92 protein-coding genes (2 of these 92 running past the window's edge) are annotated in these 115,343 nt (G+C 71.7%); 48 read left to right on the top strand and 44 right to left on the bottom strand.

Features of this window, described 5'->3' with window-relative positions:
• On the top strand, positions 1-343 hold the final stretch of the coding sequence (locus tag KIK09_RS15675) for an MFS transporter (RefSeq protein ID WP_250573197.1). It extends 1,031 nt beyond the left edge of the window; only the last 343 of its 1,374 coding nucleotides appear in the window; its start codon lies off the left edge, out of view; its stop codon occupies positions 341-343.
• Positions 344-354: 11 nt separating this feature from the next.
• On the top strand, positions 355-1,359 hold the full coding sequence (locus tag KIK09_RS15670; RefSeq protein ID WP_214319936.1) for an enolase C-terminal domain-like protein: 1,005 nt from the start codon (positions 355-357) through the stop codon (positions 1,357-1,359).
• Between the two features lie 78 nt (positions 1,360-1,437).
• On the opposite strand, the gene KIK09_RS15665 is transcribed toward KIK09_RS15670, so the two are convergent.
• Positions 1,438-2,574 carry an alginate lyase family protein gene (locus KIK09_RS15665; RefSeq protein ID WP_214319935.1) on the bottom strand — a complete coding sequence of 379 codons (1,137 nt, stop codon included), beginning with the start codon at positions 2,572-2,574 and terminating at the stop codon, positions 1,438-1,440.
• Between the two features lie 59 nt (positions 2,575-2,633).
• Positions 2,634-3,233: a nitroreductase family protein gene (locus KIK09_RS15660; RefSeq protein ID WP_214319934.1), complete on the bottom strand. Its 600-nt coding sequence runs from the start codon at positions 3,231-3,233 to the stop codon at positions 2,634-2,636.
• Positions 3,234-3,341: 108 nt separating this feature from the next.
• Between KIK09_RS15660 and KIK09_RS15655 the strand changes: the two genes are divergently transcribed.
• Positions 3,342-3,830: a hypothetical protein gene (locus KIK09_RS15655; RefSeq protein WP_214319933.1), complete on the top strand. Its 489-nt coding sequence runs from the start codon at positions 3,342-3,344 to the stop codon at positions 3,828-3,830.
• Here KIK09_RS15655 and KIK09_RS15650 read toward each other — a convergent pair.
• Positions 3,823-5,205, bottom strand: coding sequence for an LCP family protein (locus KIK09_RS15650; protein WP_214319932.1), 1,383 nt, complete (start codon positions 5,203-5,205; stop codon positions 3,823-3,825). The genes KIK09_RS15655 and KIK09_RS15650 overlap by 8 nt on opposite strands.
• A gap of 141 nt (positions 5,206-5,346) precedes the next feature.
• Here KIK09_RS15650 and KIK09_RS15645 point away from each other — a divergent pair, with 141 nt between their 5' ends.
• Positions 5,347-6,207 (top strand): enoyl-CoA hydratase-related protein, encoded by an 861-nt coding sequence (locus KIK09_RS15645; RefSeq protein WP_214319931.1) that lies wholly within the window; start codon positions 5,347-5,349, stop codon positions 6,205-6,207.
• Positions 6,200-7,132 carry an alpha/beta hydrolase gene (locus KIK09_RS15640; protein WP_250573196.1) on the top strand — a complete coding sequence of 311 codons (933 nt, stop codon included), beginning with the start codon at positions 6,200-6,202 and terminating at the stop codon, positions 7,130-7,132. Before KIK09_RS15645 ends, KIK09_RS15640 begins: the two co-directional genes overlap by 8 nt.
• Here the strand turns inward: KIK09_RS15640 and KIK09_RS15635 are convergent.
• Positions 7,105-8,598 (bottom strand): alpha/beta hydrolase family protein, encoded by a 1,494-nt coding sequence (locus KIK09_RS15635; protein WP_214319929.1) that lies wholly within the window; start codon positions 8,596-8,598, stop codon positions 7,105-7,107. The two genes, KIK09_RS15640 and KIK09_RS15635, sit on opposite strands and share 28 nt — an antisense overlap.
• Before the next feature lie 106 nt (positions 8,599-8,704).
• On the opposite strand from KIK09_RS15635, the gene KIK09_RS57700 reads away from it, so the two are divergent.
• Genes KIK09_RS57700 through KIK09_RS15620 form a run of 3 tightly spaced genes read left to right on the top strand, consistent with a single transcriptional unit; the run spans position 8,705 to position 15,363 of the window.
• Positions 8,705-10,006, top strand: coding sequence for an exonuclease SbcCD subunit D (locus KIK09_RS57700; RefSeq protein WP_250573195.1), 1,302 nt, complete (start codon positions 8,705-8,707; stop codon positions 10,004-10,006).
• Positions 10,007-14,074 (top strand): AAA family ATPase, encoded by a 4,068-nt coding sequence (locus KIK09_RS15625; RefSeq protein ID WP_214319928.1) that lies wholly within the window; start codon positions 10,007-10,009, stop codon positions 14,072-14,074.
• Positions 14,071-15,363 (top strand): MFS transporter, encoded by a 1,293-nt coding sequence (locus KIK09_RS15620; RefSeq protein ID WP_214319927.1) that lies wholly within the window; start codon positions 14,071-14,073, stop codon positions 15,361-15,363. The genes KIK09_RS15625 and KIK09_RS15620 overlap by 4 nt, the downstream gene beginning before the upstream one ends.
• Here the strand turns inward: KIK09_RS15620 and KIK09_RS15615 are convergent.
• Positions 15,332-16,654: an MFS transporter gene (locus tag KIK09_RS15615; RefSeq protein WP_214319926.1), complete on the bottom strand. Its 1,323-nt coding sequence runs from the start codon at positions 16,652-16,654 to the stop codon at positions 15,332-15,334. The genes KIK09_RS15620 and KIK09_RS15615 overlap by 32 nt on opposite strands.
• Positions 16,655-16,813: 159 nt before the next feature.
• Here KIK09_RS15615 and KIK09_RS15610 point away from each other — a divergent pair, with 159 nt between their 5' ends.
• Both KIK09_RS15610 and KIK09_RS15605 read left to right on the top strand, forming a co-directional pair.
• A complete protein-coding gene (locus KIK09_RS15610) occupies positions 16,814-17,362 on the top strand; it encodes a TetR/AcrR family transcriptional regulator (protein ID WP_214319925.1) in 549 nt (182 codons plus the stop codon).
• Positions 17,363-17,427: 65 nt separating this feature from the next.
• Positions 17,428-18,747: an NAD(P)/FAD-dependent oxidoreductase gene (locus KIK09_RS15605; protein ID WP_214319924.1), complete on the top strand. Its 1,320-nt coding sequence runs from the start codon at positions 17,428-17,430 to the stop codon at positions 18,745-18,747.
• A 471-nt stretch (positions 18,748-19,218) separates the two neighbouring features.
• Here KIK09_RS15605 and KIK09_RS15600 read toward each other — a convergent pair whose 3' ends face one another.
• Entirely contained in the window at positions 19,219-20,436 is a 1,218-nt protein-coding gene (locus KIK09_RS15600) for a LeuA family protein (RefSeq protein ID WP_214319923.1), read from the bottom strand.
• Positions 20,437-20,503: 67 nt separating this feature from the next.
• Between KIK09_RS15600 and KIK09_RS15595 the strand changes: the two genes are divergently transcribed.
• Positions 20,504-21,679, top strand: coding sequence for a citrate synthase (locus KIK09_RS15595; protein WP_214319922.1), 1,176 nt, complete (start codon positions 20,504-20,506; stop codon positions 21,677-21,679).
• A 10-nt stretch (positions 21,680-21,689) separates the two neighbouring features.
• Here the strand turns inward: KIK09_RS15595 and KIK09_RS15590 are convergent, their stop codons facing one another.
• The 4 genes from KIK09_RS15590 to KIK09_RS15570 all read right to left on the bottom strand — a co-directional run bounded on the left by KIK09_RS15590 (position 21,690) and on the right by KIK09_RS15570 (position 30,537).
• Positions 21,690-22,985, bottom strand: a complete 1,296-nt coding sequence (locus tag KIK09_RS15590; protein ID WP_214319921.1) for a threonine/serine exporter family protein — start codon at positions 22,983-22,985, stop codon at positions 21,690-21,692.
• 44 nt (positions 22,986-23,029) lie between these two features.
• Complete coding sequence (locus KIK09_RS15585; RefSeq protein ID WP_308164115.1) at positions 23,030-26,107, bottom strand: chromosome partitioning protein ParA; 3,078 nt, start codon at positions 26,105-26,107, stop codon at positions 23,030-23,032.
• A gap of 739 nt (positions 26,108-26,846) precedes the next feature.
• On the bottom strand, positions 26,847-28,901 hold the full coding sequence (locus KIK09_RS57695; RefSeq protein ID WP_250573193.1) for a hypothetical protein: 2,055 nt from the start codon (positions 28,899-28,901) through the stop codon (positions 26,847-26,849).
• Positions 28,902-29,337: 436 nt separating this feature from the next.
• A complete protein-coding gene (locus tag KIK09_RS15570; RefSeq protein WP_214319919.1) occupies positions 29,338-30,537 on the bottom strand; it encodes a hypothetical protein in 1,200 nt (399 codons plus the stop codon).
• Positions 30,538-30,657: 120 nt separating this feature from the next.
• Between KIK09_RS15570 and KIK09_RS15565 the strand changes: the two genes are divergently transcribed.
• The 7 genes from KIK09_RS15565 (at position 30,658) to KIK09_RS15535 (ending at position 40,173) form a co-directional block, all read left to right on the top strand.
• On the top strand, positions 30,658-31,167 hold the full coding sequence (locus KIK09_RS15565; RefSeq protein WP_214319918.1) for a SigE family RNA polymerase sigma factor: 510 nt from the start codon (positions 30,658-30,660) through the stop codon (positions 31,165-31,167).
• On the top strand, positions 31,164-32,396 hold the full coding sequence (locus tag KIK09_RS15560; RefSeq protein WP_214319917.1) for a hypothetical protein: 1,233 nt from the start codon (positions 31,164-31,166) through the stop codon (positions 32,394-32,396). Before KIK09_RS15565 ends, KIK09_RS15560 begins: the two co-directional genes overlap by 4 nt.
• A 110-nt stretch (positions 32,397-32,506) precedes the next feature.
• Entirely contained in the window at positions 32,507-34,669 is a 2,163-nt protein-coding gene (locus KIK09_RS15555; RefSeq protein WP_214319916.1) for a fibronectin type III domain-containing protein, read from the top strand.
• Positions 34,670-34,682: 13 nt separating this feature from the next.
• Positions 34,683-35,663, top strand: coding sequence for an AAA family ATPase (locus tag KIK09_RS15550; protein ID WP_250573192.1), 981 nt, complete (start codon positions 34,683-34,685; stop codon positions 35,661-35,663).
• Positions 35,664-36,923, top strand: coding sequence for a DUF58 domain-containing protein (locus KIK09_RS15545; protein ID WP_214319914.1), 1,260 nt, complete (start codon positions 35,664-35,666; stop codon positions 36,921-36,923).
• Entirely contained in the window at positions 36,920-39,229 is a 2,310-nt protein-coding gene (locus KIK09_RS15540) for a transglutaminase TgpA family protein (protein WP_214319913.1), read from the top strand. Before KIK09_RS15545 ends, KIK09_RS15540 begins: the two co-directional genes overlap by 4 nt.
• A 5-nt stretch (positions 39,230-39,234) precedes the next feature.
• A complete protein-coding gene (locus tag KIK09_RS15535) occupies positions 39,235-40,173 on the top strand; it encodes a winged helix DNA-binding domain-containing protein (protein ID WP_214319912.1) in 939 nt (312 codons plus the stop codon).
• Positions 40,174-40,405: 232 nt separating this feature from the next.
• Here KIK09_RS15535 and KIK09_RS15530 read toward each other — a convergent pair whose 3' ends face one another.
• Positions 40,406-41,986, bottom strand: coding sequence for a serine/threonine-protein kinase (locus KIK09_RS15530; RefSeq protein WP_214319911.1), 1,581 nt, complete (start codon positions 41,984-41,986; stop codon positions 40,406-40,408).
• A gap of 46 nt (positions 41,987-42,032) precedes the next feature.
• A complete protein-coding gene (locus KIK09_RS15525; protein ID WP_214319910.1) occupies positions 42,033-42,731 on the bottom strand; it encodes a M50 family metallopeptidase in 699 nt (232 codons plus the stop codon).
• A 132-nt stretch (positions 42,732-42,863) separates the two neighbouring features.
• On the opposite strand from KIK09_RS15525, the gene KIK09_RS15520 reads away from it, so the two are divergent.
• From KIK09_RS15520 to KIK09_RS15500, 5 genes are all read left to right on the top strand, one after another.
• Positions 42,864-43,733 carry an amidohydrolase family protein gene (locus KIK09_RS15520; protein WP_308164114.1) on the top strand — a complete coding sequence of 290 codons (870 nt, stop codon included), beginning with the start codon at positions 42,864-42,866 and terminating at the stop codon, positions 43,731-43,733.
• An 8-nt stretch (positions 43,734-43,741) separates the two neighbouring features.
• On the top strand, positions 43,742-44,209 hold the full coding sequence (locus KIK09_RS15515) for a nuclear transport factor 2 family protein (protein ID WP_308164113.1): 468 nt from the start codon (positions 43,742-43,744) through the stop codon (positions 44,207-44,209).
• Position 44,210: 1 nt separating this feature from the next.
• The gene (gene corA / locus KIK09_RS15510; protein WP_214319907.1) at positions 44,211-45,308 is read left to right on the top strand and encodes a magnesium/cobalt transporter CorA; all 1,098 of its coding nucleotides are present in this window, start codon (positions 44,211-44,213) and stop codon (positions 45,306-45,308) included.
• Between the two features lie 213 nt (positions 45,309-45,521).
• On the top strand, positions 45,522-45,872 hold the full coding sequence (locus KIK09_RS15505; RefSeq protein WP_214319906.1) for an AMP-binding protein: 351 nt from the start codon (positions 45,522-45,524) through the stop codon (positions 45,870-45,872).
• Positions 45,803-46,081 carry a hypothetical protein gene (locus tag KIK09_RS15500; protein WP_214320770.1) on the top strand — a complete coding sequence of 93 codons (279 nt, stop codon included), beginning with the start codon at positions 45,803-45,805 and terminating at the stop codon, positions 46,079-46,081. Before KIK09_RS15505 ends, KIK09_RS15500 begins: the two co-directional genes overlap by 70 nt.
• Before the next feature lie 14 nt (positions 46,082-46,095).
• On the opposite strand, the gene KIK09_RS15495 is transcribed toward KIK09_RS15500, so the two are convergent.
• The 3 genes from KIK09_RS15495 to KIK09_RS15485 all read right to left on the bottom strand — a co-directional run bounded on the left by KIK09_RS15495 (position 46,096) and on the right by KIK09_RS15485 (position 48,737).
• Entirely contained in the window at positions 46,096-46,572 is a 477-nt protein-coding gene (locus KIK09_RS15495; RefSeq protein ID WP_214319905.1) for a MarR family winged helix-turn-helix transcriptional regulator, read from the bottom strand.
• A 191-nt stretch (positions 46,573-46,763) separates the two neighbouring features.
• A complete protein-coding gene (locus tag KIK09_RS15490) occupies positions 46,764-48,005 on the bottom strand; it encodes an esterase/lipase family protein (protein ID WP_214319904.1) in 1,242 nt (413 codons plus the stop codon).
• A gap of 144 nt (positions 48,006-48,149) precedes the next feature.
• Positions 48,150-48,737 (bottom strand): hypothetical protein, encoded by a 588-nt coding sequence (locus KIK09_RS15485; RefSeq protein ID WP_214319903.1) that lies wholly within the window; start codon positions 48,735-48,737, stop codon positions 48,150-48,152.
• 58 nt (positions 48,738-48,795) lie between these two features.
• Between KIK09_RS15485 and lepB the strand changes: the two genes are divergently transcribed.
• Positions 48,796-49,302, top strand: coding sequence for a signal peptidase I (gene lepB, locus KIK09_RS15480; protein WP_214319902.1), 507 nt, complete (start codon positions 48,796-48,798; stop codon positions 49,300-49,302).
• On the opposite strand, the gene KIK09_RS15475 is transcribed toward lepB, so the two are convergent.
• The 4 genes from KIK09_RS15475 to KIK09_RS15460 form a co-directional block, all read right to left on the bottom strand.
• On the bottom strand, positions 49,221-51,092 hold the full coding sequence (locus KIK09_RS15475) for an ABC transporter ATP-binding protein (RefSeq protein ID WP_214319901.1): 1,872 nt from the start codon (positions 51,090-51,092) through the stop codon (positions 49,221-49,223). The genes lepB and KIK09_RS15475 overlap by 82 nt on opposite strands.
• On the bottom strand, positions 51,089-51,616 hold the full coding sequence (locus KIK09_RS15470; RefSeq protein ID WP_214319900.1) for a TlpA family protein disulfide reductase: 528 nt from the start codon (positions 51,614-51,616) through the stop codon (positions 51,089-51,091). Before KIK09_RS15470 ends, KIK09_RS15475 begins: the two co-directional genes overlap by 4 nt.
• Positions 51,617-51,782: 166 nt before the next feature.
• Positions 51,783-51,956 (bottom strand): hypothetical protein, encoded by a 174-nt coding sequence (locus KIK09_RS15465; RefSeq protein WP_214319899.1) that lies wholly within the window; start codon positions 51,954-51,956, stop codon positions 51,783-51,785.
• Between the two features lie 131 nt (positions 51,957-52,087).
• Entirely contained in the window at positions 52,088-53,416 is a 1,329-nt protein-coding gene (locus tag KIK09_RS15460; RefSeq protein ID WP_214319898.1) for an MFS transporter, read from the bottom strand.
• A gap of 160 nt (positions 53,417-53,576) precedes the next feature.
• On the opposite strand from KIK09_RS15460, the gene KIK09_RS15455 reads away from it, so the two are divergent.
• From KIK09_RS15455 to KIK09_RS15445, 3 genes are read left to right on the top strand one after another with little or no spacing between them, the layout of a single operon-like run.
• Positions 53,577-54,095, top strand: coding sequence for an RNA polymerase sigma factor (locus KIK09_RS15455; protein WP_214319897.1), 519 nt, complete (start codon positions 53,577-53,579; stop codon positions 54,093-54,095).
• Positions 54,088-54,822 (top strand): hypothetical protein, encoded by a 735-nt coding sequence (locus KIK09_RS15450; protein ID WP_214319896.1) that lies wholly within the window; start codon positions 54,088-54,090, stop codon positions 54,820-54,822. Before KIK09_RS15455 ends, KIK09_RS15450 begins: the two co-directional genes overlap by 8 nt.
• Entirely contained in the window at positions 54,823-56,244 is a 1,422-nt protein-coding gene (locus KIK09_RS15445) for a heparinase II/III domain-containing protein (RefSeq protein ID WP_214319895.1), read from the top strand.
• On the opposite strand, the gene KIK09_RS15440 is transcribed toward KIK09_RS15445, so the two are convergent.
• The 4 genes from KIK09_RS15440 to KIK09_RS15425 all read right to left on the bottom strand — a co-directional run bounded on the left by KIK09_RS15440 (position 56,154) and on the right by KIK09_RS15425 (position 61,167).
• Positions 56,154-57,317 carry an FAD-dependent monooxygenase gene (locus tag KIK09_RS15440; RefSeq protein ID WP_308164112.1) on the bottom strand — a complete coding sequence of 388 codons (1,164 nt, stop codon included), beginning with the start codon at positions 57,315-57,317 and terminating at the stop codon, positions 56,154-56,156. The two genes, KIK09_RS15445 and KIK09_RS15440, sit on opposite strands and share 91 nt — an antisense overlap.
• Positions 57,318-57,329: 12 nt before the next feature.
• Positions 57,330-57,752 (bottom strand): maleylpyruvate isomerase N-terminal domain-containing protein, encoded by a 423-nt coding sequence (locus tag KIK09_RS15435; protein WP_308164110.1) that lies wholly within the window; start codon positions 57,750-57,752, stop codon positions 57,330-57,332.
• Positions 57,749-58,789 (bottom strand): cupin domain-containing protein, encoded by a 1,041-nt coding sequence (locus KIK09_RS15430; RefSeq protein ID WP_214319893.1) that lies wholly within the window; start codon positions 58,787-58,789, stop codon positions 57,749-57,751. The genes KIK09_RS15435 and KIK09_RS15430 overlap by 4 nt, the downstream gene beginning before the upstream one ends.
• Before the next feature lie 158 nt (positions 58,790-58,947).
• Entirely contained in the window at positions 58,948-61,167 is a 2,220-nt protein-coding gene (locus KIK09_RS15425) for a thiamine pyrophosphate-dependent enzyme (protein WP_214319892.1), read from the bottom strand.
• Between the two features lie 197 nt (positions 61,168-61,364).
• On the opposite strand from KIK09_RS15425, the gene KIK09_RS15420 reads away from it, so the two are divergent.
• Positions 61,365-62,723 carry a hypothetical protein gene (locus KIK09_RS15420; RefSeq protein WP_214319891.1) on the top strand — a complete coding sequence of 453 codons (1,359 nt, stop codon included), beginning with the start codon at positions 61,365-61,367 and terminating at the stop codon, positions 62,721-62,723.
• A 50-nt stretch (positions 62,724-62,773) separates the two neighbouring features.
• On the opposite strand, the gene KIK09_RS15415 is transcribed toward KIK09_RS15420, so the two are convergent.
• From KIK09_RS15415 to KIK09_RS15400, 4 genes are all read right to left on the bottom strand, one after another.
• The gene (locus KIK09_RS15415; protein ID WP_308164109.1) at positions 62,774-63,658 is read right to left on the bottom strand and encodes an ABC transporter permease; all 885 of its coding nucleotides are present in this window, start codon (positions 63,656-63,658) and stop codon (positions 62,774-62,776) included.
• The gene (locus KIK09_RS15410; protein ID WP_214319890.1) at positions 63,631-64,602 is read right to left on the bottom strand and encodes an ATP-binding cassette domain-containing protein; all 972 of its coding nucleotides are present in this window, start codon (positions 64,600-64,602) and stop codon (positions 63,631-63,633) included. The genes KIK09_RS15415 and KIK09_RS15410 overlap by 28 nt, the downstream gene beginning before the upstream one ends.
• A complete protein-coding gene (locus KIK09_RS15405; protein WP_214319889.1) occupies positions 64,603-65,181 on the bottom strand; it encodes a PadR family transcriptional regulator in 579 nt (192 codons plus the stop codon).
• An 84-nt stretch (positions 65,182-65,265) separates the two neighbouring features.
• A complete protein-coding gene (locus KIK09_RS15400) occupies positions 65,266-65,844 on the bottom strand; it encodes an SACE_7040 family transcriptional regulator (protein ID WP_214319888.1) in 579 nt (192 codons plus the stop codon).
• Positions 65,845-65,909: 65 nt separating this feature from the next.
• On the opposite strand from KIK09_RS15400, the gene KIK09_RS15395 reads away from it, so the two are divergent.
• From KIK09_RS15395 to KIK09_RS15380, 4 genes are all read left to right on the top strand, one after another.
• The gene (locus KIK09_RS15395) at positions 65,910-67,460 is read left to right on the top strand and encodes a carboxyl transferase domain-containing protein (protein ID WP_372455673.1); all 1,551 of its coding nucleotides are present in this window, start codon (positions 65,910-65,912) and stop codon (positions 67,458-67,460) included.
• Positions 67,461-67,462: 2 nt separating this feature from the next.
• Positions 67,463-69,367: an acetyl/propionyl/methylcrotonyl-CoA carboxylase subunit alpha gene (locus KIK09_RS15390; RefSeq protein WP_214319886.1), complete on the top strand. Its 1,905-nt coding sequence runs from the start codon at positions 67,463-67,465 to the stop codon at positions 69,365-69,367.
• 64 nt (positions 69,368-69,431) lie between these two features.
• Positions 69,432-70,343: a hydroxymethylglutaryl-CoA lyase gene (locus KIK09_RS15385; protein ID WP_214319885.1), complete on the top strand. Its 912-nt coding sequence runs from the start codon at positions 69,432-69,434 to the stop codon at positions 70,341-70,343.
• Between the two features lie 3 nt (positions 70,344-70,346).
• The gene (locus KIK09_RS15380; RefSeq protein ID WP_214319884.1) at positions 70,347-71,483 is read left to right on the top strand and encodes an acyl-CoA dehydrogenase family protein; all 1,137 of its coding nucleotides are present in this window, start codon (positions 70,347-70,349) and stop codon (positions 71,481-71,483) included.
• 5 nt (positions 71,484-71,488) lie between these two features.
• Here the strand turns inward: KIK09_RS15380 and KIK09_RS15375 are convergent, their stop codons facing one another.
• Genes KIK09_RS15375 through KIK09_RS15360 form a run of 4 tightly spaced genes read right to left on the bottom strand, consistent with a single transcriptional unit; the run spans position 71,489 to position 76,961 of the window.
• Positions 71,489-72,244 (bottom strand): hypothetical protein, encoded by a 756-nt coding sequence (locus KIK09_RS15375; RefSeq protein WP_214319883.1) that lies wholly within the window; start codon positions 72,242-72,244, stop codon positions 71,489-71,491.
• Positions 72,241-73,803 carry a protein kinase domain-containing protein gene (locus tag KIK09_RS15370; RefSeq protein WP_214319882.1) on the bottom strand — a complete coding sequence of 521 codons (1,563 nt, stop codon included), beginning with the start codon at positions 73,801-73,803 and terminating at the stop codon, positions 72,241-72,243. The genes KIK09_RS15375 and KIK09_RS15370 overlap by 4 nt, the downstream gene beginning before the upstream one ends.
• Positions 73,804-73,806: 3 nt before the next feature.
• On the bottom strand, positions 73,807-75,393 hold the full coding sequence (locus KIK09_RS15365; protein WP_214319881.1) for a serine/threonine-protein kinase: 1,587 nt from the start codon (positions 75,391-75,393) through the stop codon (positions 73,807-73,809).
• Positions 75,390-76,961: a serine/threonine-protein kinase gene (locus KIK09_RS15360; protein ID WP_275956145.1), complete on the bottom strand. Its 1,572-nt coding sequence runs from the start codon at positions 76,959-76,961 to the stop codon at positions 75,390-75,392. Before KIK09_RS15360 ends, KIK09_RS15365 begins: the two co-directional genes overlap by 4 nt.
• A gap of 78 nt (positions 76,962-77,039) precedes the next feature.
• Between KIK09_RS15360 and KIK09_RS15355 the strand changes: the two genes are divergently transcribed.
• The 3 genes from KIK09_RS15355 (at position 77,040) to KIK09_RS59145 (ending at position 81,576) form a co-directional block, all read left to right on the top strand.
• Complete coding sequence (locus tag KIK09_RS15355; protein ID WP_214319879.1) at positions 77,040-77,927, top strand: hypothetical protein; 888 nt, start codon at positions 77,040-77,042, stop codon at positions 77,925-77,927.
• Positions 77,928-78,086: 159 nt separating this feature from the next.
• Positions 78,087-78,521 carry a GNAT family N-acetyltransferase gene (locus KIK09_RS15350; RefSeq protein ID WP_214319878.1) on the top strand — a complete coding sequence of 145 codons (435 nt, stop codon included), beginning with the start codon at positions 78,087-78,089 and terminating at the stop codon, positions 78,519-78,521.
• Between the two features lie 34 nt (positions 78,522-78,555).
• Positions 78,556-81,576 carry a helix-turn-helix transcriptional regulator gene (locus KIK09_RS59145; protein ID WP_308164107.1) on the top strand — a complete coding sequence of 1,007 codons (3,021 nt, stop codon included), beginning with the start codon at positions 78,556-78,558 and terminating at the stop codon, positions 81,574-81,576.
• Between the two features lie 203 nt (positions 81,577-81,779).
• On the opposite strand, the gene KIK09_RS15340 is transcribed toward KIK09_RS59145, so the two are convergent.
• Positions 81,780-82,034, bottom strand: a complete 255-nt coding sequence (locus KIK09_RS15340; RefSeq protein ID WP_214319876.1) for a hypothetical protein — start codon at positions 82,032-82,034, stop codon at positions 81,780-81,782.
• 290 nt (positions 82,035-82,324) lie between these two features.
• On the opposite strand from KIK09_RS15340, the gene KIK09_RS15335 reads away from it, so the two are divergent.
• Positions 82,325-83,479 carry a DUF5685 family protein gene (locus tag KIK09_RS15335; RefSeq protein ID WP_250573191.1) on the top strand — a complete coding sequence of 385 codons (1,155 nt, stop codon included), beginning with the start codon at positions 82,325-82,327 and terminating at the stop codon, positions 83,477-83,479.
• 637 nt (positions 83,480-84,116) lie between these two features.
• Here KIK09_RS15335 and KIK09_RS15330 read toward each other — a convergent pair.
• The 4 genes from KIK09_RS15330 to KIK09_RS15315 all read right to left on the bottom strand — a co-directional run bounded on the left by KIK09_RS15330 (position 84,117) and on the right by KIK09_RS15315 (position 89,594).
• Complete coding sequence (locus tag KIK09_RS15330; protein WP_214319874.1) at positions 84,117-86,492, bottom strand: hypothetical protein; 2,376 nt, start codon at positions 86,490-86,492, stop codon at positions 84,117-84,119.
• 64 nt (positions 86,493-86,556) lie between these two features.
• Positions 86,557-87,486, bottom strand: coding sequence for a carbohydrate kinase family protein (locus KIK09_RS15325; protein ID WP_214319873.1), 930 nt, complete (start codon positions 87,484-87,486; stop codon positions 86,557-86,559).
• Positions 87,483-88,409, bottom strand: a complete 927-nt coding sequence (locus KIK09_RS15320) for a pseudouridine-5'-phosphate glycosidase (RefSeq protein ID WP_214319872.1) — start codon at positions 88,407-88,409, stop codon at positions 87,483-87,485. The genes KIK09_RS15325 and KIK09_RS15320 overlap by 4 nt, the downstream gene beginning before the upstream one ends.
• 117 nt (positions 88,410-88,526) lie before the next feature.
• Complete coding sequence (locus KIK09_RS15315; RefSeq protein WP_214319871.1) at positions 88,527-89,594, bottom strand: YeiH family protein; 1,068 nt, start codon at positions 89,592-89,594, stop codon at positions 88,527-88,529.
• 70 nt (positions 89,595-89,664) lie between these two features.
• Here KIK09_RS15315 and KIK09_RS15310 point away from each other — a divergent pair, with 70 nt between their 5' ends.
• The gene (locus tag KIK09_RS15310; RefSeq protein ID WP_214319870.1) at positions 89,665-90,555 is read left to right on the top strand and encodes a LysR family transcriptional regulator; all 891 of its coding nucleotides are present in this window, start codon (positions 89,665-89,667) and stop codon (positions 90,553-90,555) included.
• A gap of 67 nt (positions 90,556-90,622) precedes the next feature.
• Positions 90,623-92,131, top strand: a complete 1,509-nt coding sequence (locus KIK09_RS15305; RefSeq protein ID WP_214319869.1) for a phytoene desaturase family protein — start codon at positions 90,623-90,625, stop codon at positions 92,129-92,131.
• Between the two features lie 8 nt (positions 92,132-92,139).
• Here the strand turns inward: KIK09_RS15305 and KIK09_RS15300 are convergent, their stop codons facing one another.
• A complete protein-coding gene (locus tag KIK09_RS15300) occupies positions 92,140-92,991 on the bottom strand; it encodes a LysR family transcriptional regulator (protein ID WP_214319868.1) in 852 nt (283 codons plus the stop codon).
• A gap of 82 nt (positions 92,992-93,073) precedes the next feature.
• Between KIK09_RS15300 and KIK09_RS15295 the strand changes: the two genes are divergently transcribed.
• Positions 93,074-93,964 (top strand): MBL fold metallo-hydrolase, encoded by an 891-nt coding sequence (locus KIK09_RS15295; RefSeq protein WP_214319867.1) that lies wholly within the window; start codon positions 93,074-93,076, stop codon positions 93,962-93,964.
• Here the strand turns inward: KIK09_RS15295 and KIK09_RS15290 are convergent.
• Entirely contained in the window at positions 93,961-94,518 is a 558-nt protein-coding gene (locus tag KIK09_RS15290; protein WP_214319866.1) for a TetR/AcrR family transcriptional regulator, read from the bottom strand. The genes KIK09_RS15295 and KIK09_RS15290 overlap by 4 nt on opposite strands.
• An 87-nt stretch (positions 94,519-94,605) precedes the next feature.
• Between KIK09_RS15290 and KIK09_RS15285 the strand changes: the two genes are divergently transcribed.
• From KIK09_RS15285 to KIK09_RS15245, 9 genes are all read left to right on the top strand, one after another.
• A complete protein-coding gene (locus tag KIK09_RS15285; RefSeq protein ID WP_214319865.1) occupies positions 94,606-95,784 on the top strand; it encodes a cytochrome P450 in 1,179 nt (392 codons plus the stop codon).
• Between the two features lie 45 nt (positions 95,785-95,829).
• Complete coding sequence (locus KIK09_RS15280; RefSeq protein ID WP_214319864.1) at positions 95,830-96,525, top strand: response regulator transcription factor; 696 nt, start codon at positions 95,830-95,832, stop codon at positions 96,523-96,525.
• Positions 96,522-97,907, top strand: a complete 1,386-nt coding sequence (locus KIK09_RS15275; RefSeq protein WP_308164106.1) for a sensor histidine kinase — start codon at positions 96,522-96,524, stop codon at positions 97,905-97,907. The genes KIK09_RS15280 and KIK09_RS15275 overlap by 4 nt, the downstream gene beginning before the upstream one ends.
• Positions 97,908-97,931: 24 nt before the next feature.
• Complete coding sequence (locus tag KIK09_RS15270; protein ID WP_214319863.1) at positions 97,932-99,065, top strand: bifunctional glycosyltransferase family 2/GtrA family protein; 1,134 nt, start codon at positions 97,932-97,934, stop codon at positions 99,063-99,065.
• Entirely contained in the window at positions 99,062-100,933 is a 1,872-nt protein-coding gene (locus KIK09_RS15265) for an ArnT family glycosyltransferase (protein WP_214319862.1), read from the top strand. The genes KIK09_RS15270 and KIK09_RS15265 overlap by 4 nt, the downstream gene beginning before the upstream one ends.
• Positions 100,934-101,108: 175 nt before the next feature.
• Positions 101,109-104,366 (top strand): GH92 family glycosyl hydrolase, encoded by a 3,258-nt coding sequence (locus tag KIK09_RS15260; protein WP_250573190.1) that lies wholly within the window; start codon positions 101,109-101,111, stop codon positions 104,364-104,366.
• Between the two features lie 317 nt (positions 104,367-104,683).
• On the top strand, positions 104,684-105,439 hold the full coding sequence (locus tag KIK09_RS15255; RefSeq protein ID WP_214319861.1) for an ATP-binding cassette domain-containing protein: 756 nt from the start codon (positions 104,684-104,686) through the stop codon (positions 105,437-105,439).
• Positions 105,436-106,395: an ABC transporter permease gene (locus KIK09_RS15250; RefSeq protein ID WP_214319860.1), complete on the top strand. Its 960-nt coding sequence runs from the start codon at positions 105,436-105,438 to the stop codon at positions 106,393-106,395. Before KIK09_RS15255 ends, KIK09_RS15250 begins: the two co-directional genes overlap by 4 nt.
• Positions 106,396-106,408: 13 nt before the next feature.
• A complete protein-coding gene (locus KIK09_RS15245) occupies positions 106,409-107,356 on the top strand; it encodes an ABC transporter substrate-binding protein (protein ID WP_214319859.1) in 948 nt (315 codons plus the stop codon).
• A 58-nt stretch (positions 107,357-107,414) separates the two neighbouring features.
• Here KIK09_RS15245 and KIK09_RS15240 read toward each other — a convergent pair whose 3' ends face one another.
• From KIK09_RS15240 to KIK09_RS15215, 6 genes are all read right to left on the bottom strand, one after another.
• Positions 107,415-109,976 (bottom strand): helix-turn-helix transcriptional regulator, encoded by a 2,562-nt coding sequence (locus KIK09_RS15240; protein ID WP_214319858.1) that lies wholly within the window; start codon positions 109,974-109,976, stop codon positions 107,415-107,417.
• A gap of 6 nt (positions 109,977-109,982) precedes the next feature.
• Positions 109,983-112,553, bottom strand: coding sequence for a helix-turn-helix transcriptional regulator (locus KIK09_RS15235; protein WP_214319857.1), 2,571 nt, complete (start codon positions 112,551-112,553; stop codon positions 109,983-109,985).
• A 193-nt stretch (positions 112,554-112,746) separates the two neighbouring features.
• On the bottom strand, positions 112,747-112,908 hold the full coding sequence (locus KIK09_RS57680) for a hypothetical protein (protein ID WP_250573189.1): 162 nt from the start codon (positions 112,906-112,908) through the stop codon (positions 112,747-112,749).
• Positions 112,909-113,082: 174 nt separating this feature from the next.
• The gene (locus KIK09_RS15225; protein ID WP_214319855.1) at positions 113,083-113,934 is read right to left on the bottom strand and encodes a helix-turn-helix domain-containing protein; all 852 of its coding nucleotides are present in this window, start codon (positions 113,932-113,934) and stop codon (positions 113,083-113,085) included.
• A gap of 59 nt (positions 113,935-113,993) precedes the next feature.
• On the bottom strand, positions 113,994-114,245 hold the full coding sequence (locus tag KIK09_RS15220) for a hypothetical protein (protein ID WP_214319854.1): 252 nt from the start codon (positions 114,243-114,245) through the stop codon (positions 113,994-113,996).
• A 70-nt stretch (positions 114,246-114,315) separates the two neighbouring features.
• Positions 114,316-115,343: the 3' portion of an acyl-CoA dehydrogenase family protein gene (locus KIK09_RS15215; RefSeq protein WP_214319853.1), read on the bottom strand. 238 nt of this gene lie beyond the right edge of the window; 1,028 of the gene's 1,266 nt are visible here — the last part of the coding sequence; its start codon lies off the right edge, out of view; the stop codon is at positions 114,316-114,318.

The following is a 115,343-nucleotide window of genomic DNA, read 5'->3' as shown; positions in this document are numbered from 1 at the left end:
GATGACGCTGGTCCTGGTGGACGCCGTCCCGATCGCGCTGGCCTTCCTGGCCTGGGCGATCGCAGGGCTGGGCATCGGCGCCCTGCACCCGACCGTGTCGGTGCTGGTCCTGCGGCTGTCCAAGCAGGGCGAGGAGGGCGCCAACACCGCGGCCGTGGGCGTGGGGGAGTCGGTCTTCACCGTGGTGGCCGTGGCCGTCACCGGCGCCCTGTTCACCGCGACCGGCGAGACCTACCTGGTCGGTTTCGCCTTCGCCTTCGTGCTGGCCCTCGTGGCGGCGTTCGTGGCGCCCCGTTTTGCGCAGTCCGTTCCTGCAGGCACCATGGAGGAGGTCACGTCTTAAGGGGGAGCCACATGCCGCGAGTGCGGGAGCTGGAGGTCTTCAGGCTGAACCTGCCGTACGGCAGGCGGTCGGAAAGCCTGCTGGTCAAGCTCACCGATCACGGTGGCATGGTCGGCTGGGGTGAGACCATCTCGCCCGCCGCCAAGACCTGGGCCGGCCTCGAGGAATCCCTCGCGGCACGGCTCATCGGCGTCGACTGGGAGCATCCCGACTCCGTCGACTCGCGCGACTCCGCCGTCGACATGGCCTGCTGGGACCTGTGGACCAGGATGCGCGGCGTCCCGCTGGCCGAGGCGATCGGCGGCACCCGCACCTCGCTGGTGGCAACGATCCGCCTCAGCCCCGACCCGTCGGTCGAGTCGCTGGTGGCCCGGGTCAACCAGCAGGTCTGCGCCGGCTACGGCCACGTCACGTTGGACATCCGGCCGGGATTCGACGTCGAGCCCGTCCGCGCGGTCCGCCAGGCCTACCCGGCGCTGACGCTGGCCGTCGACTGCGACGGCACCTACACCAGCCCCGAGCAGCTGGTGGCCCTCGACTCCTACGGCCTGGAGGTCATCGAGCGCCCCTTCGCCGTGGACGACGTCTACCTGCACGCCACCCTCCAGGACCAGGTCGCCGCCGCGGTGGCCGTCGAGGTCCGCTCGACCGCCCAGCTCGACGAGTACCTCACCCTGCGCGCGGCCCGCGTGCTGCTGCTGCGCCCCACCGCCTTCCCCGCGCTGTCCGAGGTACGGCGGGCCCACGACCGCGCCGTCGCGGCGGGCTGGGACATCCAGTGCACGGGCGGCCAGGGAGCCGGGCTGGCCAGGGCGGCCACGGTGGCCGTCGCCAGCCTGCCCGGCTGCACGCTGCCCTGCGACGTCACCCAGCCGCCGCGCAACAACCAGTTCGTCACGCCGATCGTCGGCGCCAACGCCGGCGTGATCGCGGTCCCGTTCACCCAGCCGGGCCTCGGCCACACCATCGACGAGACCCGCCTGCGCCGCCTGGCCAAGGACACCTTCCGCGCCTGACCCGGCCGTCGAAGAGCGCGCGGCTGATCCGACGTCTCCGGTGGAAGCACCCGAGATGTGCTCACCTGCGCTATGAGATCAGCCGGGGTTCTCGGCGTGGGTGAGGGTCTCCCAGCCGAGGAAGTGACTGACTCCGGCGGGCCGTGACTGCTCCACCAGGCGCTGGGTGCGGGTCATCGTGACGCCCAGCCGGTTGTGCAGGGCGTTGTAGCCGGGCTCGAGCACCGGCCCGAGCCCCAGGTTCACCTTGCCGCCGCACAGCCAGGACGGCACCGGCTCGCCCAGTTGGAGCCCGGAGTGGAACCCCATGGCGTACCGCAGGCGGTCCTTGCCCTCGGCCCACAGGTCCACCCCCTGCAGCCGGGCGGTCTCGGCGACGTGGACCGCGGCCGCGATGCCCCACCCGGTGTGGCCGAAGTCCCGGCACGTCTCCTGGGCGAGCCCGTCCACGAACGTGGACTGCCCTTGCCAGTAGGAGATGATCTCGGCGGGCGTGTGGTACTTGCTGCCGGGCCGGGTCTTGGGGTAGGCGCCGTCCGACTTCAGGTAGATGTAGGCCGGGAGCCGGTCACGCCACAGCTGGACGGCCGTGTCGAAGGAGGCGCGGTCGTCCAGGAACACGGCGATGCCGATCGCCGCGTCGGTCATGATGAGCTCCCAGTTGCCGTTGGTGTCGGGGCTTCCCTTGATCACCGTCGGCAGATAGACCGTACGGAGCTTGGTGGCGAACCTGCCGGCCTGCGTCCAGCCGGTGTAGGTGTACTTGATGAGTTCGGCCGCGCGCGAGAAGGACGCGCCCGACCAGCCGGTCTGCAGGGGAGCGTTGTGCCCGGTGTGCTCGGTGATCACGGCCGACCAGGCGTCCATGATCTCGATGGCCTTCTTCGCGTAGCGGGCGTCCTTGGTCAGGTACCACTGCAGGGCGTGGGTGTAGGCGGCCATCGCGTCGTCGCGCTCGTCGGAGCAGCCGTAGTTCGGGTTCGAGCTCGGCCCGCACTCGACGGTGGCGCGCGGCTTCGGCTTCCATGACAGCGAGGCGTAGGAGCTCGCGCGCAGCGCGGCCCACGCCGACTTCCACGGCTCGGCGCCCAGATGGGCCTTGACGAAGTCCAGCTGCGCCCGGCTGACCAGCACGCCGGGGTGGTTGAACGCCTGGGCGCGGGCGGGGGCCGCTGATAAGGAGAGCAGCAGGAGAGCGACGGCGAGGACACGCATAGACGCATCGAACCGAGCGTCATGCCCGCGGTCAAGAAGATTAGGAAACTTTCTTAACTTCAATCGTTCCAGTGACCCCGGTGGACGACCTCCTCCAGCGGCCGCCTGCCCCGCTTCAGCGACGGCGACCGCCTGTCCTGTGCCCGGTACCCCAGGCTGATCACACCGATCGGGCTGTAGGCCGCGGGCACCCCGAAGGCCTCCTTCACCTTGGCCGTCCGCTCGCCCGGCGGGATGCCGAAGAAGCAGGCGCCCAGCCCCTCGTCCACGGCGGTGAGCAGCATCAGCAGCGAGGCGAACCCGGTGTCGATGTCCCAGTAGGGCACCGGCCAGCGGGACTCGTCCTTGTCGGCCCACCCCTTGTCGCTCTCGGCGTAGCGATCGAGGTAGGCCTGCTTGTGCGAGAACGGGATGATCAGGAGCGGCGCCCTGCGCAGACCCTCGCCCCATGCGCCGCCGTCCTCCACCGCCAGCTCCCAGAAACGGGTCCGGTCGGCCGGGTCCTCCAGCACCAGGAACGCCCAGCCCTGGCTGAAACCGGCCGACGGGGCGTGCAGCGCGTTGGCCAGGATCCGCTCGACGAGCTCGGCGGGCACCGCGCGGTCGGGGTCGTAGTTCCTGACCATGCGGCGCCGCCGTACCACCTCTTGAAACTCCATCCCGCCAGCTTGGCAGAGGCCGGCAGCGCCCGGCGATTCGCTGGGTCTTGTCAGGATTGTCAGAACTTCCGCGCCGTCGCGCGAGTCAAAGCAGTCATGATGAAGACGATGATCGGAAGCGTGCTGGTCGCGGGGGCAGTGCTGGCCAGCGGCGCGACGGCGGCCTTCGCCCAGACCGGTCCCACCCTCGGCCCCTACGGATACGGCGACGTCAAGCTCGGCATGACCGCCAAGCAGGCCAAGGCGACGGGCGCCGTGGTCGAGAAGAACGGCGATAGCAGTGGCGAGGGCCCCTGCTCGGGCTGGGACCTGAAGAAGTTCCCGACCGGCAAGGACTACGTCGGTATCTACATCTCGAAGAAGTACGGCGTGGTCTTGATCGCGGCCGGCAAGGGGGTGAAGACGCCCGAGGGTATCAGGATCGGTTCGACCGGCAAGCAGCTCAAGGCCGCCTACCCGCACATCAAGAAGGACGTGCACGGGTTCTACGACATCAAGGTCCCGGGCAACAAGAAGGCGTACTACTCCTTCACCGTCGAGCACGCCAAGGTCACGGATTTCAACATCGTGGCGAACAACCAGGACTGCTTCAACTGACCCCGCAGCCCTCGCTCAGCTCCTTGGTCGGAGACTTCGTGGGAGCGGGGGTCTTGGAGGGCTTGGCCGACATGGCCACCGTCGGGGAATCGGCCGGGGCTTGAATGGCCTTCTGGGTCATGGATCGGATCTTGTCCCAGTCGGGTGAGCCGGTGTTGATCAACGGGGGCACGAACTGGATGCTGGTGACCTTGGCGTTCTTGACCTTGAGTGCCAGGGGCACCAGGTCCTTGAGCATCTGCCGGGGGACGTCGGTCTTGATCAGCTCTTTCGTCGCGAGCGCGATCTTGTTGAAACGGGTGAGCACCGTGCCGGGGTCGGCCTGGTCGAGCAGCGCCGCCAGCACGCACCGCTGGCGGCGCATGCGCGTGAAGTCGTCGCTGTAGGTGCGCGAGCGGGCGTACCACATCGCGTCGGCGCCCTTCAGCTTGCGCGTACCCGCCTTGACCAGGCCCTCGTTGTACTTGCCGAACACCACGTCCTGCTCGACCGTGATCGTGACGCCGCCGATCGCATCGACGAGCCGGGCGAAGCCCCAGATGTTGACCAGGACATACCAGTCGATCTTCAGGCCCAGCGTGTAGCCGATCGTGTCCATCAGCACCTGCGGCCCCTGGTGCTGCTTGCCGCCGAACAGTTCGGGATGCGCGTCGGCGTACTCCCAGACGCTGTTGAGCAGGTCGCTGCGACCGCCGCCCGGGTCCGGCGGCAGGCGGAAGCCCGTCGGGAAGTGCTCGGCCATCGGCGTGCCGGGGCGGAAGCGGACGTCCTCCAGGTTGCGCGGCAGGCTCACCATCACGCTGTTGCCGGTCTTCACGTCCACGCTGGCCACGTTCATGCTGTCGGTGCGGATGCCGACGCGGTCGTCGTCGCCGTCACCACCGATCAGCAGGATGTTGACCCGGTCGCGGCCGGCCCACGGGTCCTCCTCCTTCGCCGCGGCGGGGGCCTGGGCCTGCTGTTCCACCGGGGTGTCGACGAACACGTCGTTCAGCGTCTTCTGCGCGGTCCAGACGTACTGCGTCACCACGCCGAACGGCAGCACCACGGCCACGGCCAGCAGGCCCGCCAGCGTACCCGCCAGGATCTGGGCGCCCCACGGCAGCCGGGCCGGCTTCAGCACCACGAACGAGTGGACGATCAGGAGGAACCACGCCGCGCCCAGCGCCGCCGCGGTCACGGTGATCGCGGTCAGCCAGGAGTCCTCGGTCAGGTGGCCGATCAGGTTGTCGGTGCTCAGCACGATCCAGAGCAGCGCCAGCAGCCCGGCAACGTAGCAGCCGAGCAGCGCCAGACCGGTCTTGCGCCAGCCGGCCCGCAGGTGTGCCGCACCCGGTAGGACCACCGAGAGCAGCAGCCAGCCGATGACGCCCACCGGTCTCCTTGCCTGCCCCACGCCATCCCCGCTTCCCCGTGTGCTTCACGGTAGGCCGATTCGCCGCCGCAGCCTATGGACCGAATGCGAACTATGTCCTTATGGGAGGGTGAACATCAGTTGCCGAATAAGATTCGGCTCATGGCCTTCTCCGAGATCGAGTACGCCGTGGCAGAGCGTGTCGCCACCCTCACATTGAAGCGTCCAGAGAAGCTCAACGCCTTCACCTTTACCATGCGCAGGGAGTTCATCGAGGCCCTCGACCTGGCCGACGCCGACGACGACGTACGCGCCGTGGTCGTCACGGGAGCGGGCCGCGCGTTCTGCGCAGGGGCCGACCTGAGCGGAGGCGGCGGGACCTTCCAGCGCCGCGAACAGGACGAGACGGTCGACGGCCATCCCCGCGACGGCGGCGGCACGGTCGCGCTGCGCATCGCCCGCTCGCTCAAGCCGGTCATCGGCGCGATCAACGGCCCCGCCGTCGGCGTGGGCCTGACGCTGACGCTCCCGATGGACGTACGGCTGGCCGCCGACACCGCCCGCTTCGGCCTCGTCTTCGCCCGCCGCGGCATCGTCACCGAGGCGGCCTCAAGCTGGTTCCTGCCCAGGATCGTGGGCATCGCCCAGGCCATGGAGTGGGCCGCCACCGGCAGGGTCTTCGACGCCGAGGAGGCGCTCGCCGGCCGGCTGGTGTCCCGGGTCTACCCGGGCGGGGAACTGCTGCCCGCCGCCTACGCCCTGGCGCGCGAGATCGCCGACAACACCTCGCCCGTCGCGGTGGCCGCCATCCGGAGGCTGATGTGGTCGGGGCTGTCCTCACCCTCGCCGTGGGACGCCCACGCCGCCGACTCGCGGCTGATGGCCGAGCTGGGCGCCGCGCCCGACGCCGTCGAGGGCGTCACGTCGTTCCTGGAGAAGCGGCAGGCCGACTTCCCGATGAGGATCAGCGCCGATCTTCCTGGCGGTTTGCCCGATTGGCCCTATCGTGATGGCCATGTATGAGAGCACCGTGCTGCAGTTGCCCCCGGACTACGAGGGCGAGGTCGTCGCCACGCTGGTGTCCAGACGCGCCGGCTCCTCCGGTTCCTCCAGGGCGGTGCTGTACCTGCACGGGTTCACCGACTACTTCTTCCAGGACCACCTGGCCGAGCACTACCTCGAGCGCGGCATCGACTTCTACGCGCTCGACCTGCGCAAGTACGGCAGGTCGCTGCTGCCGCACCAGACCAGGGGCATGGTCAGGAGCATCACCGAGTACTTCCCCGAGATCGACGAGGCCGTCCGCGTCATCCGCGAGGACCACGACTCGGTGACGATCAACGCCCACTCCACCGGCGGGCTCGTCGCCGCGCTGTGGGCCGACCGGGTCCGCGGCAAGGGGCTGGTGCAGGGCCTCGCGCTCAACAGCCCCTTCCTCGACCTGAACGTGCCCACGCCGTTGCGCCTGGCCGCCGACCTGCTCAAGACGCCGCTGTCGTACTCTTCGCGCGCCCTGCCGGTCGGCATCAGCACTGCCTACGGCGACAGCCTGCACCGCTCCCGGCACGGCGAGTGGGACTACGACCTGGAGCTCAAGCCGCTCGGCGGCTTCTCCGTGCACGCCACCTGGCTGGCCGCGATCCGCAGGGCGCAGCGGCGCCTGCACGCGGGGCTGTCCGTCGACGTGCCCGTGCTCGTGATGGCCTCGACCAAGGGGATGCGCGTGAAGGACTTCGTGCCCGAGGTGCAGTCGGCCGACATCGTGCTCGATCCCCATCAGATCGCCCGCTGGGCCACCGCCATCGGCCCGCACGTCACCTGCGTCCGCATCACCGACGCCGTGCACGACGTGGTGCTGTCGTCCGGGCCCGCCCGCAAGCAGGCCTTCACCGAACTGGACCGCTGGCTGAACGCTTATGTCTACCAGGGGAACGAGAACAGGCCGTAGTAGGCGGCGACCACGAGCAGCAGCCCGGTGCCGCCCAGCACGCCGGCGATCGCCACGTGCTGGCCGCGCCCGGGCAGCATGCCCTCCCGCAGCGCCGCGACGACGGCCGCCACCGCCGTCACCTCCTGGATCAGCATCAGTACGGCCAGCACGCGCACGACCAGCCATCCGGCCAGCACGGCGGGCCAGGCGCCCGCCTGGTTGACCGCGAACAGCACCAGCAGCGTGATGAAGGCCACCACGGAGGCCAGCAGCCCGAGCCCGGTCCACGCCATCCGCCTCAGCCTGCGCCTGATCGGCGGCCACAGCACCGCGTTCGTCTCCGAGCGCGACTGGCCCCTGCCGCGCAGCCGTACCACCATCGCCGCGACCGGGCCGGCCACGTAGCCGACGGCGGTCAGGCAGATCGTCAGCCCGAGCATCGTGCCGCCGGCGTACCAGGGCGCCTTGGGCACGTCGCTGGCCTCGAAGCGCTGCACCGGCGTCGCGCCCGCCATGTGCACGGCCGGACGCGCCGTGCCGGGCAGGCCGGTCACCCAGTTCGTCAGCGTCTCCAGGTAGCCGTGGGTGAACGGGCCGCCGCTGACGCGCATCGCGTGGTCGCCGTCGCCCATGAAGCGGATCGTGTACTGGTCGTTGCCGGCCTTGCGCATCGCCTGCGTCAACGCCTGCGTGGACTCCACGAACGGGATCGACGGGTCGTTGGTGCCGTAGAAGGCCAGGACCGGTTGCTTGATGCGGCTCAGCGCGGGCATCGCGTCGTACCGCAGGAAGTTGAAGCCCACCGCGCCCATCGCCCTGGTCAGCAGGTCGCGCGCGCCGATCGGGGCGCGCAGCCTGAGCAGCTGCTCGTTCAGCGCCCAGGCGACCTCGCGCAGCGGCGAGACGTTGGAGGAGGACACCAGCACCACGAAGCCGACGGCGTTGCTCTTGGCCGCCGCGATCGGTACGACCCAGCCGCCCTCGCTCACCCCCCAGATCCCGGTGCGCGCGGGATCCACGTCCGGCCTGGTGCGCAGGTACTCCACCATCCGCAGCGCGTCGTCGGCCAGCAGGCCGAAGTCCCGGTCGCGGAAGTTGTAGCCGACCGTGCGCTTGTCGAAGGCCAGCGTGACCACGCCCGCCCTGGCCATGAACTCCGCCTGCGGCGTGAACTCCGTCCGCGACCCGTTGCCCGACCCCGACACGAACACCATCGCCGGGTGCCTGCCAGGCGTGACCGGGATCCGGACCGTTCCCTCCAGGCGCTGGCCCTCGGCGGGGAGCGAGATCTCCTCCTGGCGGTAGGTGCCCTGCTGGACCACCGGCCGCGTCTCCGCCGCCGACTGCGCGGGGATGGACCTGAACGCCTGGTCGACCTGGAGCGCGGGCGGGTCGAACGCGGGTGGGAGAACGTAGCCGACGGACGCCAGCGCCACCAGCACCAAGCCGGCGGCGACGCTCAAGGTGCGACGGCTGGTGCGCATCGGCCTCCCGTCTGCGTTGGTCTGCCCGCCGATCTTTCAGCCTACTCCCGGTCCGTGTGGCGCGGGGGACCGCATTTGTCGGTGGGACCTGTTAGCTTCCTGCGACATGCGGATCCTGCACACGTCCGACTGGCACCTCGGCCGGTCGTTCCATCGGGAGAGCCTGCTCGACGCCCAGGCCGCCTTCGTCGACCACCTCGTCGGCACGGTCCACGCCGAGCGGGTCGACGTGGTCGCCATCGCCGGCGACGTCTACGACCGGGCGCTGCCGCCGGTCGACGCGGTCTCCCTGCTGCAGGACGCGCTGCGCCGCATCGTGGGCGCCGGCGCCAAGGTGGTGCTGATCAGCGGCAACCACGACTCCGCCCGCCGGCTCGGCTTCGGCGCCGACCTGCTCGACGCCGCCGGGGTCTACCTGCGCACCGAGCCCTCCCGCGCCTGGGACCCCATCGTCCTCGACGACGTCGCCTTCTACGGCATCCCCTACCTCGAGCCCGAGCTGGTGCGTGCCCCCTGGGAGCTCTCCGAGCGCACCCACAGCGCCGCGCTCGGCCACGCCATGTCCCGCATCCGCCTCGACGCCGTACGGCACCGCCGCAGCGTCGTGCTGGCACACGCCTTCGTCACCGGGGGTGAGGCCAGCGACAGTGAGCGCGACATCAGCGTCGGAGGCGTCGCCCACGTTCCCCTGTCGGCCTTCGACGGCGTGGACTACGCCGCCCTGGGCCATCTCCACGGCCGCCAGCGCATGTCCGGCACGGTGCGCTACTCCGGGTCCCCTCTGGCCTACTCCTTCTCGGAGGCCGGTCAGGTCAAGGGGTGCTGGCTGGTCACGCTGTCCTCCGAGCGGGCGCGGCTTCCCCGCGCGCCCGCCGGGACAGAACAGGACGCCCTCTTCGGCGCGGCCGAGGCCCTTACTGACGTCGCCGCGGGCGGCCCGCCGTACCAGGAGGGTGAAGGTCTTCACGGCGGCGGCGAGCGGTCGCGGGGCGGGATCCCGGAGGTGGAGGTCGTGCGGGCGCCGGGTGGGGCGGTCACCGTGGAGTTCGTGGCCGCGCCCGTGCCGCGACCGATCGGGCGGCTGCGGGGCACGATCGACGACCTGCTGACCCTGCCCAGCTACGAGACGTACGAGGACCACTGGCTGCAGGTCACGCTGACCGACCCGGTCCGGCCCAAGTCGGCGATGGACCGGCTGCGTGCCCGCTTCCCGCACACGCTGGCGCTCTCGTTCGAGCCCTCAGGGCCGCAGGCCAAGGTCGAGCAGGTCAGGCTCAGCGGGCGGCCCGAGGCGGAGGTGGCACTGGATTTCGTCAGGGAGGTGCGCGGCGAGCCTGCCGCACCTGACGAGGAAGACCTGCTAAGACAGGCGATCGAGGCGTCGAGGGTGAAGGAGACGATGGCGTAGATGCGGCCGCACCGGCTCTCGCTGACGGCGTTCGGGTCCTTCCCGGGCTCGGAAACGGTCGACTTCGACTCGCTGGCGGAGGCCGGACTCTTCCTCATCCACGGTCCGACGGGCGCGGGCAAGACCACGATCCTCGACGCACTCTGCTTCGCCCTCTACGGCCAGGTGCCCGGCCAGCGCAACAGTGCCCGCACGCTGCGCTGCGACCACGCTCCCGCGGGCACGGGGCCGTCGGTGACCCTGGAGGTCACCATCCGCGGCCGTCTGTTCCGCATCCGGCGCTCGCCCGCCTGGCAGCGCCCCAAGCTGCGCGGCTCGGGGTTCACCGAGGAGAAGGCCAAGGTCATCGTCGAGGAACGCCTCGGCGACACCTGGCACGGCCTCACCACCCGGGCCGACGAGGCGGGCGACCTCATCGGCGGGCTGCTCGGCATGAACGCCGACCAGTTCTGCCAGGTGGCGATGCTGCCGCAGGGCGACTTCGCCAAGTTCCTGCGCGCGGACGGCGACGACCGCCGCAAACTCCTGGAACGCCTCTTCACCGTCAAAGCCTTCACCCAGGCGGAGACGTGGCTGGCGGAGCACCGCAAACAGACCTGGCGCGACCACCAGACCCTCAGGCAGGAGGTCGACTACGCCCTCCAACGCCTCCAAGAAGCCGCCGGCCCCCACACGATCCCCGACGATCCCGCCACCCCGGACATGCACGACCACCCGTCGTCTTCCGTCGCGGGTGACCACGGTGCGGCTCCGTCCTGGACCGCCACGTCCGGGCCTCCCTCGTCCCTGAGCCCTGCCGCCGCGGATGTGCGACCGCCGGCAGCAAGCCCCGCCATGGGTGGTCCCGCCTCCACCGCTGATCCCACGCTCTTCGAAGCGCGCGACTATGACCACCGCGTCTCCGGCCCCGGGGACCTCCGGGCGGAAGGCTCCGAGCCCGCTGCTGCGGTCGTGGTGGTTCCGGATGTCGAGGTGGATCCGCTGGGGTGGGCGGGGTGGCTCGCCGCCAGGGTGGAGGGCGTCGTCGCGCGTACGAGCGAGCGCTTCTCGGCGGGGGAGCTCGCGCTGCGGGCCGTCAGGACCCGCTACGAGCAGGCCGCGGCGCTGGCCGAACGGCAACGCCGCCACGCTGAGGCGCTCACCCTGCGCCGTACCCTCGACGAACGCGCCGACGAGCGGGCCGACCTCGAGGCGATCCTCGACGAGGCCACGAGGGCGGACCGCGTACTCCCGCTGATCAACGCCGCGAACCACCGGGCCGAGACCTACGCCAAGGCCCGCACCCTGGCCACCGACGCGGTGGCCCGGGCCCGCCCTCTCCTACCTGCCCGAGACGCCGGGGCTTCCCGGACCGCCGAGGGTGAGGCCCTGCGGGCCGCCCATGCCGGGCGTGCGGCCGTGCGGGGGTTCGAGGCGGGGCTGGTGGAGCGGCTGGCGGGGATGGAGCGCGACAGGCAGGGCGAGGTGGCGCGGCTGTCCGAGCTGCTGACCGAGGAGGCCCGGCTGTCGGTGGTCCGTCGCGACCTGGGCAGGGTCGAGGAGGAGCTCACCGGGCTCGTCGCCCAGGAGGCCACGGTGACGCGGCGGCTGGCCGTACTGCCTGAGCTGGTCGAGGCCGCCGACGGTGAGCTCGCCCAGGCGCGGGTGGACGCGGCGCGGATCCCCGCGGCCGAGTCGTTGCTGGAGGCCGCGGCGGACCTGGTCCGGGTCGAGGAGGAGCTGGTACGGCTGGCCGCGACGGCGGCCGGGCTGGAGGAGCGCGAGGCAGGCGTGGCCGCGGCGGCGGCCGAGCTGCCCGATCGGCTGGCCGGGGCGCGGGATCGCCTGGCCGCTACGCGGGACGAGGCGGCGGCCATCCCGTCCGTGGCGGCGACTCTCGACGGCGCGCACGTCATTCTCGACGCGGTACGGCGCCGCGACGCCCTCACCGCCGAGCTGGCGACCGCGAGGCACGCGCACACGGAGCTCGTCGACCGAGCCCAGGCGCTCCGCGAACGCTGGCTCGACCTGCGCCAGGCCCGCATCGACGGCATGGCCGCCGAGCTGGCGCGAGGACTGGCCGACGGGGAGCCGTGCGCCGTGTGCGGTTCGCCCGACCACCCGCACCTGGCAGCGCCCGCTCCCAGCACCCCGTCGCCCGAGGACGAGCAGTCCGCCGAGCGTTCCCACGAGGCGGCGGTCGCGGAACGCGAGTCGGGCGAACGCCACCTGGCCACACTGGAATCCCGCCTGGCCACCACCCGGGAGACCCTCGCATCGCCCCCGATCACCGTGACAACCCTCCTGGGCTCCCGCCCGCTCGCCATCACGGAGCCCCGCGAGCCGGGATCGTCCCTCGACGTGCAGTTCTCTGAGCTGGGATCGCCCCTCGACGGGCAGTCCCCTGAGCCGGGGCCGACGCTTGAAGCGGAGTCCCATGCGCAGGGCGGCTCGGTGGGCGCGGCCGGGCTCCAGGAGACGGATGCGGCCGGTGCGCGGCTGGAGGTGTTGGGGGCGCGGTTGGCGGCCGTGGTGCGGGCCGGGGGAGAGGTTTCCCAGGAGGCCGTCGAGGAGTTGGTGTGGGCGGCTGAGGAGGAGCTTCGGCGGTTGCGGGTGGTGGCCGAGCGGGAGCGGGCGTTGAGCGCCGAGGTCGACCGGGTCGAGGCGGAGTGGCAGCGGGTGGCGGATCTGGGTCGCGAGGTCGCCGAGGCCATGGCGGCGACGCGTACGCATCAGGAGCACCTGCGGTCGGAGCGGTCGCGTCTCGTCGGGCGCCTGCGTCCTCTGCTTGCCACCACGGATGGCGACGGCACCACGGATGGCGACGGCACCACGGATGGCGACGGCACCACCGTGCTGGGGGTGGCCGAGCGGGAGGTGGCCGGGCTGCGGGAGTCGGCGGGCCGGGAGGCCGGGCTCGCCGCGGAGGTCGGGCGGCTGACGCGGGAGCGGGCTGCGCTGGAGGAGGGGCTGCGGCGCGTCACCGCGCGGCTGGCCGCCGGCCGTACCAGGCAGGAGGAGCTGAGCGGGGACGTCGGGAGGCTGACGGCGCGGCTCGACAGCGCGCGCGGTGACGACCGGACGCTGGCCGCTCGGCTGTCGAGGCTGACCGACGAGGCCGAGCTGCTGCGGGAGGCGCTGGAGGCGGTCCGGGCCGCCGAGCAGGCGGAAAGCGAGCACGAGAAGGCGCAGCAGGCCGCACGGCAGGCCGCCGAGGAGGCGGGTTTCGACGACCCGAGGGACGCCCAGGCGGCCGCGCGTCCAAGAGCTGAGCGGGAGCGGAAGGCCGAGCTGCTGCGCAGCCTCGACGCGCAGCACGCCGCCGTCACCGCGACGCTCGAGGATCCCGAGCTGACGGCGGCAGCCGAGCAGCCCAGAGCGGACCTGGCGGGACTCGAGGCCGAACGCGACCGGGCCGAGCAGGAGCACACCGCCCTGGCCTCGGAACGGGACCAGGCCGAGTCGAGGCTGCGCCGCCTGCGCCAGCTGACGGAGGAACTCCAGGCGTGCCTGGCACGGTGGGAGCCCGCCGCCGAGCGCCACCGCCTGGCCGAGCGGATGGCGGCGCTGGCCAGCGGCACCTCCACCGACAACCAGTGGAGCATGAGCCTGTCGTCGTTCGTGCTGGGCGAGCGGCTGCGCCAGGTCGTGGACGCCGCCAACGACCGGCTCGACCACATGTCCGCCGGCCGCTACCTGCTCCAGCACGACCTGCGCAAGACCGCGGGCGCCCGCGGCCGTTCGGGAGGCGGGCTCGGGCTGCGGATCTCCGACGGGTGGACCGGGGTCGACCGCGACCCGGCCACGCTGTCGGGCGGCGAGTCGTTCATCACCTCGCTGGCGCTGGCCCTGGGCCTGGCCGACGTGGTCACCGCCGAGGCGGGCGGCGCCGAGCTCGGCACGCTCTTCGTCGACGAGGGCTTCGGCACGCTCGACGAGGACACCCTGGACGGCGTCCTGGACATCCTCGACGGGCTGCGCGACGGCGGCCGGGCGGTCGGCATCGTCAGCCACGTCGCGGAGCTGCGCAGCAGGATCACCGCCCAGCTGAGGGTGACCAAGACCCGGACGGGCTCCACGATCACGTGAACACCAGGATCGCGGTGGCCGGCCTGGTCGGCACGGCTATCGAGTTCTACGACTTCTACATCTACGGCACGGCCGCCGCGCTGGTGCTCAACACCGCGTTCTTCCCCCAGCTCGACCCGCTGGCGGGACGGCTCGCGGCGTTCTCCACGTTCGCGGTGGCGTTCGTCTCCAGGCCGCTCGGGTCGGCGGTGTTCGGACACTGGGGCGACCGGATCGGCCGCAAGTCCATGCTGGTGGCCTCGCTGCTGGTGATGGGCCTGTCGACGGTCGCGATCGGGCTGCTGCCCGGGTACGCGGCCATCGGCGTGGCCGCGCCGGTACTGCTGGTGCTGCTCCGGTTCACCCAGGGCTTCGGCCTGGGCGGGGAGTGGGGCGGCGCCGCGCTGCTGGCCACCGAGCACGCGCCGCCGGGCAGGCGCGGCAGGTACGCCATGTTCCCGCAGCTCGGCCCCCCGGTCGGGTTCATCGCGGCCAACGGGCTGTTCCTGATCCTGGGCGCGACGCTCACCGACCGGCAGTTCGCCGGGTGGGGCTGGCGGCTGCCGTTCGTGGCCAGCCTGCTGCTGGTGCTCATCGGCCTGTACGTCAGGCTGCGGATCTCCGAGACGCCGGTCTTCCAGGCCGCCATGGACCAGCGCCGCATCGCCCGGGTCCCGTTCGCCGGACTGATGCGCCACCAGCGGCGCCGTGTCCTGCTCGGCGCGGGCGCGATGACCGTCACCTACACGCTCTTCTACACGGCCACGACCTACTGCCTGTCGTACGGCACGGCCACGCTGAAGATCCCGAAGACCACGATGCTCGGCCTGACCATGATCGGCGTGCTCTTCATGGCCGCGGGCATCGTGGTCTCCGCCCTGGTCTCCGACCGCCTCGGCAGGCGGCGGGTGCTCCTGACCGGGACGGCGGTCGCGATCGCGTGGGGCCTGGTGATGTTCCCGCTGATGGAGACCAGGTCGACGGTCCTGGTCGGGCTGTCGCTGGCGGTCGCGCTCGCGCTGATGGGCCTGATCTTCGGCCCGATGGGCGCCTACCTGCCCGAGCTGTTCAGGACCGAGTACCGCTACACCGGCGCCTCGGTGGCCTACAGCCTCGGCGGCGTGCTCGGCGGCGCGGTGCCGCCGCTGGTCGCCACCTGGCTGCAGGCCACCGCCCTGGGAGTGTTCTCCGTCGGGATCTACGTCTCGGCGATGGCGGTGCTGAGCCTGCTGTGCCTGCTCGCCCTCCCCGAGACCGCCGAGGAGAACCTCCAGAGCTTCAGGTACGGCGCTGCCGTACCGCCAGAGTGATCACGATCGCGACGGCGGTGAAGACGGCCGTGGCCGTGACGGCGGCGCTGATGCCCTGGGCCAGGGCGGCCGTGCCGCGCAGCGTGGTGTGCGCGGTGACCGAGCCGAACACCGTGACCAGGATCGCCAGGCCCAGCGACCCGCCGGTCTGCTGGAATGCCTGCATCAGCCCCGAGGCGGCCCCCGCCTCGCTCGGCGCCACCCCGGACAGGATGATCGACGTCAGCGGCATGAACGTGAACCCGGCGCCGAACCCGAACAGGAACATCGGCCCGAGGATCCCGCCGATATAGGAGGTGCCGGTGTCCACCTGGGTGAGCCAGGCCAGGCCGACCGTGATCACCGCGATGCCGCCGAGCGCGACGGGCTTGGGGGCGTACCTGCTCATCAGCCGCGGCGCCAGTTGCGAGGCGACGAGCAGCGCCCCGGCCAGCGGCAGGAACGCCAGGCCCGTGGCCAGCGAGCCGTAGCCGAGCACGTCCTCCAGGTACTGGCCCATGAAGAAGAACATGCTGATGCCCGCGGCCGGGACGAGCAGCATGTTGACGTAGGCCCCCAGCCGGCCGGGGTCCGCCAGCAGCCGCAGCGGCATGACAGGCTGCTCGGCCCTGGTCTCCACCCAGCCGAACACGGCCAGCAGCACCACCCCGGCCGCGAAGGCGCCCAGCGCCTGCCCGTCGGACCAGCCGGCCGAGGAGACCCTGATGAGCCCGTACACGAGCGAGGTCATGCCGAGCGTGGAGGTCAGCGCGCCCGGCAGGTCGAACCGGCCGGGATGCCGCTCGCTCTCCCGCACGAAACGCGGGGTCAGCAGCATGACGGCCACGCCGATGGGCACGTTGATGAACATCACCCACCGCCACGACGCCGAGTCGGTGAGCACGCCGCCCAGGGTCAGCCCGATCGCCGAGCCTCCGCTGGTCACGGCGGTCAGTACGGCCAGAGCCCGGTTGCGGGGCTCTCCCTCGGCGAAGTTGCCGGTGATCAACGCCAGGGTGCCCGGCCCGCTGAGCGCGGCGCCCACACCCTGCACGACCCGCGCGGCCAGCAGTATCCCGGCCGTCGGGGCCAGCCCGCCGACCAGCGAGGCGAGGGTGAACAGGGTGATCCCGGCGACGAAGACCCGGCGGCGGCCGAGGATGTCGCCGGCGCGCCCGCCCAGCACCAGCAATCCGCCGAAGGCCAGGATGTAGGTGTTGATCACCCACGACAGGTCGGTACGGGACATGTGGAGCTCCGCGCCGATGCGGGGGAGCGCGATATTGACGATCGTTCCATCGATCATGAGCATGAGCTGCGAGGTAACCAGGACACCGAGGGTCGCCCAGGACCGCTCGGATGTCCGGACAGTCGTCTGCATGGCAGTCCAGAGATAGAGTCGAGACAGTAAGTGGAGGCCTCCTCCGGTGAATATACGGAGGGTGCCTCCGGTTTGCAAGGGAGGTCACTCATGCGTGCCGACGCCCGGCGCAATTACCTGCGGCTGGTGGAGGTGGCGAGCCAGGCGTTCCACCGCGATGGGACCGAGGCGTCGCTGGAGGACATCGCCAGGACGGCCGGGGTCGGCATCGGCACCCTCTACCGGCACTTCCCGACCCGGCGGGCGCTCGTGCAGGCCGTACTCGACCAGGGGCAGCAGGACCTGGAGGCGCGGGCGCGCGAGCTGCGGGAGACGGTCGCGCCGGAGGAGGCGCTGCTCGCGTGGGTGCGCGGGTGGATCCACCACACCGCGCGGTACCGGGGGCTGGCGCGCGAGTACCTGGTCGGCATCCAAGGTGGCAGCGACGAGCTCAAGGACTCCTGCGAGTCGCTCCGGACGATGGGCCACGACCTGCTCGAACGGGCGCAGGACGCGGGGGCGTTCAGGGCGGACATGACCGTCGACGACCTGATCAAGCTGGTCAGCGCGGTCTCCTGGATCGCCGAGTGCAGTCCCGACAGCGAGGTCGACGTGGACCGGCTCCTGGAGCTCGCCCTCGACGGGCTTCGTGTGAGGTAGATCACTGTCACGAATGCCGGGTCTGTTCCGTCCTTGTGGTGAAGAACCCGAAAGGAGACGGGACCATGAGGAAGCACATCCTGATCGTCGGTGGCGGATATGTCGGCATGTACACCGCGCTGGGGCTGCGCAAGCTCATCCGTTCAGGCGAGGTGAGCGTCACCGTGGTCGACCCCCGCGGCTACATGACCTACCAGCCATTCCTTGCCGAGGCCGTGGGCGGCGCGATCGAACCGCGCCACGTGGTCGCCCCGCTCAGCCGGGTGCTCAAGGGTGTCCAGGTGCTGGCCGGGCGGGTGACGCGGATCGACCACAACGAGCGGGTGGCCGAGTTCCAGCCGGTGCAGGGGCCCGCGCGGACCCTGGCCTACGACATCGTGGTGATGGCGGCGGGCTCGATCCTCCGTGCGCTGCCGATTCCCGGCCTGGCCGAGCACGCGGTGGGCTTCAAGACCGTGGGCGAGGCCGTCCACCTGCGCAACCACGTGCTCGGACAGCTCGCGGCGGCGGCCTCGACCGACGACCCGGACGTCCGCCGCAGGGCGCTGACGTTCGTCGTGGTCGGCGGCGGGTTCTCGGGCGTCGAGGCGCTGGCCGAGATGCAGGGCCTGGCCGACGACGCGCTGCGCTACCACCCGTCGATCGCGCGCGACGAGCTCGGCTGGACGCTGGTGGAGGCCACCGGCCGGATCCTGCCCGAGCTCCACGAGGACCTCGGCGCCTGGACCGCCAAGGCCCTCACCAAGCGCGGCGTCGCTGTGCGCCTCAACAGCCGGCTCGTCTCGGCCGAAGAGGGCAGGGCCACGCTCGACGACGGCACCGTCATCGACGCGGGGACCCTGGTCTGGGCTGCGGGCGGGCGGCCCAACCCGCTCAACGCGGCCAGCGGCCTGCCCCTCGACCGCGTCGGGCGGATCAAGGCCACCGAGTACCTGACCGTGGAGGGCGTCGCCGACGCCTTCGCGGCCGGCGACGGCGCGGCCGTGCCCGACCTGACCAGGCCGGGCGAGTTCACCGCGCCCAACGCCCAGCACGCGGTGCGGCAGGCCAAGCTGCTCAGCCGCAACCTCGCCGCCTACGTCCGCGGCCGCGCGCTCAAGCCCTACCGGCACGCCTACCTCGGCTCGGTCGCCGGGCTCGGCCACCACCAGGGCGTCGCCCAGGTCTACCGCCTCAAGCTCACGGGGGTCCTCGGCTGGCTGGCGCACCGGGCCTACCACCTGGCCTGGGTGCCCACCTTCAACCACAAGGCCCGCGTCCTGGCGGACTGGACCCTGTCGATGCTCTTCCGTCGCGACCTGGTCCAGCTCACCGCCATCGAACACCCCGCCGACGACTTCCAGGCCTCGTTCCCGACCAGATCAGGCCAGGACTTCGCCGCATAAGCCACCTGCACGGCGAGTCACCTCGTTGCGCAGGGCTCCTGTACGGCGGGCCGCCGCAACCGCCACCCGCCGTACGGGGCCGGGCTCTGTCCAGGGAGACGCCACGCCAGCAGGACGTGGCCGGCCGCCGTTACGCCCCTCCGGCACCGTGGCACCCCGGCCCCGGTTCCCCGCCGTACAGGGCGCCGACTACCACCGCACCACATCTCGCCGACCCGGCGCCTGACACGGCCCGCGGGTGCCCGCGTCCCGGACCCGCGCCCGCCGGGTGCCCGCGTCCCGGACCCGCGCCCGCCGGGTGCCCGCGCCCCCGGACCTACGCCCGCCGGGTGCCCGCGCCCCCGGACCTACGCCCGCCGGGTGCCCGCGCCCCCGGACCTACGCCCGCCGGGTGCCCGCGCCCCCGGACCTACGCCCGCCGGGTGCCCGGTGGTGGCGGCTCGCCGTACAAGGGACGTTCGGAGGTGTGGGTCAGTCTGCGAGGCCGGGGAAGAGGAGGGATAGTTTGCGGGGATATGTTGCGATAAGGGTGAGTTCGTCGTCGGTGAGGGGGCGGCCGGTCATCGCGTTGCAGAGTTGGACGACGCGGAAGGCCAGGTCCTCGTCCACCACCTGTAGCCCGAGACCGTCCATGACGTGGCGGAAGCCGGCCTTGCCGCCGTACTCGCCGGTCAGGACGACGCGGCCCGCCCGCGCGTGCCAGTCCTCGGGGAAGGGCCCGAGCGTGGCCTCGTCGTAGAGCTCGTAGTTGCCGTGGTCCTTGAGCGCGCCGTCGGCATGGATGCCCGACTCGTGGGCGAAGGCGTTGCGGCCGACCCCGACCTGGTTGTACGGCAGCGGCTGCCCGAAGGCGTAGGCCGCCCACAGGGCGAAGCGCCTGGCCCAGGTCAGGTCGAGGGCGTCACCGATCGTGGCGTTCAGCCCGAAGCCGTGCTCGAAGGCGAGGATCGTCGACAGCAGGTCCGCGTTGCCGGAACGCTCGCCGATCCCGTTGACGCAGGTGTTGATCCAGGCGTCCTGCCCGGCGTCCAGGTCGCCGAGCGCGCCCGAGATCGAGTTGGCCACCGCCAGGCCGAGGTCGTTGTGGCAGTGGGTCTCGACCGGCATCGCCGTGGCCGAGGCCAGCTTGGCGAAGCGCTCGCGGATCCGGTCGGGCGTGTCGCCGCCGATCGTGTCGCAGTAACGCACCCGGTCGGCCCCGGCCTCCTTGGCCGCCAGCGCGAACTCGAGCAGGAACCCGTCGTCGGTGCGCGAGCCGTCCTCGGCGTTCACGCCGATCGTCTCGGCGCCGGCCGCCTTGGCCGCTCCGATGGCCGCCGTCATCTCCCTGATGATCGCCTGCCGGTCCAGCCGGCCCTTGAACTTGTTCTGGATCATGTAGTCGGACGTCGAGATCGACAGGTTGTAGTGCTTGAGGCCGAGCGGCGCGGCCTGCTCCACGTCCTGCGCCACCCCGCGGCACCAGCCCGACAGGCGCAGGTCGCCGAACGCGCCCGCCTCCTGCAGCGCCACCTGTGCCCGCACGTAGGGGACCTCGTGGAAGAGGAAGGGGAAGCCGATCTCCGACTGCGCCACGCCGAGCTTGGCCAGATAGAAGTTGACCATGGTCTTGCCGAACTTCGACAGGCCGGTGCGCGCGGTCTGCACGCCGTCCCGGTTGGTCACGTCGAGGAAGTGAACTTGAGGCATGCCTTCACGTTGACATGCTCATTCAATATGTATCAATATTGATTTTCGTCAACATGGGAGGCTGGGTGTGGAGTGGATCGACGCCGCGAGCGCGGCTGAGCGGCTCGGCGTGAAGCCCGCGACGCTGTACGCGTACGTGAGCAGGGGCGTGCTCAAGCGCCGCCACAGCGAGGACGGGCGGCGCAGCCTGTTCGATGCCGCCGAGATCGAGCGCCTGGCCCGGCGCGGCCGTCCCCGCGGGCAGCCGCCCGAGCTGGTCATCGAGTCCGCGATCACCGCGCTCGGCGTCGACCGGCAGTACTACCGCGGCCTGGACGCGATCGACCTGGCCCGCACCGGCACGTTCGAGTCGACGGCCGAGTGGCTGTGGTCCGCGCCCGCCGGGGAGTGGGCGAGCGATCCCGCGGCCCTCGACGCCGCGGTGACCGCGCAGCGCGGGCTGTCCGATGATCTGCTGCCGCTCGACCGGCTGCAGGTGATCACGACCGTGCTCGGCGCGTCCGACTCCCTGCGCTACCAGCTCGACCAGGAGTCGGTGGCCGCCACCGGCCGCCGGCTGATCTCGGGGCTGGTCGACGCCCTGCCCGCCCTCGGGGCCGGCGATCCCGGATCACTGGCCGGGCGGCTGTGGGGCAAGGTCTGCCCGGACCCGCCCACCCCGGCGCTGCTCCACGCGCTCCAGTCCGCGATGATCCTGCTGGCCGACCACGAGCTTGCCGCCTCCACGCTGGCCGCCCGCGTCGCCGCCTCCGCCAAGGCCGACCCGTACGCGGTGGTGCTCACCGGGCTCGGCGTGCTCGGCGGCCCGCTGCACGGCGGCGCGTCCTACGGCGCCGAGCGCCTGCTGGCCGAGGTGGCCGAGCCCGGCCAGGCGGCGCGCGCGGTCGGCGACCGCGTCCGCAGGGGAGAGCGCATCCCCGGATTCGGCCACAGCATCTACAAGAACGGCGACGCCCGCGGCTCCCTCCTGCTCGACCTGGTCGAGGCCGCCGCGCCCGGCCACGAACGGCTCGCCGCGGCGCGCGCCGTACTGGTGGAGATGCGCAGGCGGCGGCTGCCCGAGCACAACATCGACCTGGCGCTGGCCACGCTCGGCGCGGTGGCCGGCATGATCCCCGGCGCGGGTGAGGCGATCTTCGCGGTGTCCAGGACGGCGGGCTGGCTGGCGCACGCGATGGAGGAGTACGCCAAGGGGTCCCTGCTGCGCCTGCGCGCGGCCTACACCGGGCCGCCGCACGCCTAGGAATCGAGCTTCAGTAGCCGCGCGTTCTGCGCGAGGCCGGGCGCATGCGGCGGGCCAGGCCGCGGCCGCGCAGCGCGCGCAGCACCTCGGCGCCCAGGATCACGCCCGCGCCGATGGCCAGCGCGATCGACAGCGCCTCCACCAGGTCGAGCGCGCCCTTCGACAGCTCGCCCAGGCTCATCTCCAGCATCCCCCGGTACAACACCGAGCCGGGCAGCAGCGGGCCGATCGCCGGGATCACGAACACCATCGCCGGCACCCGCACCAGCCGCGCGTAGGCGGTGCCGAGCAGCCCGACCACCGCCGCCGCGAGCGTCGTCGCCATGATCGACGGGAACCCGTTCCTGGCCAGCAGCACGAACGTCACCCAGATCACCGCGCCGCCCAGCGCGCCTCCCACCAGGTGCCGGGGCGGCACCAGCAGCGCCACCGCGAACGTCAGGCTCACCCCCAGCGCCCCGAGCAGCTGCGGCGCGGCCAGCGACAGCGGAGCCACCGGCACCACGTCCACCCTGATCGGCACCCCGAGCAGCACCGCGATCGACAGCATCGTGCCGATCCCCGAGATCACCGCCGCCACGATGAAGAGCACCTCGGTGAACCTGCCGGTGGCCGTGACGTACTCGCCGGCGATGCCGTCCTGCACGCACGCCACCAGTGGCCTTCCCGGCAGCAGCGCGATCACCGCGCCCACCACCACGGCCGAGGCCTGCACCGGCACCCGCTGCCAGATCAGCAGCACCGCGATCAGAGTGCCGCAACTGGCGGCCACCGCGAGCTGGAAGAACTCCGCCACGCCGCGCCTGGCCAGCCACGCGCCCAGCCGGTCGCCCATGATGGTCGCCACGAACGCCGAGGCCGCCACGATCGGCCCGCCGCCGATCAGCACCGCCGCCGACGCCGCGATCAGCGCCACCGACGTGACCACCGCCCAGCCCGGGTAGACGCGCGGCCGGCGGCCCACCTCGCGCAGCCGGTCGTGCGTGTCGGCCAGCGGCAGCTGCTGCGCCACGATCTCGCGCACCAGCTCGTGCACCGCGATCAGCCGGTCGTAGTCCGGCTGCCGCCTGCGCACCCGCCGCTCGGCCGTGGTCGCCGGCCTGCCGTCCTCCGGGACGTGCGACAGCGTGATCGCCGACAGGTTCACGTCGGCCTCGACCTGGCGCAGGCCGTACGTCTGCAGGATCCTGCGCATCGCGCCCGAGACGTTCTCCGTCGCCTCGCCGCTGCCCAGCAGCAGCTCGCCGACGTGCAACGCGAGGGCCATGGCGCGATGCGCATCCGCCTCAGAGGCTGCGTAGGTCATCGGAAGGACGATTTCCGGTCGTTATCAGGGCAAACGCCGCTTGATTAAGAATTGGGGCTCCTGTCCACGTACTTCGCGAGCGCCCGGACGCGTTCGGCGTGCTGGTCGTGCCCGATGATCACCGGCGGCTCGTTGTACGGCATGGCGTCCGACGACCGCCTGAGCTTGACGTACTGGCCGCAGGCGTCGATCGCGTACGGCTCCATGTCGTCCTGGAGCGCCCCGATCACGGTGATGCCGTAGGTCTCGCCGATCCTGCGGAACAGCGCGACCGCCTCGCGGCGGTGCTCCTTGCCGAGGTTGCGGCCCAGCTCGTCGAGCACCAGGCACAGGTGGCCGCCGCCGCTGGAGGCGATGGCCGCCGCGCACACCAGCTTGACCGCCTTCTCGTCCATGAGCGCGGTGTTGGCCCGCCGGTTGTAGGGGACGAACCCCTGGCCCTCGCCGCGCCGCCACTTCGGCGTGACCCGCCACTGCCAGCGCTGCTCGGGATCGGCGGGCGCCGGCGGCACCGGGAACTCCAGCGTCGCGCCGTAGCCGCCGTAGGAGGTGTCGAGCTTCTCGAACTCCTCCGCCACCCTGGCCAGCCTGGCCTTGATCGCGGCCGTGAGCGCGGCCCTGTGCACCGCCGTCGACTGGGCCGCCTCCTCGGCGCCCTTGGTGGCCGCGGCCAGGTCGCGCTGCCTGCTGGTGATCTGCGCCTCGATCTGGCGGCGCTGGTGCCGCTCGTACTCCTCCTGCCCGCGCAGGTAGGAGGCCAGCGAACCGCACACGGCGGCGAACGTCGCCTGCTCCCTGGCCGCGCTGCCGCCCCGATCCTCCAGCAGGAACGCCAGCTCCTCGGGGACCTCGGCGTCCTCCTCGGGGAAGCTGTCCCTGAAGGACTGGTCCAGGTGCCGCTCGGCCACGCGCCACCACTCGTCGGCGCTCCTCGGCTGCTCCTCCTCGGCCAGCGCGGCGAGCCACTCCCGCGCGGTCTCGATCGTGCCGCCCCAGTCGGCCCTGAGCGCGTCGAGCTTGAGCGACTCCCGCTCGGACTCCGCCTTGGCCTCCAGGTCGTGGGCCTGCGTGCGCTCCTGCTCGTGCCGGTGCCTGCGGCCCTCCAGCCTTTCGATCTCCATGTCCCTGGTGCGGGCGCGGAAGTCCAGCTGGGTGGTCTGCCGCTCGGCCTCGGCCACGCTCGGCACCAGCTCCTCCAGCGCTGCGGTCAGCTCCGCCAGCCTGGCCCGCCGCTCCTTCAGCCGCTCCTGCAGCTCGGCGAGCTGCACCCCGGCCTTGGCGCCCTCCAGCCTCCGCTGCGCCTCCGCGACCGCTTCCTCGCTCTCGTGTACGGCTTGCGCGGCGCTCTCCTGCGTGTCCCTGGCCCGGTTGAGCCGGTGCTCGGCGGCCTTGATCCGCGCCTCCCGCCCGGTCGCGACGCCGTCGAACGCGCCCACCACGGACACGCCCGCCGAGCTGACCAGCACCGAACCCGGCAGGTCCGCGAGGGCTCGCGCGGCCTCGTCCAGGTGGGCGGCATCCACGATCACGGCGTGCTCGTTCGGCCACCCCCGCAGCCCCTCGAGCCCCAGCCCACCGCTGCCCCCGGCCTCGTGCGCCCGGGTCGCGTCCCGCCCGGCTTCCTGTTCGTGGGTCGTGTCCCGCCCGGCTTCCTGTTTGTGGGTCGTGTCGCGGTTCTGGGTCGTGGTGGGTCCGGCCGAGTGGGCGTAGTCGCGGGCCTGTTCTGCTACGTCGAGGGCGTCCAGCAGGCCCGTCGCCGCGACGCCCGCGGCGGATAGGGCGTTGAGCTGGGCCGCCGCCGGACCGCCCTCCGCGTCGTCTAGCGCGGCCTGGGCCGAGGCCACCTCCTGGTCGGCCACGCCCAGCGCCTTGAACGCCTCGTTCATCCGCCGCCGCGCCTCGCCCAGCTCCCGCTCGGCCGTGGGCACGTCGCGCCCGTCGGCGAACCGCCGCGACTCCTCCAGCGCGGGGATCCGGCCGCGCAGCTCGTCGGCCGAGTTCTCCGCCACCGCCCGGTCGGCGTCCAGCTTGGCCGCCTTGGCCTGCAGCGCCGCCAGCTCCCTGCGCGCGTCGGACGCCCGCCTGTCGAGCGTGTCGTCCTTCAGCGTGGCGATCTCCGCCTTGACCATCGCCACGGCTTCGGCGGCCGTCTCGCCCGCCTTCCCGTGCTTGGCCGCTTCGGCGGCCAGCGTCTCGTCCTTCGCCGCCGCGTCCGCCAGCTTGCGCGCCTGCCTGCCGCGCCAGCACCGCAACGCGTCGGCCAGCCGGATCCTCGCCTGATCGCGGCGGTCGAACGTGGTCAGCAGCGCCTTCGACTCGACCTCGAACTCGGCCAGCCGCTCGCCCGCCTGCGCGGCCCGCACCCGCCTGGCGTGCTCGTCGCGGCGTGCCTCGCGCTCCTGCTCCAGCTCGGCGTCCAGGCCGGTGAGCGCGGCGATCGCCTCGAAGACACGCTCGGGGGAGATCTCGTTGAGCGGCTGCGACAGCAGGTTCGTGGCGACCTTGCTCCGCACCGACGTCGACAGGAACGACACGCACCTGACGCGGTCGCCGTACAGGACCTTGGTCAGGTCGCGGGCCACCACGTCCCTGCGGCCCGCGGACTTCGGCAGCGCCGTCCAGATGTCGTCCGCCCTGGTCACCCGCTCGGCCTCGGATCCCGCCGCGGCCAGCCGTACACCCTCCTGCCAGCGGATCTCCAGGTGCGGCGCCTCCTGGTTGACGCGCAGCCACACCGTCACGGCGCCGCTCTCGTCGGCGGGGAACAGCTCGTCGTCGCTCTCGGGCACCTCATGGCCGTGCGGGTAGCCGAAGACGCCCACGATGTAGCCGTGGTCGGCGCTGGCCCACTGCCGGGCGCCGGTGCCGCTGGCCAGTTCGGCGTTGAACAGCAGCTCCGACACGGCCTTCGCGCCCGAGGCGAACCGCCACTGCTCGTCGCCCAGCAGGGCGGTGATGGAGGCGATGAACGACGACTTGCCCGCCCCGTTGGAGTCCTTCGGCCCCGCCCCGGCCACCACGATCAGCGTCCCCGGCACGATCGGGACCGGGTGCGTCGACAGCCGCGAAATATTGACCGCCTGCGCGGCGATCAGCACCCGATCCCCGACGACGTTCTCCACCTGAGACACCCCGAAACCCCTCCATCCAAACCACAAACCAACTCAACCCACCGGCCCAACCACCGGCCCCAAGCCCACACCCGCCTGCGGGATCTCCCACGCCAGCGCACGCCCGCCCGCAGGGATCCCGCGCCGCCGCACGCTGCACGCGTTCCCACGCCCGCGCACGCCCGCCCGCAGTGTTCCCGCGCCGCCGCACGCGTTCCCACGCCCGCCACGTCCGCCCGCGCATGCCCGCACGCAGGTTCCCGCGTCTCGCACGCCCGCACCCGGGGTATCCCGCGCCCTCAGCGCCACCGGGGACTCTCGGCGCTTGTGCGCGTGCGGTGCCGCGACCTTGGACGGTCGCCAGCTCCCGAACGCTCGCCCAAGCCGCCGCCCACGCACATCGCAACGCAGACCCGTGCTCCGTCGGTCACCCGCACCGAAGCGCGGGCCCGCGTCACTCGTAGTCCCGCAACTGGCCGTTCGTCCCATCCGAGTACCAAGCGTGTCCACGGGATGCCGAGCCGGTGCGCCGGGCTGGTCGCTTCCTCGGAGCACCCGCACCCGCACCCGCACCCGCCGCGACCCGCACCCGCCCGCGACGCGCGCCCGCCCAGCCGGTCGGCCCTTCGAGCATCGACCCGCCAGTGCCTGACCGGTCGACTCTGCGGCGGGCCTGCGCGGTCCGGGCTTCCGGGGTCCGTGCGGGCGGGCGCCTCCTTCGAGTCGCGGTGCGGTAGGAGCGTGCTCGTGTTTATCCCGAACCCGTCACGGCACCCACCTCACCCGGGGGCGGATCGCCCGCGTTGACTTGTTCGACGGTCTCTGACTGTGCGGGCCGTACGTCTCCTGAGCTTCCGGCGCGAGCCGTACGGCGGGCCGCGGATTCGGAGGACGATCTCTTGGCCCGTACGGCTGCCGCCAGCGGCGTGTGGGGCCCGGCGGCGAGGATGAGCTCCTCCTGCAACCGGCGCCGAGCCGCGGGCGTGAGGCGGTGGAACTGTGGCCCGGGGACGTACCCGCCCGCCTCCTCACCGGCCTTGACCTGCCCGAGCAGCCCGGCGTGCCGCAACGTCCGCAGCGCGCCCTCGAGCTCGCCGATCGGCAGTTGGGTGTGCCGTCGCAGTTCCTCAGCCGCCGTCGGGTGCGGCGACAGCCACGAGTCCTCCGGCAGCATCCCCTCGGCTCGCGGGATCGCCACCGAGTGCACCAGCACCAGCGTCAATACCGCGCGCTCCGCCTCGGAAAGCCCGGGCTCCTGCAGGCGCGCGGTGGACCCGTCGGCGTACCCGGAGATCCACCGCTCGCGATGCTGCACCAGCACGCGCCCGCGCCGCGCCAGCATCTCGCCCAGCGTGTGCCGCAACGCCGGATCCCGCAGCGCCCCGAACCTGGCCTCGGGCACGGGCTCTCCGGCGTACTCGACGGCCATGAACGCCGCCACCAACTCCGCCCGCCGCCGCTCATCAAACCCACTCAGCAAGTCCTCGAAGTCCCCCGAGGCCCCCTCAACCCGCCCACCACTCTCCGACACCACACGCGCCGCAACCCCGACACTCCCACGCCGTGGCCGCCCGGCATTCCCGCTCGTCTCCCGCATGTCATCAGCGTGCTGCGCCTGGACGGTGTCCTCGGTCTGCTCAGCCGCGACAGGCGGTGCTTGCCCGGCATTCCCGCTCGTCTCCGGCGCGACGTCAGCGTGCTGCGCCTGGACGGTGTCTTCGGTCTGCTCTACATCCGTGCGGAGCGTCACGTCAGCGGCCTGGGTCGTGACGGCATCCTCAGCAGGCTGCGGCCCGACATCCCCACGCCGCGCCTGCCCGGCATTCCTTCCCGGCTCCGGGGCGACGTCAGCGTGCTGTGTTTGCGTGGGGTCTTCGGCTTGCTCTGGCGCGGGATCTGCGTGCAGCGCTACGTCGGCGGTCTGGGCCAGGACGACAGCCCCGGGCTGCTCCTGCTCGGTCTGCCCTGCCACGACATTCGCGGCTTGCTCGTGCCCGACGTGTGCTGGCGCCGTGTCACCATGCGGCACTGACCCTGTGTCCTGAGCCTGGGGCAGCACCGTGTGCGCGTGTGATGCCGAGTCGGTGTCCTCGGTCGGTGCAGCGTTGCCGTGTGGTGTGGTGCCGGCATCCTCGGAACGCGTAGGTGCGACGTTCGTGGGGTGTGACGGCAGGGACGACGTGGCTGGTGTCCTCGGTGCGTCGACGGGTGGCTGCTCGGTGGTTGCTTGTTCGCCGGAGGAAGTTTCGGTGGGGAGAGTGGTGATGAGGTCGGTGCGGTCCGGTTCTGGGAGGCGGCGGAGGAGTTCCTTCAGCAGGGCGTACGACTCCACGGGCCAGGTGGCGCAGCGCGGGCCGAGGCGGACGACGCCGTCGGTCATGACGACCCAGGCCGAGTCGTGCAGGCGGCGCAGTGCCCCGATCGCCCAGTTGCGCATGAGGTCGTCGGTGCGTCCGATCAGTGCGCGATATGTGTCGAGCACCTGATCGAGGGGTGCGGGGGAGCCGGGCCACGGGTCGGTGGACAGGTCGGTCCAGCAGCACTTGAGGCACGCGGCCAGCACCCGTCGTGACTCCCCGGCCCGCTCGACCGGCACGGGCGCCACCTGGTACTCCTCCAGCAGCGACGGCGTGACCCCGTCGGGCCACACGGGCACGCCGACCCCGGTGGAGTCGTCATGCGTCAGCCGCGCCATCCCCGCGGGCGCCGACACCCCCGCCCCCAGCCCGATCGGGCCCTCGGCCCGAGCCAGCACGTGAGCGTACGCGGCGTCCACGCCCTCGCGTACGGCATGCGTCCCCTTCACCGAACCCCCTCAACCCAGTACGGCCAGCCGCCCCCACCCCTCCTGGGGCCAACCCCGCGCCCGACATCACCAAGCCCCGCCTCCACCGCACCCCGCGCGACGCAGTCCAGCCCGCCGCCGCACAGCACAGAACAAGGCACGGCACCGCACCGCCCAGAACACGCACCGGCATCGGGCACGACTCGGGTGGCACCACGGCGCGCCGAATGCATGCCGTAGTCGGGCACGGCTCGGGCGGTGCTGTGCAGTGCGGGGCGCGCAAGGTGGTCGGGCACGGCTCGGATGGCGCTGCGGTGCGCGGAATGCGTGAAGTACCCCGGTACGACTCGGGGGGTGCTGCGCCGCGCAGAAAGCGCACCTACGTCGGGCACGGCGTGGGTGGGGCGCGCGGAGGGGCGAAGTTCTGGGGAGGGGGGCGGGGCGTGGTGGTGTGGGGTCATGGGGTGCGCTCCAGGTAGCCGTGGGAGAGCCAGGCGGGCTCGCTGCCGGGGGCGATGGTGAGGGCGTCGGACCAGGTGAGGCGGTAGGGGAGCTCGGGGCGCAGGTCGATCGTGGTGAGGTCGGCGAGGAGGCGGCGGGCGGAGGGCCAGTCGGAGCCGATCACGTCGGCGAGGGCGACCCGCGACCCGGTGCCCAGGGCGGACTCCGCGACCGCGGTGAGGCGCTCGATGGCGGCGTCGCCCGACTGGTCGACGGCGTCGGCGGGACCCGAGTCGGGCAGGGCGGAGCGCGGGGGCGCGGGCTGCGCGGGCGCGGGACGGGGCGCCTCGTCGACGGCCCGGACGATGGCGGCCGGGTCGTGCCAGGGCGCGGGCGCGTCGAAGACGAACCCGTCGAGGACCGCGGCGAGCCGATCCCTGGAGGCCGTCTGGGCGAAGGTGCGCCACGTCTCGGACGGCAGCAGCATCAGGTTGCGGGTCGTGCCCGCCGAGTCGGCCAGGCGCCCGGCGGCGCGGCGGGAGGCGTCACTGTAGGCGTAGATCGCGGCACGCAGATCGGTGCAGACCCGGTCGAGCTCCGGCCACCGGGTCAGGATCGTGGCGTGCAGCCCCTGCGCCCGCCGGGCGATCTCCTCGGTGCCCCACAGCTTGGGCGCCTGCTCGCGCAACTCTTCGATCGTGCCGGACGACAGCGTGATCAGCTCGAGCGCCCACAGCCGGAACGCCCTGGCCAGGTTGACCGCGGAGAGGCGGGCCTCCTCCATGGTGGTGCGCGGGTCGGCGACGTTGAGATCCTCGAGCGCGAGCAACCGGTGCATCTCGGACTGGCCGCCGTCGTCCATCATCCGCCGGATGAACATCAGCCCGACCACGCTGGTGAACGACGCCCGGTAGCGCAGCTGGTTGGGCTTGGGGAAGACCTCCCTGATCGCGCCCAGCCCCTTGAGCACCCGCAGCCGGTTGTCGAACTGGTCGGCCGGGTAGGCGCGGCAGATGAAGCGCATCTGCTCGTGCGTCAGCCACTCCTCGCCCGCCTCCGCGAACGCCGCGAACAGCGTCTCGGCGATGTCGACCAGCACCGGATCGTCGACCACGGCGCCGCTGTCGCGGGCGAGCGCGGCGAACATCCGGCGGTAGGTCGACAGCACCGCCTCGTCGGAGAGCGCCGCGTCCAAGGTCAACGGGTCTTCAGGCACGCGCTCTAAGGTACGGCCTCGCGCCGACAAGAATCGCGAGGTACGGCGGAGCCTCACCACAAACCCGATTCCAACCTTGAGAGCGAACGACAGCGTTGGTAACGGGTGAGAGGAGGCGGCATGGATGACTACGACGGCTTCAGAGCCTTCGTCTACAGCCGCGAACGCGCGCTGATGCGCACGGCCTACCTCCTGACGGGGGACCCGCATCTCGCCGAGGACCTGCTGCAGAGCGTCCTGGCGAAGGTCGCGCAGAAGTGGCACAAGCTGGAACGCGACGCCAACCCGGAGGCGTACGCCCGCCGCGCGCTGGTCAACGAGCACATCTCCTGGCGTCGCAGGCTCCGGCACGCCGAGTTACCCAGCGCGGCCCCGCCCGACCTCCCGGAACGGGGCCAGGACGTGGAGCTGAAGCTGGCGCTCAGGGACGCGCTGGCGAGGCTGACCCCCAAGCAGCGGGCCGTCATCGTCCTGCGCTACTACGAGGACCGCACAGAACGGGAGACGGCCGACCTGCTCGGCTGCTCCGTCGGCACGGTCAAGAGCCAGACCAACTACGCCCTGTCGAAGCTGCGGGCACTGGCGCCCGAGCTGCTGTCAGATCTGGACCCCGAGGAGGTGGCCCGATGACCCGCCTGCGCACCACGCTCGCCGACCTGGCAGAGGACGCCCCTGAGCCCACCACGAGCCTGGCCGAGCGCGCCATCGGCATCACGCGACGGCGCCGCCGTACCAGATGGATCGTCGCACCCGCGCTTGCCGCGGCTGTCGCGCTCGCGGCCGTTCCCCTCGTCCAGCACCGGCAGCAGCCGGTTCCGGAGATCGCGACTCCGGTCAGGCCGCTGCCTGATCGCGGAGCGGGGACGATGAAGGACGTGGCCCTCGTCCAGTGCGGCGCCAACTGCATGAAGTGGCGGCTCATCGGGCAGGACGGCGTGCAGTGGGAGGTCAACCAGGCGCTGGCCAGCTACCCGCCGAAGGGTGCGCAGGGCTACATCACAGCGCCGCTCACGCTCAGCGACGACGGCGACCACATCGCCTACTACCGGGCCGCCGACCGGCAGCTGGTGGTTCGGGACCTGGAGGCCGGCACCGTGACCCCCGTCAGGACGGATCGGGTGCCGCCCAGCAAGGCAGATGTCGGGGACATGGGACTGACCCTGTCAGCCGACGGCTCCCAGCTCGTGATCGTGTACACGAGCATGGGGCTGGGCTCGGACAAGCCGAACCGCGCGCTCTACGTCGACCTGGCCACCGGCAGGACCACCCGGCTGCCCGAGCGGTGCTGCGTGCGCATCGTCACCCGCGACCGCGTGGTGATGGAGGTCGAGCACAAGAACTGGACCGACCTGGTCACCGTGGGGCTGGACGGGCGCAGCATCGCCAAGGTCAGCATTCCGCCGGGACCGCAGGGCTCGAGCACGGACAGCGGCGCTCTCTCCTCGGACGGGCGCCTGCTCGCCCGGCTGGCCGACACGAGCAAGACGTCGCCGATGAACCAGCTCGCCGTCCTCGACCTCGAGACGCGCACCTGGACGTCGTCGGTACGGCTGGCGCTCCCCACCATGCGGCCCGTCGACGTCAAGAAGGGAACCGGCACGATGCCGACCATCCGAGGATGGCTCAACCCGACGACGGTCCGCGTCGACGTGTACCCCCTACCTCTCGCGATGTTGCCGGATGACCGGCCCAAGCTGCTGGACAGGCTCCCCGCGGAGGACAAGACCATCCACGCCTATGCCGTCGACGTCCGCACGGGACAGGGCCGGCTGCTCGAGACCTATCAGTTCACCGAGGCCACGGCCCAAGGGCGGTTCCGGGCGCGGCACCAGGCCCAGTACGCCAGTATGTCTGAATAGACATAACGGCCTTGCCGTACCTCTGCGCGGAGGTACGGCAAGGCGCTATCGTGATGCGCGTTACAACGGGGGCAAACGCACGGTAATCGTACATACGGGGTGAGTGACGGATGCGTATCCGCATGCTCCGAGGTGACCGCGCCACCGCGGTGATCGCGGGTGCGGTGGCGGCGGTCCTGGTGGTGGCGGCCGCCGTCTTCGGTGTGGGCGTGTCCAGCGCGAACCCGAAACTGGCCGACGTCGGCGCATGGTTATGGACGAAGGTCAAGGGCAAGGTCGTCCACGTCAACGGCCTGTCCGGCGAGGTCGACGGCTACCTCGACGCCAAGGCGGGCAAGCAGTTGCGCGTCGTCCAGGACGGCTCGAACGTGCTGCTCGTCGACGACCGTACCGGATATGTCAGCAGGATCGAGCCCAGCCAGCTGAATGTCGCCCAGACCCGCGACTTCGGCGCGGCCGGCCTGCAACTGGTCGTCTCCGGGCCCACGGCCTACGCGGTGGACCCGGCGGGCAAGGTGCAGTGGATCGACCCCGCCACGCTGAACTCCATCGGCGAGCCCGTCTCGCTGGAAGGCCCGCTGGGCGCCTCCCGCATCGACGGCGGCGGGCGCCTGTGGGTCCCCGTCACCGCCAAGGGCGAGGTCGTCCCCGTCACCAGGAGCGTGGCGGGCAACCCCGTCAAGGTCGGCGACCCGGGCGAGGAGCTGGCGGTCACGGTCGCCGGCGGCCTGCCCGTCGTGGTCAACACCAGGGCCGCAACCGCCACGATCATCGGCGCCGAGGGCGGCATCGGCGAGATCACCCTGCCCAAGGAGGTCGCGCAGGCCGCCAAGGGCGGCGTGCTCACCCCGGCGACGACCGAGGGCTCGCTCGTCCCCGTCCTGGCCCCCGGTAAGGCGGGCCTGCTCGTGGTCATCGACACCGCCTCGAACTCGGTGCTCAACACCAAGTTCGCGGTCGACGACCCGGCCACCCTGGGCGTCCCGCAGGTCCTGGGTTCCAAGATCTACGTGCCGGACCGCGGCACCGGCGGGCTCATCGTGTGGGACAGCGCGGCCGGCGGCGAACCGACCAGGCTCCAGGTGGCCGAGCAGCCGGGCCCGGTGGACGTGTTCGTCAAGGACGGCCTGCTCTGGGCCAACGACGAGAACGGCGACAAGGCCGTCGTGATCGACCCCGAGGGCAAGAAGCACGACATCGTCAAGGACGACACCGACGTCCCCGGCCCCACGAACACGCCCAAGCCCAAGCAGACGCCCAAGCCGGAACCCACCAACACCCAGGTCAAGCCGGACCCGACGCGGACCGGCGAGCCGGAGCCCACCACGACGGACGTCCCGAACCCGGACCCGACCACGAAGAAGCCCAAGCACAAGCCGACCGACGAGCCCACGCCCACCCCGACTCCCACGCCGACGCGGACCACGTCACCCTCGCCCACGCCGACCCCGTCGCCCAGCGCCCCGTCGCGCCCCGGCGCGGTCAGCGCCAAGTCGGGATCCGGGAAGATCGAGATCCACTTCAGCCCGTCCACGGGCGGCAAGGTCGAGCGCTACACGCTCAGGGCCTCGGGCGGATCCGGGGACGCCACACCGCAGTCGGTCGACGCGAACGGGCCGTTCCAGTTCGAGTTCAAGGGCAACTGCGGCAACGAGTACACCTTCACGGTGATCGCCCACTGGTCGGGCGGCGAGGTCGAGTCGGAGCCGAGCGCGAGCGCCAAGCCGTGCGTGGCGCCCGGCGCGCCGTCCGGGTTCTCGGCCAAGCCCAAGAACCACGGCGCCGAGCTGTCCTGGAGCGCGCCCGCCAACGCCGACGACGGGGTGACGTACACGCTGACGGGCGGGGCCACGAAGGAGGGCATCAAGGGGACGTCGTTCACCGTCGACGGGCTGAAGAACAACGCCAAGTACTCCTTCAAGCTCAAGGCCAAGAACGACGCGGGGGAGAGCCAGGACGAGGCGTCCACCGACGCGGACCTGGCGTATCCGCGCCAGCAGTACCAGAACAAGAACAACAACCAGACGAACACCCTCGTCCGGCCCGGGCCCGCCAAGAGCGGAGAAGTCGGGACCATTCCAAAGGGGCAGTACATCTCGGTGACCGTCATCTGCCAGAAGAAGGGCGAGATGGTCCACGAGGACGAGGACAACAGCAACAGCGACGTCTGGAACAGGGTGGAGACCCAGTACGGCAACGGCTGGCTGAGCAGCACGTTGGTGGCAGTACCGGATGGCTTCCCAGGGGGCCCGCTGTTCGAGTGCGACGACTGAGAAGGGGACTCAGTTGACCCAGTACACCTATCAGGACAACAACCAGCAGTTAGCCGCTCAGTTCGCCCAGCGGTTCCAGCTGCTGGCCCAGAACATCGAAAGGATCATCCGCGGCAAGCACGAGGCCATCGAACTGGCCCTGATCTGCCTGTTCGCCGAGGGGCACCTGCTCATCGAGGACGTCCCGGGCACCGGCAAGACCACGCTGGCCCGCTCGATCGCCGCCAGCGTGGACGCCGAGTGGCGCAGGATCCAGTTCACGCCCGACCTGCTGCCCAGCGACATCACCGGAGTGTCGATCTTCAACCAGGCGCACCAGAAGTTCGAGTTCCACCAGGGCCCGGTCTTCGCCAACATCGTGCTCGCCGACGAGATCAACCGCGCCTCGCCCAAGACCCAGTCGGCGCTGCTCGAGGTCATGGAGGAGCGCCGCGTCACCGTCGACGCCGAGCCGCACCCCGTGCCCCGGCCGTTCCTGGTGGTGGCCACGCAGAACCCGGTCGACATGGACGGCACCTACGCGCTGCCCGAGGCGCAGCTCGACCGCTTCCTCATGCGGATCTCCGTCGGCTACCCCGACCACCTGTCCGAGGTCGAGGTGCTCAAGGGCATGCCGACAGGCCCGCAGGTCGACCGGCTGCCGGCGGTCGCCAGGGCGTCCGACGTGGCCGCGATGATCGACTTCGCCACCCGGATTCACGTCGCCGACCCCGTCTACGACTACATCGTCGCGCTCTGCGCCGCCACGCGCACCAGCCCGCACCTGCGCCTGGGCGCCAGCCCCCGGGGCAGCCTCGCCCTCCTGCGCGCCGCCAGGGTCAAGGCGGCCGCCGCGGGACGGCACTACGTGGTGCCCGAGGACGTCAAGACGCTCGCCGTACCAGTCATCGCGCACAGGCTGATCCTCACGCCCGAGGCCGAGCTGCGCGAGCTCGGCGCGACCGCCGTGCTGGGCGAGATCCTCACCGGGATGCCGGTGCCTCAGGCGGCCTAGATGCTCACGCCGCTCGGCTGGGGGACCCTGGCCGGATCCGCGCTCCTGTACGCGGCCGGCTTCGTCCTCGGCTATCCGGAACCCGTCGTGCTGGCCACCGGCGGCCTCATCGCGCTGGCCGCCGCGCTGGCGTGGACGGCGCCGCGGCCCAGGCTCGAGGTGCACCGCGAGATCACGCCGCTGAAGGTGCCGCGCGGCGAGGCCGCGATCGCGGTGCTGCACGTGCGCAACCTCGGCCGCTCCGGCCTGTCGGGACTGCGCGCCCGCGACCGCATCGGCGCCGCCGAGCACACCGTCGACCTGCCCCGCCTGCCCAAGGGCGGCCTGCGCATGGTCTCCTACCCGCTGCCCACCGACGTGCGCGGCGAGATCCCCGTCGGCCCGCTGCTGCTGGTGCGCGCCGACCCGCTCGGCCTCACCCGCAGGGTCAGGGAGTACGGCCAGGCCGTCACCCTCCTGGTGCGCCCGCGCACGGTCCAACTGCCCGTGCCGCCCTCCGGCAGGGCGCACCACCTGGAGGGGCCGACGAGCGACAACGCCCCTGCGGGCACGGTCACCTTCCACACGCTGCGCGAGTACGTCGTCGGCGACGACCTCCGGCACGTCCACTGGCGCTCGAGCGCCCGCACGGGCACGCTCATGGTCCGCCAGCTCATCGACGCCAGCCTCCCCACCACCACGATCATCCTCGACACCCGCCTCCCCGACGCCCTCGACCCGTCTCCGCAAGGCACGTCCAGGTCGGCGGGCCCACGGGACACGTCTGGATCCGCGGGTGGTTCCGGGTTCCCGCGGGACACGTCTGGATCCGTGACTGGTTCCTCGGGGTTCCCGCGAGGTACGCCCGGGTCCGCGGGCGGGGCGTCAGGGTCGGAGGGCGAGGCGTTCGAGCTCGGTGTCGACGTGGCCGCGTCGGTGGCGGTCGCGGCGGCCCGTGCGGGCTTCCCCGTGCGGCTCATCACCGGTGACGGGCTGCTCGCCGAGACCAAGGCCGACGCCGAGCTGGTGCTCGACCGGCTCGCCCTGGTCACCTCCGGTACGGCAGGCGTCACGGAGGCCGTCAGGCTGGCCAGGGGCGGCGGCTCCCTCGTCCTGGTCACGTCGGATCCCGCCGAGGTGGGCCGTGCCGCCGGGGTCCGCCGCCGCTTCGACCGCGTCATCTGCGTCTACCTCGGCCCCGGCCACCCCACCGCCCCCGGCGTCACAGTGGCCCCCATCCCCGACCTCCCCACCCTCCCCCTAGCCTGGAGTCCCCGATGACCTGGGACCCCACCGCACCCTCCGGGGAGCCCGTCTCGGCTCCACCCCACGTCACGCCCGGTCTCGGTGCGTACGCGCCTGCACCTGGTGAGCGCGTCTCGCCCCCGATCTACGGCACGCCCCCCGCCGCCACGCCCGGCTCCGCCGCTCCGGGCGCGCCCATCCCTGGTGAGCCTGCCTCGGCGCACACCTACCCCGGTCCTCCCGGCGGCGCCACGTCTGCGGTGCGGGAGGCGAAGGCCGGGCGGCGGGAGGTGCGGCCGGGGGAAGGGTGGCGGCGGGTCGTTGGGCTGGTGGTGGTGGCCGCCGTGACGGGGGTCGCGGGGTGGGGGTTTCACCGGGTGTTCCCGGGGCTCGAGCTGGTGAGGACCGTGGCGCCGGCGGCCGTGGTGCCCGTGGTGGTGGCCGCGGTCACCTGGCGCAGGCCGCTGTGGACGGCGCTGGTCCTGGACCTGGTGCTGTGGTTCGTCGCGACGATCCCGCTCTACGGCGGCCTCAACCCGGCACTGGCGCGCGACCTGGTGAACTCCTGGCAGGCGCTGCTCACCACGCTGCTGCCCGTCCAGCCGGAGCCCAGGCTGCTGATCCTGGCGCACACCCTGGTCTGGGTGGCCGCCGTGATCGGCGCGGAGACGCTGACCCGCACCAGGACCCGGGTGGCCGCGGCGCTCCCCGCGCTGGCGGTCTACGGCGTGGCGCTGCTGCTGGGCGTGGACGGCGACGGCGACAACCTGGTCCTGACGGGGGCGATCCTGGTCCTGGTGGCGGTGCTGGCGATGGTGCGCGACGAGCGGCCGCCGGTCTGGCTGCTGGCCGGGGCCCCGGCCGCCGCCGTGCTGGCGGTCGCCGCCAGTGTGGTGGGCCCGCTGCTGCCCATCGCGGCCGAGCCGTACAACCCGCGCCGGAACGTGGAGCTGCCGCCGCCGGTCCGCGTCGACAGCGTGAGCCCGCTTGACCGGGTGTCGGCGTGGCTGCAGATCCCGGATCGGGAGCTGTTCACCGTGCAGGCGGACAAGCCGCTCAACTGGCGGCTGGCCGTACTCGATCACTATGACGGCGTGCGCTGGACCTCGGGCGCGCGCTTCCAGCCGACGGGCGGGCGCGTGCCTGAGGGGGAGTGGACGGGCAGGTCGGCGACCGTGCGGCAGACGATCACGTTCGACGGGCTGCCGGGCACGTGGCTGCCGGCGGCCGAGCGGCCGGTCGAGGTGAGCGGCGTGCGCGGGCTGGCCGTGGACCCGACGAGCGGGGCGCTGCTTGCGGGCACCAAGCCGGTCAAGGGGTTCCGCTACGAGGTGACCTCGCGGGTGCCGCAGCCGTCCAAGGCGGACCTGCTGGCGGCCGCGCCCGTCAACGACCCGTCGCTGACGGCCTTCCCGCCGGGGCCGCAGGAGGCGCTGTTCCGCAAGCTGGCGCAGCAGGCCACCAAGGGCGCGGACGTGCCGATCAAGCAGGCCTACCTGCTGCAGAACTACCTGCGCGCGAACGCCACCTACGACGTGACCGCGCCGCCCGGGCACTCGCTGAAGGGCCTGGAGTTCTTCATGGAGACCACGCACCGCGGCACGTCGGAGCAGTTCGCCGCGACCTACGCGCTCATGGCGCGCACGCTGGGGCTCCCCTCGCGGGTGGTCGTCGGGTTCCGTCCCGGGCAGCCCGTCAACGGCGTCTATCACGTCAAGTCCGGGCACGTGATGGCCTGGGCGGAGATCAAGTTCGAGAAGCTGGGCTGGCGGCCGTTCTTCCCCACGCCGGGCCGCGGCGGCGCCAAGGACGACCACGACGTCGTCTCCTCGGCCATCGAGGAGAGCGAGGAGCTGGCGGGCGAGTTCACCCAGGGTACGGAGAACAAGCCCAAGGACTCCACCCACCCGGTCGGCGCCCAGGCCAAGGACAGCGCGGGCGGCCCGCCGCTGTGGCTGATCGCCCCCGCGGCCGGAGCCGTGATCCTCGTGGTGTACGGCGGGGTGGCGCTCGCGCTGCCCTGGTGGCGGCGGCGCAGGCGGCGCAACGTGGCGGGCGCCGAGCAGCGGGTGCTGGGCGCCTGGCAGCAGACCTGCGACGACCTGGGACTGAAGGAGCAGAAGGCGCTGACCGCCGAGGAGGTGGTCGCCCGCCACCCGGGCGACATTTCCGCCCATCTCCAGCCGTTGGCCGATATTTCAAACTTTGTGCGGTACGCGCCCGAGGACGTGGCCACCGAGGCGGCCGACGAGGCCTGGCGTCGCAGCGACGCCGTCCGGGTCGCCGTCCGCCGCCGGACCCCGCTCAAGCACCGCCTGCGCCGGCGGCTTCTGCTGAAATGACGGTCATGAGAACCAGGCTCGCCGCCCAGCTCCTGCACCGCCCGCCGGGCCTGGGCGCGGGGGACATCGTCCGTCACCTGCTGGCCGTGCAGGCGCAGGACGTCCCGTCGGCCCGGCTGGCGTTCCGCGCCCGGTCGGCCACGGTCACCGTCGCCGACGTCGAGGCGGCCTGGCAGGCGCGTGAGATCGTGCGGGTCTGGGGTCCCCGCGGGACGCTGCACTTCGTGCACGCCGACGACCTGCCGTGGCTGCTCGCGCTGACGGCCCGCCGTACCGGGGCGCTGCGCCGCCTGGCCGAGGAGGGCGTCACGGGCGACGACCTGCTCGGGCTGATCGAGGGGGCGCTGGCGGGGCAGGGGCCGCTCACCAAGGCCGAGCTGGAGAAAAGGCTCAAGGGCAGGGCGGCGGGACAGGGGATCGTGCACCTGGTGGCGCTGGCCGCCTCCTACGGGCTGGCGGTGCTCGGGCCGCTGCGCGGCGGGAAGCCCACCTACGTGCACGCCGCCGACTGGCTGGGCGCGCCGATCGCCTTCGAGCAGGACAGGGGCAGGGCCCTGGCCGAGCTGGGCGTCCGCTACCGCCGGGCCCACGCGGACGCCACCCCTGAGGACCTGGCCGCCTGGTCGGGCCTGTCGCTCGGGGACGCCCGCGCCGCCTGGGCCGACGCGCCGCCGTACGACCCCGTCGACGAGCGGGTGGTACGGCTGGCGCCGTCGTTCGACGAGTACCTGCTCGGCTGGAAGAGCAGGGACGCCATCCTCGACCCTGAGCACGCGAGGAAGGTGTTCCCCGGCGGCGGCATCCTGCGCCCGGTGGTGCTGGTCGACGGTTTGATCAGGGGCACCTGGGGCCGTAAGGGCAACGCGGTCACCGTCGCCCCGTTCGACGACGACCTGCCCGGGCTCCAGCGGGAGATCGACGACGTCGCCCGCTTCCTCAGGTAGCCACGTCCGGATAGCCCTGAGCCGCCTCACGGAACCGGGCGACCAGCTCGGGTCTCGAGATCTCCGGCACCCAGACCGCCTCGCTCGTCACCGAGGCGGCCACGTCGCGCGAAAATTAGAGGCGGAAGATCAGCGCCACCACCAGCTGGGTGGCACTGCGGCCCTCAGCCCGTGCTGGTGTGTCTTCCGTTGCGTGTTCGCGGTCAACCCGTCCGGGTGGCGCACAGCGGAACTAGCCGGCGATGACCGCGCCCCTGATGCAGGCGGGCTTGGACCAGGCGACCGTGCTGTTCTTGGAGATCTGCAGCGGCACGCCGATGAGGAAGCAGTAGCCCTTGTTCGGATCCAAGCCCGCGACCTTCGTCGAGGTGGTGCCCTGGGTGAGCGGGGTGATCGGCTGCTCGCCCTGGTTGACGGGGGAGCGCTGCAGGACCACCGGGTAGCGCATCGCGTTGGCGGGCAGCGTCCAGCGCAGCTCCACGATCCGGCCCTTGTCGGCCACGCGCACGTTGCGTGGCGCCAGCGAGGCGATCATCCGCTCGTCGATGGAGGCGGGCACGGTCTTCTGCGGCTGGTTCGAGGCCGCCGGGGGGTTCGGCGTCTCAGAGGTGTTCTGCCGCGACAGGTAGACGGCGAAGCCCGCCCCCGCGATCGCGACCACGCCCACGGACGTCCCGACGGCCAGCCGTAACCCGAGCCGCGACTGCGGGCGCGCCGGCTCCGGCGCTCCGGCCCACCGGCCCGCCGGAGCCGGCGGGCCGGCGTAGGGCTCGACGGTCTCCGGCGTGTGGTCGACCGCCGGGGGATAGGCGGGACCGTTGTTCACCCACGGATCGACGGGCTGCCTGACAGGGGCGAGCGGAGGCGGGAGCTGGGCGCCCGTCGAGATGACGGCCTGCGGCGGCTCGGCCTCGGGACGACCGCGCGGCACCGTGGACATGGCGGGACTCGGGCCGGGATCCTGGCCCACCAGATCGGTGACCGACAGCCCGAGCTCGCCCTGCACCTGCTGCAGCCGCTGCGCGAACGCCCGCGCCGAGCCGTAGCGCTGCTCCGGCTGCTTGGCCATCGCCCGCAGGATCGCCTCGAACACGACCGGTGGCACGTCCGCGCGCTTCAGCGGCGGCGGCTCGGTGCTCAGCACCCGGTACATCACCAGCGCGATCGACGGGTCCGTCGGGCTGTGGAAGGCCGGCTGCCCCGCCAGCAGGTGGTACAGCGTGGAGCCGAGCGAGTAGATGTCGCTGGCGACCGAGTGCGGCTGCCCGCTCAGCACCTCCGGCGCCGCGTGCAGCGGGGTGAAGGCCTGCGCCATGGCCGACACCTCGGAGGAGTCGACCACGCGGGCCACGCCGAAGTCGGCGATCGCCGGCTCGCCGTACCGGGAGATGAGGATGTTCTGCGGCTTGATGTCGCCGTGCAGGACGCCCGCCTCGTGCACAGCGGCCAGCGCGCCGGCCAGCTTCACGCCCGCGCGCAGCACCTCGGGCACGGGGAGCGGCCCCTGCTTGCGGACCTTGTCGCGCAGCGAGCCGTTCTCGAAGAAGTCCATCGCGATGTAAGGCTTGCCGCTGCGGGTGACGCCGGTGTCGAACACGGTCACCACGTTCGGGTGGCCGGTCAGCCGCCCGGTGAGCTGCAGCTCGCGCTGGAACCTGCGCATGGTGCGCTGGTCCACCCTGTCCACCGACAGCACCTTGAGCGCCACGACCCGGTCGAGGCGCTCCTGGTAGGCGCGGTAGACGACGGCGAATCCACCCTGTCCGGCCTGGTCGAGCACCCGGTAACCAGGAGTGTCCTCGACTGGCAGCACAGCACTCCCCCCTGTCACGGGCGAGTTTAGTGCGATTTTTCGGACTTTAGAGCGGATTCATGAGGTATGCGCCTGCGGCCACGGAAGCGGCCGCGACCAGCAGGAAGAAGAACACGTAGAAGCCGCCGGGCAGGATGGTCAGCCGCGCGAGCTGGTCGGCGTCGGAGTCGCGCGCCTGCCGCCTGGCCCGCTTGCGCTGCAGCTCGATGATCGGCCGCACCCCGCCGAACAGCAGGAACCACACCGCCAGGAACGCCACCATCTGCTGGATCCTGCCGGGCGCGTACATCGAGAGCGCGAAGACGGCGCCGCCGGTGGCCAGCAGGATCAGCGCGCCGTACAGGTTGCGGATCAGCAGCAGCATGCAGACAAGGAACAGTAAGACCGCCCAGATGAGCAGCGTGATCCGCCCCTCCGAGGTCAGCCAGGCGGCGCCGAGCCCGAGCAGCGACGGCGCCAGGTAGCCGGCCAGCGCGGTCAGCACCATCCCTGGGCCTGTCGGCCGCCCCCTGGTCAGGGTCACGCCGGAGGTGTCGGAGTGCAGCCGGATGCCTTCCAGTTTGCGCCGCGTCAGCAGCGCCATCAGGGCATGGCCGCCCTCGTGCGCGATCGTGATCAGCCCGCGGCTCAGATGCCACGGCGTGGTGAAGCCCACGATCGCCAGCGCCACCAGCGCGGACACGCCGACCACCCAGGGGTCCGGCGCGGGCTGGACTTTGACCAAATGAGCCCAGAGCTTGTCCATCGAGGGAGACCCTATCCATCTGAGCGCGCCTGTGTAGTGTGCCCGGATGCCTCTCCACTGTCGCCTCGGCGGCGAGCTCGGGGAAACCCGCACCGCGGAGCGCGGACAGCGGGGACAAACCATACTAAAAGGGTGATTGATGCGGATGTGCCCGCTTGGTGGGGTGGGCTGGGCCTGCCTGGGCTGATCGACCTGCACGTGCACTTCCTGCCCGAGCGGATGGAGCGGCGGGTGTGGCACCACTTCAACCACGGCGGGCCGCTCGTGGGCGACGGGTGGAAGATCGAGTACGAGTGGCCGGTCGAGGAGCGCGTGGCGCGGCTGCGGGAGCTGGGCGTGCGCTCGTTCCCCGCGCTGTCCTACGCGCACAAGCCGGACATGGCGCGGGATCTGAACGCGTGGGCGGCCGATTTCGCCGGCCGTACACCTGGATGTCTGTTGTCGGCGACCTTCTACCCCGAGCCTGGGGTCGTGGACTACGTACGGCGGGCCCTGGCGGAGGGCGTGCGCGTCTTCAAGGTGCACCTCCAGGTGGGCGGGTTCGATCCGCGCGTGGCCGAGCTGGACGAGGTGTGGGGCGTGCTGGCCGAGGCGGGCGTGCCCGTGGTCGTGCACGCCAGCTCGGTGCCCGTGCCCGGCGGGGGAGTGGGACCCGGGCCGATGGCCGAGGTGCTGCGGCGGCACCCGCGACTGCGCGCCGTGATCGCGCACCTCGGGATGCCCGAGTACGAGCCGTTCTTCGAGCTGGCGCTGCGCCACGAGCGGGTGATGCTGGACACCACGATGGCCTTCACCGACTTCTCCGAGCGGCGCATGCCGTTCCCCGCATCCCTGCGCCCGGCGTTGCGTGATCTCGGTCTGGCGGGGAAGGTGGTCCTGGGAAGCGACTTCCCGACAATCCCATACGCCTACGCACACCAGCTCTACGCGCTCGAGCGGCTCGACCTCGGAGACGACTGGCTCAGGGCAGTGTGCTGGCACAACGGTGCGGCCGTGATCTGATGGAAACCGTGAACGATCGGCACGTGGCGCTGGTGAGCGCCTTCTACGAGGCTCTGGGCCGCGCGGACCACGCGGCGATGGAACGCTGCTACCACCCCGACGTGAGCTTCGGCGACCCCGTCTTCCCCGAGGTCGAGGGGCGCGACAAGGTCATGGCCATGTGGCGGCTGCAACTGGGCGTCCAGGGCGGCCTGTCCTCCGACTACCGCGATGTGCGCGCCGACGACTTCACCGCGACCGCCCACTGGACCGCCCGCTACACCTTCTCCACCACCGGGCGCCGGGTCGTCAACGAGATCGACGCCCTGTTCAGATTCGAGGACGGCCTGATCGTGCGCCACCACGACGACTTCGACTTCAAGCACTGGTCCAAGATGGCGCTCGGGCGGCCGCACGGCTACGTGTTCGGCTGGACCCCCATGTGGCGCAAGACGATCCGCGACCGCGCCGCCCAGGCGCTGGACGGCGTGGTCTGACATGGCGCGGCTGAAGGGGTTCAGGCGTGCCACGGCCCCGCGTGAGGAGGCGCCCGAGCACTCGATGGACCCGCGGGCCATCGATCAGGCCCCCTACCGGCCGACCGTCATCGACAACGCCATCTACGTGGACGGCCATCGCGTCGACAACCCCGGCTCGCTGGCGGACGCCTTCGAACGGCTCAAACAGGAGCCGGGCAGCATGGCCTGGATCGGCCTCTACCGCCCCAAGGAGTGGGAGCTGGTCAAGCTGGGCGAGGAGTTCGAACTCCACGAACTCGCCCTCGAGGACGCCATCGTCGGCTCCCAGCGTCCCAAGGCCGACCGTTACGGCGAGACCCTCTTCGTGGTCCTGCGCGCCGCCCGTTACCTCGACGACGTCGAGGAGGTCGCCTTCGGCGAGGTGCACGTCTTCGTCGGCCCCAACTTCGTGATCACGGTACGGCACGCCGAGGCGCCCGACCTGCACGCCGTGCGCAAACGCATGGAATCGGAGCCCGACCTGCTCCGCCAGGGTCCCCAAGCCGTCCTGTACGCCATCCTCGACGCCGTGGTCGACGGTTACGCCCCCGTCGTCGCCGGCCTCCAGAAGGACCTGGAGGAGATCGAGGCCCAGGTCTTCGGCGGCGACCCCTCGGTCTCGCGCCGCGTCTACGAGCTGTCGGGCGAGGTCATCGAGTTCCAGCGCGCCACGCAGCCGCTCATCCGCATGATCGACGGCTTCATCCTCGGCGCGCCCAAGTACGGGGTCAACCAGGAGCTCCAGAGCTACCTGCGGGACGTGGCGGACCACGCGATCACGGTCTCGGAACGGGTGGCCGGCTTCCGCCAGATGCTGCAGGACATCCTGGTGATCAACTCCACGCTGGTCACCCAGGCCCTCACGGAGACCAGCATCAAGCAGGGGGAGGAGGTCAAGAAGATCTCCGCCTGGGCCGCCATCCTCTTCGCGCCCACGCTCGTCGGGACGATCTACGGCATGAACTTCGAGCACATGCCGGAACTCCACTGGATCTTCGGCTACCCCTTCGCCATCTTCCTCATGGGCACGGTCTGCCTCGTCCTCTACGCGGTCTTCAAACGCCGCGACTGGCTCTGAAGCCAACGTATCCGCAGGTCAGCCAGTGACGTGCTCGTGGGTCGCGACCCGTTCGGACTGCTGCAGGCAACGCCGCATCAAGGGCAAAGACAAAACATCAAGATGATTGACTGACGTCGAACGCGTCCGTGGCCATCGTCGAGCAGTCGACCGCCGCGCTGGTGGCCCCCGTCGTGCCGCGGCTCGGTCGACGCGGACGTCCTCGGGGAGCCCGTGCCGCCGGGCGGAGCGCCGGACGCCCGCGCCGAGCGCGACGACCTCGCGTTGCTGATCTACACCAGCGGTACGACCGCCAAGCCCAAGGGCGTCATGCTCACGCACGCCAACATCGCGGCGATGGTCGACATGTGGCTGGCATGGAGCGCGGTCTCCGCCGCCGACCGCTCCCTGCTGATCCTGCCGCTGTTCCACGCCAACGCGATCGTGGTGAGCACGCTCGCGCCACTGCTCGGGGGAGCGTCGACGGTGATCGGCCCCCGGTTCGACCCGCGGACGTGCGCCCCGACACGTCCTCGCTGCGCTTCGTCGGCTGCGGCGCTGCGCCGGCGAGCGCGGAGCTGCTGACCGGCTTCGAAACGCGGTACGGCGTGCCGGTGGTGGAGGGCTACGGGCTGCCGAAGGAGATCGAGGACGTACTGTGCTCTCGCCCGGCGGTGCTGGAAGCGGCGGTCGTAAAACGCCCACGCGCCGTGTGGTTCGAAGACGCACTGCCCAAGAACGCCGTCGACAAGATCGTCAAGGGTCCGCTGCGGGATCGGCTGCTCGACCGATAGCCGCTTCGCGGTTGTCACTCGGCGAGGGCGAGCGCCTGTTGCCTGGCGACCGTGCGCATGCGCCGGAACAGGTCGAGCATCATCGCGATCTGATCGTCGTCGTACTCCGCCAGGGCCTGGGTCCACGCCGCCGACATGCCGTCGAACAGCGGGCCGACCTGTGACATCTTCTCGGGCACCAAGCGCACGATCACCTTGCGGCGATCCTGAGTGCCGTGCTCACGTCGCACCCACCCGCCGCGCTCCAGGCGATCGATCATCCGCGTGACGGCGCCCGTGGTCAGTCCCGTGTGAGCGGCGACATCCCCCGCTGTGGGCGCGTCCATTCCGCTCAGGGCGGTCAGGCACTTGAAGTCGCTCAGGCCCAGGCCGAGGCGGTCGGCCACGGCCTGCTGGAGCAGGATTCCGTCGGCGATGGCCTGCTGCACCTCGGCTTGGAGACCGGCTTCGAGATCACGACGGGCAGGAGTCACCGGCTCAGGTGTCGACATGGACCCATCTTAAATCTTCTCAAGTCATTATCTGCACAACACAGGTTCTTGGTCGCGGCACCGCCTGCGGCGTGCCTCGGTGGGAGGCACGCCGTACCTGGTGGCGATGCGATGCCGCGGGAAGAGACGGTTGCCGTGACCCCGCAGCAGCGTCATGTCGCTGGAACGAGGCGGTTGCTGTGCCGCTTGGCTCAGCCGAGCCAGGTGGAGATCTGGGTCATGGCGGAGGCGGCCCAGCCGAGTTTGAGGTGGTTGAGGGCGAGCGTCGCCGTGGCGGCCCGGTTCGCGATGCCGTCGGGGGCGGTGCAGCTCGCCACGAAGACCGCGCCGTCCGACGGGCCGGTGTGCTCGTTGTGGAGCAGCGCCATGTCGGGCGTGTTGCCGCACAGCTGGTAGACCGGGACGCTCGCGGGAGTGCCCGCGTTGATGAGGGGTTGCACCAGGGAGCCCCTGTCGATGGCCCACTGGATCCCGCGGCCGGCGGTGTAGAAGCCGGTGCCGCCGTAGTAGGTGGTGTACCAGTCCTGCTCGGTGGTGGGCAGCGGGTAGACGTCGTCCCAGCGGTAGAGCATGTCGTCGGAGCCGGGGTAGGCGTCGCCCTCGTAGCTCAGCTCGGGGTGGTTGCGCCACAGGCCGTAGCAGACCATCTGGGAGTGGGGCGCGGGCGCGTTCAACGACCCCCCGCATTCCGGAAATATCGCGAAATCGTGGGTCCAGCCGTGGCGGTAGCCCCAGTCGAAGCCCTTGTTCGGCCCGCCGAGCAGGATCAGCTTCCTGACGTCGCCCGCGTAGGCCGTGCCCCAGGTCTTGCGCAGCGACGAGACGTACATGCGCGCATTGAACGCCCCCTTCGACCAGCCGATCACGTCCACCTGCGCCGCCCCGGTCTTCGCCTTGATCGTGGCGACGGCGTCGTGGATCTGCTCCGCCCAGTAGTAGCCGTCCCCCGTGACATGCGGGAACCCGATCGCGAACACCTTGTACCCCTGCCCCGACAGGTACTGCATGAGCCCCGTGGTGGGACAACTGGCCTGCCCGCACCCGTACGCCCCCTTGGCGTTGGGATTGGCCCAGGCCAGATCGGCGTTCTGGTTGGCCCCGTGCACCAGCAGCACAGGTGTGGCCTTGGCCCCCGTCTGCCAGCCCGGCGCGTGATACAGCAGGAAGCGCGAGGAATGCGGCCGCGCCACGTCGCCGAACAGCCGCTTGGTCTGCCCCGCCTGATCACCCCGCCCGTCAGACGGATAGGTCTCGGACAGGAACCCGGTGGAGTTGTCCTTGTAGCGCTCGACCAGCGCCCACCCGTTCTCCAGCCCGGAGGTGTAGGAGGCCTCCAGCGTCAGCGACGCCGTCGCCTCGGCAGGCGCCGCGACCATCATCCCGCCCGCTAACACCAGCGCCGCGACCGCGCGCCCCCATGATCGTTGTCCCATCAGCCCTCCCGCATAGCTCGGATGGCCCAAGCTCCCTCGATCCCCGATCCGAATCAATGTGCCCCACCCCTACACCCCCATGTCGCCCCCCACACCCGCGCGCTTGGTGGGCCTGAGATCAAGGCCGGTCCTTGGTGCCGTGGATTACCAGCCGCCCCTGGGACCTGCGTAGCCGTACCAGCGGTCCTTCAGATGGCTGTAGCTCTCGCCGTACTCGCCGGCTATGTCGTTCGGCTCGCCGGTGGGCAGCCAGATGAAGCCTTTGCCGCCGCCGAGGAACCAGCCTCGGACCTCGAACCGTGCACTATCGGGGAGCACTTCATCGGTGACGCCGTCGTGGTATCGCGATCCGCCGCATACGTGGTAGAGGCCTGCCCATTGGCAGGGCGCCTTGTCGCTGGAGGTCACGGCTTTGGCATAGGCCTCCAGGCTCGATTCGGAGATCGTGAAGCGAATCCAGAAAGGCGCGTCCGTGAAGAGCGCGAGCATGACGCCGCCCGAGATGAAGAAGGGCAGGATCCAGCGGTACTTCAGACCGTCCGGCACGGTTCCCCTGTGGTCGGCCCACACCATCCGGCCTGCCCAGTAGGTGAGCAGGATCAGCCCGACGGGGATCCCGATCAGGATCATCTCGATCTCGTCCCAGAGCGGGTAGCTGGCCCGTATCAGGATGATGGCGGCCACGGCTGAGAAGACGATCAGAAACGGTAATCCGGGCGGCTTGCTGATCACGGCGTCACCTTAGCGGTCTGCTGTTCGAAGAGGGGGTTGATCGCTAGGGTCGGCGTGGGTGATCGACTTTGGAGGGGTTGTGTGGCGGCTCGTGATTCTGCTGGGTTCGGTCGTGGCTCTGGCCGTGGGTTTGGGAGTTGCGCGGCGGCGGTTCGTGGTGGTGCGGATCTCCGGGGCGAGCATGTTGCCGACCTACCGGACCGGGGATCGGGTGCTCGTCCGGAGGACCTCGGGGGCGGGGGTTCGGCGGGGGCAGGTGGTGGTGTTGCAGACCGCGCTGCCTGGGGGAGTGTGGCGCACGGGGGCGTTGCCTGAGCCGGGGGCCGCGATGTGGTTCATCAAGCGGGCGGTGGCCGTGCCGGGGGATCCGGTGCCTGAGCAGGTCGTGGCCCGGGTGGGGGCGTCGGCGGGCGACGCGGTTCCTGCGGGGCGGCTGGTGGTGCTCGGTGACGGGCCGGTGAGTGAGGATTCGCGGGCGTGGGGTTACGTGCCCTTCGACCGGGTGCTGGGCGTCGTCGTTCGGGCGCTCGCCCCCTCCCGCGACTCCGGGAAGGCCGGCGAGTAGCCCTGGGCCTGGAGGGTGAAGAGCTTCGCGTACTCCCCGTCGAGGGACATCAGTTCCGTGTGCGAGCCGCGTTCCACGATCCGGCCCTCGGCGAGGACGACGATCACGTCCGCCTCCCGTACCGCGCCGAGCCGGTGTGAGATGAGCAGGCTGGTACGGCCCGCCCGGTGGTGGCGCAGGCTCTGGTGAATGGCGTGCTCCGCCTGCGCGTCCAGGCCGGAGCTCGGCTCGTCGAGCACCAGCAGGTCGCGTCCTTGGCGCATCAGGGCGCGGGCCAGGGCGAGGCGCTGCCACTGGCCGCCGGAGAGCACCACGCCCGCCTGGGGGTCGTCCCTGTCGCCGAAGAAGATGCGGCTCAGCAGCGTGTCGTAGCCCCGTGGCAGTCCGGCGACCGTCTCGTGGATGCCGGCCAGGCCGGCGGCGGCCTCTACCCGGTCACGGGAGCCGATGGCCGCGACGTCGCCGAGGCCGATGTTCTCGGCCGCGGTCAGGTCGTAGGACATGTAGTCCTGGAAGACCGCGCCGATGCGATCGCGCAGCTCGGCGGGGTCCATGTCCCGCAGGTCGACGCCGTCCCAGTGGATGGAGCCGCGTACCGGGTCGTACAACCGGCAGATCAGCTTGACCAGGGTGCTCTTGCCCACGCCGTTCAGCCCGACCAGGGCGAGGGAGGAGCCACGGGGGATGAGGAGGTCGACCCCGCTCAGCACCCACGGATGCGCGGAGTCGTAGCGGAACCACACGTCGCGCAGCTCGATGCCCTCGCGCAGCGCGGGGACGGGGCTCGGCTGCCGCGGGACGGGCAGGTCGGGCGTCTCGGCGACGACGTCGCGGTAGTGGTCGAACATCAGCAGCGCGTTGTGTGCGTCGGCCGACTGCCCGACGATCGACGTGAGCGCGGACTGGACCCCGGCCACCGCGGCCACGAACACGGCCACGTCGCCGACGCTCAGCGTGCCCGACGCGGCGCTGATGATCGCCCAGAGCAGGCCGAGCGCGGCGACGACCGCTCCGACCAGCGACAGCGAACCCTGGGTGCGCAGCGTCCTGCGGGCGAGTGCCTGCTCGGCGTCGTTGACCTCGCGCAGCTCGCCCAGCATCCTGGCGCGCAGGAAGTCGCCCAGGCCGAACAGCCGGATCTCCTTGGCCGCGTCGGGGCTGGTGAGCAGGTTGGCGAAGAAGATCTGCCGCCGGGTCCTCGAGCTGACGCCCCACATCATCCCGGCGCGGCGCCGGCTCAGGTCGAGCTGGGCCCGGACCGAGGGGATCGCGGACAGCGCCACGACGAGGATCATTCCCGGAGCCAGTACGGCCAGCGCCGCCGTGAAGCCGGCCAGGGTGACGGCCCCCTGGCCGATTCCCAGGCCGGAGCGGACGATCCGCTGCGGCGCGTTCTGCCCGGCCTCCTGCGCCAGCCGTACCCGGTCGTGGAAGGCGGGGTTCTCGAAACGGCTCAGCCCGGGGTGGGCGTTGACGGCGGTGAACAGCCGATCCTGGATCAGCAACTGGAGCGCGCGGCGCAGCTGCTCCTGGGCGTACTCCGCGACCGAGGGAAGGGCCGCGCCCGCCAGGCCGGTCACTCCGAGCGCCACGCCCTGCGGCAGCAGCTCGGCGGGGCGTTGCCCGGCGGCCAGGCCGTCGAGGACGAGCTTGGTCAGCCACGCGGCGACGACCGGGACCAGGCCCATGAGCAGCACCGTGATACCGGATCCCACCACGGCGGCCGGGTGCGCCCGCCAGGCCAGCGCCGCGGCCGCGCGCAACCGCCGTGGCCCGGCGGAGGAGATCATCGGAGGGAGACCGCCGGGAGGCTGCCGGGGGCGGTGTCGGCCGCCATGACCACCGCGTCACCGTCGACCAGGTAGAAGCTGGGGAACCTGGAGACCTGCAGCGCCCTGCTCACCGGGCCGCCCATCGGCTCGACCACGACGGTGGCGGAGGTCAGCTCGGAGGTGAACCGCCGGGCCTCCTCGGCGTCGCCGGTGACCACGGCGAGCACGCGCTCAGGACGGGCATCGGCCAGATAGGACGTGAACTCGGGCAGCCGCTCGTGGCAGGACGCGCACTCGGTGGAGAACACCGCCACCACGCTGGGCCCGGAGAAGAACGCGCGCGACACGGTCTCGCCGTCAACGGTGGTCGCGCTGAAGTCGCCGAGCGTCGTCCCCGGCTGAACCAGCGGGGAACGCATCGGCCCCACCTCCGCCAGCCGCTGCGTGTGCTCGCGCAGCCGGCGGATCACCGCCAGGGTCAGCACCAGATCCACCACGCACAGCAATCCGATGACGATGACGGCGGCGATGACATACGGCATGCGGGCTCCTTAAGGTCGACGCGGCTCGGCGGGTGACGCGGGGCGTCGTAACCCGCCAGGACGGTGCGGGCCGTTGGCAGGCCGGTCCGCACCGTCCAGGGGATCGCCCGCAGTACGGCCTCGGCTACGCGCGCCGTACCGCGTGGCTGTCACAGGATCGGAAGCGTCAGCAGTAGTTGAAGCTGCCGCAGCTGACGGTGCCGGTGGAGTCGTGGTAGCAGCAGGTCCGGCAGAACTTGCCCTGGCAGCACCAGTCGGTCCAGCACGCGGCCGAGGCATCGGCCGAGGGCAGGAGCTTGTCGAGGAGGCGGTCTCCCAGCTTGTTGAGTGCGCGGATCATGGCGACCTCCTTGGGGGGTGGATCTTTACGCGCCCACAGTCACAGAGACAAGATCACCTTGTTAATGGTGAGATTGGCCGACACGGTGGAGTCACGTTCGGCGGTTCATGATCTTGACAGGGGTGGTCGATTCATGATCGCGTACCGAGAACGGCCGCCAAGATCGCCAGGAGGGCGGAGATCAGGAGCGCTTCTCGCAGGCCGTCGCCGAGGGCAGCCAGGGAGCCGAAGGCGGCCACCCCCAGAAGGCTACCGGTCTGGCGGGAGGCGTTGAGCGTGCCGGCGGCCACACCGGAGCGGGTACGGCTCACGCTGCCCATGAGGGTCGCCGTGATGACGGGCACGAGCAGGCCCAAACCGAACCCTTCCACGGCGAACGCGGCGGCCAGTACGGCGGGCCCGGCGAGAGGGAGCATCGCCAGGCAGGCGGCGGCCAGCAGGAGCGCCCCGGTGACGATCAGCGGACGAGGGGCGACGCGCCTGGTCAGGCGGGCGGCCGTGACGTTGGCGGCCACGATCGCGCCCAGCATCGGGGTGAACATCAGGCCGGTCTCGAGCGGCGACAGGCGCTGCTCCTGCTGGAAGTACAGGCTGAAGACGAAGATCAGGCCGTAGAAGGCGACGTTGACGAGCAGGCCGATGGCGACCGGCATCGCGAACCCCGGCACGGCGAACAGGCGCAGCGGCAGCATCGGGTGCGCGCTCCCGCGCTCGACGATCACGAAGAGGATTCCCGCCACGACGGCGACGGCGAAACCGCCGAGCACGAGCGGATCGGCCAGGCCGCGCGCCCCCGCCTCGATCGTGGCCCCCGCCATGGCCGTCAACGCCACCCCCGCGGTGACCTGCCCCCACGGATCCAGCGCCGCACGACCACCAGGCGCATCCGTGGCATAGCGCAGGGTCAGGGAGATGCCGGCCACGCCGATGGGCAGGTTGATGAGGAAGATCGACGGCCAGCCCAGCGTGGCGATCAGCGCGCCCCCGGCGACCGGACCCGCGGCCAGGGCCGTGCTGGCGCCCGCGGCCCAGAGAGCGACCGCGCGGGCGCGCGCCGCCGGGTCGCGGTAGGCGTGCGTGAGCAGGCTCAGGGAGCACGAGGCGAGCGCGGCGGCACCGACCCCCTGAAGCGCGCGGGCGGCGATCAGCACGGTGACGTCCGGGGCCAGGGCACAGGCCACGGAGGCGAGCGTGAAGACGGCGAAACCGGTGACGAACACGCGCTTGGCGCCGAAACGGTCGCCCAGGGAACCCGCCGTGAGGATGAGCGCGGCGAAGGCCAGCGTGTAGGCGTCCACCACCCACTGCAGCGCCGCGACGCCTCCGCCGAGGGACGCGCCGATGGGCTTGATCGCGACGTTGACCACGCTCACGTCGAGCTGGACGACCGCCAGCCCCATGCTCGTCGCCGCCAGCACGACCCGCCGCCGCACCCCCGAGGTCTGAGTAACAGGCACCATGCTTCGCACGCTAGGCGCGAGTCGTTTCGACCCCGGTCGAAAGGTGCCCGCACCGGCGCGAACCCGTCCACCACAGGCGGCGTCATAGAGGGCGAATGAAAGCGATCCCGCCGATCGGGGGATAAGAGATGACCGCTTGATCGACCCGGAGGGATCGCCCATGGATTTCGAGGAGGTGTTCGACGCCCACTTCAGTGAGATCCACAAGTACGTCGCCCACCGGCTCGGCCCCGACGCCGCCGAGGACGTCGTCTCCGACACCTTCCTGGTCGCCTTCCGCAAGCGCGCCAAGTTCGACCCGGCCCGCGCGACGGCCAGGGCCTGGCTGTACGGCATCGCCACCAACCTGATCGGCAAGCACCGCAGGCAGGAGGCCCGCGCGCTCGCGGCACTCGGACGGTACGGACCGGAGGGCGACGCGCCAGGGCACGAGGACAGGGTGGCGGCACGCGTCAGCGCGCAGAGCCTGCGTCCCGAGCTGGCGCGGGCACTTGCCGCGCTGGACCGGCGCGACCGCGACGTGGTCGGGCTCGTCGCACTGGCAGGGCTCAGCCACGAGGAGGTGGCCGCCGCGCTCGGCATCCCGTACGGCACGGTCGGCTCGCGGCTCAGCAGGGCGCGCAGGAAGCTGCGCGGCGCCCTCGGCGCGCTCGTCCTGGAGGAGGCCGACCATGGATGAGCTGGACCTGGTCCGCGACCTGTACGGCGAGCCGCCCCTCGACCCGTGGCTGAAGGAGCGGGTCCGCAGGCGCCTGGATTCCCGGCGGCGCAGGCGGCGCAGGTTCGCCTGGAGCGCGGGCGCGCTGGCGACGGCCACGGCGGCGGCGGTCATCGCCGTGCTCCCAGGAGGCGCGCCCGACGGCAGGGACATCCTGCTCGCGGCGGCCACCTCGGCGGCCTCGAGCCCGCCGTCGCGCGGGCCGTACTGGCACGTCGAGCGCGAGATCGGCGGCAAGGTCAGCACCCTCTGGGTCTCCACCGACGGCCGCGCGTGGAGGGACGCCGTGCCGGTCGCGGTGCCCTTCAGCACGGCGGGCAGGGCGCTCACCTTCGAGGAGATCCAGCGCCTGCCCACCGACGAGGCCGCGCTCGAACGCTGGGTGACGGGGGTGCTCCCGCCCGGCGCGAGGGACGAGGTGAAGGCGGACGCGGTGGCCGGGCTGCTGTGGAGCAAGCCGTCCCCGCCGAAGGTCAGGGCGGCCGCCTACCGGGTGCTCGCCGACCTGCCCAGCGTCCGCTATCTCGGGCCGCGCACCGATCCGCGCGGCAGGACCGGCGACGCCTTCGCCTACGGGGACCGGACCCTGATCATCGACCCGGATTCCTCGCAGGTCCTGTCGGCCACCGACGGCCGCGTGACCGAGGTGGTCGTCGAAGCCGGATTCACGGACCGGGGACCGCGGTAGATGTTCCGGCGTGCCCGGGAAGGCCGGGCGATCTGTCTTGCTGCCCATTTTCCCGCCGTCGAGGTGGACGAGGTGATGCGCGGCCGTGTCCGCTTCTCCGGTCTGCCGCCCGTGGACCTGGGCGAGGAGGTCGACTGGCGGGCCGACCCGCACGGCAACCGGTCGTGGGGGCTCAACCTGCACGCGCTGCGCTGGGCGGGCCGCCTGGTCTCCAGCTTCGAGCGGACCGGCGAACGCGCCCACCTCGACAGGGCCGCCGCGCTGATCGACGACTGGATGAGGAGCAACCCGCGCGGCACCAGCGGATGGGCGTGGGCCGAGCACGCCGTGGCCCTGCGCGCGCCCGTCCTGGTCTGCCTCAGCGCGCACGTGCGCAGCCAACGGCTGACCGCGAGCCTGGCCGAGCACGGCGAGCTGCTCGCCGACCCGGCCCTCTACCGCAAAGGCCACAACCACGGGCTCGACCAGGACATCGCGCTGCTCGTGGTCGGCACCCGGCTGGGCAGGACCCGCTGGCGCGACCTGGCCGTGCGCCGCATGGTCGCCTCCGCGATGCTGGCTGTGGACGAGCAGGGCGCTCTGCACGAGCAGGCACCCCGGTACGGCCTGTACGTGCACCGCCGCTTGGGCGTGGCGCTGCGGGCCATCGAGGAGAGCGGCGCCAGGGTGCCCGCCACGCTCGTGGCCAGGCGCACGGCGCTCGAGTCGTACATCGCGCACGCCACCCAGCCCGACGGCCGCCTCGTGCCCATCGGCGACAGCCCCGCCGACGTCCGTCCCCCCGCCTTCGCCCGCGACGGCGAGGTGAAGGTCTTCGACGCCGGATACGTCTTCGGCCGGACGGAGTCCGCCTACTACTCCATCCGCTTCGGCCCCGGCCGCCGCCTGCACGGCCACGAGGACCACCTCGGCGTCACCTACTTCGCCGGCGGTCGCCCGATCCTGATCGAGACCGGGTTCCACTCCTACGAGCGCACGCCGTACACGCTGTGGACCCGCGGCCCCGAGGCGCACAACGTCCCGATCGTGGCCGAGGCCACCTTCCGGCCCGGCACCGCGACGCGCCTGCTGTCCGCGTCCGGACACTCCTACGTGCTGGCCGACGACGCCTACGGCGTGCGCCGCACCCGCGAGGTCACCGTCGCGGACGGCCTGCGCGTCGTCGACACCGTGCCCGCCGGGTCGAGCCTCAGCGCGCGCTGGCACTTCGACCCGTCGCTGCGCCTGATCAGCCGGGACGAAGGCGAGGTCGTGCTGGGCGACGGCGACTTCCGCGTGCGGCTCACCACGACGGGCCCGCTGACGGTACGGCCGGCCGAGGTGTCCACCGGTTACCTGCGGACCGCCGAGGCGGTCGCCGTCGAGTCGGCCGCGGCCGAGCGCGTGGTCACCGTGGTCTCGCCGTACAGCCAGTCGGTGTAGACGTAGGAGGACCTGTCACGCGTCTGGAACAGCTCGTTGCGCAGGATCCTGCCGACGCCGTCGACGTGCCAGATATCGCCCCACAGCCGGGCCGTCGCCTGCACCCTGGCCGTGCGCGGCGCCCTGATCTCCTGGTAGGCGGCGAGCGCCCGGTCCCAGTCGCCTCCCGCGGCCTGCGCGGCCAGCTCGTGCGCGTCCTCCAGCGCCTGGCAGGCGCCCTGGGCCAGATACTGCAGCATCGGGTGCGCGGCGTCGCCGAGCAGCGCCAGCCTGCCCCGCACCCAGGTCCGCGCCGGCTCCCTGTCGAGCATCGGCCAGTTGCGGTCGCGCCACAGGTACGGCAGGCCCTTCTGGACCTGCTCGCAGCAGCCCTCGTAGGCCGAGTCGAGGTCGCGGCCGCGGCGGAAGACGGCCACCTGGTTCAGCAGCTTGCCACCGCGCAGCGCGTACTGCACGAAATGGCAGTCCGGGCCGAACCAGGCCACGACCTCGGTGGTGTCGAAATCATCCGGCAGCGGACATGTGCCCCGGTGGGCGATAAATCCGGAATCGAGTGGCTCGTCGGCGACGAGCTGCCCGCGCAGGCCCGACTGGAGCCCGTCCGCCGCAATCACCACGTCGCCGTCGTGGACCGCGCCGCCCGCGCAGTAGGCCGTCGCCCGCTCCCCGCGGGTCTCCACGCGTTCAACGCCGGTCCCGCGCACCAGGTCCACGCCCGCCGCCCGGCACGCCTCGAGCAGGATGCCGTGCAGGTCGCTGCGGTGCACCACGACGTACGGCGCGCCGTACCTGTCCTGGAAGTCCTCGCCCAGGGGCAGGTCGGTGAGCTCCTCGCCGGTGAGGGCGTCGCGGAAGACCAGCCGCTCGGGCAGCACCCCCGCGGCGATCACGCGGTCGAGCAGTCCCCAGCCGGCCAGCAGCCGGGTGGCGTTCGGGCCGAGCTGCAGGCCGGCGCCCACCTCGCCGAACTCCTGGGCCCGCTCGAGCAGCCGGACCCGGTGTCCCGCCCTGGCCTGTGTGAAGGCGGCCGCCAGCCCGCCAATGCCGCCGCCGGCGACCAGTACCTCGCTCACGGACACTCCTCTCTAGAGCCAGCGGGCCGGTCGCGGCGCGTCCGGCCGCGGGGCCGGGGCGCGGCCCGTCACCCACGCGGCCAGCTCGGCCGCGGCGCCGCGCACCTCGACGCCCTGCCACTGCGGGCCGGTCAGCTCGCCCAGGGCGTCACTGAGCTCGCGCGCGGTCCGCTCGGCGAGCTCGGGCAGGCCCTGCTGCCCGGCCATGGCTTCGATCTCCGCGTCGCGGGCCTGCTTGGAGGCGTACATCGGGGTCTCCACGCCGGTGCGCGCCCAGTGCGCCAGCCGGCCGATGGCCCGCGCGTTGCACGCCACGTGCGCCACCACGTGCGCCCGCGTCCAGCCGGGCAGGCCGGACGTCCCCGTCAGGTCGGCACCGCGCAGGCGGTCCGCGAAGTAGGCGGTGCCCGCCTCCATGAGCGGCAGGTGCGTCACGCGAGCTCCTCCCTGTACTGGTGCAGGCCCTCGAAGACGGGCGTGTCGGCGAAGCGGAACAGGTCGAAGGCGGTCTCCGCACGGAACGACCACGCGCACCACGACGGCACCACCACCAGGTCCCCCTTGGTCAGCCGCCGCTCCACGCCGTCGAGCGTGACCGAGCCCGTGCCGTCGAAGACCTGGTAGACGCTCGACCCGACCTCCCTGCGCGCGGCCGTCCTCGCGCCCGGGCGCAGCCGGTGGAACTCGGCCCTGATCGTCGGCATGACGTCGCCGCCGGTGGTGGGGTTGGTGTACCTGACCGCGGCGTGACCGGGTTCGACGACGCCGGGGTGGCCCTCGTCCTCCAGTTCGAGCTGGGCGTCGAGGGCCCGGTCGGTGTGCTCCCAGCGGTAGGCGGCGATCGGAGAGCTCGCCGTACTCCTCAGTGCCGACAGGGGCCGCAGGCCAGGGTGCGCCCAGAGTCGCTCGGACCGGGAGATGCCGGGCGTCGAGGTGTCGGTCACCTGGTCGGGGCCGAACTCGAAGAACGACGTGTCCGTGTGGTGCACCAGCGGGATGTCCAGCCCGTCGATCCACGCCATCGGCCGGTCGGTGGTGTTGTGGTGGCCGTGGAAGTGCCAGCCGGGCGTGAGCAGGAAATCGCCGCGGCGCATCGCCACCGGGTCCCCGTTCACCACGGTCCACACGCCCTCGCCCTCGACCACGAAGCGGAAGGCGTTCTGCGTGTGGCGGTGCTCGGGCGCGACCTCGCGCGGCCCCAGGTACTGGATCGCCGCCCACAACGTCGGCGTCGCGTACGGCAGGCCGCCCAGCCCCGGGTTCGCCAGCGCGATTGCGCGCCGCTCACCGCCCCGGCCCACCGGGACCAGCTCCCCGGCCCGCTCGGCCAGCGGGTGGAGCCTCTTCCACTCCCATACGTGCGGCACGGCCCTGGGTTTGGGATGGACCGGCATCAGGTCGCCCACCTGCGTCCAGAGCGGCATCAGGTGCTCCGCCCCGAAATCCGCGTACAGCCTCTCCTCTGGCGTCATGGAGATCACGCTAGGCAACGTTTCCGCACGGCGCACTACTCGCGTGCCCGGGGCACGTGACGTCGTGACGGCGGGAGGCCACCACCGCCGGAGGAGCGTCTCCCTGGACGGGGCCCGGCCGAAGTGCGGTGACTGGCGGTGGGGTGGCCTGCCGTACGTCAGACGAGGAGTTTGCGGGCGGCCTCCTCGATCTCCTCCTCCGACAGCAGCACGAGGTTGGCCGCGTCGCCGAGCGGGATGAAGCTGTCGGAAGAGGTCACCCGGGCCACCTGCCCGGTGAAGCCCGCGTCCACGAGAGCAGCGATGAGTGCCTCGGAGATGCTCCCCGTGTGGCGGGTCTCGTCGGCGATGAGGACCTTGCCGGTGAGTTCCGCCGCGCGCAGCAGGTCCTCGACCGGCAGCGGCGCCAGCCAGCGCAGGTCGAGCACCCGGCAGCTGAACCCCTCCTGTGTGAGCCGGACGGCCGCGCGCAGCGACATCCGCAGCCCGTTGCCGTAGGTGACGATCGTCAGGTCGCGGCCGTCGCCGTAGGAGCGCGCCCGCCCGATCGGCACGTGCGTCTCGGCCCAGCGCGACGGCGGCGCGTACGCCGAGAGCCAGCCGCCGTCGCCCTCGTCGAACAGGTCGCGCGTGTGGTAGAGCGCGATCGGCTCGAGGTAGACGCAGACCGAGCCCTCCGTGCGCGCGGCGGCCAGGCACGTGCGCAGCATGGCGGCGGCGTCGTCGGGACGCGAGGGCGAGGCGATGACCAGGCCGGGGATGTCGCGCAGCGCGCCGATGGCGTTGTCGTTGTGGAAGTGCCCGCCGAATCCCTTCTGGTAGGCGTATCCGGCGACCCGCACGACCAGCGGGTTGCGGTAGGACCCCTGGGAGAAGAACGACAGCGTGGCCGCCTCGCCGCGGATCTGGTCCAGCGCGTTGTGCAGGTAGGCCAGGTACTGGATCTCGGGCACCGGCAGCATCTGCGACACCCCGGCGCCGAGCGCGAGCCCGAGCACCGCCTGCTCGTCGAGCAGCGTGTCGAAGACCCGGCCGGGGCCGAAGCGCTTCTGCAGGCCGCGGGTGACGCCGTAGACGCCGCCCTTCTTGGCCACGTCCTCGCCGAAGACCATCATCTCCGGGTAGACCGCCAGCGCGTCGGCGAGCGTCCGGTTGATGGCCTGCGACAGCGTCAGCGGCTTCTCCGTCTCGGGCAGCGTGCCGTTGAAGGCCTTCTCCCTGACCGAGGTCTCGGCGGCGACCGGGCTGATCTTGGCGATCATGTCGGCGCGGCGCGGCGCGATCGTCGCCATGACCTCCTCGGCCGACTCCAGCCGCGGGCTGCGCGTGGTCTCCAGCGCGATGCGCAGGATGTGCTCGCGGGCCGACTCGTAGTCCTTGAGCAGTTGCTCGGCGGTCAGCAGCCCGGCCTCGACCAGCAGCCGCGCGGTCGTGACCAGCGGGTCGCGCTCGAGGTCGGACTTGATCTCCCGCTGCGTGCGGTAGGCGCTCTCCACGTCCGAGCCCGCGTGTCCCATCAGGCGGACCGTGCTGAGGTGCAGGAACGCGGGGGAGCGGTGGGTGCGCACGTACTCGGCGGCCCTGCGGGCCGCGTCGTAGGCGTCGGCCAGGTCGCAGCCGTCGGCCGCGAAGTACTCGATGCCGGGCCGCCGCGCGGCCGCCTCCACCCACCCCTTGGGGGTGCGGACGCTGATGCCGATGCCGTTGTCCTCGCACACGAACAGGATCGGCAGCGACTGCCCCTGGTAGGTGGCGTAGGCCGCGGTGTTGAACCCCGACAGGGCGCTGGCGTGGTTGAGCGAGGCGTCGCCGAAGCTGCACACCGTGATCGCGTCGTGCGGCCAGGCCGACGTCGCCTCCAGCGCGTGGGCGCGTTCGATGGCGAACGCGACGCCCACGGCCCGCGGCAGGTGGCTGGCGATGGTCGAGGTCTGCGGGATGATCGCCAGATCGGGATGTCCGAAAACCTTGTGCCTGCCGCCCGCGATGGGCTCCTCCGCCGAGGCGGTCAGCCCCATCAGCACGTCGCGGATGCCCTGCTCCGGAAGCCGCCCCGCCTGCTCGGAACGCGTCAGGTAGAACGCGCCCGAGCGGTAGTGCAGCAGGGCGGGGTCCTGCGGCCGCAGCGCCGCGGCCACGGCCGCGTTGCCCTCGTGGCCGGCCGAGCCGATCGTGTAAAAGCCCTCGTCCTGCTCGCGCAGCCAGCGGGCCGCGATGTCCAGGAGCCTGCTGTCGAGCTGACGCCGGTACAGGCGCAGGCACTGCTCGCCCGTCAGGGTCGTCCCGTCGCGGACGGGTCGGGCGGGATCTCGCGGTACGCCCGCCTTCAGCGTCGCAACCGCCTGGGTGAAATGAGTCTCAACAGTGTCGCGCGCCACAGGCCGATTATGTCTCCCAGGTGGCGCCCGCGTCTCCCCGTCGGAGGTGACATGTTATGGACCGGTCCGATTGACCCGGATTAATAACAGATTGTCAGAATTACCAACTTTTGGGGCTGTCTGAACGTCTACTTGAGAGATACGCGTGGCACCCTCAATGCCGCGTTTCAACCGTTGGGGTCCAGAAAGGAACCCGCATGTTGCAACGCATCCGTGTTGCTGCCGTCGCGCTCGCCGTGGGCGCCGGGGCACTCGCCCTGGCACCCGCAGCCTCGGCAGCGACGGGGGCGAAAGCCCCCGGAATCTCGGACGTGGGCATCAGCCCAAGTCCCCCGATCGTCGTCTTCGACAATCCCGTGACGGCGACCTTCTCCTTCACCACCAAGGGCGCCGGAAAGGCCGAGCTGCAGCTCAAAGCCCCCGGCGATGTCAGCGTCGGCACCCCCGTCACGCTGACGCCGTCGCCGCACGGCACCGAGACGAAGTGGACGGGCACCAGATCCTTCGAGGCCAAGGACGCAGGAAAGTGGAGCTTCCTGGTCATCGCCCACGGCGACAAGGACGAGAGCTCGGCCCGCGGCACGTTCGAGGTCCGCAAGGCCCTCGACACGAAGATCGTCGACTTCGACGCCAACCCCGACCTGGTCAGCAAGGGCGACCTCATCCGGGTCTCCGGCCGCTTGCTCGCCAACGGCCAGGGGTACGGCGGGCAGAACGTGACCATCACCTTCCGTGAGAAGGGGACGGACGCGTTCCGTCATGTCACCACGACCACGACACGTGGCAGTGGCTGGTTCTCCACCAAGGTGCGCGCCGATTCCACCGGGTGGTGGCGGGCCGAGTTCGCGGGCAACAAGTTCGCCCGCTCCTCGGTCAGCGACACCGACCGCGTCGACGTCAAGTTCCGCAACCGCGACAGCCGGATCGTCGGCTTCGACGCCTACCCGGAGCCGGTGAACAAGGGCGACAGGCTCAACTTCACCGGGGTCCTGCAGGCGTCGGGCTGGGACCCGCTGCCGGGCGAGCGGGTCTCGATCTTCTTCAGGTCCGGCGGCTCGGACCGGTGGGAGTACGTGACCAGCGACGTGACCGGACGCGACGGCCGCTTCCGTGCCGCCGCCACGGCGGTCGAGTCGGGCTGGTGGCGTGCCGTCTTCCGCGGTGACGACGGCGTCAACGGCTCGGTCAGCGACGCCGACTGGGTCACGGTCAACCAGCCGACCCCGCCCCCGGCGGCAAAGTCGGACAGCCGGTTGATCAAGTTCGACGCCTATCCCGAGCCTGCCAAGCGCGGACACTACCTGCGCTTCAAGGGCAAGCTGCAGATCGACGACGCGGGCACCTGGGAGGGGTACGGCGCCAAGGTGCGGCTGTACTTCAAGCCCAAGGGCTCCTCGCACTGGCAGTACGTCAAGACGGTGTGGTCGACCGGCAGCGGCAAGATCTACACCAAGGCCAAGGCCTGGAAGTCCGGCACCTGGAAGATGGTCTTCAGGGGTGACGCCGACTTCTACGGCGACACCAGCCGCCTGGACTACGTCCGCGTCAAGCGCTGACACCCGCAGCACAACGCGAAGGCCCGGGACGCGAGTCCCGGGCCTTCCGCCTACTCGGCGCGGCGGAACTGGGCGATGCCGATGCCGAGGAGGAGGAGTCCCAGGGTCGCTACGAGGCCGAGTTCCAGGGGGACGGGGACGTGGAAGTCGAACCAGTGGACTCCGGGGTTGAGGACCGCGTTGACCTGGGGTGGGACGTCGAGGTGGGCGAAGACCGCCTCCCGCATTGGGTCCACCGCGTACGTCATCGGGTTGACGGTCGTCAGCACGTGCAGCCACGACGGCAGGTTGGCCAGCGGGAACATCGCCCCCGACAGGAACATCATCGGCATGATGGCCATCTGCATCAGCCCGAAGAACGTCTGCATGTTCTTCATCCGCGCCGCCAGCATCACCCCGAACGCCGTGACGGTGAACGCCGCCAGGAACATCTCCGCCAGCAGCGTCACGATGAGGGCAGGGGAGTACGGCACGCCTACCAGCCCGGCCATGGCCAGGATGATGACGCCCTGGGCGGTGGCCACGAGCGCCCCGCCGAGGCACTTGCCCACCACGATCGCCCCGCGGGCGACGGGCGCGACCAGCATCTCGCGCAGGAAGCCGAACTCGCGGTCCCACACGATGGAGCCGGCCGAGAACATGCCGGTCATGATCACGGTCATCGAGATCATGCCGGGATACATGAACGTGCGGTAGTCGACCCCCGGGATCGAGCCGCGCACCAGCGACCCCAGCCCCGTGCCCATGACGAACAGCCACAGCACCGGCTGCAGCAGCATGGACGCCATCCGGGTGCGGTCGTTGACGAAGCGCAGCATCTCCCGGTGCAGGACGACCTTGATGGCCCGCAGGTCGTGGCTCGCGCCACGGGTGGGGATGCGGACGCTGATCGCCTCGGTGGCCATCCCTATCGCCTCGCCATCGCTCGCATCCACGTCCGGTTGTCGGCGCCCGCCTCGGCGTCGCGGATCGTGGAGCCCGTGTAGGACATGAACACGTCGTCGAGCGAGGGCCGAGACACGCTGACCGACTTGATCGGCATGCCCAGCTCGGCGAACAGCCGCGGCACGAACTCCTCGCCCGAGGGCACCGCGAAGGTCACCGCGCCCTCGTGCACGGCGGCCTCCAGCCTGAACCGCTCACGCAGCGACGAGATCGCCGCTGTGTCGTCGCCGGTGTGGATCTGCACCCGGTCCTTGCCGACGCTGGCCTTCAGCGCCTCGGGCGAGTCGACGACGACGATCTCGCCGTGGTCGATGATCGCGATCCTGTCGCAGTACTCGGCCTCGTCCATGTAGTGCGTGGTCATGAAGATGGTGATGTCCTCCATGAGCCGCAGCTTGTTGATGTATCCCCAGATGGCCGAGCGGGTCTGCGGGTCCAGTCCCACGGTGGGCTCGTCCAGGAACAGCACCCGGGGCGAGTGCAGCAGGCCGCGGGCGATCTCCAGACGCCGCTTCATCCCGCCGGAGAACGTCATGACCTTGGCGTCCTTGCGGTCCCACAGCGCGACCATCTCCATGACCTGGTGGATGCGGTCGCCGACCACGCTCCTGGGCACGCCGTACAGCTCGGCGTGGAAGCGCAGGTTCTGCTCGGCGCTGAGGTAGCCGTCGAGCGTGGGGTCCTGGAAGACCAGGCCGATGTTCCTGCGCACCTCGTCGCGCCGGCGCACCACGTCGTGGCCGGCCACGGTGGCGCTGCCGCCGGTGGGGTTGACCAGCGTGCACAGCATGCTGATCGTGGTGGTTTTGCCCGCGCCGTTGGGCCCGAGGAAGCCGAACACCTCGCCGGGCGCCACCTCGAAGCCGATGCCCTTGACCGCCTCGAGCTTGCCGTAGCTCTTGCGCAGCCCCTGTACGGATATCGCGGGATCCATTCAGTCCTCCGCGAGGATCTGGAAGATGGACTTGCGCGTCTGCTTCAGCAGCTTCTTGAAGCGCGCGAGCTGGCGCTCGTTGGCGGTGTGGGTCAGGTGCACGAACGCCTCGTTGAGCTGGCTCCACAGCATGCGCAGCTCGTGCCCGTCCTCGGGGACCGATCCGGCCACCTCGTCCCAGGGCGCGACCTCGCCGTCACGGCCGGCGAGGTGCCGGCGTCCCTGCTCGGTCAGCCGATAGGTACGGCTGCCGCCGGCCTCGTCCCCGGCGACCATGCCCTCGTCCTCGAGCTGCTGCAGCGCCGGGTAGACCGAGCCGGGGCTGGGCCGCCACACGCCGCGGCTGCGCGCCTCGATCTCCTGGATCATCTGGTAGCCGTTCTTCGGCTCCTCGCCCAGCAGGGTCAGCAGCGCCAGCCGTACGTCGCCGCGCCGCACCCGAGGCGGGGGAGCGGGTGGCCCGGGAGGCGGCATGGGCGGCATCACGAGGTGACCCGGCGGGGGACCCAGCGCCGGAGGCGGGGGGTCGGGGTGGGTCATGAAGACGATGTCGGGCGGGGGGTTGTGCCAGGGGTGCATGATCCCTCCAACTATCGAGATAGCTGAAAGATATATCTAGATAGTTGGCACAACAAGGCCCAGATCTGGCGAGAAGTCGCGATGTTAGTGAGTGTTAACTGAGGCGTGGAGCGCGGCGCGCGCCATCGTGTGCAGCAGCGGCCGCATGGCCTGGGAGGGCAGCTCGCCCGCGCTGTGCGGGGTGGAGTTGAGCAGCCCGAAGACGGCGTGCGTGGCCGCGCGCAGGCGGGCGGCGGGCGTGCCGGGGTGCAGCTCGGCCAGCACGGTCACCCATTCCTCGACGTAGAGCCGCTGCAGCCGCCTGATCTGGCGCCGCTCCTGCTCGGGCACGTTGCCCAGCTCCCTGTCGTGCACGGTGATCAGCGCCGGCTGCTCGATCGCGAAGGTGATCTGCACGTTCAGCAGCGCGTCGAGCATCTCGGTGGGCGTGGCCGCGGTCGTCACCACCGCCGCGGCCGAGCCGCGCAGCCGGGAGCTGATGTCGAGCAGCATCTCGGCCAGCAGCGCGTCCTTGCCGCTGAAGTGCCGGTACAGCGCGGGACCCGACACGCCGACCGCGCCGCCGATGTCCTCGATGGTGACTCCGTGGAAGCCGCGAGCGGCGAACAGCCTGGCGGCCGCGTCGAGGATCTCGGCGCGGCGATTGCGGGTAGGTACGGCCACGTCTCACATTCTAGACGAATGAGTTAATGATGACTAACATGCCGAGCATGAGCGATTGGCCGGTCATGAAGTCCGCCGCCGCTACGGGGAACGAGGCGTTCAAGACCAACGCCGAGCTCAACGAGCGGCTGGCAGCCGAATTGCGCGAGCGTCTGGCGGTGGCCGCGCTCGGCGGTCCCGAGCGCTCGCGGCAGCGCCACGTGTCGCGCGGCAAGCTGCTGCCGCGTGACCGCGTCGACGGCCTGCTCGACCCCGGCTCGCGCTTCCTCGAGCTGTCGCCGCTGGCGGCCAACGGCCTCTACGACGACCAGGCGCCGGCCGCCGGGATCATCACCGGCGTCGGCCGGGTCAGCGGCCGCGAGTGCGTGATCGTGGCCAACGACGCCACGGTCAAGGGCGGCACGTACTACCCGATCACCGTCAAGAAGCACCTGCGCGCGCAGGAGGTGGCGCTGCACAACCGCCTGCCCTGCGTCTACCTGGTTGACTCCGGTGGAGCGTTCCTGCCCAAGCAGGACGAGGTCTTCCCCGACCGCGAGCACTTCGGCCGCATCTTCTACAACCAGGCCACGATGTCCGCGCGCGGCATCCCGCAGATCGCCGCCGTCCTCGGCTCCTGTACGGCGGGCGGCGCGTACGTGCCCGCGATGAGCGACGAGGCGGTCATCGTGCGCAACCAGGGCACGATCTTCCTGGGCGGCCCGCCGCTGGTGAAGGCGGCCACCGGCGAGGAGGTCACGGCGGAGGAGCTGGGCGGCGGCGACCTGCACTCCCGGGTCAGCGGCGTCACCGACCACCTGGCCGAGGACGACGCGCACGCGCTGGCCATCGTCCGCGACATCGTCTCCACCCTGGCGCCGAGGGCGGCCACGCCGTGGGAGCGGGCCGCTCCCGAGGAGCCCCGGCTCGACCCGCGCGACCTGTACGGGATCGTGCCCGCCGACACGCGCCAGCCGTACGACGTGCGCGAGGTGATCGCCAGGATCGTGGACGGGTCGCGGCTGCTGGAGTTCAAGGCCGAGTACGGCTCGACGCTGGTGACCGGGTTCGCCCACATCCACGGGCATCCGGTGGGGATCATCGCCAACAACGGGATCCTGTTCGCTGAGTCGGCGCTCAAGGGCGCGCACTTCATCGAGCTGTGCGACCAGCGCAAAATCCCCCTGGTCTTCCTGCAGAACATCAGCGGCTTCATGGTCGGCAAGGCCTACGAGGCCGGCGGCATCGCCAAGCACGGCGCCAAGATGGTCACCGCGGTCTCCTGCGCCCGGGTGCCCAAGTTCACCGTCGTGATCGGCGGGTCGTTCGGCGCGGGCAACTACGCCATGTCCGGGCGGGCGTACTCGCCCAGGTTCCTGTGGATGTGGCCGAACGCCCGCATCTCCGTCATGGGTGGCGAGCAGGCGGCCAACGTCCTGACCACGGTCGGCACCGCCGACGCCGACGCGATCCGCGCCCAGTACGAGCACCAGGGCAACCCGTACTACTCAACCGCCAGGCTGTGGGACGACGGCGTCATCGACCCGCTCGACACCCGCACGGTGCTCGGCCTGGCCCTGTCGGCCGCGGCCAACGCGCCTCTCGAACCCGTCGGCTACGGCGTCTTCCGGATGTGATCATGTTCAACCGAGTACTCGTGGCCAATCGCGGAGAGATCGCCGTCCGCGTCTTCAGGACGCTTCGTGCGCTGAACATCGCGTCCGTCGCCGTCCACACCTCTTCCGACGATCTGCACGTCCGCCACGCCGACGAAGCACTACAGGTCCCGAAATATCTGGACATGGGGGCGATCGTGGCGGCGGCCGTGGCCTCCGGCGCGCAGGCCGTCCATCCCGGATACGGCTTCCTGGCGGAGAACGCGGAGTTCGCCAGGCTCTGCGCCGAGGCCGGCCTGGTCTTCATCGGCCCCCCTGCGCAGGCCATCGACGCGATGGGCGACAAGATCCGCGCCAAGGCCACCGTGTCGGCCGCAGGAGTGCCCGTGGTGCCGGGCACCGCGGAATCTCTGGAGACGTGGAGCGACTTCCCCGCGCTCATCAAGCCCTCGGCCGGGGGCGGCGGCAAGGGCATGATCGTGGTCCGCTCCGCCGCCGAACTGCCCACCGCCCTGGAGTCGGCGCGCAGGACCGCGCTGAACGCCTTCGGCGACGACACGCTGCTGATCGAGCGGTACATCGACAGCCCGCGCCACATCGAGATCCAGATCATGGCCGACACCCACGGCAACGTGATCCACCTCGGGGAGCGCGAGTGCAGCCTGCAGCGCCGCCACCAGAAGATCATCGAGGAGGCCCCGTCGCCGTTCGTCGACGAGGACATGCGGGCCAAGATGGGCGCGGCGGCCGTGGAGGCCGCCCGCGCGGTCGGCTACGTGGGCGCCGGCACCGTCGAGTTCATCGTCGACGGCACCACGGGCTCCTACCACTTCATGGAGATGAACACCCGCCTGCAGGTCGAGCACCCGGTGACCGAGCTGGTCACCGGCCTGGACCTGGTCGAGCTCCAGCTCCGCGTGGCCGCGGGCGAGCTTCTCCCGATCGGCCAGGACGAGGTACGGCTGCGCGGCCACGCCGTCGAGGCGCGCGTGTACGCCGAGGATCCCGCCCGCGGGTTCCTGCCGACGGGCGGGCGCGTGCGGCTGCTGCGCGAGCCGGGCGGGGTCAGGGTCGACTCGGGGCTGGCCGAGGGCGGGGTGGTCGGCAGCGAGTTCGACCCGATGCTGTCCAAGGTCGTGGCATGGGCGCCCGAGCGGGGAGACGCGCTGCGGGTGCTCGACCGGGCCCTGAGGGAGACGGTCGTCCTGGGCGTCACCACCAACATCCCGTTCCTGCGGGCGCTGGCCGTGCACCCGGCGGTGCGGACGGGCGAGCTCGACACCGGGCTGGTGGAACGGTTCCTGCCGGAGCTGGTCGGCTCCGCCGAGACGCCGCAGGACGTCGTGACCGCCGCGGCGCTGGTGTTCCACGCCGTGCCGCGGGGCGCGGACCCGTGGGAGATCACGGACGGCTGGCGCGTCGGGGAGCCCGCCTGGACCACCTGGCGGCTGGAGTCGCGCGACGGGGTTCACGCCGTGCGGGTGCGCGGCCTGCCGGAGGTCTCGGCGGAGGTCGACAGCGGCCCCGCCACGATCACGTGGAGCTCCGAAGGCGTGACGGTCACGGTGGCCGGCCGTACCACCCACTATGCGGCGGCGCGCGACGGCGAGACGCTGTGGTTGGGGAGGGACGGCCAGAGCTGGGCGTTCACCAGGCACCTCATCGGCGACCCGGGTGACAGGCCGGGCGCGGCCGGCGGAGGCGACGGCGTGGTGCGCAGTCCCATGCCGGGCACCGTGCTCGTGGTCAAGGCCCAGCAGGGCGACCGGGTGGCCGAAGGGCAGCCGCTGCTCATCGTGGAGGCGATGAAGATGGAGCACACGATCACCGCGCCGCGCGACGGCGTGGTCACCGAGCTTGCGGTCAAGGTCGGACAGCCGGTCGACATGGACGCCGTGCTGGCCGTGGTCCAGGAGGAGGGGCCATGACCGAGCTTGTCGAGGTCATCAATGAACACAGCACCTTGGTCATGAGACCGACGAAGGAGGGCTCATGACCGCCTATCCGCTCGACGGCCTGCCGCACCACGTCACGATCTACGAGGTCGGGCCGCGCGACGGGCTGCAGAACGAGTCGGCGATCGTGCCCGTCGAGGTCAAGGCCGAGTTCATCGACCGGCTGGCCGACGCGGGACACAAGGTGATCGAGGCGACCAGCTTCGTGCACCCCAAGTGGGTGCCGCAGCTCGCCGACGCCGAGGACCTGCTGACCAGGCTCCACCGCAAGCCCGGCGTCCGCTACCCGGTGCTGGTGCCCAACGAGCGCGGCCTCGACCGGGCGCTGGCGCTCGAGGTCGACGAGATCGCCGTGTTCGCCAGCGCCACCGAGACCTTCGCCGCCAAGAACCTCAACCGCAGCCTGGAGAGCCAGTTCGAGATGTTCGAACCGGTGGTGGCCAGGGCGCTGGACAACGACGTGCGGGTGCGCGCCTACGTGTCGATGGTCTTCGGCGACCCGTGGGAGGGCCCCACCCCGATCGACCAGGTCGTCAGGGTCGGCACCCGGCTGCTCGAGCTGGGCTGCCACGAGCTGTCGCTCGGCGACACGATCGGCGTCGGCACCCCCGGCCACGTCAAGGCGCTGATCGACGCGTTCGGCGACCCCTCACGGCTGGCCGTGCACTTCCACGACACCTACGGCCAGGCGCTGGGCAACACGCTCGCCGCGCTGCGCGCCGGGGTCACCGTCGTGGACGCCTCGACCGGCGGGATCGGCGGCTGCCCCTACGCGGAGTCGGCCACCGGCAACCTCGCCACCGAGGACCTGGTCTGGATGCTGCACGGCCTGGGCATCCAGACGGGACTCGACCTGGACAAGCTGGTCGCCACGAGCGGCTGGCTGGCGGAACGGCTGGGCCGACCGAGCCCATCCCGAGTCGTCCAAGCACTCACGAAGAAGGACTAGCCCATGCTCAACGAGGAGTACGAGGAGCTGCGCAAGACCGTCGAGGCGTTCGCCCGCGACGTGGTCGCGCCGGTCATCGGCGGCTACTACGAACGCGAGGAGTTCCCCTACGACATCGTGCGCCAGATGGGGACGATGGGCCTGTTCGGCCTGCCGATCCCCGAGGAGTACGGCGGCATGGGCGGCGACTACTTCGCGCTCTGCCTGGCGCTGGAGGAGCTGGCCAGGGTCGACTCCAGCGTCTCGATCACGCTGGAGGCCGCGGTCTCGCTCGGCGCCATGCCCATCTACCGCTTCGGCACCGAGGAGCAGAAGCGGACCTGGCTGCCCAGGCTGGCCGCCGGCCAGTTGCTCGGCGCCTTCGGCCTGACCGAGCCCGGCGGCGGCTCCGACGTGCCCGGCGGCATGCGCACCACCGCCCGCCTCGACGGGGCCGAGTGGGTCATCAACGGGACCAAGGCGTTCATCACCAACTCCGGCACCGACATCACCGGCGTCATCGGCGTGGCCGCGCTCACCGGCGAACGGGAGATCTCCACGATCCTCGTGCCCAGCGGCACGCCCGGCTTCACCGTGTCGAAGAAGTACTCCAAGGTCGGCTGGAACGCCTCGGACACCCGCGAGCTGTCCTTCTCCGACTGCCGCGTCCCCGCCGAGAACCTGCTCGGCGAGCGCGGCCGCGGCTACGCCCAGTTCCTGCAGACGCTCGACGAGGGCCGCATCGCCATCGCCGCCCTCAGCGTCGGCCTGGCGCAGGGCTGCGTCGACGAGTGCCTGCACTACGTGCGCGACAGGAAGGCCTTCGGCCACCCGATCGGCCACTACCAGGCCATCCAGTTCAAGATCGCGGACATGGAGGCGCGGGCCCACACCGCCCGGCTCGCCTACTACCACGCCGCCGAGAAGCTGCTGGCGGGCCTGCCGTTCAAGAAGGAGGCGGCGATCGCCAAGCTGGTCGCCTCCAACGCCGCCATGGACAACGCCCGTGACGCCACCCAGGTCTTCGGCGGATACGGCTTCATGAACGAGTTCCCCGTCGGCCGCTTCTACCGCGACGCGAAGATCCTGGAGATCGGCGAGGGCACCAGCGAGGTCCAGCGCATGCTGATCGCCCGCCAGCTCGGCCTCGGCGACCTCTAGCCTGCCTAGCCCGCCGCCTGCAGCTTGTCGGCGGCGGTCTTGGCGATCTCCAGCGCGCCCTTCATCAGCCTGCCCTGCGGGTCCTCCGTGACCCGCCGCTGGTAGGTCACCATGATCACGGCGTTGCTGACCCGGACGCCGACCGTCGCCGTGGTCGGCCCGTGGTCGTTGCCGCTGTCCAGCGTGTACAGGGTCGTCCACGAGGCGTCGCCGATGGGCGGGTCGGCCGGCGTGAACGTCTTGGACAGCAGCACCGCGTCCTGCCGCTGCGCCAGGAACTGCTGCTGCGCCTTGGCCAGGTCACCGGGGAACACCTTCACGTACAGCTTCAGCAGCCACTGGTTGTTCCCCGGCATGCCGTGCCCGGGCGCGAGCGTCTGCCACTCGCACTCCTCCTGGTAGATCTGCTTCTTGTCGGGGAAGAAGGTGTACTTCCTGACCAGGCTCTGATCGACCAGCGGGCACGGCTGGACGTCCTTGGTGAACCTCGCCGTCCCGGTCGGCGGCGGATCCTCGGTACTGGCCTGCTCGCTCGGCGTCGGCTCCACGACCGGCTGCGTCGGCACCTGCACGGGCTTGCTGGACGGTACGGCTGCCGCCGCCGGCTTGTCCGGTTGCCTGGTCGCCAGGAAGACGACCGTGAACACCATCAGCACGACCACCGCCAGCGCCCCGCACAGGATCACGGGCGTGACCCGCAGCCCGGGCCGGGCGCCCGCGGGCGCGGTGGGCGCGGTCGGGAAATTCCGGTTGTCGCTCATGTCGCCTTCTGGAGGTTGTCGGCCACGGTTCGGGCGGCTTTGACCGCGAGGGGATGGACCTTCTTGATCGCGTAGTCGTGCTCGTAGTAGATCTCGAGCTTGACCACCACGTTGCTGACGCGCAGCCACACCGTGCTGGCGGAGGAGTTGAACCAGCTCTCCCGCCTGTCCTGGACGAACGCCTGGTCACCCAGGTCGAGCCGCTGGACGGGGAGCGTCTCGGTCTTCTCCGACTTGCCGGTCTTGGACTGCTGCGTCTGCCGGGTGCGCGCGAAGGCCGTCGTGGCCTTCTCGACCGTGTCGGCGTAGGTGACCTTGACTTTGATGCTGGCGTTCTGCACGCCGGCCAGCCAGTTGCACGCGGAGTCGTCGTAGACCTGGTCCTGGCGGGAGTGGGAGCCGGGCAGGATCTCCTGCGCCTGCTCGTCGGTGATCAGGTCGCAGGCGGCCGGGGGCTGGCCGAACTTGCCGTCGCCCCTGGCCAGGACGGTCGGCGGCGCCGCGCTGGTCGGCGCCTGGGAGGGCGCTGCCGAGGTGGCGGGCGGCGGCTCCGCGGGCGTCGGGATGCCGGACTTCGCCTGGCTCCGCGGCGGCGGCTCCGCGCCGCGGTCGACCAGCACGACCGCGGTCACGCCGACCGCCGCGAGCACGACCGCGCCTGCCACGATCAGCGGCGCCCTGCTCTTGCGGGCCCTGACCGGGAGTGTGGGGACGGTCGCCATCTCTCTCGCGCGCACCGGCAACGGCGCCGCCAGCGGCTGCAGCGTCGCCCTGATCGCCTGCGGATGCGGCCGCATCCCCGGATCCTTGGCCAGCATCGCCAGCAGCAGGCCGCCGAGCGGACCCGCGCGCAGCGGCTGCGGCGCCGGCGCGGTCAGCACTGACGCGATGACCGCCATGGTCGAGTCGCGGTCGAAGGGCGGCCTGCCCTCCGCCGCGGTGAACAGCGTGGCGCCCAGCGACCACAGGTCCGACAGCGGCCCGCCCTGCTCCCCGCGCAGCAGCTCGGGCGCGATGTAGCCGGGCGAGCCCGGCACGTTGCCCAGGTGCGCCGCGGCCGCCGCGGTGGCGGCTCCCTGCACGTCGCCGGTGTGCGAGGCGATGCCGAAGTCGGTCAGCACGACCTCGCCCGACTCGGTGATCATCACGTTGCCCGGCTTGACGTCGCGGTGCAGGATGCCCCGGTGGTGCGCGGCCTCCAGTGCGTCGAGCACCCGCAGCCCCACGGTGGCCACCTGCCCGACCGGCAGCGGGCCGCGCTGCTTGACCAGGTCGCCGAGGGACGACCCCGTCAGCAGGTCCATGATGATCCACGGCTGCCCGCCCTCGTCGATCACGTCGTGCACCGTGATGATCGACGGGTGGTTCAGCGCCGCCGCCGCCCTGGCCTCCCGCAGGGTGTCGACCCGCGCCCGATCCCGGTCACGGCCCGGCGGCAGCCGTACCTCCTTGACGGCCACCTCGCGGTGGAGCACCTCGTCGCGGGCGCGCCACACGGTGCCCGCGCCGCCCGCCCCGAGCGGGGCGAGCAGCTGGTAGCGTCCTGCGATCACGCGCATGGCTCAGCCGGCCTTGCCCGCCAGGCCCTGCACCAGGAACTTGGCGGCCTGCGCGGCCTTGTCACGCAGCTTGGGGTCGTTGGCGAGCTTCTTGGTGAAGCGGAGCTCGCCCACCATGTTGCTGGTGCGGAACGTCACGTTGACCACGTAGGTCTTGCCGCCCGCGCCTGTCTCCTCGACCTCTTGGCCGAAGGCCTCGTCGCCGGCGCCGGGGACCTCGAACACCTCGCCGTGCCTGCCGCCGGTGCCGCCGCGGCCCGCCTGGTCCTGGTCCTCCTTCTTCCTGCCCACCATGTGGTCCTGGGCCAGGGTCGTCTCGTAGCCGTCGCCCTGCGGCGGGTAGAGCCACAGCTCCACCCAGAAGGCCATCTCCTTGCTCCCGTCGGCCGTGTTGCCCCAGCCGCAGATGAACGACGGGTCGAGCGAGGAGGTGAGATACGGGCCGATGAGCTGCGTGGCCTGCTGCTTGGTCAGCAGCGAGCACGGCCTGGGCATCTTTGAGAACTTGCCGGGCTCGGCCGGGGCGCTGCTGGGTGACGCGCTCGCCGATGTCGAGGGCGAGGCTGAGGCGGTCGGCGTGGCGCTGGGCGGCGCGCTCTGCACCGTCTTCTTGGGCGCGGCGACGGGCGTCGGGGTGGGCTTGGGCGTCGCCGCCGACGACCCCATCGTGAGGATCAGCGTCACCGCGGCGACGAAGGCCACGACCACCGCCGCGGCCGAGCCGTACGCGGCGGCCTTGGGGACCACCCAGTCGGCGGTCGGCGTCGTGACGCCCGGCCGGCCGGTGACCTTGGTCAGGGCCTGCCTGAGCGCGGCGGTGTCGGGACGGTGCGCGGGGTCCTTGGCGAGCAGGCCCTGCACGATCGGCGCGAGCGCGCCCGCGCGCTGCGGCGGCCTGGGCGGCTCGGTCATCACCGCGCCCAGCGTGGCCATCGCGTTGGGCCGCTGGAACGGCGCTGCGCCCTCGACCGCGTAGTACATCGTGGCGCCCAGCGAGAACAGGTCCGAGTACGGGCCCGGCCGCAGGGGCTCGGTCAGGCACTCCGGCGGCGTGTACCCGGGCGTGCCCACCGGCACGGTGCCCGGCTGGACCGCGGCGCCCGACGGCGCCGCGATGCCGAAGTCCGACAGCAGGATGCGGCCGTCGTCGGCCAGCAGCACGTTGCCCGGCTTCACGTCGCGGTGCAGCAGGCCGCGCGCGTGCGCCGAGGCCAGCGCCGACAGCACGAACAGCCCGACCGAGGCCGTCCACTGTGGCGACATCGGGCCGCCCGCCTTGATCACCTGGTCCAGCGAGCGGCCGCGCACCAGCTCCATCACGATCCACGGCTCGCCGCCCTCGTCGACCACGTCGTGGACGGCGACCACGGCCGGGTGCCTGATCTGCGCGGCCGTGCGGGCCTCGTGCAGCGTCCTGGCGCGCAGCGCCGCCGCGTCGGCGACGGCCATGCCCTGCGGCGGCATGACCTGCTTGATCGCCACGTCGCGGCCGATCGAGGTGTCGCGGGCCTGCCAGACGATACCCATCCCGCCCCGGCCGATCTGCTGGATCAGCTGGTAGCGACCGCCCACGAGTCGAGGTTGGTTCATTCGGTACTCCGGTTCAGCCTGTCGGCGACCCAGCGCGCGGCCCCGCGCGCCCCTTGACTGAGGGTGTCGCCCTTGCCGATGCGGTTGACGTTGACGTAGTCGATCTCGATGTTCACGTTGCTGACCCGGAAGACCACCGTGACGTGCTCCGCCTGGCCCTTGGGATTGACCAGGTCGTAGGTGAACGCCTCGTCGCCGATGCCCTTGAGGTCCTTGAAGTGCGTGCGGGGCTGGGTGATGCCCTTCTTCAGCCCGATCTCGGGCCACTGCCAGGTGATCTTGGCGCCCTGGCTGAGCGCGTTGCTCTTGTTGACGTATTCCTCTTTGGCGGGATCCAGCTCCGCGCTCCACGGATCCGGCGCCTCGTCCACGTCGAGCGACTGGATCGACAGCCCGATGCCGCGCAGGGTCCATTCGCAGGAGTTGCCGTCGCGCTTGCCCTGGGGCGCCCCCGGGACCAGCGCGGCGATCTGCTTGGCGGTGAGCGTCCTGCACAGGTTCACCGGCGCGTGGAACCTGGCCTCCTCGGCTTTCGACGGTGTCGGTGTCGGCGTCGGCTTTTCGGTGGTCTGCGTGGGATGGGCGGCTCCGGAGACCTTGGGCGGCCTGTTCGGCTTGTCGCCCGGCATCAGTGCCACCACCGCGACGGCCGCCGCCGCGACCGCCACGATGCCCCCGCCGACCAGGATCGGCACGCGGTTGCTCCGCTTGGCGGGCGGCGGCGCCAGCGCCTGCCCTCCCTCGGCGACGCGCCGCAGCAACTGCTCGGCCGCCTGCGCTCCGGGCCTCTGGTACGGCTCGCGCGCCATCATCGCCATCAGCACGGGGCCCAGGTGACCCGCCCGCATCGGCGGATCCGGCGGCCGGGTCAGCGCCTCGCGCAGGATCGACAGCGGGGACGTGCCCACGTACGGCGCCCTGCCCTCGACCGCCGCGTACAGCGTGGCGGCCAGCGACCACAGGTCCGACTCGGGGCCGCCGCGCTCGCCGCGCAGCCGCTCGGGCGCGATGAACCCGGGCGAGCCCACCAGCAGGCCCGACGCGGTGATCGTGGCCTCGTCCTCCAGCCTGGCGATGCCGAAGTCGGTCAGCACCACCCGGCCGTCGTCGGTCAGGAACACGTTGGCCGGCTTCACGTCACGGTGCTGGATGCCCCTGGCGTGCGCCGCGTTCAGCGCGTCGAGCACCCGCAGGCCCAGGTCAGCGGCCCGTTCCGGCGCCCACGGCCCCTCGGTCGCCACGGCCTGCTTCAGGTCGCGGCCCTTGAGCAGCTCCATGACGATCCACGGCCTGCCGTCCTCCGACAGCACGTCGTGGATGGTGATGATGCCCGGATGGCGCAGCTGGGCAGCGGCCATCGCCTCGCGCATCGTCCGCTGCAGCGCCTCGGAACGCGCGGCCGCATCGAGAGACTGGGGAAGCAGCACTTCCTTGATCGCGACCTGACGGTCGAGCAGCTCGTCATGAGCGAGCCAGATGGTCCCCATGCCTCCCTGGCCGAGCGCGTGAAGCACCCGGTAGCGGCCTGCGATCGTTGTATCCCCCAGACCAGGCACGCACGTGACCATAGTGGTTTGTTGCTTTAGGTTGGCTATATTTCGATCTCTTACTGGCCTATTCGTAATCATTGACTCCGGGAAGTGGTCATGATCCAAAGTCCAGACGCGCCCCCGGTTCCACCGCAGTCGTACTGGCCGGACGCCGGGAGCCGGCCCCCGTCCGGGTCGAAGCCGCCGGGCTGGGCCAAGGGGATCCTGGCGGGCGCGACGGTCGTGACGCTCGTCGGCGGGCTGTCGGTCGGGCTGCGCAACGCGGGCTCCTCCACGCCGCCGCCGCTGGCCGAGCCGTCGTTGGCGCCGCCCTCCCTGGACCTGCCCTCCGGCGTGCCGTCGTCACTGCCGACTTCCCTGCCCTCGGAATCCGCTGCCGTCTCCGAGTCGCCCACCCCCAGCGCCACCTCGACCTACCCGCCGCTGAAGGCGGTGCCCGAGGTGTGCGACCTGCTGCCGGCCAACCTCATCGCCAAGCTGGCGCCCAAGGCCGTGTCGGAGCCCGGCGTGCAGAAGGACGGCTACGGCGCCCTCCGCAAGGGCTGCGAGTGGACGCAGAAGACCTGGAACAAGACGGGCACGGTGCCGCTGCGCTCCATCCATCTGTCGGTCAACGTCTGGCCCAGCGTCGATGACGCCCGCGGGGACTTCGAGGACCAGATCCGCTCCATGAAGGACATGGCGGGCACCAAGGAGGAGAACCCCGGCCTGCGCTACCTCAGCACCTACGCCCCGATGAAGGACTTCGCCGGGGTCGGCGACGAGGCGCACGCCATGTACACCTCCAACCTGAAGGGGACGACCAACGTGTGGGCGGAGGTCGTCGCGGGCAACGCCACGCTGGAGATCCGCTACTTCGGCACGGACTTCCCCGACGGCGACATCCTCGCCCAGGGCGACAAGGTCAAGCCGGTCCCGGAGGACGTCCTCATGAAGGGCGCCCAGGACGTCGCCACCCAGGCCGTCAAGGCCCTCACCAGCTGACTCTCAGGGTCCCGCACCGCGGCACCTTGTACGGCGGGTGGTTGTCGCCGGGGTGCGGTCGGGGTTCCGGGGCGGCCGGCCGTACCCGTGCCTATGCTTGAGGAGAAAGCGGGGGGCCAAGTGGACGAGGGAGGCGTAAACGATCTAGTGTCACGTGTCATGACGTCTGAAGATCTCCTGATCAGGAGGGCTGAGAAGACCGACGCGGACGAGATCTTCGCGCTTGCCCGCGAGTTCGGGCTGACGTTCCTCCCCGAGCGGGAGGCCTTCGACGTGGCCCTGCCCCAGCTGCTGCGCAACGACGACGCGCTGCTCCTCGCGGCGGTGGTCGGTGGACGCGTGCACGGCTACCTGCTGGGGTTCGTGCACCTCACGCTCTTCGCGAACGGGCCGGTGGCCTGGGTCGAGGAGGCCATGGTCCAGACGGGCTCGCGCCGGCAGGGCATCGGGCGGGCACTGCTCGTCGAGTTCGAGGCGTGGGCGCGCTCCCGCGAAGCCGGTTATGTGGCGATGGCCACACGCCGCGCGCCCGAGTTCTACCACGCGCTGGGCTACGAGGCCTCGGCGACGTTCTACCGCAAGGTATTGCGCTGACCAACCTGTCGTAGCGAGATGGCATCCTTGCCGTGTGAGCATCCACACGGTGAGCCCGGTGTTCGTCGGGCGCTCGGGCGAGCTGGCGGCGCTCGGCCGCGCGCTGGCGCAGGCGCGTTCCGGGTCCACGTCCACCGTGCTGATCGGCGGCGAGGCGGGCGTCGGCAAGACCCGCTTGATCAACGAGTTCACCGACCGCGCGGGCGACGCCCGGGTCCTGGTGGGCGGCTGCCTTGAGCTGGGCACCGACGGCCTGCCGTTCGCGCCCTTCACGGCGGTGCTGCGCACGCTGGTGCGCGACCTGGGCCGTGACGCGATCGCGGCGATGGTGCCTGGCGGCACCACGCGCGGGCTGGCGCGGCTGCTGCCGGAGTTCGGCGAGCCCGACCGCGACGGCGCCGAGGCGCGGGCGCGGCTCTTCGAGCAGGTGCTCGGCCTGCTCGAGCGGCTCACCGAGGACGAGCCGGTCATCCTGGTCATCGAGGACGCTCACTGGGCCGACCGCTCCACCCGCGACCTGCTCTCCTTCCTGGTGCGCTACCAGCGTTCCGACGCGCGGCTGCTGATCGTCGTCACCTACCGCGCCGACGAGCTGCACCGCACCCACCCGCTGCGGCCGCTGCTGGCCGAGCTGGGGCGGGTGGCCTGGGTGACCAGGCTGGAGCTGCGCCGCCTGTCGCGCAGAGAGGTGATCGCGCAGGCCGCGGGCATCCTGGAGCACGAGCCGTCGGCCGCCGAGATGGACGAGATCTACGCCCGCAGCGAGGGCAACCCGCTGTTCGTCGAGGCGCTGCTGGTCGAGGGCGGCGGCGACGCGCTGCCCGAGTCGCTGCGCGACCTGCTGCTCGCCAGCGTCGAGCGGCTGCCCGACGAGACGCAGGAGCTGCTCAGGGTGGCCAGCGCCGGCGGCCAGCGCATCGAGCACGCCCTGCTGACCGCGGTGGCCCGGCTCGACGACGGCGACCTCAACCGGGCGCTGCGCCCGGCGGTGGCGGGCAACGTGCTGGTCGTCGACGGCGAGGGCTACTCCTTCCGCCACGCGCTGATCCGCGAGGCGCTCCACGACGACCTGCTGCCCGGCGAGCACACCCGCCTGCACACCCGTTTCGCCGAGGCGCTCGAGCAGGACCTGTCGATCCTGCCCGCGCCGCGCGGCGCCATCGAGCTGGCCCACCACTGGCACGCCGCGCACGACTCCACCTGGGCGCTGATCAGCGCCTGGCGCGCGGCCGCCGCCGCCCGCAAGTCCACCGCCTACGACGAGCAGCTCACCATGATGTCCCGCGTCCTGGAGCTGTGGGATCAGGTGCCCGACGCCGCCGAGCGCATCGGCGCCGACCACACCGAGGTGCTGCGCCTCACCAGTACAGTGGCCCACCTGGCGGGCGAGTACGAGCGCGCCATCGCGCTGGCCAGCGCCGCGCTGGCCGAGGTGGACCAGGAAGCCGACCCGATCCGTGCCGCCCGGATGCTGCGCCAGCGCGGCCTGACCCGCTACGACCTCGGGCGCCAGGGCTTCATCGACGACCTGCGGCAGGCGGCGGCGCTGGTGCCGAACGAGCCGCCCAGCCGCCTGCGTGCCCAGGTGCTGGAGAGCCTGGCCCGCATGCTCCACGCCCCCGAGGAGTGGGAGGAGAAGATCGCCACGGCCGAGCAGGCCATGCGCATCGCCCACGAGGTCGGCGACGGCCCCACCGAGTCCCACGCGCTCATCACGCTGACCTGGGCACGCTGCCGCTACTCGCAGATCGAGGCCCAGCTCGGCGCGTTCGCCGAGGCCAACAGGATCGCCGTCAGCGCCGAGGCCTACAACGCGCTCCTGCGCAGCGCGATCTCCGAGTCCGACGCGCTGGAGGGCGCCGGCTGGCACGAACGTGCCGCCCAGGTCGCCCGCAACGGCATCGCCCAGGCCGAACGCTTCGGCCTGGCCCGCACCTCGGGCACGTTCCTGTCGATCAACCTGGCCGAGCCGCTGGTCTCGCTCGGCCGCTGGGACGAGGCGCTCGAGGTGGTCGAGCACGCGCTCGACCTCATCCCGCCGGCGCCCTACCGGGCCAGCGTGCAGGGGTTCGCCTTCGACATCGCGCTCGCCCGCGGCCAGCTCGACCGGGCCGACACGCTCTTCGCCGCCACCCGCAGCGCGCTGGCCCGCGGCACGTTCCGGGACCAGACGGTCCTGCCGCAGGCGCGCCGCGAGATCGAGCTCCTCACCGCGCACGGCCGTCCCGACGAGGCTCGCCGTCTCGCCCTCCGCATCCTGCGCGAACAGGACCTCACCGCCAACCCCCGCTACTCGTGGCCCGTCCTGGTCACCTGCGCCCGCCTGGGCTCGGCCCCGGTGGACGAACTGCGGTCCATGGCCTCCTGGCTCGACGTGGAAGGCGACCTCCAACGAGCCCTCCACCTCACCTTCCTCGCCCTGACCGGCCCCGCCGAAGCCCCCTCACCCAAGAACGCGGCCGGCGCCGGGTCCCGCCCGAACACCGCGGCGCCCGACGGCTCGCCCACCGGGCCTCCTGCGGCTTCCGGCGGGGTTGGCGCTCGTCGTGGGGATGGGTCGGTTTCGGGGGGCGAGGTCGTGGCGGATACCGCGGCGTGGCGGGTCGGGGCCTGGGATGCGGCGGTGGCGGCTTGGGGGGAGCTGCGACAGCCGTACTCGGAGGCTTGGGCGTTGCTGGGCGGGGCACGTGCGGCGGTCGCGGCCGGCGACAGGCAGGGCGCGACGGCGCGGCTGACCCGCGCGCGGGAGCTGGCGGAGCAGCTGGGCGCGGTGCCGCTCGCGGCGGAGCTCGACGACCTGGCCCGCCGAGCCAGGATCGCGATCGCGGACGAGCCCGCGCCCCAGGGTCCGCCGCTCGGGCTCACGGCCAGGGAGCTGGAGGTCCTGTCCCAGGTAACCGACGGCCGCAGCAACCGGGAGATCGCCGCAGAGCTCTTCATCTCGGTCAAGACGGTCAGCGTCCACGTCTCCAACATCCTGTCCAAACTGGGCGTGTCCTCCCGCACCGAGGCCGCCGCCACCGCCCACCGCCTCCACCTCTTCCCCCTCGACTAGGACCTGTCTCCTCGCTCATGGGGCGAGGCGGCGGATCGAGCCGTGTCCGCCGGAGGCCTTCGGGATGACGGGTCGGCTTGCCCTGTGACTCCTGTGAAGCAGCCAGGGGCGTACCGGCCGCGTTGGTGTCGGGCGCGCCGGTCATCCCGTCAGCCTCGTCCGGTGGCGAACCCCATCGGCACAGGCACTCGCCGATGTCTGGGTCAAAGGCGGCGGACGAAGCGGACGGCTGCGCGCTGGCTCATTCCCGTCTCGCCGCGTACCAGGAAGACGGCCTCTTGGATCTGGCCGTGTGCCTTCATTTCGCGCGCCTGGTCGGCGAGGTCGTCGGCGGGGATCAGGCGGTTGCGTGGGCGGCGGGTGAGGCGCGCGGCCAGGACGATCAACCAGATGGCGGTGGCAGTGACGACCACGGTCAGCGCGATGAGTCCCGGGGTGGAGATCGCCAGGCTGGGCATGGACCGATCGTAACGCCGCCACGACTCTCGGAGACTGCCAAGCAGGTTAGTACGGCCTGGCCCGAAGGCCATTGACCTTCAAACAGGAACCAGCCGCACGATCGTGACCGGCGGTGATCAAGTCAGTTCCGATGTACGGCCAACCTGCCCGAGCTTGAAAGTGCGGCGTTCCGCACCGCGCCGATGTCCACCAAGATTGCCGGTGACATAGCGTTGGCCCGTCAGGATGTGTGGATTTGCTTCACCACCGCCTGGCCGGGGGATCAGGCGCGGCCTGATCGATTTCCGAGATGTGCGCGAAGCCACCCGACGATGGCTGTGCCGTGCGTGAACGCTACGGTTGGCGCGTGTTCGGGATCGTTCGTCCTTGTCGGCATGGGTTATGCGCGGGACTGTTCAAGGATTGGCTGGCGCATCTTTGCGGGCTGTGCCTGGCCCTGCGGGACGAGCATGGCCATGCCGCGCGTCTCGTGACGAGCTATGACGGGCTGCTCGTCTCGGTGCTCACCGAGGCGCAGCGGCCCGCGACCGCGCCACGCCGCCAGGCCGGGCCGTGCGCGCTGCGCGGCTTCAAGCGCGCCGACGTCGTCGAGGCGGAAGGTGTACGGCTGGCGGCAGCCGTATCGCTGATCCTGGCCGCGGGCAAGGTCAAGGACCACGTCGAGGACGGCGACGGCGTCTACGCGCGCAGGCTGGTGGCCGCCGGTGCCACGCGGCTGGCCGTCCGCTGGTCGGCCGCCGGAGGCGAGACCGCCACCGGCATCGGGTTCGATCCGGCGCCGCTGGCCGCCGCGGTGGAGGAGCAGGCCAGGCTCGAACGGCGGTCCGGCCTGGGCGTGCTGGAGCTCACCGCGCCCACCGAGTCCGCCGTCGCCGCGGCCTTCGGCCACACCGCCGTGCTGGCCGACCGGCCGCACAACCGGGTGACTCTGGAGGAGGCGGGCCGGTATTTCGGTCGCCTGGCCCATCTGCTCGACGCGGTCGAGGACCTGGCGGCCGACCGTGCCCGCGGGGCGTACAACCCGCTCGTGGCGTCGGGCACCAGCCTGGCGGAGGCCAGGCGGCTCTGCGACGACGCGGTCGCGGGGCTGCGGGTCGCCGTGGCCGACCTGGACCTGGAGCGCCGCGGCCTGGTCACCGCGCTGCTGGTCAAGGAGACGGACAGAGCCGTCACCCGCACGTTCGCCGACGCCTCGGAGACCGAGGAGGAGCGGAAGGTCGAGCAGGACCCAGGCGGTCTGCTCTCGCTGGTCTGCGGTGCCCTGGCCTGCTGTACGTGCGGCCTGTACCGGCCGCCGTGGGACGAGGACCGCCACAAGTCATGCACCGACCGCTGCGACACGGGGTGCTGCGACGGCTGCTCCAACTGCGGGGACTGCGGCAGCTGCTGCGACTGCTGTAGTTGCGACGACGGCTGCTGTTGCGACTGCAGCTGCGACTGCTAGAGCCCTCGCGCACGCTCAGCGTTGCGCTCACCCCGACGAACACACCGTTCGCGCCCGCCTGCGAGGCTCGCCGCCGTAAGGTGCGCCGCTGTACGGTGCGCCGCGCCCCCGTATGGTGCGCCCCCGTATGGTGCGCCCGGGTACGGGGCACCGCCGTACAGGGCGCCGCCGTACGGGGCATCGCCGTACAGGGCGCCGCCGTACGGGGCGCCGTCTTTCGCCGACCACCTTCCCGCCGACGCGGCGCCTGGGTGGGGCCGCGGGATGCCGAGAAGCACGGTCCGGATGCTGGGTGGCGGAGTACCCGGGGGCTTGTGCTCGCCGTACGCAGGGAGAGGGAGCAACGTGCGGTGAGGTCGCATGCGGTGAGGGAGCGACCTGGGGTGAGGTCGCCATGGGGTGGGGGAGCGACCTGGGGTGAGTTCGCATGGGGTGGGGAGCGACCTGCGGTGAGCTCGCATGCGGTGAGGGAGCGACCTGCGGTGAGGTCGCCATGGGGTGAGGGAGCAACACGCCGGGGAGGTCGCGATGTGGCGCCAGGTCGCGGTGGCGCCAGGTCGCGGTGGCGCCAGGTCGCGGTGGGGCCGGGGCGTGATGGGGCCGGGTTTGGGGTTTGGGTTGGGGCGGGCCTTGTGGGCTAGGCGGTTAGTTGGGCTTCTAGGCGGTAGCCGTCGACTGTGACGTAGACCTGGTCGCCGGGGCGGGCGTTCAGGCGCATGAGGACCGGCTGGAGGGAGTCGAAGACCGGCTGGTGGCCCTGCCAGACGAGGACGATGGCGTTGTCGCCGGGGCCCGTTACCGACAGGAGGGTGCCGGGGCGCATGCCGAGCTGGGCAGCGTACCCCTCGGGGACCGGTACGGGGCCGCCGCGGAGGTGTTCGGGGGTGACCTCGATGCGTTGCCAGCGGCGCGGTTCCGAGGTGGGGCCGGGGATGGGCGGAGGCGGCGTGGAGGGGGCGCCCGCCAGGCCCGGCAGGACCGGGGGCCGGCCGCCCGACAGGGCCGAGAGGGTGGCGAGGGCCGCGGTGGGGTCGATCGAGCCGGTTTCGGCGGTGGGGATGGGCTGGCCGCCGCGATGGTGGTGGCCGTTGGCCCCGGGAGTACGGCGGGGCAGCGGCTGGGCGGGCGCCGGAGCGGCAGAGGCGGCCATGGGCTCCGAGGGCGCCTCCGCGGGGAGGGCGTCGAGCCAGGCCTTGGCCGAGTGGGCGCGGATGCCGAGTTCGGCGAGGAGTTCCAGCGGGTCGGAGTCGCGACGGGCAGCGAGCAGTTGCCGGGTACGCTCCTGCAGGCCGTGGATGTCGCCGACGACGAGCCAGCCGTCCTGCAGGCGCCGGTCGGGCATGAGCGTGACCAGCACCCGCCACAGCGGCGACCGCAACGACGGCACGCTCACCGGGTGGGCCGGGTCGGCCCCGATCAGCTGGTCCTGGGTGGCGGCGGCGCCGAGCCACTCGGTCAGCCGGAACATGTGCCCGGTCACCGGCGCGGACTCCGACGAGCGCAGCCAGTGCAGGATGCGTTCCTCGGCGGTGCGCTGCGCCTGCGACAGCACGTCCCGGTCGACGAGCATCTTGTGCGCGAGCGTACGCAGGCTCACGGGGTCCTCGGCGAACAGCCGGTGCACGGCCACCGCCAGCTCCAGCTTGTCCAGGCTGCGGAAGAGGCTGTCGACCACCCGCACCATCGCGTGGTCGGTGTCAGACGGTACGGCCGGCGATCCGGAACCCGCGAACGCCTGCGACCCGGGCGCGGCCGGAATCGCGGAGAACGTCCCGGTGTGCGGCCCTCCGCCCGAGGACCCCGAAGCGGGGAAGGACCCGCTCTGCGGCGAAGCCCCGGAAGGCGGCACGGCAGGGAACGGCCCGGTCTGCGGGGGCGCGCCCGCGGCGGGGAACGGTCCTGTCTGCGGGGGCGCGCCCGCGGCGGGGAACGCCCCGCTCTGCGGTGCGGCGCCGGAAGTGGGAATGGCGGGGAAGGACCCGGTCTGGGGCGGCGCGCCTGACGGCGAGAAGGACCCGGTCCGCGAAGGAGCACCGGAACCCGGCCCCGAAGGCGGGACGGAGGGAACCGGCCCCGTGTGCGAGGGCGCCGACGTGCCGGCCGCGGAAGGCGGCGCGGAAAGGGGCCCGTTCGGGCGCCGCGGCAACGCGCCGGGCTGGTCCCCGGGAACGGCAGGCTGAGCCCCCGAGGCGGCGGCCGGGATCGTGGAATGCGGGCCGGTCTGGGGTCCGGCGGGCTGGGCCCCTGACGCGGCGGCCGGGGAATCGGCTTGGAACGGCGAAACCGTGGGGTGCGGGCCGGTCTGGGGCCGGGCAGGCTGAGTCCCCGCGGCGGGGGAGTCCGCCGGGTAGGGCGGAATCGTGGGGGGTGGTCCGGCGGGGGAGTCGCCCGGGACCGCGGGAAGTGGGCCGGTGTGGGGTCGAGCGCCAGAAGCGGCCGCGGGAGACCCGGCCGAGAGAGGCGGAACCGCGGGAAGCGGACCGGTCTGGGGCCTGTCGGCTGAAGGGGCCGCGGGGCGGGCGCCAGAGGGGAAAGACTGCTGGGAGGGGAGCTGGACCGGGTGGGTGATCTCCGGGTGCGGCGCCGGCCGCGCCTCGGGGACGCGGCCGAGGATCTCCCTGAAGACCGATCCGATGACCACTTCGGCCGCCACCGACGGGGTGGCCAGGTCGCCGGGACACAGGCGCCGCAGCCGCTGCCACCCGCCGAGCCCGTTGATCGCCGCGCGCGTGGGCTCGGGCCAGCCCGGCAGCCCGGGGTCGATGTGGTGCACCACCAGGGCGGGAAGCATGTCCGCCAGCGCCAGATGGTCCCAGCGGGAGGACGCGAGCCGCGCCAGCCGTTCGCACATCCAGTCGAGCCCGGCGGTGCCGAGCGCCCGGGACAGGGCGAGCGAGGACCACCAGCTCGCGGGCAGGCGCGGATCGGCGAGGGCCTCCGCCACCTGCTGAGGACGGCTCCAGCGCAGGGCAGGCACCAGGTCGCTCAGGCAGATCGATGACTCGACGTCCATCGGCGGACCTTATCCTCCCCAGAGTGACGCATGTGGCTATTGGTGCAGCCTACGCGGCAAGCTATCAATCGGTGTGAATAGGGTAAAGAAGGTTCAGGTCCAAACCGTATCGCGGCCGACCGCCTACAAGGGCCACGCACTCCGCCCCCGCACGGCATCCTGCCTGCAAGGCGGCCTCTTCGGAAAACCCGTCGAGCCGCGCCGTCAGGAACCCGGCGGCGAAGGCGTCACCCGCGCCCGTCGAGTCCACGACCTCGGCTGTAATCCCCTCCGCCGCCGCGACGACCTTGCCGTCCCTGGCCGCGACCGCTCCCTGGGACCCCAGCTTCACCACCGCCAGGCCGTACCGCTCGCTGAGTGATGTGGCAGCCTGAGAAGGCGTGGACGCGCCGGTCAGCAGGAGTGCCTCGTCGAGGTTCGGGATGATCAGCCCGGCGCGGATGGTCTCGGCGAAGAAGCGGTCCACGCCGAAGTCCCGCAGCGGGCCGGTCGAGGCCGGGTCGACGCTGATCGAGACGCCGGCCGCGGCGGCGGCCGTCATGGCGAGCCTGGCCAGCCCGAGCCCGCCCTCGGCGAACAGCGTGTAGCCGGACAGGTGCAGGTGGCGCACCCCGTCCAGGAAGCTGGGATCCCAGTCGGCGGCCGAGATCCTGCCGCCCGCGCCGCGGTTGGTGAGCATGGAACGCTCGCCGGTCTTGTCGACCATCGAGATGACGACGGCCGTGGGATGATCGGGATCGACCCGGACGTGCGGCCGCACGCCCGTCTTGACCAGTTCGGTGGTGTGCCACTCGCTGCTGTCGTAGCCCAGGCGCGCCAGCAGCCGGACGTCGGCGCCCAGGTAGGCGGCCCAGGCGGCGGTGTTCGCCCCCGAGCCCCCCGGCCGCAGCACGATGTCGGCAGCGGTGTCGGTGCCCGACATGACGGGCGTTCCGTGCAGCGCCACGACGTCGGTGACGACGTCGCCGATCACGAGCAGGCCGGAGTCGCTCACGGCCGTGACCAGGCCAGCGCGATCTGGGCCGCGAGCGCGGTGTTGCCGCGCACCGCTGCCAGGTTGGCCTCGAGCGAGGCGCCCTGCGTGCCGCGCACCAGGTAGCCGAGCAGGTACGGCGTGATGGCCTGCCCGGTGACGCCGTCCCTGCCCGCCGCGGCCAGCGCCTCGGCCAGCACCCGGTCGTGCAGCGCCGGGTCGAGCTGCCGGTCCTCGGGCACGGGGTTGGCCACGATCAGCGCGGTGTGCGCGCCGCCGAGCGCGTCCTGGCCGCGCATGATCGCCGCGGCCTGCTCGGGCGACTCGATCCGCCAGTCGACGGGCTCGCCGGAGGAGTGCAGGTAGAAGCCGGGGAAGCTGTCGGTACGGTAGCCGGCCACGGTGACGCCGCGCGTCTCGAGCCGCTGCAGCGTCGCGGGCACGTCCAGGATCGACTTGACGCCCGCGCACACGATCGTGATGCGGGTGCGCGCCAGCGTGTCCAGGTCGGCCGACTCGTCCTGATCCTCGGTCCAGCCGCGGTGAACGCCGCCGAGCCCGCCGGTCGCGAAGATCCGGATCCCGGCCCGCGCGGCCAGGAACGCCGTCGCCGACACGGTGGTCGCACCGCTGGCCTTCAGCGCCGCCGCCACCGGCAGGTCACGCTGCCCCAGCTTGCGCAGCCCGCTCTCGGTCGCGATGCGCTCCAGCTCCACCTCGTCCAGCCCGACCTTGGCGACCCCGTCCAGCACCGCGATGGTCGCCGGTACGGCTCCCGCGGCGCGGACGACCGCCTCCAACTCCCTGGCGACCTCCAGATTGCGAGGCTGCGGCAGACCGTGGGAGATGATCGTGGACTCCAGGGCGACGACCGGGGCTCCGGCGGCGAGGGCCTGCGCCACCTCGTCGGACGGCTGCAGGATGGAGTCGGCGGTGGTGCGCATGTCTGGTTCGTGCTCCTTGCTGGTACCGGCGCGTGCTCACATGGAACGGTGTATTTCGCGGAATTTGTTCCAAAATGAGCACGTTACGGCCGGATCAGGCGCTCGTCCAGCCGGTGATCAGACGAGCAGTGCGACGCCCGCCAACGAGATCGTTCCTATCAGGCCGGTGGCGATGGCGCCCAGCAGCATGGCCCGACCACCCTTGGCGAGCTTCCGCAGGTCGATACCCGTCCCCAGGCCGAACAGCGCGCCCGCCATCAGAACGTTCGTGACCGTCGGCACCACGTCCGTCACCGCTGACGGCACCAGCCCGGTGCTCCGGAGCGCCACCATCGCCAGGAACCCGGCCACGAAGAGCGGCATCACAGGCGGTCGCTTCGCCCCGGAAGTCCCCGAAGTCCCGGACACGCCGGAAACGCCCGACACGCCAGACTTGTCGGCCACCCTGGGCGCGGCGGAAACCCCGGCCAAGCCGGCCGTGGTGGTCGAGCGCCGGCGGAGCGTGGTGAGGGCGACGATCGGGGCCAGCAGGATCACCCGGCCGAGCTTGACCGTCACCGCCGCCACCAGCACGCCGGAGGCCGCCCCGATGGCCGCCACCTGGGCCACCTCGTGCACGGCCGCCCCGGCCCACACGCCGAGCTGCGCCTGGGTCAGCCCCAGCCAGGACGCCAGCAACGGCACGACCACGATGGCGGCGCTGCCGTACAGGACGACCACGCTGAGCGCGCCGGCCGCGTCGTCGTCGGTGCTGTCGACGCTGTCGTGCATGGCCGCGATCGCGGCCGCCCCGCAGATCGACACCCCGGTCGCGACCAGCAACGACGTCCCCGGCGACAGTCCCAGCCTGCGCCCGATCAGCGGCGTGATCGTGAAGGTCGCCCCCGTGGCCACCACCACGATCACCATCGTCTGCCAGCCGAGCGCGAGCACCTGCGGCAGCGCGATCTGCAGCCCGAGCAGCACGATCGCGGCCCGCAGCACCCGCTTGGCGGCGAACTGCAGCCCGGGACGGTACCGCTCGCCGATCGCGCCCAGGTTGGCCAGCGCGGCCCCCGTCACCACCGCGATCACGGCCGGGCTCAGCAGCGGCAGGAACCGGTTCACGACCAGCGCGAACACCACCACCACCCCGGTCACGAGGAGTCCGGGCACGAGCGAGGCACGGCGATCGGCAAGAAGCATGATCCCAGTCTTCGGCGTGTCGGAAGCCCCCGGTAGCCACGCCTTGCCTGGCAGGCCATAGCCTATGGCTATGAGTGCGCTGCCCGATCTCGACTCGCTGAAGCTGCTGGTCGACGTCGGCGAGCTGGGCAGCCTGGGCCAGGCGGCCAAACGGGCGGGCATCGCGCAGCCGTCGGCCAGCAAGCGCATCGCGCTGCTCGAACGCCGCCTCGGCCTGCCCCTGCTCGAGCGCACGCCGCGCGGCTCGACCCTGACCGCCGAGGGCAAGATGGTGGTCAACTGGGCCGCCCAGGTCCTGGCCGCCGCCGACGAGCTGATGCGCGCCGCGCAAGCCGTACGGCAGAGCGGCGCGGTGCACCTGAAGGTGGCCTCCAGCATGACCGTGGCCGAGTATCTGGTGCCGCGCTGGCTCGGCGAGCTGCAGAACCGGGAGCCCGAGATGCAGGTCGGCCTGGACGTGGTCAACTCCACCGACGTCGCGGCCCGGGTGCTGGCGGGCGAGGTGGAGTTGGGCTTCGTCGAGGGCCCGCACGTCCCCGAGGGGCTGGCCAGCCGGGTCGTGGGCACCGACCGGCTGGTCGTGGTGGTGGCGCCCGGCCATCCGTGGGCGCGCCGCCGTACCTTGCTGCGCGGGGCGGAGCTGGCCGCCACGCCGCTGGTCGTGCGGGAGCCGGGGTCGGGCACGCGCGAGACGCTCGACCTGGCCTTCCACGACCTGCACCGGGCCAGCCCGCGGCTGGAGCTGGGCTCCAACTCGGCGGTCAAGGGCGCCGCCCAGGCGGGTGCCGCCCCCGCGGTGCTCAGCGGTTACGCGGTCGAGGCCGACGTCGCCACGGGACGCCTGGTGGAGGTGCCACTGGCCGGCCTCAACCTGGTACGCAGCCTGCGCGCGGTCTGGCGCCGCGGCCGGCCGCTGACCGCCCCCGCGGCCACGCTCCTGGCGATCGCCTCCCGCCCCTGAATCGCCCGACCCAGACATACGGCGACGCGGGGTCGATTCGGGACTGCCCCTGACATAAGGTCCTGGAATGAGCTCTTACGACGTGGTGATCGCGGGCGGCGGGCACAACGGCCTGGTCGCCGCCGCGTACCTGGCCCGCGCGGGCCGGCGGGTGCTGGTGCTGGAGCGGCTGGACCACGTGGGCGGCCTGGCGATCTCCACGCGGGCCTTCCCCGGTGTGGACGTACGGCTGTCGCGCTACTCCTACCTGGTCAGCTTGCTCCCCACGAAGATCGTCAAGGAGCTGGGTCTCGATCTGGAGCTGCGACGGCGCAGGTACGCCTCCTACACCCCGAAGGGCGACACGGGGCTGCTGGTCGACAACGAGGACGCCGGCCGTACCGCGGAGTCCTTCCGCACCGTGACGGGCGGCGAGGCCGACTACCGCGCCTGGCAGGACTTCTACGACATGACCGCCCAGGTCGCGCGGACCCTGGCGCCCACGCTGCTCGAGCCGCTGCGCCCGGCCAAGGAGATCGAGGCGCTGGTCGGCGCCGAGGCCTGGCGCGACCTGTTCGAGCGGCCCATCGGCGAGGTGGTCGACGAGCGCTTCAGCGACGACACCGTGCGCGGGGTCGTGCTGACCGACTCGCTGATCGGCACGTTCGCCGACCCGGGCGCCGAGCTGCTGGCCAACCGGTGCTTCCTCTACCACGTGATCGGCGACGGCACGGGGGAGTGGAACGTCCCCGTCGGCGGCATGGGCGCCGTGTCCGGGGCCCTGGAGGCGGCGGCTCGCCGGGCGGGCGCCGAGATCAGGACCGGGGCGGAGGTCGTCGGGATCTCGCCCGAGGGGGAGGTCACGTTCGTCGCCGACGGCGGCGAGCACACCGTCAGCGGTGGGCGGGTGCTGGTCAACCTGCCGCCGGCCGTACTGGACCGGGTGCTCGGCAGGACCCCGGAGGTGCCCGAGGGGGCGCAGCTCAAGGTCAACATGGTGCTGAGCAGGCTGCCGCGGCTGAAGGACGCGGCGGTGGACCCGTTCGCGGCCTTCAGCGGCACCTTCCACATCAACGAGGGGCGCGACCAGCTCGCGCGCGCCCACGCCCAGGCGGCGAGCGGGCAGATCCCCGACCTTCCGCCCGCCGAGGTGTACTGCCACTCGCTCACCGACCCGTCCATCCTCGGGCCTGAGCTGCGCGGGCGCGCGGAGACGATGACGCTGTTCGGCCTGCACATGCCCGCCCGCCTTTTCAGGAAGAATCCGGACAAGGCGCGTCAGGAGGCGCTCGAGGCCACGCTGGCCTCGATCAACTCCGTGCTGGCCGAGCCCATCGAGGACTGCCTGCTGAGAACCCCCGACGGCACGCCGTGCATCGAGGCCAAGACGCCCGTCGACCTGGAGAACGAGGCGGGCCTGCCCGGCGGCCACATCTTCCACCGCGACCTGAGCTGGCCGTACGCCGACGAGGGCGGCTGGGGCGTGGAGACCGGGCACGAGCGCATCCTGCTGTGCGGCGCCGGCGCCCGCAGGGGCGGCGGCGTCAGCGGCATCCCCGGCCACAACGCCGCCATGGCGGTCCTCGAGCGCGGGTAAGGAGCGGTTCAGCCGCGGTAGGCGGCCGTGGCGATCTGGACGAACGACCGGATCAGCGGGTTCGCGTCGCTCTCCTTCCACGCCGCCACCACGCGGCTCGGCGGCATGTCGATCAGCGGTACCACGACCAGTTCCCCGGGCGGCTCGTGCCCGAGAACGGTCATCCCGACCGTGCCGTTCCAGAGCACGGCCTGCCGGCACTCCTGGACGGCCCGCACCACCGGACCCTCGCGGGGCTCGCCGCCGTTCCAGTACGACTGCCAGATCGGGTCGGTGCCGTCAGGGAACCTGAACCAGCGCCGGCCGGCCAGGTCGGCCAGCCTCAGCCGATCGCGGCGGGCCAGCGGATCGTCGGCGCGCAGCAGCGCGCCCACCGGGTCGGCGCGCAGCTCGTGCACCGTCAGGCCGGTCTCGTCGAACGGCGCGCGGGTCAGCGCGACGTCGACCAGTCCGGCGCGCAGCCCGCAGGTCGGGTCGGTCAGGTCGGTCTCGCGGATGACGACCTCGACGCCCGGGTGCCTGCGGCGGTACGCGGCGGCCAGCCGCGTCACGCTCCGGTCGGCGCTGTCGCCCAGGAGGCCGACGGTAATGGCCGGGGCGCCGGCCGCCGCGGCCACCCGCACGCGTACCCGGTCGGCCTGGTCGAGCAGGATGCGCGCCTCGTCGAGCAGCGCCGCCCCGGCCGGGGTGAGCGTGACGCCCGCGGCGTTGCGGTGCAGCAGAACGGCGCCGAGGTCGCCCTCCAACTGCTTGATCGCCCGGCTCAGCGGCGGCTGGCTCATGTGCAGCCGGGCGGCGGCCCGGCCGAAGTGGAGTTCCTCGGCGACGGCCACGAAATAGCGCAGCGTGCGTAGCTCCATGACCGGCGACGATACGCCTGCGGTATCGACGGCATCCCATCGGTCTTGGACGGCGGCGGTGCCCGGGAGGTGAAATCGGAGCATGACGGACGAATTGATGACCGACCCCGCCGTGCGGGTTTCCGACGCCCAGGAGATCGCCCCCGGCCTGCTGGTGATCCCGAACCACCGGGTGGCGCTGGTGCCCAACATCGGCATCGTCGCCGGTACGAAGGCCGTACTGGTCGTGGAGACGGGCATCGGCACCGTCAACGCCGAGCAGGTCCTCGCCTTCGCCGCCGACGTGGCCAAGGGCCGCCGGTTGTACCTGACCACGACGCACTTCCATCCCGAGCACGCCTTCGGCGCGCAGGTGTTCGCCGGCCAGGCCACGTACCTGGTCAACCGCGCCCAGGCGGAGGATCTGAAGACGAAGGGGCCGGGCTACCTGGAGATGTTCCGGAGCTTCGGTGGGCCGATCGCCCGCCGCCTCGACGGCGTCCGGGTGCCCACCCCCGATCTGGTCTACGACGACGGGTACGACCTGGACCTCGGGGGCAGGACCGTACGGCTGCGGCCCACCGGCCGGGGCCACACGAAGGGCGACCAGGTGGTCGAGGTGCCGGACGCCGGGGTGCTGTTCACCGGGGATCTCGCCGAGACCGGGCAGTTCGCCATCTTCCCCTGGTTCCCGCCGCACGACACGGACGTCTCCGGCGTGGGCTGGCTGGCGGTGCTGGACCGGCTGGCCGCCGGCGAACCCCGGGTGGTGGTGCCCGGTCACGGTGACCTCGGCGGCCCGCAGGTGCTCGACGGCGTCCGCGACTACCTGCGCGAGCTGCGCGAGGAGACCTGGCGGCGGCGTGACTCCGCGATGGGCGAGGCAGAGATCGTCGCCGAGGTCCGGGCGTTGCTGATCGAGCGGCATCCCGAGTGGGTCGGCCAGGAGTGGATCGAGCGGGGCGTCGGCTGCCTGTGCGCCGAGCACGCCTAGGGGCGTGACAGCAGGTCGGTGGCCACCTCCAGGGCCACCGCCGACCGCTCGCTCTCCGGCACGTCCATCCCGAACAGGAACGGGACACTGCCGATGATCACCGCGAACACCGCCAGGCGGGCCTGGAACTGCTGCTTCGTGCCCGCCTCCGGCGTGCTCATCACCGACAGCATCTTGAGCATGCTCAGCCGCATCCGCTCGCCGGCCGGCATGTCGCGCAACGCCCCCTGGTTGACCTGCGCGAAGGAGAACAGCGGCCGCCACTGGTCGTCCAGCAGCGCCGAGATGCGGCGCAGGATCTCGACCCTGGCCTCGTGCGTGCGCGGCTGCCGCGCGGCCCAGTCCACCAGCTCGTCCATCGAGCTCAGCAGCCCCTCGATCACGCTGGTGAGGATGTCCTCCTTCGTGCGGAAGTGGTAGTAGAGCGCCGGGCGGGTGATCTCCAGCCGCTCGGCGACCTCCTGCAGCGTGGTCCTGTCGTAGCCGCGCTCGGTGAACAGCTCCAGGGCCACCCGCTGGATCCGCTCGCGTGTGTCCGTCCGGCGCCCGGCCATACCGCTCCTCGTGCTTGACATCCTCGGGTCACAATGCTTACTTTCGCGTAAGTAAGCAATGCGATCCGGCTAGTAGGGAGCAAGACTATGGCTCATTCCTTCCCCGTCCAGCGCACGTGCCCGTTCGCTCCGCCGGATGAGTACCGCGACTACCGGGAAGAGGCGCCGCTGGTGCGGGCGAGCCTGCCGGGCGGCGAGGTCTGGCTCGTCACCCGGCACGCCGAGGCGCAGCAGGTGCTGCGTGGCGAAGGGATCAGCACGAACCCGGCCACGCCCGGCCACCCGAACGGCGCGCTGAGCCCGGAGCCGCCCAGCCCCGAGGAACTGGAGGCGATGCGGAAGTTCTCCGTCGGGCAGTTCATCGACCTCGACCCGCCCGAGCACACGCGCTTCCGCAAGCTGCTCATCCCCGAGTTCAGCGTCAGGCGCGTCAGGGACATGCGGCCCGGCATCCAGGAGGTCGTCGACGGGATGATCGACGCCATGCTGGCCAAGGGCTCGCCGGCCGACCTGGTCGAGGACTTCGGGCTGGCCGTGCCGTCGCTGGTCATCTGCCAGCTGCTCGGCGTGCCGTACGAGGACAGGGAGTTCTTCCAGTCCAGGACGCGCGCGCTGCTGTCGGGGGAGGGGTTCCAGGCGGCCTTCGAGATCAGGCAGTACCTCGACGACCTGTTCACCCGCGATCCCGGCGACGACCTGATCGGGCGGCTGTACAAGGGCGGGCAGCTGACCCACGACGAGATCGTCGGCACGGCGTTCCTGCTGCTGGTGGCCGGGCACGAGACGACCGCCAACATGATCCCGCTCGGCGCGCTCAGCCTGCTGCGCCGGCCTGGACAACTGGCCCGGCTGCGCGAGAACCCCGACCTCTGGCCGATGGCCGTCGAGGAACTGCTGCGCTACCACTCCATCGTCGACTGGGTGGCCTTCGACCGGGTCGCCACCGAGGACCAGGAGATCGGCGGTCAGCACGTCAAGAAGGGCGAGGGCATCTACGTGCTCGGCGCCTCCGCCAACCGCGACGAGCGCGTCTTCGAGCGGCCCGACGAGCTCGACGTCGAGCGCGGCGCCCGCCACCACGTGGCCTTCGGGTACGGCGTGCACCAGTGCCTCGGGCAGAACCTGGCCAGGGCGGAGCTGGAGATCGCCTACCGGACCCTGTTCGAGCGCATCCCCGGACTGGGCGTGGAGCAGGCAGATGAGGAGCTGTCGTTCAAATACGACAGTGCCATCTTCGGGCTGAAAGCCCTGCCTGTGACCTTCTAAGTGCGCCTTCACCGAGTTCTCAGAATGGGGCCCTAGCGTGTAGGCATGAGTGAGCCTGCCCGCCTGCTGGTGGTGGACGACGAACCCGCGCTGCGCGAGGCGCTGCAGTCGAGCCTGGAGTTCGAGGGCTACAAGGTCGTCACCGCCAACGACGGTCAGGCGGCGCTGGAAGCGCTGACGCGCGAGCCGTACGACGGCGTCCTGCTGGATGTGATGATGCCGCGCCTGGACGGGCTCACCGCGTGCCGGCGGCTGCGGCAGTCGGGCAACAACGTGCCCGTCCTCATGCTCACCGCCCGCGACGCCGTCGGCGACCGGGTCTCGGGGCTGGACGCCGGGGCGGACGACTACCTGGTCAAGCCGTTCGAGCTGGACGAGCTGCTGGCCCGCGTGCGCGCGCTGCTGCGCCGCGGGGCCCTGTCCGGCCAGGCCGACGAGACCGCGCTCGCCTACGACGACCTGCACATGGACCCGGCCACCCGCGAGGTCACCCGCGGCTCCCGGCACGTGGACCTGACGCGGACCGAGTACCTGCTGCTCGAGCTCTTCCTCACCCACCCGCGCCAGGTGCTGACCAGGGAGCAGATCCTGGGCGAGGTGTGGGGCTTCGACTTCGAGCCCACGTCCAACTCGCTCGACGTGTACGTGATGTACCTGCGGCGCAAGCTCGAGGCGGCAGGGGAGACGCGGCTCATCCACACCGTGCGCGGGGTGGGGTATGTGCTGCGAGCCGCCCCGTGAAGAAGTCCCGCAGCCTCCGCACCCGCCTCACGCTGCTGGTGGCCGCCGCGGTCGCGATCGCGGTGGCGGTCAGCGCGGTGGGGTGCTGGTACCTGGTCTACCGTCAGCTGTCCTGGCAGATCAACGACTCGCTGTGGGAGTCGAAGCCGCCACCGGACCAGGTGCGATATGTGCAGGGCCACTGCTCGCCGAACCCGACGTCCGATGAGTGGTGGCAGCACGGCCCGCCGCTGCGCGAGGCCGTCCAGATCGTTTATCCCGACAAAAGCCGCTGCGTCATGGGCAGCGTGGGCATGAAGGTGTCGGAAAAGGCCAAGGCGGCCGCCCAGGGACCGCGCGACTACAGGGACTTCTACGACGGTGAGGACGACGACGGCCGTCCCATGCGCATCATGGTCGCCAACGTCTTCCCCGACGTCTCCGTCATGGTCGGCAGGCCGCTGCACGAGCTGAACAGCTCGATGCGCAACCTGGCCGTCCTGCTCGCCGGGGTGGCGGCCGGCGGTGTGCTGCTCGCCGCCTGGGCCGGCCTCGTCGTCTCGCGTACGGCGCTGCGGCCCGTGGGCCGGCTCACCAAGGCCGTCGAGCACATCGCGCACACCGAGGACCTCGACACGCGCATCCCCGTCGAGGGCGAGGACGAGATCGCCCGCCTCAGCCAGTCGTTCAACGCGATGACCGCGTCGCTCGCCGGCTCGCGCGACCGCCAGCGGCAGCTCGTCGCCGACGCCGGGCACGAGCTGCGCACCCCGCTGACCACCCTGCGCACCAACATCGACCTGCTGCTGCGCAGCGAGCAGACCGGCAGGCAGCTCGACCCTGGCGCCAAGGAACGCCTGCTGGTCAACGTCAAGGCGCAGTTCGCCGAGCTCAGCTCGCTGGTCGGCGACCTGCTCCAGCTTGCTCGCGGCGACACCGACCACGAGCCGCACGTCGAGCTGGCGCTGCACGACGTGGTCAAGGCCGCCGTCGGGCGGGCCGAGCTGCGCGGCGCCCGGGTGACCACGGATCTCAGCCCCTGGTTCGTGGTGGGCAACGCCGTCTCGTTGGAGCGTGCCGTACTGAACCTCATCGAAAACGCGGCCAAGTTCGGCCCGGGCGGCGAGGTCGAGGTGCGGCTGCGCGAGGGCGTGGTGACCGTGCGCGACCACGGTCCCGGGATCCCGGAGGAGGAGCTGCCGCACGTCTTCGAACGGTTCTGGCGCTCGCCGTCCGCGCGCGGGCTGCCCGGGTCGGGGCTCGGGCTGGCGATCGTGGCGCAGGCCGTGGCGGAGGCGGGCGGCGAGGTCCGGCTGGACAACGCCCCAGGCGGCGGCGTCGTGGCGACGATCAAGCTGCCGGGAAATCTAACCCCCCATTCAGAATCGGCTAAGTCGGGTTAAAGCTCACTCCGTGACCGTGGTGTCATGGAAACAGCTATCAGGACGCGCCTGGTCGAGGTGGTCGTCCCGGTCCACAACGAGCAGCGCGCGCTGGGCCCGAGCATCAGGCGGCTGCACGGCTACCTCACCCGCACCTTCCCCTACGGCTTCCGCATCACGATCGCGGACAACGCCAGCACCGACGACACCTGGAGCCAGGCCACCGAGCTGGCGCGGGAGCTTCCGCAGGTGCGCGCCGTACATCTGGAGAGCAAGGGGCGCGGACGGGCGCTGCGGGCCGTCTGGTCGGCCAGCGAGGCGGACGTCGTCAGCTACATGGACGTCGACCTGTCCACCGACCTGGACGCCTTCCTGCCCCTGGTCGCGCCGCTGCTGTCGGGACACAGCGACCTGGCTATCGGCACCCGGCTGGCCCGCACGGCCCGGGTGGTGCGCGGGCCGAAGCGGGAGTTCATCTCGCGCTCGTACAACCTGCTGCTGAGGTCGCTGCTGGGAGCCCGCTTCTCCGACGCGCAGTGCGGGTTCAAGGCGCTGCGGACCGAGGTCGCCCAGGGGCTGCTGCCCGCTGTCGAGGACGAGCAGTGGTTCTTCGACACCGAGCTGCTGCTCCTGGCCGAACGGCACGGCCTGCGCATCCACGAGGTGCCCGTCGACTGGACCGACGACCCGGACAGCCGGGTCGACATCCTGCGCACCGCGCTGGACGACCTGCGCGGCATGGCGCGGGTCGCCTTCAGCGGCTCTCCTCAGCAGCTGCCGCGCGGCATGGCCAAGCAGTTGCCCCGCTTCGCCGCCGTCGGCGTGATCAGCACCGTGGCCTACCTGCTGCTGTTCTCCTCCCTGTCGAACGTGCTGCCGGTGCTCGTGGCCAACGCCATCGCGCTGCTGACCACCGCCGTGGCCAACACCGCCGCCAACCGGCGCTTCACCTTCGGCGTCACCGGCGCGGCCGGGGCGATGCGGCACCAGGTCGAGGGCCTGATCGCCTTCCTGGTCGGGCTCGTGCTGACCACCGGCGGGCTGGCGATGCTGCCCGACGGCGTGCCGCACAAGGTGGAACTGGTGGCGGTCGTGGTGGCCAACGCGCTTGCCACGCTGGTGCGCTTCCTGCTGCTGCGCGTGTGGGTGTTCAACCCCAAGCGGAGGGTGTCCCGATGACCAGGCGTCTGTCGTTGTGGGGTGTCCTCGCGGCCGCGGCCGTGCTGTACACCTGGGCGCTGTCCGGATACGCCAACGAGTACTACGCGGCCGCGATCCTGTCGGGGACGCAGAGCTGGAAGGCCTGGTTCTTCGGCGCGCTCGACTCGGGCTCGTTCATCACCGTGGACAAGCCGCCGCTCGCGCTGATGGTGATGGGGCTGTCGGCGCGGATCTTCGGCTTCTCGACGTGGAGCATGCTGCTCCCGCAGGCCCTGGCGGGCGTCGCCGCGGTGGGGCTGGTCTACTCGGCCGTCCGGCGCAACACCTGCGAATATCTCGGTGTACGGCGGGCCGAGGCGGCGGCGTTGACCGCGGCGGTCGTGATGACGTTGACGCCCATCACGGTCGCCATCAACCGCGACAACAACCCGGACACGCTCCTGGTGTTCCTGCTGGTGCTGGCGGCCTGGCTCTGCCTGGAGTCGTTGCGGACCGGGCGGCTGCGGTGGCTGCCGCTGTCGGCGCTGTCCGTCGGGCTGGCGTTCAACACCAAGATGCTGCAGGCCTACCTCGTGGTGCCCGCCTTCGCCCTGGCGTACCTGGTCTGCGCCAGGACCTCGCTCTGGCGCCGCGTGGGGCACCTGCTCGCGGCCGGGGCGGTGCTGGTCGCCTCGAGCGCGTGGTGGATGGTGATCGCCGACCTGTGGCCGGCGTCGTCCCGGCCGTACATCGGCGGGTCGACGGACAACTCCGTGTGGGACCTCGTGATCGGGTACAACGGGCTCGGCCGGATCTTCGGCCAGGGCGGGTTCGGTGGCGGCGGTGGTGGCGCGTCCTTCGGCGGGGAGTCGGGGGCCGGGCGGCTGTTCAACGACACCATGGCCGGGCAGATCTCCTGGCTGCTGCCGTTCTGCGCGCTGTCCCTGGTCTTCGCCTTCGTCACCTGGCTGCGGTCCCGCCGGACGTCGGCCCCCGCGTGGCTGGTGTGGGGTGGGTGGCTGGTCGTCCACTTCGTGGTGTTCAGCTTCTCCAGCGGGACCTTCCATCCGTACTACACGACCGCGATGGCACCGGCCGTGGCGGCGATCACCGGGATGGGCGGGGTCATGATGTGGCAGGCCTACCGGGAGTCGCGGGCCTGGGCGTGGGTGCTGCCCGTCGGGGTTGTCGTCACCGGCGCCTGGTCGTTCGCGGTGCTCCGCCGTACGCCCGAGTTCGTGCCGTGGCTGGCGTGGGTGGTCCTGGCGGCGACCGTCGTGGCGGTGCTCGGGCTCGTCCTGGCGCGGGTGCGGTGGCGGGCGATGGCACTCGGCGCGCTGGTCGCGACGCTGGTCGCCGGGCTCGCGGGACCGGCCGCCTACGCGGTCACGCCCCTGTCCTCCCAGGTCAACGGCACTAACCCGCTGGCGGGGCCGGTGACGGACAGGATGGGCTTCGGCGGGCCCGGCGGCTTCCGCGGCCAGCCCCCACCCGGTGTCACGGCCTCCTTCCCCAGTCAGCCTCCTGAGGGGCAGTCCGCGACGGGGCGATTCCGCGGGCGCATGGGCGGGCCAGGCGGGCAGGTGAGCGAGTCGACGGTCTCCTACCTGAAGGCGCACAGAGGGGGAGCGACCTGGCTGGTCGCGGTCAGCAGCGCCCAGCAGGCCTCCTCGATCATTCTGAGCACCGGACAGCCGGTCATCGCGATGGGCGGCTTCACGGGCAGCGACCCCGCCATGACCGTGACCAGGCTGAAGCAGCTCGTCGGGAACGGCGAACTGCGCTACGTCCTCACCGGCGACGACCGCGGCGGACCCGGACGCGGCAACACCGAGGTGACCGACTGGGTCAAGGCCAACTGCACCGCCGTACAGGGCCAGGACGGCCTCTACGACTGCGCGGGCTGACCCGCCGCCGGCCGGGCGGGGAACGAGAGGTACGCCCGGCCCGGCGGTGACTGTGACCTTGACACGGCGTGCAAGTGGTCGTTCAATCGCGGATGACAACGTTGTCTACCCTTACGGGCCCGCCGACCGCGGACAGGGCGGGCCTGCTTCAACGCGAGCCCCTCACGGAGGAGCCTTGTCACGTTTACCCGGGTTAGCGGTGCTGACCGCGGCCGCCCTCGTGATCCCCACTCCTGTCCAGGCCAAGGCAGCACCCGACTTGGCCGGATATGTCAACACGTTCATGGGCACCCAGGACGGTGGCCCCGACTTCGGGCATGGCGGTGGAGCCGGGATGAACTTCCCCGGCGCGGCCGTGCCGTTCGGCATGATGCAGTGGAGCCCTGACACGGTGCGCGGCTCAGGCGGCGGCTACAAGTACGAGGACAACCGGCTGCGCGGGCTGTCGCTCACGCACATCTCGGGCCCCGGCTGCCAGGGCGCCGAGGACTTCCCCGTCATCCCGATCTCCGGCACGATCGGCCGCTCGCCGGCCACCCACGGCGAGGACTACGTCCAGACCTTCAAGCACGAGAACGAGAGCACCTCTCCCGGCCGCTACGCGGTCACGCTGGACAGCGCTGTCAAGGCGGAGACCACGGCCACGGCCCGAGCCGGCGTGGGTCGCTTCACCGGGCCAACGGGCAAACCGCTGACGCTGCTGCTCAACGTCACCGGCTCGGTCAACGGCGTGGACGACGCCGAGGCGAAGATCAGCGGCAACACCGTCAGCGGCTGGGCCAGGACCGGCGGCTTCTGCGGCACCGAGAACAAGTACTACGTCTACTTCCACGCCACCTTCGACCGCCCGATCCGGGCGTACGGCACGTGGAAGAACGACTCGGTCGCCCCCGGGGACGCCCAGGTCACGGGGAGGTCCGATGCCAAGGTCGCGCCCTCGGTCAAGACGCACGGCCTGGTCAACGCCCCGACCCCGCCGGGCAAGGACGGCAGACCCGCCACGGAACCCTCGCTGGCGCCGCAGAGCAACGCCCTGTCGGCGCCCACCCGGGACGTGATCGTCAAGGGCCCGGGCTCCGGCGTCTACCTGCAGTTCGACGGCGGCACCGCGGTGCAGATGCGCACCGGCCTGTCCTACGTCAGCCTCGACGGCGCCAAGAAGAACCTGGCCGGCGAGGTCGGCTCGAAGGGCTACGACCGCGTGGCCACCGACGCCCGCGCCGCGTGGAACGCCCGGTTCGGCCAGATCCAGGTCACCGGCGGCGACGAGACGCGCATGCGCACCTTCTACAGCAGCCTGTACCACGCGCTGCTGCAGCCGTACGTGTTCGACGACGTGGACGGGACCTACACGGGCTTCGACTACCGCACCCACCAGGTGCGCAGGGGCCACCACCAGTACGCCACGTTCTCCGGCTGGGACGTCTACCGCAGCGAGATGCAGCTCATCGCGCTGCTCGCCCCGGACGTGGCCAGTGACATCGCCCAGTCCATGTACGACGACGCGCACCAGATCGGCGACGTCTGGGACCGCTGGTCGCACCAGAACACCATCACCGGTGTGATGAACGGCGACCCGTACCACTCCATCATCGCCAGCGTGTACGCCATGGGCGCCCGCGACTTCGACGCCAAGGCCGCCCTGGCCGCCATGGTCAAGGGAGCCAAACGCGTCGGCGAGGACCCCGGCACCGGCTACACCGAGCGCCCGGGCAACGCCGCCTACCTGAGGAACGGCTACGTGCCCGCCGACCCTTCGACCACGCTCGAGTACGGCATAGCCGACTTCGGCATCGCGCAACTGGCCGAGCGCCTCGGCGACACCGCCACCAGGGACGAGTTCATGAAGCGCGCCCAGGCGTGGCAGTCCACGTTCAACCCGGCCAACGGCTGGATCCAGCCCCGCTTCGGCGACGGCTCGTTCCTGCCGAACTTCGACCCGGCCAGCCCCAGCTGGTATGTCGAGGGGAACGGCGCCCAGTACCACTGGCTGGTGCCGTTCAACCCGCGCGGCCTGTTCGACGCGATGGGCGGCGACGACAAGGCGGTGGCCAGGCTCGACACGTTCTTCACCGAGCTGAACGCGGGCCCCAACAAGCCCTACGCCTACCTGGGCAACGAGCCCTCGCTGCTGTCACCGTGGCTGTACGCCTACGCCGGGCGAGCCTACAAGACCCAGGACATCGTGGCCCGGGCACGCAAGGAGCTGTTCAAGCCCACCCCGGACGGCCTGACCGGCAACGACGACCTCGGCACGATGGGCGCCTGGTACGTCTGGGCCTCGATGGGCATCTATCCGGCGATCCCCGGCAGGGCGGAGCTCATCCTCAACAGCCCGGCCTTCGAGAAGATCACCGTCACCAGGTCCAACGGCAAGACCATCACCATCAACGCCCCCGGTGCCTCCGACACCAACCGATACATCCAGACCTTGACCGTCAACGGCGCCGCGACCTCGAAGGCGTGGTTGCTCGAGGGCTTCGCGGGCAGGCTCGACCTCACCATGGGCGCCCAGCCGAACACCGAGTTCGGCAAGGAGCCCCCGCCCAGCTTCCAGGCAGGCCAGAAGCCGTACCTGGTCAGCCTCGACCCCGGCGGCGCCCCTGTCGAGCCGGGCGGATCGGTCACCGCCACGCTCAGCGTCCAGGCGGTCGGCAAGGGCGGCACGCTCCAGTGGACCGCCAAGCCGCCGACCGGCATCACCGTCACCCCGGCGACCGGGACGGTCGACGTGCCCGACTACGGCCTCGGCAAGGTCCAGGTCACGGTGTCGGTGGCGGCCGACGCGGCCACCGGGTTCGTCTCCGTACCGTTCGAGGTCTCCGGCGTCACCGCGGGCATCCGGCTCAACGTCGCCAAGAAGGGGACCATCCAGTGGTACCAGAACAACTCCGGCGTCGGTGACGACGCCGAGGCGGGGCTGGCGAACTTCGACGGCGGCGGCTGGAGCTACTCCGCCCAGGCCCTCGCCGCGGCCGGACTCAAGCCCGGCGCGAGCGTCACCTGGAAGGGCCACACCTTCACCTGGCCCGACCGCAAACCCGGCGAGTGGGACAACGTCCAGGCCAACGGCCAGACCATCGAACTCGCCCCGACGGCCGCCAAGTCCCTCGCCTTCCTCGGCGCCGGGGGCAGCGGCGACATCCAGACCAAGGTCACCATCACCTACACGGACGGGACGACCCAGGACGCCACCCTCGGCCTCAGCGACTGGGCGCTGGCGCGCGACGCCTACCCGCCCCGCTTCGGCAACGAGATCATCGCCAAGACCCCGTACCGGCTCGACGCGGGCGGCGGCAAACAGGAGATCAACGTCTACATCTTCGCCACGGCCCCGATCCAGCTCGACTCCACCAAACAACTCAAATCCCTGACCCTGGCCGCCCCCACCGGCCGCGCCACGGCCCACCTCTTCGCCTGGAGCCTCATCTGAGAACACCTCGCCGCACAGAGGTCCGCCCTCTGTGCGGCGAGATCTTGCTCCTGTACGGCGAGGCCGCCCCACCGCCACCCGCCGCACTCCGGCCGGGCCCTGTCCAGGAAGACGCTCCTCCGGCGACGCGCATGCACCGCCGCTACGACGTCGCGTGCTCCGGGCACCCAGGTCTCCGGCCTCCCACCACACAGGGCGCCGACCTCCGTGCGGCGGGCGGCCGGTGGCGGCGGCCCGCCGTACATCAGAGGTCTCATTCACGCAGAGAAGAGAGACACTGGGTTGACAACGATGTCATTGGGACTCTTGATGGATCTATGCTCCTCGAAGCCCGCGGGATCGTGAAGAGCTACGGACACGTCGAGGCGTTGCGAGGCGCCGACTTCTCGCTGCCGTCCGGCGAGGTCGTGGCCCTGATCGGCGACAACGGGGCGGGCAAGTCCACGCTCGCGAAGATCATGTCGGGGGTCGAACAGCCGGACGCGGGCGAGATCCTCCTGGACGGCAGGCCGGTGTCGTTCGGCTCGGTGGAGGAGGCGCGCGAGGCCGGCATCGAGACCGTCTACCAGGACCTGGCGCTCTGCGCCGACCTGACCCCGGCCGCCAACTTCTTCCTCGGCCGCGAGGTGCTCAAGCCGGGCATCCTCGGCGCGCTCGGCTTCCTGGACAACGCTGTCATGCGCAGCCGCACCCGCGAGGCCTGCGAGCGGCTGGGCGTCCAGCTGAAGTCCCAGAGCGCCCCCGTCTCGACCCTGTCCGGCGGGCAGCGCCAGGGCGTGGCCGTGGCACGGGCGGTGACCTGGGCGGAGCGGGTCGTGTTCATGGACGAGCCCACCGCCGCGCTCGGCGTGCTGCAGACCCAGCGGGTGCTCGACCTGATCCGCGGCGTCCGCGACGCGGGCGTGGCGGTCGTGCTCATCAGCCACAACATGCAGGACGTCAAGGCGGTCTCCGACCGGGTCGAGGTGCTGCGGCTCGGACGCCGGGTGGCCCGCTTCGCCACCGCGGACGCGTCGATGGAAGACCTGGTCGCCGCCATGACCGGAGCACGGGAACAGGAGAACGGCACGTGAAGGTGCTCCAGCCCCAAGCCCGGTTACGCGACCTCCAGGTGGTGTGGATCGGGCTCGTGCTCCTCATCCTGCTGGTGGTCTTCTCGGCGCTCAGGCCGGGCAGCTTCGCCACCGCGTTCAACCTGCTCAACCTGGTCAGCGACGCCGCCATCTTGTCGCTGCTCGCCACCGGCATGACGTATGTGATCATCACGGCGGGCATCGACCTGTCCGTCGGCGGCGTGCTCGTCTTCTCCGCGGTGGCGGCCACCGAGGTCATGGACGCCACCGGGTCCCTGCTGCTCGGCGCGGCGGCAGCCGTACTGACCGGGCTGGCCTGGGGACTGCTGAACGGCGTGCTGGTCGCGCGCGGCCGGATACCCGCGCTGATCGTGACGCTGGGCACGCTCGGCATGTCGCTAGGCGGCGCGCTGCTGCTGACCGGCGGCGTCGACCTGCGCGCGCCCAGCGACCTCAACCTCGGCCTGGGGCTGGACCGCTGGCTGGGCGTGCCGCAGATCGTGTGGATCTGCGGGGCGGTCACCGCCGTGCTCGGCGTCGCGCTCGCCCGCACCCGCTTCGGCCGCCACACCTACGCGATCGGCTCCAACGCCGAGGCGGCCCGCCGCAGCGGCGTGGCCGTCAGTACCCACCTGATCAAGGTGTACGGCCTGGCGGGGCTGCTGGCCGGGTTCGCGGGATACCTGTCGCTGGCCAAGTACGGCATCACCGGCGTATCCGCGCACTCCACCGACAACCTGCAGGCCATCGCCGCCGTCGTGATCGGCGGCACGTCCCTGTTCGGCGGCGTGGGAACCGTGGTGGGCACCGTCATCGGCGTGTTCATCCCGGCGGTGCTGCAGAACGGGTTCCAGATCCTCGGGGTCAAGCCGTTCTGGCAGCAGGTCGTGGTCGGCGCCGTGCTCGTCGCCGCCGTCTACGCCGACCAGCGGCAGCGCAGCAGACGCGAACGATGAGGAGGCACCACACATGCGCAAGGCTCTGGCAGCCGGAACGCTGCTGCTGTTTCTCGCCGCCTGTTCCGGCGGCGGCAGTGGCCAGATCAAGGTCACGCTGGTCCAGGGGCTGGCGGGCGAGGAGTTCTACGAGACGATGGCCTGCGGCGCCAAGGCCAAGGCCAAGGAACTGGGCGTCCAGCTCGACGTGCAGGGGCCGCAGAAGTTCGACCCGACACTGCAGACGCCGATCGTGAACTCGGTGACCGCGAGCAAGCCGGACGCCATGCTCATCGCCCCCACCGACGTCAAGGCCATGATCGCGCCGCTCACCCAGGCCAAACAGCAGGGCATCAAGATCATCCTGGTGGACACCGTGGTGGACGACCCGTCGATCGGGCTGTCGCGCATCAGCACCGACAACGAGAAGGGCGGCGCGGCGGCCGCCAAGGCACTGGCCGAGCAGATCGGCGACAAGGGCAAGGCCCTGGTCATCTCCACCGACCCCGGCGTGAGCACGGTCGACGCCCGCATCAAGGGCTTCGAGCAGGAGATCAAGGCCAGCCACCCGAACATCTCCTACGTGGGCGTCCAGTACTCCCACAACGACGTGGGCGAGGCCTCCAGGATCGTGAACGCGGCCCTGGCCAAGGACCCGGACCTGGCGGGCGTCTTCGCCACCAACCTCAACTCCGCCACCGGCGCGGGCACCGCGCTGCAGCAGGCGGGCAAGCTCGGCCAGGTCAAGATGGTCGGCTTCGACGCGGGCCCGGCCCAGGTCAAGCAGCTCAAGGACGGTGTCGTCCAGGCGCTGATCGCCCAGCTGCCCGGCGACATCGGCGCCAAGGGCGTCGAGCAGGCCGTCAACGCGGTCAAGGGGCAGCAGGTCACCCCGTCGATCCCCACCGACGCCACCATTGTCACCAAGGACAACGTGGACAAGCCGGAGGTGCAGAAGGTGCTCTACAAGGCCGGCTGCTGACCGATCGCCCGCGAGTCCCTCGTCGAGGGACTCGCGGACACGGAGCCACGTCGAGTGGTCAGGCTGAGCGTTGCGTGGTGAGGGCGGCCGCCACGCCTGCCCGGGAGGAGACGCCGAGCTTGGCGAAGATCCGGGTCAGGGCCGCCTCGATGGTGCGGGGGCTGAGGTAGAGGCGGTGGGCGATCTGCTTGTTGGTCAGTCCGGCTCTGACCAGGTGGGTGATCTGGAGTTCTCTCGGGTCGAGCGGCACGGCCGTGCCCGTCCTGCGCAGTTCCCTGGCCGCCGCCTCGATGAGCGTCCTGGCGCCGCTCGCGGCGGCCAGGGCCCTGCCGTACTCCAGCTCCCTGCGCGCCGTCCCCGCCTCGCCGGCGTCGGCCAGCGCCGACCCAGCCAGGATCCGCGCCCACGCGGCATACGGCACGTCCCCGCGCCGCTCGAAGGACTCGGCCGCCTCCACCGCGACCCTGGCGGCCCACCACGGCGCCGCCCCCTTCAACGCGCAGGCCCTGGCGAACTCCGCCAGATCCACCTGCCTCCCCACCCCTGACCGCCTGGCCAGCTGCACCGCCTGCCCGGCCGCCGTCTCGGCCTGAGCAGCCCGCCCCAGTACGCCGGCGGTATCCGCGGCGCCTGACCGGGCGGCCGCGGCCTGGGCTTCCGCCAGTACGGTGAGCCAGTCCACCCGGTGCAGCATGCAGAAGCCGGGCAGTTCCGGACCGCCTCCCCAGGCCATCAGGAGGTCGGCGCAGCCCGCGGGGTCGCCCATGAGCCGCCTGGTCAGCGCGACCATGCCGATGGCCAGCGACGCGGGCAGGCTGCGGCGCCCCCTGGCCGCTTCGACCGCCTCTTCCGCCAGGGCCGCGGCGGCCGCCGCCTCGCCCTTCCAGGCGAGCGCCTGCGCCCGCCCGGCCAGCGCGATGCACACCAGATCCGGGCTCCCTGTCTCCCTCGCGGCCTCCAGCGCCTCGGCGAACGCGCTCGCGGCCTCCTCCATCTGTCCGAGCCGCAGCCCCGCCAGCCCGGCGAAGTACCGGATGTGGCTGACCAGGTGCCGCTGCCCCGTGCGCCGCGCGAGCTCTCCCGCGCGTCGTAGCAGCTCGTCGGCGTCGTCCATCCGTCCGAGCACCAGCGCCGCGACCCCGGTCCATAACCACGCCCCCACCCGCGTGGAACCGGCTCCCTCCCTGGTGAGGAGGGCGGCGGCTTCCACGGCGTGGGCGAGGGTGGTGGAGGTGATGGTGGCGTGGGCGGCGTCGTCCAGGGCGCGCAGGGCCAGGGCCGAGGCCAGCAGGCCGGGGTCCGGCTGGGAGCGGGCCGCTGCGAGGGCGGCGTCGTCCAGGGGCCAGGGGGTGCAGGGGAGGTCGCCCATGAGGTGGGCGACGGCCGCCTCGACGCGCAGGGGGAGGGTGGGATCGGGTTCCGCCGCCAGGAGGGCGAGGGCTTCGGCGTGGCGGCCGAGGAGACGTTCCACCATGGCGCAGCCTTCGACGGCCTCGGCACGCAGCGGGCCAGGGGGGAGGACGCCGATCGTGCGGTGCAGGCGGTCGCGGGCCTCACGGAGGCGCCCGGTGGCGGCCAGGCCCGCGGCCAGCCGTACCTCGCGTGCGGGGTCGGGCGCGATGCGGATGGCCGCCTCCAGCAGGCGCACCGCCGGCGCGGGGTCGGCGTCGGCGGCGGCCTCGGTCAGGATGGCGGCCGCCCGGATGTCACCCGCGGCGGCGGTCCGCTCGACGTGCGGGGCCAGCACGTGCGCGGGCGCGCCCCGCTCTTCCAGTACGGCGAGCGCCCGCACGTGCGCGCCGAACCGCCACCCGGGTCCGCACCTGTCGTACAGGGCTTCCCGCACCAGGGGATGCCGGTGAACCAGCACCTCCTCGCCGGACGCCGGGTCGCGGGGGGCCGGCCGTACCAGGGACTCGTGGAGGAGGGTCGTGAGGGCGGCGCGGGTCGCGGGCAGGGGGACGTCGGCGATCTCGGCGAGCAACGGGGCGTCGAAACGGTCGCCGGCGACCGCGGCCGCATGCAGGACGCGCAGTTCGACAGGGGACAGGGTGGCCAGTTCGGGCTCGACGGCCGCGCGCGCGTCGCCGCCGTCGTGGAGGATGCGCAGGTAGAGGGGCACGCCGAGAGCTCGCGCGTGGGCCGCGGCGTCGCAGCCCATGGTGAGCGCGTCGGCGACGGTCAGCGGCTCCAGGTCCAGGCGCTCGCCGGGGAGCGCCCCGTCGCGGTGGACCAGCAGGAGCCGGCAGGGCGGGTCGCGCGACAAGTCGTCGAGCAGCGCGAGGGACGGATCGTCGGCCAGGTGCAGGTCGTCGAGGGCGAGCAGCGTCCGCCCCGCCAGGACCTGGCGCAGCCAGGCCGCCGCCTCCTCGATGCCCGTCCGCCGCCCGGCGTCCAACGGGGTGCGCCGCCCCTGGGGCAGCGCGTCGAGGAACACCCCGTACGGCACGCCCCGCTCGGCCGCGCACCCGCCGCCGCGGAAGACCGTGTATCCGTCGCACACGGCCTGCTCGCACGCCGCCCGCAGCAGCGTCGTCTTGCCGATCCCCGGCTCGCCCGCCAGTACCGCCACCCGGGCACGCCGCACGTAGGCGAGCTGCCGCTCGCGTCCGATCAGCATCGCGCCTCACCCGGCCAGCCTGGAGACGAGCCCGGCCCGGTTGGCCACGCCCAGCTTGCGATAGATCCGGCCGAGATGCGTCTCCACGGTCCGGGTGCTCACCCGCAGCCGGGCCGCGATCTGCCGGTTGCTGAGCCCCTGCCGCAGGAGCACCGCGATGTCGCGTTCGCGTTCGGTGAGCGCCTCGCCGGTCGCCCGCCGGGGCCGCCGCGCGCCGAGCCGGCGCAACTCGCCGCGGGCCTGGTCGCGCCAGTGGGGGCTGCCGCAGGCGGTGAACAGGTCGCGCGCCCGGCTCAGCTCGTGGTGCGCCGCCGTGCTCTCGCCCAGGTCGGCCAGCGCGCTCCCGGCGACCAGCCGTGCCTGCGCCTCCACCATCGGCACTCCCGTCTCCGCGAACCTGGTCGCCGCCTCGCCCGCCGCGGCCGCCGCGAGCCGCGGGTCGCCCGCGGCCGCGTGCACCCTGGCCGCCGCCAGCCGCGCGTAGCCGTAGGCCGCAGGCACGCTCAGCGCGGCCGCCTCATCGGCCCACAGCCGGGCCTGCGCCACCCGCCCGAGCCGCAGCTCGGCCTGGACGAGCACGTCGTACCAGTGCGGCAGCCGCGCCGTCGCCATCCCGGGCAGCGCCGCCCGCAGATCGCGCAGCGCGCCCTCCGCGTCGCCCGCCGCCAGCCGTGCCATCGCCAGCAGCCCCGCGCACATGGCCCGCCGATGCCGATCCTCCGCGCACGCCCGCTCGCCCAGCCGTACGGCGAGCTCGACCTCGCCCAGGTCCAGCGCGATCTGGCACTGCCTGGCCAGCGTCACGCACACCATCTCCGGGCTCTGCAGCAGCTCGGCGATCTCCAGCGCGTCGACCGCGCTCTGCCAGGCCTCGGTCAGCCTGCCCGTCCAGAACTGGGACCCGGCCAGCTGCAGCAGGAAGGCGTGCGCGAACACGTTCTGCCCCGTCGACCTGGCCAGCGGCAGTGCCCTGGTCAGATGCCTGATGGCGTCGGGGAAGCACTCGGTCACGTGCGCGGCCTCCGCGGCCCACATCGCCACCTCGAGCGCTCCCGCCAGCTCGCCGTCCAGCAGGCCGTCCACCAGCGCCGTGGCGTGGCGCGCGTGCCAGACCGCGTCGCTGAAGGCCCGCTCGGCCGCGACCACCGCGAGCACCGCGTGCGCGCCCGCCTCGTACAGCCGCTGCCCCGACCCGATGACGAGCCCCGCCCAGGCGCCGGCCCGTTCCGCTTCGCCGGAGTCGGCGTGGATCATCGCCAGGTTCAGCCGCACCCGGGCCAGGTACGCCTCCTGCTCGGGCGGCGCGGCCAGCTCGGACTCCAGCAGCGCGGTCGCGGCGCCGCGATCACCGGCGATCTGGTCCAGCGTCACGCACAGGAACACGGTCGAGCCGCGCTCGCCGCCCCACGGCATCGCGGGAACCAGCCGCCGCAGCAGCCGCCTGCTCTCCCCGATCCTGCCCTGCACGTGCAGGGCCCTGGCCAGCGTGTGCAGCAGCGCGGGATCGGCGTCCCCGTCGGGGATGAGCCTGAGCGCCGCCCCCAGCCAGTGCGTGGCGCTCGCCGGAGCGCCGGCCAGCGCCAGCTGGGCCGCCTCTATGAGCGTCGCCGCGGCCCGCGCGTCGCCCGGCCGCGCGGAGCGTTCCACATGGTGTGCCAGCTCGGTCGCGGGCGCGCCGCGCGAGCGCAGCCACTCGGCCGCCCGCGCGTGCGCTCCCGCCAGCCAGTCGGGATCGGCGTGCCGGTAGGCGGCCTGGCGCAGCAGCGGGTGGCGGAAGGCGAGATCGTGCCCGATCAGGTCGCGGGCGGCCAGCGTGTCCAGCGCGGCCAGCGTGTCCTCGATCGGCAGCCCGGCCAGGTGGGCGACCTGGCGCGGATCCAGCCCGTCACCGCCCACGGCGATCGCCGCCGCGACGGTCGCGGCCGGCCGGTCGAGCTGCGCGAACTCCTGCATCGGGACCCCGGCCCACAGATGGAACGGGTTCCCGCCGCTCTCGGCGTGGCGGCGTTCTGCCTCCCGCTCGCCGACGAGCTCGGCCACGGCCTCGCGGCTCAGCGGGCCGACGTCCAGCCTGATGTGCCGGGCGTGGCTCTTCTGCAGGGCCGCGTGCAGCAACGCGGGCGCCTGCCTCGGCCGGTAGGCCGCGGCGATCACGAGCGGCGCCTCGGGCGGGTGGCGCAGCAGGTGGCTGAGCAGCTCGTACGAGGCGCTGTCGGCCCAGTGCAGGTCGTCCAGGATCAGCAGCAGCCCGCGCTCGCCCGCGGCCCGCTCGAGCTCGGCCGCGAACGCCCGGTGCAGCCGGTAGCGCTCCACCATGAGCGCGGTCGGCAGCAGCGACGGCATCCCGGCGAACGGCCCGAACGGCCGCTGCCGCGCCACTTCCTGCCCGCGGCCCGCCCGGACGGCGAACCCGTGACGTGCCGCGATCCTGACCAGTTCGTCCAGCAGGCTCGTCTTGCCGATGCCCGGTTCGCCCCGCACATCCACGAACACCGTGGCGCCGTGCGCCGCCAGCGCGACGGCGTGCTGGAGTGCGGCGACTTCGCGAGTTCTGCCGGTGAGAGGGTGATCCCCCATAACGTCTCCGTTCCGGCCCCCGCCCCCAAAACGTACCCTTCGGCTCCACGGTTCACCGCAATACGAACCTTTTTCGCCACCCGAAGATAGGGGGATTTCGCCGACGCCGACGGCGAATTCAGTGCAGACTGGCCCTTGCTTGGAGACAAGGGGCAAAACGGAAATACCGCCGCACGTTCTGAACCCCAGGGGGTCAGGCTGGGAGGGCGGCCAGGAGGAAGGCGAGGCGGGCGGCGGCGCCCTCGACGTCGTCGGTGCTGCCGAGCCGGTATCCCCAGGACGTGACGAAGACCCCCTCTTCGGAGCAGGTCACGGTCTCGGTGAGCGTGCTGGAGAAGCGGTTGCGCACCGCCACGTAGGCAGGCTCACAGGCCAGTGCGAGGCTTTGCACCGAAAGGTCTGCGTGACGCCCCGCGAACCACGCGAACCGCTCGAGGCAGAGCGCGGTATCCAACATCATGCGTCACCTCCGCAACGTCTCGCGACAGAATTGCACGATCTTGCGCCGGGAGGCAAGCAATTGCGGCGATTAATGTGAGGATTGTTTCCCGTAATCGTGAAGAATGCGGATGATGTGGGCTCTGCCCTCGTGGCCGAAGTCGGCGACTTCGCAGAAGTCGTCGAAGGCCCGCACGTAGAAGGCGATGTCGTCGGGGTCCCGCAGCACCAGGTCCTTGGTCAGGGTGGCCACGCCGATCATGGCCTCGTTGTAGATCCAGAAGCCGTTGATCGGCGCGGACGGCAGCTCGTTGTCGTAGGGGATCACGCCGAACTCCACGTTCGGCAGCGTGCTGACGGCCAGCAGCCGGTCGAGCTGCCCGCGCATCACGTCGACCGGCGTGAGCCGGGTGCGCAGCGCGGACTCCGGCACCACGAAGCGGAACGTCCGCCCCCGGTCGTAGAGGATCTCCTGGCGCTGCATCCGCACCCGGACCGCCGCGTCGATCTGGTCGGGCGCGCTGTAGAGCCGCTTGACCTTCTGGAAGATGTAGCGGGCGTACTCGGAGGTCTGTAGCAGCCCGACCACGATGCCCGGCTCGAACACGCGGAACAGCTTGGTGCGAGCCTCGAGGTCGCGGATGTCCTCCTGGATGGCCGCCAGCCCGCTGCGGTGGCGCTGCTTCCAGTCGTCGTGCCGCTCAAGCAGCGAGATCGCCTGCCTGATCAGGTCGTCCGTCGTATCTGGAGCGGCCCGTACGGCTTGCGCCCACACGACCACGTCGTCCTCGGTCGCCGTCTGGCGGGCGTTCTCCAGGCGCGAGACCTTGGAGGCCTGCCAGCGCAGCCGCTCGGCCAGGTCCTTGCCTGACAGGTGAGCGGCCTCACGCAACTGGCGCAGCTGGCTGCCCAGGTCGATGCGTGCCTGCTGGAACGACGTCACGCCGCAAGAGGCTAATCCCGTGCGTGCGGATCATGCCAGGCCCAGTCGCGCAATTGTGATCATTCGGTCGCTGCGGGTGCCGATTCCGTGATATGGAAAGCGTTTGCCTGGAGTACCCGGCGGGCGACCTCGGTCAGCAACTCGCGCGGAACCTCCACCGCGGACTCCCCGTCGAGCACGTCGCGCAGATCCGCGAGCGCCTCCGGATCGATGACGGTGAGCCCCTGGACGACGATGGTGCCGCGGTCGGTCTCGTAGAGGGTGGGGCAGGCGCCCGCCTCCGAGGTGGAGCCGAGGAACCGCATGCGCATGACGATCCTTCCCCGAGATCAAGAGCAATTGCGCGCAATTGTAGAGCTCGGAGGATCAAAAGTGATCGTCTCAGGCAAAATCGGCATATTTGGTGCGGGCGGCTTCGATCTTGTCAGGCAGGAACTCCGTAGGCCAGAGTCCCGGCGCCGGTTCGTAGCCCTTGAGCACCCGGCGGGCGATCGACGCCTGGTGCACCTCGGTCGGCCCGTCCATGATCCCCATCAGCGGCGCGGCCTGCCACAGCCGCCCCAGCGGCGTCTCGTTGGACACCCCCAGCGCCCCGTGGAGGTGCATGGCCCGGTAGACCACGTCGTGGAAGACCCGCGCGGCGGCCACCTTGCACGCCGCGATCTGCGTGCGCGCCTCCCTGGTCGAGGACTGGTCGATCAGCCAGGCCGTGTGCAGCACGAGCAGCCTGAACTGCTGGATCTGCAGGTAGGAGTCGGCGATCGCGGCCTGCACGAGCTGCTTGTCGGCCAGCACCCCGTCGTGGGTCTCCCGGCTCAGCGCCCGCTCGCACATCATGTCGAAGGCCTTCTTGACCGCGGCCACGGTACGCATCGCGTGGTGGACCCGGCCGCCGCCGAGCCTGGCCTGGGCCACGGCGAACGCCCCGCCCTCCTCGCCCAGCAGCGCGTCGGAGCCCACCCTGACGCCGCTGTAGCGGATGTGGGCGTGCCCGCCGGACCGTTCGCCCATCGTGCCGATGTTCCTGATGATCTCCACGCCCGGGGTGTCGGCGGGGACCAGGAACATCGACATCCGCTTGTACGGGTGCGCCTCGGGGTCGGTGACCGCCATCACGATGAGGAAGGAGGCGTTGGCGGCGTTCGAGGTGAAGTACTTCTCCCCGTCGAGCACCCACTCCGCGCCGTCCTTGGCGGCCCGCATCCGGAACATTCGGGGATCGGATCCGCCCTGCGGCTCGGTCATCGAATAGGCCGAGAACACCTCGCCCTCGAGCAGCGGCTTGAGATAACGCTCCTTCTGGCCGGCCGTGCCGTACATCGCGATGATCTCGGCGTTGCCGGTGTCGGGCGCCTGGCAGCCGAAGACGACCGGACCCCAGGTGGAACGGCCGATCAGCTCGTTCATCA

It is taken from the genome of Nonomuraea sediminis, assembly GCF_018531495.1.
Lineage (GTDB): Bacteria > Actinomycetota > Actinomycetes > Streptosporangiales > Streptosporangiaceae > Nonomuraea > Nonomuraea sediminis.
This window is presented reverse-complemented; position numbering and strand designations above follow the sequence as displayed.

Bases quoted from the DNA above. Each gene is read 5' to 3' on its own strand.
- KIK09_RS15670 (WP_214319936.1), top strand. From the start codon at position 355: ATGCCGCGAGTGCGGGAGCTGGAGGTCTTCAGGCTGAACCTGCCGTAC.
- KIK09_RS15665 (WP_214319935.1), bottom strand. From the start codon at position 2,574: ATGCGTGTCCTCGCCGTCGCTCTCCTGCTGCTCTCCTTATCAGCGGCC.
- KIK09_RS15660 (WP_214319934.1), bottom strand. From the start codon at position 3,233: ATGGAGTTTCAAGAGGTGGTACGGCGGCGCCGCATGGTCAGGAACTAC.
- KIK09_RS15655 (WP_214319933.1), top strand. From the start codon at position 3,342: ATGATCGGAAGCGTGCTGGTCGCGGGGGCAGTGCTGGCCAGCGGCGCG.
- KIK09_RS15645 (WP_214319931.1), top strand. From the start codon at position 5,347: ATGGCCTTCTCCGAGATCGAGTACGCCGTGGCAGAGCGTGTCGCCACC.
- KIK09_RS15640 (WP_250573196.1), top strand. From the start codon at position 6,200: ATGTATGAGAGCACCGTGCTGCAGTTGCCCCCGGACTACGAGGGCGAG.
- KIK09_RS15635 (WP_214319929.1), bottom strand. From the start codon at position 8,598: ATGCGCACCAGCCGTCGCACCTTGAGCGTCGCCGCCGGCTTGGTGCTG.
- KIK09_RS57700 (WP_250573195.1), top strand. From the start codon at position 8,705: ATGCGGATCCTGCACACGTCCGACTGGCACCTCGGCCGGTCGTTCCAT.
- KIK09_RS15625 (WP_214319928.1), top strand. From the start codon at position 10,007: ATGCGGCCGCACCGGCTCTCGCTGACGGCGTTCGGGTCCTTCCCGGGC.
- KIK09_RS15615 (WP_214319926.1), bottom strand. From the start codon at position 16,654: ATGCTCATGATCGATGGAACGATCGTCAATATCGCGCTCCCCCGCATC.
- KIK09_RS15610 (WP_214319925.1), top strand. From the start codon at position 16,814: ATGCGTGCCGACGCCCGGCGCAATTACCTGCGGCTGGTGGAGGTGGCG.
- KIK09_RS15605 (WP_214319924.1), top strand. From the start codon at position 17,428: ATGAGGAAGCACATCCTGATCGTCGGTGGCGGATATGTCGGCATGTAC.
- KIK09_RS15600 (WP_214319923.1), bottom strand. From the start codon at position 20,436: ATGCCTCAAGTTCACTTCCTCGACGTGACCAACCGGGACGGCGTGCAG.
- KIK09_RS15590 (WP_214319921.1), bottom strand. From the start codon at position 22,985: ATGACCTACGCAGCCTCTGAGGCGGATGCGCATCGCGCCATGGCCCTC.
- KIK09_RS15565 (WP_214319918.1), top strand. From the start codon at position 30,658: ATGGATGACTACGACGGCTTCAGAGCCTTCGTCTACAGCCGCGAACGC.
- KIK09_RS15560 (WP_214319917.1), top strand. From the start codon at position 31,164: ATGACCCGCCTGCGCACCACGCTCGCCGACCTGGCAGAGGACGCCCCT.
- KIK09_RS15555 (WP_214319916.1), top strand. From the start codon at position 32,507: ATGCGTATCCGCATGCTCCGAGGTGACCGCGCCACCGCGGTGATCGCG.
- KIK09_RS15545 (WP_214319914.1), top strand. From the start codon at position 35,664: ATGCTCACGCCGCTCGGCTGGGGGACCCTGGCCGGATCCGCGCTCCTG.
- KIK09_RS15540 (WP_214319913.1), top strand. From the start codon at position 36,920: ATGACCTGGGACCCCACCGCACCCTCCGGGGAGCCCGTCTCGGCTCCA.
- KIK09_RS15535 (WP_214319912.1), top strand. From the start codon at position 39,235: ATGAGAACCAGGCTCGCCGCCCAGCTCCTGCACCGCCCGCCGGGCCTG.
- KIK09_RS15525 (WP_214319910.1), bottom strand. From the start codon at position 42,731: ATGGACAAGCTCTGGGCTCATTTGGTCAAAGTCCAGCCCGCGCCGGAC.
- corA (WP_214319907.1), top strand. From the start codon at position 44,211: ATGGCGCGGCTGAAGGGGTTCAGGCGTGCCACGGCCCCGCGTGAGGAG.
- KIK09_RS15495 (WP_214319905.1), bottom strand. From the start codon at position 46,572: ATGTCGACACCTGAGCCGGTGACTCCTGCCCGTCGTGATCTCGAAGCC.
- KIK09_RS15490 (WP_214319904.1), bottom strand. From the start codon at position 48,005: ATGGGACAACGATCATGGGGGCGCGCGGTCGCGGCGCTGGTGTTAGCG.
- KIK09_RS15475 (WP_214319901.1), bottom strand. From the start codon at position 51,092: ATGATCTCCTCCGCCGGGCCACGGCGGTTGCGCGCGGCCGCGGCGCTG.
- KIK09_RS15470 (WP_214319900.1), bottom strand. From the start codon at position 51,616: ATGCCGTATGTCATCGCCGCCGTCATCGTCATCGGATTGCTGTGCGTG.
- KIK09_RS15465 (WP_214319899.1), bottom strand. From the start codon at position 51,956: ATGATCCGCGCACTCAACAAGCTGGGAGACCGCCTCCTCGACAAGCTC.
- KIK09_RS15460 (WP_214319898.1), bottom strand. From the start codon at position 53,416: ATGGTGCCTGTTACTCAGACCTCGGGGGTGCGGCGGCGGGTCGTGCTG.
- KIK09_RS15455 (WP_214319897.1), top strand. From the start codon at position 53,577: ATGGATTTCGAGGAGGTGTTCGACGCCCACTTCAGTGAGATCCACAAG.
- KIK09_RS15450 (WP_214319896.1), top strand. From the start codon at position 54,088: ATGGATGAGCTGGACCTGGTCCGCGACCTGTACGGCGAGCCGCCCCTC.
- KIK09_RS15445 (WP_214319895.1), top strand. From the start codon at position 54,823: ATGTTCCGGCGTGCCCGGGAAGGCCGGGCGATCTGTCTTGCTGCCCAT.
- KIK09_RS15430 (WP_214319893.1), bottom strand. From the start codon at position 58,789: ATGACGCCAGAGGAGAGGCTGTACGCGGATTTCGGGGCGGAGCACCTG.
- KIK09_RS15420 (WP_214319891.1), top strand. From the start codon at position 61,365: ATGTTGCAACGCATCCGTGTTGCTGCCGTCGCGCTCGCCGTGGGCGCC.
- KIK09_RS15410 (WP_214319890.1), bottom strand. From the start codon at position 64,602: ATGGATCCCGCGATATCCGTACAGGGGCTGCGCAAGAGCTACGGCAAG.
- KIK09_RS15405 (WP_214319889.1), bottom strand. From the start codon at position 65,181: ATGCACCCCTGGCACAACCCCCCGCCCGACATCGTCTTCATGACCCAC.
- KIK09_RS15395 (WP_372455673.1), top strand. From the start codon at position 65,910: ATGAAGTCCGCCGCCGCTACGGGGAACGAGGCGTTCAAGACCAACGCC.
- KIK09_RS15390 (WP_214319886.1), top strand. From the start codon at position 67,463: ATGTTCAACCGAGTACTCGTGGCCAATCGCGGAGAGATCGCCGTCCGC.
- KIK09_RS15385 (WP_214319885.1), top strand. From the start codon at position 69,432: ATGACCGCCTATCCGCTCGACGGCCTGCCGCACCACGTCACGATCTAC.
- KIK09_RS15380 (WP_214319884.1), top strand. From the start codon at position 70,347: ATGCTCAACGAGGAGTACGAGGAGCTGCGCAAGACCGTCGAGGCGTTC.
- KIK09_RS15375 (WP_214319883.1), bottom strand. From the start codon at position 72,244: ATGAGCGACAACCGGAATTTCCCGACCGCGCCCACCGCGCCCGCGGGC.
- KIK09_RS15370 (WP_214319882.1), bottom strand. From the start codon at position 73,803: ATGCGCGTGATCGCAGGACGCTACCAGCTGCTCGCCCCGCTCGGGGCG.
- KIK09_RS15365 (WP_214319881.1), bottom strand. From the start codon at position 75,393: ATGAACCAACCTCGACTCGTGGGCGGTCGCTACCAGCTGATCCAGCAG.
- KIK09_RS15360 (WP_275956145.1), bottom strand. From the start codon at position 76,961: ATGGTCACGTGCGTGCCTGGTCTGGGGGATACAACGATCGCAGGCCGC.
- KIK09_RS15355 (WP_214319879.1), top strand. From the start codon at position 77,040: ATGATCCAAAGTCCAGACGCGCCCCCGGTTCCACCGCAGTCGTACTGG.
- KIK09_RS15350 (WP_214319878.1), top strand. From the start codon at position 78,087: ATGACGTCTGAAGATCTCCTGATCAGGAGGGCTGAGAAGACCGACGCG.
- KIK09_RS15340 (WP_214319876.1), bottom strand. From the start codon at position 82,034: ATGCCCAGCCTGGCGATCTCCACCCCGGGACTCATCGCGCTGACCGTG.
- KIK09_RS15335 (WP_250573191.1), top strand. From the start codon at position 82,325: ATGTGCGCGAAGCCACCCGACGATGGCTGTGCCGTGCGTGAACGCTAC.
- KIK09_RS15330 (WP_214319874.1), bottom strand. From the start codon at position 86,492: ATGGACGTCGAGTCATCGATCTGCCTGAGCGACCTGGTGCCTGCCCTG.
- KIK09_RS15320 (WP_214319872.1), bottom strand. From the start codon at position 88,409: ATGCGCACCACCGCCGACTCCATCCTGCAGCCGTCCGACGAGGTGGCG.
- KIK09_RS15315 (WP_214319871.1), bottom strand. From the start codon at position 89,594: ATGCTTCTTGCCGATCGCCGTGCCTCGCTCGTGCCCGGACTCCTCGTG.
- KIK09_RS15310 (WP_214319870.1), top strand. From the start codon at position 89,665: ATGAGTGCGCTGCCCGATCTCGACTCGCTGAAGCTGCTGGTCGACGTC.
- KIK09_RS15305 (WP_214319869.1), top strand. From the start codon at position 90,623: ATGAGCTCTTACGACGTGGTGATCGCGGGCGGCGGGCACAACGGCCTG.
- KIK09_RS15300 (WP_214319868.1), bottom strand. From the start codon at position 92,991: ATGGAGCTACGCACGCTGCGCTATTTCGTGGCCGTCGCCGAGGAACTC.
- KIK09_RS15295 (WP_214319867.1), top strand. From the start codon at position 93,074: ATGACGGACGAATTGATGACCGACCCCGCCGTGCGGGTTTCCGACGCC.
- KIK09_RS15290 (WP_214319866.1), bottom strand. From the start codon at position 94,518: ATGGCCGGGCGCCGGACGGACACACGCGAGCGGATCCAGCGGGTGGCC.
- KIK09_RS15285 (WP_214319865.1), top strand. From the start codon at position 94,606: ATGGCTCATTCCTTCCCCGTCCAGCGCACGTGCCCGTTCGCTCCGCCG.
- KIK09_RS15280 (WP_214319864.1), top strand. From the start codon at position 95,830: ATGAGTGAGCCTGCCCGCCTGCTGGTGGTGGACGACGAACCCGCGCTG.
- KIK09_RS15270 (WP_214319863.1), top strand. From the start codon at position 97,932: ATGGAAACAGCTATCAGGACGCGCCTGGTCGAGGTGGTCGTCCCGGTC.
- KIK09_RS15265 (WP_214319862.1), top strand. From the start codon at position 99,062: ATGACCAGGCGTCTGTCGTTGTGGGGTGTCCTCGCGGCCGCGGCCGTG.
- KIK09_RS15255 (WP_214319861.1), top strand. From the start codon at position 104,684: ATGCTCCTCGAAGCCCGCGGGATCGTGAAGAGCTACGGACACGTCGAG.
- KIK09_RS15245 (WP_214319859.1), top strand. From the start codon at position 106,409: ATGCGCAAGGCTCTGGCAGCCGGAACGCTGCTGCTGTTTCTCGCCGCC.
- KIK09_RS15240 (WP_214319858.1), bottom strand. From the start codon at position 109,976: ATGCTGATCGGACGCGAGCGGCAGCTCGCCTACGTGCGGCGTGCCCGG.
- KIK09_RS15235 (WP_214319857.1), bottom strand. From the start codon at position 112,553: ATGGGGGATCACCCTCTCACCGGCAGAACTCGCGAAGTCGCCGCACTC.
- KIK09_RS15220 (WP_214319854.1), bottom strand. From the start codon at position 114,245: ATGCGCATGCGGTTCCTCGGCTCCACCTCGGAGGCGGGCGCCTGCCCC.